Origin of the sequence: Pantoea eucrina, from assembly GCF_001691555.1 — a bacterium.
Lineage (GTDB): Bacteria > Pseudomonadota > Gammaproteobacteria > Enterobacterales > Enterobacteriaceae > Pantoea > Pantoea borealis.
Map to the genome: position 1 here is coordinate 1,862,913 of NZ_MAYN01000008.1, position 113,627 is coordinate 1,976,539.

109 protein-coding genes, 8 tRNA genes and 1 other annotated feature (2 of these 118 cut by a window edge) are annotated in these 113,627 nt (G+C 56.3%); of the genes, 60 read left to right on the forward strand and 57 right to left on the reverse strand.

Annotation, left to right across the window (positions count from 1 at the left end; translation table 11 throughout):
* From tolA to sdhC, 15 genes are all read right to left on the reverse strand, one after another.
* Positions 1–1,253: the 5' portion of a cell envelope integrity protein TolA gene (gene tolA, locus BBA90_RS14880; protein ID WP_065649836.1), read on the reverse strand. Its footprint begins 103 nt before the window's first position; only the first 1,253 of its 1,356 coding nucleotides appear in the window; its start codon is at positions 1,251–1,253; the stop codon falls past the left edge of the window.
* 25 nt (positions 1,254–1,278) lie between these two features.
* A complete protein-coding gene (tolR, locus tag BBA90_RS14885; RefSeq protein WP_039383244.1) occupies positions 1,279–1,707 on the reverse strand; it encodes a colicin uptake protein TolR in 429 nt (142 codons plus the stop codon).
* 13 nt (positions 1,708–1,720) lie between these two features.
* Complete coding sequence (gene tolQ, locus BBA90_RS14890) at positions 1,721–2,407, reverse strand: Tol-Pal system protein TolQ (protein ID WP_039383242.1); 687 nt, start codon at positions 2,405–2,407, stop codon at positions 1,721–1,723.
* Positions 2,404–2,808, reverse strand: a complete 405-nt coding sequence (ybgC, locus tag BBA90_RS14895; RefSeq protein WP_039383240.1) for a tol-pal system-associated acyl-CoA thioesterase — start codon at positions 2,806–2,808, stop codon at positions 2,404–2,406. The genes tolQ and ybgC overlap by 4 nt, the downstream gene beginning before the upstream one ends.
* Before the next feature lie 245 nt (positions 2,809–3,053).
* The gene (gene cydX / locus BBA90_RS14900) at positions 3,054–3,167 is read right to left on the reverse strand and encodes a cytochrome bd-I oxidase subunit CydX (RefSeq protein ID WP_065649837.1); all 114 of its coding nucleotides are present in this window, start codon (positions 3,165–3,167) and stop codon (positions 3,054–3,056) included.
* Positions 3,168–3,182: 15 nt separating this feature from the next.
* On the reverse strand, positions 3,183–4,322 hold the full coding sequence (cydB, locus tag BBA90_RS14905; protein ID WP_065649838.1) for a cytochrome d ubiquinol oxidase subunit II: 1,140 nt from the start codon (positions 4,320–4,322) through the stop codon (positions 3,183–3,185).
* A gap of 12 nt (positions 4,323–4,334) precedes the next feature.
* A complete protein-coding gene (cydA, locus tag BBA90_RS14910; RefSeq protein ID WP_065649839.1) occupies positions 4,335–5,906 on the reverse strand; it encodes a cytochrome ubiquinol oxidase subunit I in 1,572 nt (523 codons plus the stop codon).
* A 550-nt stretch (positions 5,907–6,456) separates the two neighbouring features.
* A complete protein-coding gene (sucD, locus tag BBA90_RS14915) occupies positions 6,457–7,332 on the reverse strand; it encodes a succinate--CoA ligase subunit alpha (RefSeq protein WP_039383236.1) in 876 nt (291 codons plus the stop codon).
* Positions 7,332–8,498 carry an ADP-forming succinate--CoA ligase subunit beta gene (gene sucC / locus BBA90_RS14920; RefSeq protein ID WP_039383235.1) on the reverse strand — a complete coding sequence of 389 codons (1,167 nt, stop codon included), beginning with the start codon at positions 8,496–8,498 and terminating at the stop codon, positions 7,332–7,334. The genes sucD and sucC overlap by 1 nt, the downstream gene beginning before the upstream one ends.
* 67 nt (positions 8,499–8,565) lie before the next feature.
* Entirely contained in the window at positions 8,566–9,780 is a 1,215-nt protein-coding gene (gene odhB, locus BBA90_RS14925; protein ID WP_065649840.1) for a 2-oxoglutarate dehydrogenase complex dihydrolipoyllysine-residue succinyltransferase, read from the reverse strand.
* Between the two features lie 15 nt (positions 9,781–9,795).
* A complete protein-coding gene (gene sucA / locus BBA90_RS14930) occupies positions 9,796–12,603 on the reverse strand; it encodes a 2-oxoglutarate dehydrogenase E1 component (protein ID WP_065649841.1) in 2,808 nt (935 codons plus the stop codon).
* A gap of 206 nt (positions 12,604–12,809) precedes the next feature.
* Entirely contained in the window at positions 12,810–13,526 is a 717-nt protein-coding gene (locus BBA90_RS14935; RefSeq protein WP_065649842.1) for a succinate dehydrogenase iron-sulfur subunit, read from the reverse strand.
* 14 nt (positions 13,527–13,540) lie between these two features.
* Positions 13,541–15,307 carry a succinate dehydrogenase flavoprotein subunit gene (sdhA, locus tag BBA90_RS14940; RefSeq protein WP_065649843.1) on the reverse strand — a complete coding sequence of 589 codons (1,767 nt, stop codon included), beginning with the start codon at positions 15,305–15,307 and terminating at the stop codon, positions 13,541–13,543.
* A complete protein-coding gene (sdhD, locus tag BBA90_RS14945) occupies positions 15,308–15,655 on the reverse strand; it encodes a succinate dehydrogenase membrane anchor subunit (RefSeq protein ID WP_065649844.1) in 348 nt (115 codons plus the stop codon). It abuts the gene before it with no gap.
* Complete coding sequence (sdhC, locus tag BBA90_RS14950; protein ID WP_039383221.1) at positions 15,649–16,038, reverse strand: succinate dehydrogenase cytochrome b556 subunit; 390 nt, start codon at positions 16,036–16,038, stop codon at positions 15,649–15,651. Before sdhC ends, sdhD begins: the two co-directional genes overlap by 7 nt.
* A gap of 632 nt (positions 16,039–16,670) precedes the next feature.
* Here sdhC and BBA90_RS14955 point away from each other — a divergent pair.
* Positions 16,671–17,954 (forward strand): citrate synthase, encoded by a 1,284-nt coding sequence (locus tag BBA90_RS14955; RefSeq protein ID WP_065649845.1) that lies wholly within the window; start codon positions 16,671–16,673, stop codon positions 17,952–17,954.
* 71 nt (positions 17,955–18,025) lie between these two features.
* Here the strand turns inward: BBA90_RS14955 and nei are convergent, their stop codons facing one another.
* The 11 genes from nei to BBA90_RS15010 form a co-directional block, all read right to left on the reverse strand.
* Positions 18,026–18,814 carry an endonuclease VIII gene (gene nei / locus BBA90_RS14960; protein ID WP_065649846.1) on the reverse strand — a complete coding sequence of 263 codons (789 nt, stop codon included), beginning with the start codon at positions 18,812–18,814 and terminating at the stop codon, positions 18,026–18,028.
* 12 nt (positions 18,815–18,826) lie between these two features.
* Entirely contained in the window at positions 18,827–19,474 is a 648-nt protein-coding gene (gene pcp, locus BBA90_RS14965) for a pyroglutamyl-peptidase I (RefSeq protein WP_065649847.1), read from the reverse strand.
* Between the two features lie 7 nt (positions 19,475–19,481).
* Positions 19,482–20,498, reverse strand: coding sequence for a DUF979 domain-containing protein (locus tag BBA90_RS14970; protein WP_065649848.1), 1,017 nt, complete (start codon positions 20,496–20,498; stop codon positions 19,482–19,484).
* Positions 20,498–21,226: a DUF969 domain-containing protein gene (locus BBA90_RS14975; RefSeq protein ID WP_065649849.1), complete on the reverse strand. Its 729-nt coding sequence runs from the start codon at positions 21,224–21,226 to the stop codon at positions 20,498–20,500. Before BBA90_RS14975 ends, BBA90_RS14970 begins: the two co-directional genes overlap by 1 nt.
* A gap of 59 nt (positions 21,227–21,285) precedes the next feature.
* Positions 21,286–22,023: a 5-oxoprolinase subunit PxpA gene (gene pxpA / locus BBA90_RS14980; RefSeq protein WP_065649850.1), complete on the reverse strand. Its 738-nt coding sequence runs from the start codon at positions 22,021–22,023 to the stop codon at positions 21,286–21,288.
* Positions 22,013–22,945 (reverse strand): 5-oxoprolinase subunit PxpC, encoded by a 933-nt coding sequence (pxpC, locus tag BBA90_RS14985; RefSeq protein WP_065649851.1) that lies wholly within the window; start codon positions 22,943–22,945, stop codon positions 22,013–22,015. Before pxpC ends, pxpA begins: the two co-directional genes overlap by 11 nt.
* The gene (pxpB, locus tag BBA90_RS14990; protein WP_065649852.1) at positions 22,939–23,598 is read right to left on the reverse strand and encodes a 5-oxoprolinase subunit PxpB; all 660 of its coding nucleotides are present in this window, start codon (positions 23,596–23,598) and stop codon (positions 22,939–22,941) included. The genes pxpC and pxpB overlap by 7 nt, the downstream gene beginning before the upstream one ends.
* A 153-nt stretch (positions 23,599–23,751) precedes the next feature.
* Entirely contained in the window at positions 23,752–24,495 is a 744-nt protein-coding gene (locus BBA90_RS14995) for a type 2 GTP cyclohydrolase I (protein WP_065649853.1), read from the reverse strand.
* Between the two features lie 18 nt (positions 24,496–24,513).
* Positions 24,514–25,941, reverse strand: a complete 1,428-nt coding sequence (phrB, locus tag BBA90_RS15000; RefSeq protein ID WP_065649854.1) for a deoxyribodipyrimidine photo-lyase — start codon at positions 25,939–25,941, stop codon at positions 24,514–24,516.
* Between the two features lie 12 nt (positions 25,942–25,953).
* Entirely contained in the window at positions 25,954–26,910 is a 957-nt protein-coding gene (locus BBA90_RS15005) for a YbgA family protein (protein WP_065649855.1), read from the reverse strand.
* 148 nt (positions 26,911–27,058) lie between these two features.
* Positions 27,059–27,259, reverse strand: a complete 201-nt coding sequence (locus tag BBA90_RS15010) for a YbfA family protein (protein ID WP_065649856.1) — start codon at positions 27,257–27,259, stop codon at positions 27,059–27,061.
* A gap of 238 nt (positions 27,260–27,497) precedes the next feature.
* Between BBA90_RS15010 and kdpE the strand changes: the two genes are divergently transcribed.
* The gene (gene kdpE, locus BBA90_RS15015) at positions 27,498–28,172 is read left to right on the forward strand and encodes a two-component system response regulator KdpE (protein ID WP_065649857.1); all 675 of its coding nucleotides are present in this window, start codon (positions 27,498–27,500) and stop codon (positions 28,170–28,172) included.
* A gap of 40 nt (positions 28,173–28,212) precedes the next feature.
* Here the strand turns inward: kdpE and pgm are convergent, their stop codons facing one another.
* Both pgm and seqA read right to left on the reverse strand, forming a co-directional pair.
* Complete coding sequence (gene pgm / locus BBA90_RS15020; RefSeq protein ID WP_065649858.1) at positions 28,213–29,853, reverse strand: phosphoglucomutase (alpha-D-glucose-1,6-bisphosphate-dependent); 1,641 nt, start codon at positions 29,851–29,853, stop codon at positions 28,213–28,215.
* 25 nt (positions 29,854–29,878) lie between these two features.
* On the reverse strand, positions 29,879–30,418 hold the full coding sequence (seqA, locus tag BBA90_RS15025; protein ID WP_065649859.1) for a replication initiation negative regulator SeqA: 540 nt from the start codon (positions 30,416–30,418) through the stop codon (positions 29,879–29,881).
* A 243-nt stretch (positions 30,419–30,661) separates the two neighbouring features.
* Here seqA and ybfF point away from each other — a divergent pair, with 243 nt between their 5' ends.
* The 4 genes from ybfF to fur all read left to right on the forward strand — a co-directional run bounded on the left by ybfF (position 30,662) and on the right by fur (position 33,333).
* Positions 30,662–31,426, forward strand: coding sequence for an esterase (gene ybfF / locus BBA90_RS15030; RefSeq protein WP_065649860.1), 765 nt, complete (start codon positions 30,662–30,664; stop codon positions 31,424–31,426).
* A 159-nt stretch (positions 31,427–31,585) separates the two neighbouring features.
* Positions 31,586–31,861 carry a LexA regulated protein gene (gene ybfE, locus BBA90_RS15035; protein ID WP_039383184.1) on the forward strand — a complete coding sequence of 92 codons (276 nt, stop codon included), beginning with the start codon at positions 31,586–31,588 and terminating at the stop codon, positions 31,859–31,861.
* Positions 31,862–31,998: 137 nt separating this feature from the next.
* On the forward strand, positions 31,999–32,529 hold the full coding sequence (gene fldA, locus BBA90_RS15040; protein WP_065649861.1) for a flavodoxin FldA: 531 nt from the start codon (positions 31,999–32,001) through the stop codon (positions 32,527–32,529).
* 357 nt (positions 32,530–32,886) lie between these two features.
* Entirely contained in the window at positions 32,887–33,333 is a 447-nt protein-coding gene (gene fur, locus BBA90_RS15045; RefSeq protein WP_039383181.1) for a ferric iron uptake transcriptional regulator, read from the forward strand.
* Between the two features lie 61 nt (positions 33,334–33,394).
* Here the strand turns inward: fur and BBA90_RS15050 are convergent, their stop codons facing one another.
* The 3 genes from BBA90_RS15050 to nagE form a co-directional block, all read right to left on the reverse strand.
* A complete protein-coding gene (locus tag BBA90_RS15050) occupies positions 33,395–33,790 on the reverse strand; it encodes a hypothetical protein (protein ID WP_065649862.1) in 396 nt (131 codons plus the stop codon).
* A gap of 235 nt (positions 33,791–34,025) precedes the next feature.
* Complete coding sequence (gene glnS, locus BBA90_RS15055; RefSeq protein WP_065649863.1) at positions 34,026–35,696, reverse strand: glutamine--tRNA ligase; 1,671 nt, start codon at positions 35,694–35,696, stop codon at positions 34,026–34,028.
* Between the two features lie 149 nt (positions 35,697–35,845).
* Positions 35,846–37,870, reverse strand: a complete 2,025-nt coding sequence (gene nagE / locus BBA90_RS15060) for an N-acetylglucosamine-specific PTS transporter subunit IIBC (RefSeq protein ID WP_065650494.1) — start codon at positions 37,868–37,870, stop codon at positions 35,846–35,848.
* Positions 37,871–38,209: 339 nt separating this feature from the next.
* On the opposite strand from nagE, the gene nagB reads away from it, so the two are divergent.
* From nagB to BBA90_RS15120, 12 genes are all read left to right on the forward strand, one after another.
* On the forward strand, positions 38,210–39,010 hold the full coding sequence (gene nagB, locus BBA90_RS15065; RefSeq protein WP_065649864.1) for a glucosamine-6-phosphate deaminase: 801 nt from the start codon (positions 38,210–38,212) through the stop codon (positions 39,008–39,010).
* Between the two features lie 56 nt (positions 39,011–39,066).
* Entirely contained in the window at positions 39,067–40,215 is a 1,149-nt protein-coding gene (nagA, locus tag BBA90_RS15070; protein ID WP_065649865.1) for an N-acetylglucosamine-6-phosphate deacetylase, read from the forward strand.
* 7 nt (positions 40,216–40,222) lie between these two features.
* Positions 40,223–41,443: a DNA-binding transcriptional regulator NagC gene (nagC, locus tag BBA90_RS15075; RefSeq protein WP_065649866.1), complete on the forward strand. Its 1,221-nt coding sequence runs from the start codon at positions 40,223–40,225 to the stop codon at positions 41,441–41,443.
* 37 nt (positions 41,444–41,480) lie between these two features.
* Positions 41,481–42,233, forward strand: a complete 753-nt coding sequence (locus tag BBA90_RS15080) for an HAD-IIA family hydrolase (RefSeq protein WP_039383168.1) — start codon at positions 41,481–41,483, stop codon at positions 42,231–42,233.
* Positions 42,234–42,531: 298 nt separating this feature from the next.
* Positions 42,532–44,199 carry an asparagine synthase B gene (asnB, locus tag BBA90_RS15085; protein ID WP_065649867.1) on the forward strand — a complete coding sequence of 556 codons (1,668 nt, stop codon included), beginning with the start codon at positions 42,532–42,534 and terminating at the stop codon, positions 44,197–44,199.
* A 217-nt stretch (positions 44,200–44,416) separates the two neighbouring features.
* A tRNA-Met gene (locus BBA90_RS15090) sits at positions 44,417–44,493 on the forward strand.
* 8 nt (positions 44,494–44,501) lie between these two features.
* Positions 44,502–44,586: transfer RNA gene (locus tag BBA90_RS15095), tRNA-Leu, on the forward strand.
* A 21-nt stretch (positions 44,587–44,607) separates the two neighbouring features.
* Positions 44,608–44,682 (forward strand) — tRNA-Gln (locus tag BBA90_RS15100).
* A 34-nt stretch (positions 44,683–44,716) separates the two neighbouring features.
* Positions 44,717–44,791: transfer RNA gene (locus BBA90_RS15105), tRNA-Gln, on the forward strand.
* 30 nt (positions 44,792–44,821) lie between these two features.
* Positions 44,822–44,898, forward strand: a tRNA-Met gene (locus tag BBA90_RS15110).
* Positions 44,899–44,904: 6 nt separating this feature from the next.
* Positions 44,905–44,979: transfer RNA gene (locus BBA90_RS15115), tRNA-Gln, on the forward strand.
* A gap of 28 nt (positions 44,980–45,007) precedes the next feature.
* Positions 45,008–45,082, forward strand: a tRNA-Gln gene (locus BBA90_RS15120).
* 98 nt (positions 45,083–45,180) lie between these two features.
* Here the strand turns inward: BBA90_RS15120 and ubiF are convergent.
* A complete protein-coding gene (gene ubiF / locus BBA90_RS15125) occupies positions 45,181–46,353 on the reverse strand; it encodes a 3-demethoxyubiquinol 3-hydroxylase (protein ID WP_065649868.1) in 1,173 nt (390 codons plus the stop codon).
* 241 nt (positions 46,354–46,594) lie between these two features.
* Here ubiF and miaB point away from each other — a divergent pair, with 241 nt between their 5' ends.
* The 9 genes from miaB to BBA90_RS15170 all read left to right on the forward strand — a co-directional run bounded on the left by miaB (position 46,595) and on the right by BBA90_RS15170 (position 55,862).
* Complete coding sequence (miaB, locus tag BBA90_RS15130) at positions 46,595–48,019, forward strand: tRNA (N6-isopentenyl adenosine(37)-C2)-methylthiotransferase MiaB (protein ID WP_065649869.1); 1,425 nt, start codon at positions 46,595–46,597, stop codon at positions 48,017–48,019.
* Between the two features lie 205 nt (positions 48,020–48,224).
* Positions 48,225–49,298 carry a PhoH family protein gene (locus BBA90_RS15135; RefSeq protein ID WP_065649870.1) on the forward strand — a complete coding sequence of 358 codons (1,074 nt, stop codon included), beginning with the start codon at positions 48,225–48,227 and terminating at the stop codon, positions 49,296–49,298.
* Complete coding sequence (ybeY, locus tag BBA90_RS15140) at positions 49,295–49,768, forward strand: rRNA maturation RNase YbeY (protein WP_065649871.1); 474 nt, start codon at positions 49,295–49,297, stop codon at positions 49,766–49,768. Before BBA90_RS15135 ends, ybeY begins: the two co-directional genes overlap by 4 nt.
* A gap of 81 nt (positions 49,769–49,849) precedes the next feature.
* The gene (corC, locus tag BBA90_RS15145; RefSeq protein WP_065649872.1) at positions 49,850–50,731 is read left to right on the forward strand and encodes a CNNM family magnesium/cobalt transport protein CorC; all 882 of its coding nucleotides are present in this window, start codon (positions 49,850–49,852) and stop codon (positions 50,729–50,731) included.
* 4 nt (positions 50,732–50,735) lie between these two features.
* Positions 50,736–52,262, forward strand: a complete 1,527-nt coding sequence (gene lnt, locus BBA90_RS15150) for an apolipoprotein N-acyltransferase (RefSeq protein ID WP_065649873.1) — start codon at positions 50,736–50,738, stop codon at positions 52,260–52,262.
* A 404-nt stretch (positions 52,263–52,666) separates the two neighbouring features.
* Positions 52,667–53,560, forward strand: a complete 894-nt coding sequence (locus tag BBA90_RS15155; RefSeq protein WP_065649874.1) for a glutamate/aspartate ABC transporter substrate-binding protein — start codon at positions 52,667–52,669, stop codon at positions 53,558–53,560.
* 158 nt (positions 53,561–53,718) lie between these two features.
* Positions 53,719–54,459 (forward strand): amino acid ABC transporter permease, encoded by a 741-nt coding sequence (locus tag BBA90_RS15160; RefSeq protein ID WP_065650495.1) that lies wholly within the window; start codon positions 53,719–53,721, stop codon positions 54,457–54,459.
* A complete protein-coding gene (gene gltK, locus BBA90_RS15165; RefSeq protein ID WP_065649875.1) occupies positions 54,459–55,136 on the forward strand; it encodes a glutamate/aspartate ABC transporter permease GltK in 678 nt (225 codons plus the stop codon). The genes BBA90_RS15160 and gltK overlap by 1 nt, the downstream gene beginning before the upstream one ends.
* On the forward strand, positions 55,137–55,862 hold the full coding sequence (locus tag BBA90_RS15170; protein WP_039383149.1) for an amino acid ABC transporter ATP-binding protein: 726 nt from the start codon (positions 55,137–55,139) through the stop codon (positions 55,860–55,862).
* Between the two features lie 59 nt (positions 55,863–55,921).
* Here the strand turns inward: BBA90_RS15170 and BBA90_RS15175 are convergent, their stop codons facing one another.
* Positions 55,922–56,404 (reverse strand): zinc ribbon-containing protein, encoded by a 483-nt coding sequence (locus BBA90_RS15175; protein WP_039383147.1) that lies wholly within the window; start codon positions 56,402–56,404, stop codon positions 55,922–55,924.
* A 301-nt stretch (positions 56,405–56,705) separates the two neighbouring features.
* Here BBA90_RS15175 and leuS point away from each other — a divergent pair, with 301 nt between their 5' ends.
* The 13 genes from leuS (at position 56,706) to lipA (ending at position 70,194) form a co-directional block, all read left to right on the forward strand.
* The gene (gene leuS / locus BBA90_RS15180; RefSeq protein ID WP_065649876.1) at positions 56,706–59,288 is read left to right on the forward strand and encodes a leucine--tRNA ligase; all 2,583 of its coding nucleotides are present in this window, start codon (positions 56,706–56,708) and stop codon (positions 59,286–59,288) included.
* Positions 59,289–59,302: 14 nt separating this feature from the next.
* Positions 59,303–59,902: an LPS assembly lipoprotein LptE gene (lptE, locus tag BBA90_RS15185; protein WP_065649877.1), complete on the forward strand. Its 600-nt coding sequence runs from the start codon at positions 59,303–59,305 to the stop codon at positions 59,900–59,902.
* Positions 59,899–60,930, forward strand: coding sequence for a DNA polymerase III subunit delta (holA, locus tag BBA90_RS15190; RefSeq protein WP_065649878.1), 1,032 nt, complete (start codon positions 59,899–59,901; stop codon positions 60,928–60,930). The genes lptE and holA overlap by 4 nt, the downstream gene beginning before the upstream one ends.
* Positions 60,923–61,591 carry a nicotinate-nucleotide adenylyltransferase gene (gene nadD, locus BBA90_RS15195; RefSeq protein ID WP_065649879.1) on the forward strand — a complete coding sequence of 223 codons (669 nt, stop codon included), beginning with the start codon at positions 60,923–60,925 and terminating at the stop codon, positions 61,589–61,591. The genes holA and nadD overlap by 8 nt, the downstream gene beginning before the upstream one ends.
* Positions 61,592–61,702: 111 nt before the next feature.
* Positions 61,703–62,020, forward strand: coding sequence for a ribosome silencing factor (rsfS, locus tag BBA90_RS15200; protein WP_065649880.1), 318 nt, complete (start codon positions 61,703–61,705; stop codon positions 62,018–62,020).
* Between the two features lie 3 nt (positions 62,021–62,023).
* Positions 62,024–62,494: a 23S rRNA (pseudouridine(1915)-N(3))-methyltransferase RlmH gene (rlmH, locus tag BBA90_RS15205; protein ID WP_013357098.1), complete on the forward strand. Its 471-nt coding sequence runs from the start codon at positions 62,024–62,026 to the stop codon at positions 62,492–62,494.
* A gap of 33 nt (positions 62,495–62,527) precedes the next feature.
* Positions 62,528–64,432 (forward strand): peptidoglycan DD-transpeptidase MrdA, encoded by a 1,905-nt coding sequence (gene mrdA / locus BBA90_RS15210; protein ID WP_065649881.1) that lies wholly within the window; start codon positions 62,528–62,530, stop codon positions 64,430–64,432.
* Between the two features lie 8 nt (positions 64,433–64,440).
* Complete coding sequence (gene mrdB, locus BBA90_RS15215; protein ID WP_065650496.1) at positions 64,441–65,553, forward strand: peptidoglycan glycosyltransferase MrdB; 1,113 nt, start codon at positions 64,441–64,443, stop codon at positions 65,551–65,553.
* A 10-nt stretch (positions 65,554–65,563) separates the two neighbouring features.
* Positions 65,564–66,637 (forward strand): endolytic peptidoglycan transglycosylase RlpA, encoded by a 1,074-nt coding sequence (gene rlpA, locus BBA90_RS15220; protein ID WP_065649882.1) that lies wholly within the window; start codon positions 65,564–65,566, stop codon positions 66,635–66,637.
* A gap of 124 nt (positions 66,638–66,761) precedes the next feature.
* Complete coding sequence (dacA, locus tag BBA90_RS15225; protein WP_065649883.1) at positions 66,762–67,973, forward strand: D-alanyl-D-alanine carboxypeptidase DacA; 1,212 nt, start codon at positions 66,762–66,764, stop codon at positions 67,971–67,973.
* 95 nt (positions 67,974–68,068) lie between these two features.
* Positions 68,069–68,332, forward strand: coding sequence for a DUF493 family protein YbeD (gene ybeD, locus BBA90_RS15230; RefSeq protein WP_065649884.1), 264 nt, complete (start codon positions 68,069–68,071; stop codon positions 68,330–68,332).
* Between the two features lie 69 nt (positions 68,333–68,401).
* Complete coding sequence (lipB, locus tag BBA90_RS15235; RefSeq protein WP_065649885.1) at positions 68,402–69,052, forward strand: lipoyl(octanoyl) transferase LipB; 651 nt, start codon at positions 68,402–68,404, stop codon at positions 69,050–69,052.
* 176 nt (positions 69,053–69,228) lie between these two features.
* Positions 69,229–70,194 carry a lipoyl synthase gene (gene lipA, locus BBA90_RS15240; protein WP_039383121.1) on the forward strand — a complete coding sequence of 322 codons (966 nt, stop codon included), beginning with the start codon at positions 69,229–69,231 and terminating at the stop codon, positions 70,192–70,194.
* A gap of 98 nt (positions 70,195–70,292) precedes the next feature.
* Here the strand turns inward: lipA and tatE are convergent, their stop codons facing one another.
* The 5 genes from tatE to pagP form a co-directional block, all read right to left on the reverse strand.
* On the reverse strand, positions 70,293–70,496 hold the full coding sequence (gene tatE, locus BBA90_RS15245; RefSeq protein WP_039383119.1) for a twin-arginine translocase subunit TatE: 204 nt from the start codon (positions 70,494–70,496) through the stop codon (positions 70,293–70,295).
* 99 nt (positions 70,497–70,595) lie between these two features.
* Entirely contained in the window at positions 70,596–71,390 is a 795-nt protein-coding gene (locus BBA90_RS15250; protein WP_065649886.1) for a deaminated glutathione amidase, read from the reverse strand.
* Between the two features lie 24 nt (positions 71,391–71,414).
* Positions 71,415–71,840 carry a GNAT family N-acetyltransferase gene (locus tag BBA90_RS15255; RefSeq protein ID WP_065649887.1) on the reverse strand — a complete coding sequence of 142 codons (426 nt, stop codon included), beginning with the start codon at positions 71,838–71,840 and terminating at the stop codon, positions 71,415–71,417.
* Positions 71,841–72,198: 358 nt separating this feature from the next.
* On the reverse strand, positions 72,199–72,408 hold the full coding sequence (cspE, locus tag BBA90_RS15260) for a transcription antiterminator/RNA stability regulator CspE (protein WP_010615627.1): 210 nt from the start codon (positions 72,406–72,408) through the stop codon (positions 72,199–72,201).
* A gap of 150 nt (positions 72,409–72,558) precedes the next feature.
* Positions 72,559–73,131, reverse strand: coding sequence for a lipid IV(A) palmitoyltransferase PagP (pagP, locus tag BBA90_RS15265; protein ID WP_065649888.1), 573 nt, complete (start codon positions 73,129–73,131; stop codon positions 72,559–72,561).
* A gap of 942 nt (positions 73,132–74,073) precedes the next feature.
* On the opposite strand from pagP, the gene BBA90_RS15270 reads away from it, so the two are divergent.
* Complete coding sequence (locus tag BBA90_RS15270) at positions 74,074–74,319, forward strand: hypothetical protein (protein WP_065649889.1); 246 nt, start codon at positions 74,074–74,076, stop codon at positions 74,317–74,319.
* Between the two features lie 37 nt (positions 74,320–74,356).
* Here BBA90_RS15270 and gntT read toward each other — a convergent pair whose 3' ends face one another.
* Positions 74,357–75,673: a gluconate transporter gene (gene gntT, locus BBA90_RS15275; RefSeq protein WP_065649890.1), complete on the reverse strand. Its 1,317-nt coding sequence runs from the start codon at positions 75,671–75,673 to the stop codon at positions 74,357–74,359.
* Between the two features lie 276 nt (positions 75,674–75,949).
* Between gntT and BBA90_RS15280 the strand changes: the two genes are divergently transcribed.
* Entirely contained in the window at positions 75,950–77,095 is a 1,146-nt protein-coding gene (locus tag BBA90_RS15280; RefSeq protein ID WP_065649891.1) for an iron-containing alcohol dehydrogenase, read from the forward strand.
* A 19-nt stretch (positions 77,096–77,114) separates the two neighbouring features.
* Here BBA90_RS15280 and BBA90_RS15285 read toward each other — a convergent pair whose 3' ends face one another.
* Complete coding sequence (locus BBA90_RS15285) at positions 77,115–77,939, reverse strand: Cof-type HAD-IIB family hydrolase (protein ID WP_065649892.1); 825 nt, start codon at positions 77,937–77,939, stop codon at positions 77,115–77,117.
* Between the two features lie 840 nt (positions 77,940–78,779).
* Positions 78,780–79,010 carry a DUF1272 domain-containing protein gene (locus BBA90_RS15290; RefSeq protein WP_065649893.1) on the reverse strand — a complete coding sequence of 77 codons (231 nt, stop codon included), beginning with the start codon at positions 79,008–79,010 and terminating at the stop codon, positions 78,780–78,782.
* 131 nt (positions 79,011–79,141) lie between these two features.
* On the opposite strand from BBA90_RS15290, the gene BBA90_RS15295 reads away from it, so the two are divergent.
* A complete protein-coding gene (locus tag BBA90_RS15295; protein ID WP_065649894.1) occupies positions 79,142–80,245 on the forward strand; it encodes an AI-2E family transporter in 1,104 nt (367 codons plus the stop codon).
* Positions 80,246–80,610: 365 nt separating this feature from the next.
* Here BBA90_RS15295 and BBA90_RS15300 read toward each other — a convergent pair.
* Positions 80,611–80,687: transfer RNA gene (locus BBA90_RS15300), tRNA-Arg, on the reverse strand.
* Positions 80,688–80,782: 95 nt separating this feature from the next.
* Positions 80,783–81,286 (reverse strand): DUF1198 family protein, encoded by a 504-nt coding sequence (locus tag BBA90_RS15305; protein ID WP_065649895.1) that lies wholly within the window; start codon positions 81,284–81,286, stop codon positions 80,783–80,785.
* A gap of 175 nt (positions 81,287–81,461) precedes the next feature.
* On the opposite strand from BBA90_RS15305, the gene folD reads away from it, so the two are divergent.
* Both folD and ybcJ read left to right on the forward strand, forming a co-directional pair.
* Positions 81,462–82,328, forward strand: coding sequence for a bifunctional methylenetetrahydrofolate dehydrogenase/methenyltetrahydrofolate cyclohydrolase FolD (gene folD / locus BBA90_RS15310; RefSeq protein ID WP_065649896.1), 867 nt, complete (start codon positions 81,462–81,464; stop codon positions 82,326–82,328).
* Entirely contained in the window at positions 82,328–82,540 is a 213-nt protein-coding gene (gene ybcJ, locus BBA90_RS15315) for a ribosome-associated protein YbcJ (RefSeq protein ID WP_039383070.1), read from the forward strand. The genes folD and ybcJ overlap by 1 nt, the downstream gene beginning before the upstream one ends.
* A gap of 33 nt (positions 82,541–82,573) precedes the next feature.
* Here the strand turns inward: ybcJ and cysS are convergent, their stop codons facing one another.
* Positions 82,574–83,959 (reverse strand): cysteine--tRNA ligase, encoded by a 1,386-nt coding sequence (cysS, locus tag BBA90_RS15320; protein ID WP_065649897.1) that lies wholly within the window; start codon positions 83,957–83,959, stop codon positions 82,574–82,576.
* Positions 83,960–84,174: 215 nt separating this feature from the next.
* Here cysS and ppiB point away from each other — a divergent pair, with 215 nt between their 5' ends.
* The 4 genes from ppiB to purK all read left to right on the forward strand — a co-directional run bounded on the left by ppiB (position 84,175) and on the right by purK (position 87,087).
* Positions 84,175–84,669 (forward strand): peptidylprolyl isomerase B, encoded by a 495-nt coding sequence (gene ppiB / locus BBA90_RS15325; RefSeq protein WP_039383066.1) that lies wholly within the window; start codon positions 84,175–84,177, stop codon positions 84,667–84,669.
* Entirely contained in the window at positions 84,669–85,385 is a 717-nt protein-coding gene (locus BBA90_RS15330; protein ID WP_065649898.1) for a UDP-2,3-diacylglucosamine diphosphatase, read from the forward strand. Before ppiB ends, BBA90_RS15330 begins: the two co-directional genes overlap by 1 nt.
* Before the next feature lie 131 nt (positions 85,386–85,516).
* Positions 85,517–86,026 carry a 5-(carboxyamino)imidazole ribonucleotide mutase gene (gene purE, locus BBA90_RS15335; RefSeq protein ID WP_065649899.1) on the forward strand — a complete coding sequence of 170 codons (510 nt, stop codon included), beginning with the start codon at positions 85,517–85,519 and terminating at the stop codon, positions 86,024–86,026.
* On the forward strand, positions 86,023–87,087 hold the full coding sequence (purK, locus tag BBA90_RS15340; RefSeq protein WP_065649900.1) for a 5-(carboxyamino)imidazole ribonucleotide synthase: 1,065 nt from the start codon (positions 86,023–86,025) through the stop codon (positions 87,085–87,087). Before purE ends, purK begins: the two co-directional genes overlap by 4 nt.
* Positions 87,088–87,123: 36 nt before the next feature.
* On the opposite strand, the gene ybbP is transcribed toward purK, so the two are convergent.
* Together ybbP and ybbA are read right to left on the reverse strand one after the other, a co-directional pair.
* Positions 87,124–89,541 (reverse strand): putative ABC transporter permease subunit YbbP, encoded by a 2,418-nt coding sequence (gene ybbP / locus BBA90_RS15345; RefSeq protein ID WP_065649901.1) that lies wholly within the window; start codon positions 89,539–89,541, stop codon positions 87,124–87,126.
* Positions 89,538–90,224: a putative ABC transporter ATP-binding protein YbbA gene (gene ybbA, locus BBA90_RS15350; protein WP_039383054.1), complete on the reverse strand. Its 687-nt coding sequence runs from the start codon at positions 90,222–90,224 to the stop codon at positions 89,538–89,540. Before ybbA ends, ybbP begins: the two co-directional genes overlap by 4 nt.
* Between ybbA and tesA the strand changes: the two genes are divergently transcribed.
* From tesA to BBA90_RS15375, 5 genes are all read left to right on the forward strand, one after another.
* A complete protein-coding gene (gene tesA / locus BBA90_RS15355; protein WP_139074203.1) occupies positions 90,192–90,824 on the forward strand; it encodes a multifunctional acyl-CoA thioesterase I/protease I/lysophospholipase L1 in 633 nt (210 codons plus the stop codon). The two genes, ybbA and tesA, sit on opposite strands and share 33 nt — an antisense overlap.
* Before the next feature lie 25 nt (positions 90,825–90,849).
* Complete coding sequence (locus BBA90_RS15360) at positions 90,850–91,623, forward strand: SDR family oxidoreductase (RefSeq protein WP_065650498.1); 774 nt, start codon at positions 90,850–90,852, stop codon at positions 91,621–91,623.
* Between the two features lie 79 nt (positions 91,624–91,702).
* The gene (locus tag BBA90_RS15365; protein ID WP_065649902.1) at positions 91,703–92,557 is read left to right on the forward strand and encodes a co-chaperone YbbN; all 855 of its coding nucleotides are present in this window, start codon (positions 91,703–91,705) and stop codon (positions 92,555–92,557) included.
* 58 nt (positions 92,558–92,615) lie between these two features.
* On the forward strand, positions 92,616–93,530 hold the full coding sequence (locus BBA90_RS15370; RefSeq protein ID WP_065649903.1) for an SPFH domain-containing protein: 915 nt from the start codon (positions 92,616–92,618) through the stop codon (positions 93,528–93,530).
* Positions 93,530–93,988, forward strand: coding sequence for an NfeD family protein (locus BBA90_RS15375; protein WP_065649904.1), 459 nt, complete (start codon positions 93,530–93,532; stop codon positions 93,986–93,988). Before BBA90_RS15370 ends, BBA90_RS15375 begins: the two co-directional genes overlap by 1 nt.
* Here BBA90_RS15375 and cueR read toward each other — a convergent pair.
* Positions 93,964–94,380: a Cu(I)-responsive transcriptional regulator gene (gene cueR / locus BBA90_RS15380; protein WP_065649905.1), complete on the reverse strand. Its 417-nt coding sequence runs from the start codon at positions 94,378–94,380 to the stop codon at positions 93,964–93,966. The two genes, BBA90_RS15375 and cueR, sit on opposite strands and share 25 nt — an antisense overlap.
* Before the next feature lie 94 nt (positions 94,381–94,474).
* On the opposite strand from cueR, the gene copA reads away from it, so the two are divergent.
* The 3 genes from copA (at position 94,475) to ybaK (ending at position 98,549) form a co-directional block, all read left to right on the forward strand.
* On the forward strand, positions 94,475–96,985 hold the full coding sequence (gene copA, locus BBA90_RS15385) for a copper-exporting P-type ATPase CopA (protein WP_065649906.1): 2,511 nt from the start codon (positions 94,475–94,477) through the stop codon (positions 96,983–96,985).
* Between the two features lie 68 nt (positions 96,986–97,053).
* Positions 97,054–97,863 (forward strand): TraB/GumN family protein, encoded by an 810-nt coding sequence (locus BBA90_RS15390; RefSeq protein WP_065649907.1) that lies wholly within the window; start codon positions 97,054–97,056, stop codon positions 97,861–97,863.
* Between the two features lie 206 nt (positions 97,864–98,069).
* A complete protein-coding gene (gene ybaK, locus BBA90_RS15395; RefSeq protein ID WP_065649908.1) occupies positions 98,070–98,549 on the forward strand; it encodes a Cys-tRNA(Pro)/Cys-tRNA(Cys) deacylase YbaK in 480 nt (159 codons plus the stop codon).
* Here the strand turns inward: ybaK and BBA90_RS15400 are convergent.
* Positions 98,546–99,418 (reverse strand): LysR family transcriptional regulator, encoded by an 873-nt coding sequence (locus BBA90_RS15400; protein ID WP_065649909.1) that lies wholly within the window; start codon positions 99,416–99,418, stop codon positions 98,546–98,548. The genes ybaK and BBA90_RS15400 overlap by 4 nt on opposite strands.
* Before the next feature lie 91 nt (positions 99,419–99,509).
* On the opposite strand from BBA90_RS15400, the gene BBA90_RS15405 reads away from it, so the two are divergent.
* A complete protein-coding gene (locus BBA90_RS15405; protein WP_065649910.1) occupies positions 99,510–99,941 on the forward strand; it encodes a multidrug/biocide efflux PACE transporter in 432 nt (143 codons plus the stop codon).
* Positions 99,942–99,989: 48 nt separating this feature from the next.
* Here BBA90_RS15405 and ushA read toward each other — a convergent pair whose 3' ends face one another.
* The gene (gene ushA / locus BBA90_RS15410; RefSeq protein WP_240484908.1) at positions 99,990–101,684 is read right to left on the reverse strand and encodes a bifunctional UDP-sugar hydrolase/5'-nucleotidase UshA; all 1,695 of its coding nucleotides are present in this window, start codon (positions 101,682–101,684) and stop codon (positions 99,990–99,992) included.
* A gap of 407 nt (positions 101,685–102,091) precedes the next feature.
* On the opposite strand from ushA, the gene ybaL reads away from it, so the two are divergent.
* Complete coding sequence (ybaL, locus tag BBA90_RS15415) at positions 102,092–103,780, forward strand: YbaL family putative K(+) efflux transporter (protein ID WP_065649912.1); 1,689 nt, start codon at positions 102,092–102,094, stop codon at positions 103,778–103,780.
* Positions 103,781–103,880: 100 nt separating this feature from the next.
* Here ybaL and BBA90_RS15420 read toward each other — a convergent pair whose 3' ends face one another.
* The 4 genes from BBA90_RS15420 to BBA90_RS15435 all read right to left on the reverse strand — a co-directional run bounded on the left by BBA90_RS15420 (position 103,881) and on the right by BBA90_RS15435 (position 107,935).
* Positions 103,881–105,182 (reverse strand): inosine/guanosine kinase, encoded by a 1,302-nt coding sequence (locus BBA90_RS15420; protein ID WP_065649913.1) that lies wholly within the window; start codon positions 105,180–105,182, stop codon positions 103,881–103,883.
* Positions 105,183–105,243: 61 nt separating this feature from the next.
* Complete coding sequence (hemH, locus tag BBA90_RS15425; RefSeq protein WP_065649914.1) at positions 105,244–106,203, reverse strand: ferrochelatase; 960 nt, start codon at positions 106,201–106,203, stop codon at positions 105,244–105,246.
* A 114-nt stretch (positions 106,204–106,317) separates the two neighbouring features.
* Positions 106,318–106,962 carry an adenylate kinase gene (adk, locus tag BBA90_RS15430; RefSeq protein WP_065649915.1) on the reverse strand — a complete coding sequence of 215 codons (645 nt, stop codon included), beginning with the start codon at positions 106,960–106,962 and terminating at the stop codon, positions 106,318–106,320.
* A gap of 151 nt (positions 106,963–107,113) precedes the next feature.
* Positions 107,114–107,935 (reverse strand): DUF6024 family protein, encoded by an 822-nt coding sequence (locus BBA90_RS15435; protein WP_065649916.1) that lies wholly within the window; start codon positions 107,933–107,935, stop codon positions 107,114–107,116.
* Between the two features lie 184 nt (positions 107,936–108,119).
* Here BBA90_RS15435 and BBA90_RS15440 point away from each other — a divergent pair, with 184 nt between their 5' ends.
* Entirely contained in the window at positions 108,120–108,989 is an 870-nt protein-coding gene (locus BBA90_RS15440) for a LysR substrate-binding domain-containing protein (RefSeq protein WP_065649917.1), read from the forward strand.
* Positions 108,990–109,051: 62 nt separating this feature from the next.
* Here BBA90_RS15440 and htpG read toward each other — a convergent pair whose 3' ends face one another.
* From htpG to dnaX, 4 genes are all read right to left on the reverse strand, one after another.
* Positions 109,052–110,926, reverse strand: coding sequence for a molecular chaperone HtpG (gene htpG / locus BBA90_RS15445; protein ID WP_065649918.1), 1,875 nt, complete (start codon positions 110,924–110,926; stop codon positions 109,052–109,054).
* 100 nt (positions 110,927–111,026) lie between these two features.
* On the reverse strand, positions 111,027–111,632 hold the full coding sequence (gene recR / locus BBA90_RS15450) for a recombination mediator RecR (RefSeq protein ID WP_039383019.1): 606 nt from the start codon (positions 111,630–111,632) through the stop codon (positions 111,027–111,029).
* A complete protein-coding gene (locus BBA90_RS15455) occupies positions 111,632–111,961 on the reverse strand; it encodes a YbaB/EbfC family nucleoid-associated protein (RefSeq protein ID WP_031377860.1) in 330 nt (109 codons plus the stop codon). Before BBA90_RS15455 ends, recR begins: the two co-directional genes overlap by 1 nt.
* Before the next feature lie 50 nt (positions 111,962–112,011).
* A protein-coding gene (gene dnaX, locus BBA90_RS15460) for a DNA polymerase III subunit gamma/tau (RefSeq protein ID WP_065649919.1) crosses the window boundary here: on the reverse strand, positions 112,012–113,627 show its 3' portion. The gene runs 376 nt beyond the window's last position; the window shows 1,616 of its 1,992 coding nt (coding positions 377–1,992); its start codon lies off the right edge, out of view — the gene reads right to left on this strand; its stop codon occupies positions 112,012–112,014.
* Positions 112,606–112,667 (reverse strand) — a sequence feature (DnaX frameshifting element). It overlaps the preceding gene by 62 nt.

Genomic DNA, 113,627 nt, shown 5'->3' on the forward strand with positions numbered 1-113,627 from the left:
TGACAGAGTGCCGGATCGCCCCCTTCCGATTTCACATCAATCAGCAGCCCATCGGGTGCCAGCTTGATGCGTAAATCGCAGCTCTTGCCGCGATAGAGATCGGCATCATAGAAGCGGCTCTGAATGGCGCTGGTGATCTGGCCCAGATAGGCGTTAACCTCGGCACCCGATGCCCCCGCCTTCTTCTGATTGCCCTGCCCTGCTGCACCACCGCCGCCGGCTGCAGCGCCACTCTTCGGCGCATTTTTACCGGAGGAGAGGCCGCCCAGCAGATCGTCAACATCGCTTTCGCCCTGCGCGGCTTCAGCCGCCGCCTTTTTCTTCGCGTCCGCTGCTGCTTTGGCTTTCGCCGCGGCATCAGCTTTTGCTTTAGCGGCTGCATCCGCTTTCGCTTTGGCAGCGGCGTCCGCTTTCGCTTTCGCCTCAGCGGCCGCCTTCTCTTTTGCCGCCTCAGCTGCTTTCTCTTTAGCCGCTTCTGCCGCTTTTTCTTTCGCCGCTTCTGCTGCTTTCTCTTTGGCTTCCTGCGCAGCTTTGGCTTTCGCCTCTGCTGCTGCTTTGGCTTTGGCATCGGCCGCGGCCTGCGCTTTCGCTTCCGCCTGCGCTTTGGCTTTTGCTTCAGCCGCCGCTTTCGCCTGCTCGGCTGCTTTCTCTTTTGCGGCATCCGCTGCAGCGGCTTTCGCCTGCTCTTCTGCCTGTTTCTTCGCCTCGGCTGCAGCCTGTTTCGCTTCAGCCGCTGCGGTTGCTTTCGCCTCAGCCGCTGCTTTAGCGCGCGCGTCTGCTTCTGCTTTCGCATCCGCTTTCGCCTGTGCAGCAGCCGCTTCAGCCGCTTTCTGCTGTTCCTGAGCCTGCTTTGCAGCCGCTTCGGCCGCTTTCTGCTGCTCAGCCTGCTGTTTCGCCTGCTCTTTCGCTTCCTGCTGCGCCTGCAGACGCTCTTTTTCCAGCGCTTTCAGACGCTGCTGCTCAGCGGCCTGTTTCTGCTGTAGCTCTTCTGCCTGCTGCTGCGCCTGCTTTTTCCGCTGCTGTTCTGCACGCTGGCTGTCGCTCTGCTGATTTTGCTGACGATTATATTGTTCAACCACAGCACCGGGATCGACCATGACGGCATCAATATCGCTACCGCCGCCACCGCCGCTCGCTTCAATATGTTCGTTGAACGAGCTCCAGATCAGCAGCGCAATGAGCACGATGTGCAGCGCCACCGAAACGATGATTGCGCGTTTCAACTTCTGGTTCTGTTCGGTTGCCTTCGACACTCTCGGTTCCCAAAAACAAGTCGCGTTAAATCGGCTGCGTCATCAGACCGACTGATTTGACGCCAGCCTGATGAAGCAGGTTCAGCGCTTTAATGATTTCGTCGTAAGGCACATCTTTGGCCCCGCCAATCAGAAACACGGTTTTAGGATTGGCTTCAATACGACGCTGCGCCTCACTGACCACCTGCTCCGGCGGCAGCTGGGTCATACGATCGTGATCCACCACCAGGCTGTACTGTCCTACACCGGCCACTTCAACAATCACCGGTGGATTATCATCGCTGGCAACCGTTTTAGAGTCAGTGGCGTCCGGCAGATCAACTTCCACGCTCTGCGTAATGATTGGCGCGGTTGCCATAAAGATAAGCAGCAGCACCAGCAGTACATCGAGCAGCGGAACAATGTTGATTTCCGACTTAAGATCGCGGCGTCCGCGACCACGGGTTCTGGCCATCGTAAACCTCGACTTACTTCGTATTGTCGCTAGAGAAAGCCTGACGATGCAGGATAGCCGTGAACTCTTCCATAAAGTTATCGTAACCCTGCTCCAGCTTGTTAACGCGCTGGTTCAGACGGTTATAGGCCATGACCGCCGGGATCGCGGCAAACAGGCCGATCGCAGTGGCGATCAGCGCTTCCGCGATGCCCGGGGCCACCATCTGCAGCGTGGCCTGCTTGACTGCGCCCAGCGCGATGAAAGCGTGCATGATCCCCCATACGGTACCAAACAGACCGATATAGGGACTGATTGAACCCACGGTACCGAGGAAAGGAATGTGGGTTTCCAGCGCTTCCAGCTCGCGGTTCATGGAGATACGCATAGCGCGGCTTGCCCCCTCAACCACCGCTTCCGGCGCATGGCTGTTTACGCGGTGCAGGCGGGCAAACTCTTTGAAGCCGGCGTAGAAAATTTGTTCAGATCCGCCCAGTTCATCACGGCGTCCCTGGCTCTCCTGATAGAGACGCGAGAGTTCGATACCGGACCAGAACTTATCTTCAAACGCGTCCGCTTCGCGCCCTGCCGCATTCAGAATGCGCGTACGCTGGATAATGATTGCCCAGGAGGCAATAGAAAAGCCGATCAAAATCAACATGATAAGTTTGACCAGAAGGCTCGCCTTCAGGAACAAATCAAGAACATTCATGTCAGTCACTGCTTGAACTCCGCGACAATAGACTTGGGAAGCGCAATCGGCTTCATCAGGTGTGGGTTAATGCAGGCGATCAGGACATCCGCCTCGTTGAGCACTCTGCCTTCAGCATTGACGATACGCTGGGTAAAGGTCATGGTCGCGCGGGTCATTGAGGTCACTTCGGTCTGTATCTCCAGAAGGTCATCAAGGCGAGCCGCGGCGATGAACTCCACCGTCATGCGCCGTACCACAAATGCGACCTGCTCTTCTAACAGGACGTGTTGATTGAAATGGCGCTGACGCAGCATTTCGGTACGTGCTCGTTCATAAAAAGCAAGATAGCTGGCGTGGTAAACCACCCCTCCGGCATCGGTATCTTCATAGTAGACCCGCACCGGCCATCGAAACAGCGTTGTACTCACTCTACATCCCGGTCTCATTTTTAAACGTTGCTACTATACGCAAGAGCGATCCGCTTGGGAATGGTCCGCCAGAGCCAGAAGAAAATAATTATCTGACGGTAACAACCAGAAGGAATTACTCAGGGTTTCCTGACCTGTTGCTGACAAAACTTCTTGTCTGTAGTCAGATATTTACGCCATACGCAGGCATAAAAAAAAGGGCCCGTCCGGGCCCCCTTTTTTTACCACACGCCTCGCCTTAACCATCAGGCGTTCTCATCCTGCGCGCGGCGCGCTTCACTCTGCTCCAGCGCCAGTGCGGTGACCACACCCAGCGCACAGGCCAGCAGCGTGCCGAGGATCCAGGCAAAATACCACATGCGAAAGCTCCTTAATCAGTAGAGAGAGTGCGTGTTGCGCTCAATATCATCTTGAGTAATACGACCGAACATTTTGTAATAGCACCAGCTGGTGTAGGCCAGAATGAGCGGTACAAAAATAAGTGCGGCGATGGTCATAATCTTCAGCGTCAGCAGACTGGAGGTCGCATCCCAGAGGGTCAGGCTGCTACCCGGCACGGTGCTGGAGGGCATAATAAACGGGAACAGCGCTATTCCGGCGGTCATAATGACGCAGGCCAGCGTCAGGGAAGAGAAGAAAAATGCCCAGGCGCCCCGCTCACTGCGCGAGCAGAGTAGCGTGAACAGCGGCAGTACCGCGCCCAGCAGCGGAAACGCCCACAGCAGCGGCATCTGCTCAAAATTACGCAGCCAGGCCCCCGCTTCGCGCACCACCTCTTTGCCCAGCGGATTAGAGGCGGCATGGTGATCGATCGCGCTTTTCACCACATAGCCGTCGATGCCATATTTCACCCATACACCCGCCAGCACAAAGCCTGTCAGCATCACCAGCGCACCGACCTGTGCCGCGCTGCGCACGCGCAAATGCAGATCGCCGCGGGTACGCATCTGCAGATAGGTTGCGCCCTGAGTGAGGATCATCGCCACGCTAATCACACCTGCCAGCAGGCCAAACGGATTGAGTAGCTGGAAGAAATTGCCGGTATAGAACAGCCGCAGGTAGCTATCCGCATGAAATGGCACGCCCTGCAGCAGATTACCAAAAGCCACCCCTATCACCAGCGGCGGCACAAAACTGCCCGCAAAAATGCCCCAGTCCCACGCAGTACGCCAGCGTCGGTCTTCAATTTTGGATCGATAATCAAAACCTACCGGACGAAAAAAGAGTGAAGCCAGCACCAGAATCATGGCGACATAGAAGCCTGAAAAGGCGGCGGCATAGACCATCGGCCAGGCGGCAAACAGTGCTCCCCCGGCGGTGATCAGCCAGACCTGATTGCCGTCCCAGTGTGGTGCGATGCTGTTGATCATAATCCGGCGCTCGGTATCGTTGCGCCCGATAACAGGCGTCAGCATACCGACCCCCATATCAAAGCCGTCGGCCACGGCAAACCCGATCAGCAGTATGCCAATCAGCAGCCACCAGACAAAACGTAACACTTCATAGTCAAACATGGTTGCTCTCCTTTAGCCGCGCACCGGCTGTGTGGCGATCTGCGCTGATTCATGGTGATAGCGGCCGGTTTTCAGGCTGGCCGGCCCCAGACGGGCGAACCGGAACATCAGATACATCTCTGCCACCAGAAACAGCGTATAGAGTCCGCAAATCAGCGTCATAGAAAACAGCACATCTCCCACGGTCAGCGAAGAGTTCGCTACGGCGGTGGGTAACACTTCACCAATTGCCCACGGCTGGCGCCCGTACTCAGCAACAAACCACCCCGCTTCGATAGCCATCCACGGCAGCGGGATGCCATACAGGGCGGCTTTCAGCAGCCAGCGCTGCTGACCGATCCGGTTACGGATCACACTCCAGAATGAGAGTGCGATAATCGCCAGCAACAGCGCGCCGCACAGCACCATGATACGGAAAGCAAAATAGAGCGGTGCCACGCGCGGAATGGAATCTTTAACGGCCTGTTGTATCTGCGCCTCACTCGCGTCGGTGACCGCCGGGGTGTAGCGCTTAAGCAGCAGACCGTAGCCAAGATCCTGCTTACTGGCTTCAAACGCGCGGCGTACAGCCGGGTCCTGGCTACCGCTGCGCAACGCATTGAGCAGGCCATACGCTTTAATGCCGTTACGGATGCGCACCTCGTGCTGCGCCAGCAGTTCTTTCAAGCCGGTAACGGGTTTATCCACTGAGCGCGTGGCGATAAGGCCAAGCAGATACGGAATCTGAATCGCATAGCGGTTCTCCTGCGTCTCCTGATTGGGTATGCCAAACAGCGTAAAGGCAGCGGGCGCCGGCTGGGTCTCCCACTCCGCTTCAATGGCGGCCAGTTTGGTTTTCTGGACATCGCCCATCTCATAGCCCGACTCGTCGCCGAGCACAATCACCGAGAGCACCGCTGCCATACCGAAACTGGCGGCAATGGCAAAAGAACGGCGGGCAAACGCCACATCGCGTCCTTTAATCAGATACCAGCCGCTGATCCCCAGAACAAACATAGCGCCGGCGGTGTAGCCCGCTGCCACGGTATGCACGAACTTCACCTGTGCAACCGGATTAAGCACCAGCTCTGAAAAGCTCAGCATTTCCATACGCATGGTTTCTGCGTTAAATGCTGCGGCGATGGGGTTTTGCATCCAGCCATTGGCCACCAGGATCCAGAGCGCAGAGAGATTGGAGCCCAGCGCCACCAGCCAGGTGACCGCCAGATGCTGAACTTTGCCCAGCCGGTCCCAGCCAAAGAAAAACAGGCCGACAAAAGTGGATTCAAGAAAGAACGCCATTAACCCTTCAATGGCCAGCGGCGCCCCAAAAATATCGCCAACGTAGTGAGAGTAATAGGACCAGTTAGTGCCGAACTGAAACTCCATGGTGAGTCCGGTAGCCACGCCCAGCGCAAAGTTGATACCAAACAACTTGCCCCAGAATTTGGTCATATCTTTATAAATTTGTTTGCCCGACAGTACATAGACGGTTTCCATGATCGCCAGCAGAAATGCCATACCCAGCGTTAATGGCACGAACAGGAAATGGTACATCGCCGTCAGGGCAAACTGTAAGCGCGACAGCTCGACAATATCTAACATGATAACTCCTTGCTCTTCGCATGCTGCTGTATTGCCAGACGGTAAATGGCGCAATAGCACGCAGGAAAGGCTGATTATTAATCCCGGTTTTTATTACCTGCAGATAGCGCAATCTGCGGCCCGAAATGAGCGAGTAATGGTGGTGATAATTCCCTGAAAATATCGCCTCATATTTCCGCCATGCAGACGTCAGCGTCAGATGCCACAATATTGATCTGCGGGCATACGACTCAGATGGCTGTTATTCGGGACGAAATTATGAATTGATGCAGCGCAATTTATACCGGCTGGGTTGTTTTTAGCCAGCAGAAAACTTTGCTATAACACGCTATTATTTGATCTGGATTAAGATATAAAGTTTACGAATATGTAGCCTGAAAGGTGTTGTTAATGCGATGTCAAAATATGCCGGATTTATTAAAATTGCGATTACCTTTTTTGTTATTAATTAACGTTGACCGCCAGCAGATCGAATAATCAGGAAATCAGCCGCGCCGCAGGCATAAAAAAAGCCACCCGCAGGTGGCTTAAGCTTATTCATTCAGCGCAATCAGTTAGCAGGCAGAACCGCTTTTACCGCGTCGCCGATATCTGCCAGGCTGCGTACGGTTTTCACCCCGGCCGCTTCCAGCGCAGCAAACTTCTCGTCAGCCGTACCTTTACCGCCGGCAATGATGGCACCAGCATGGCCCATACGTTTGCCTTTTGGCGCAGTTACGCCAGCGATATAGCCGACAACCGGCTTGGTAACGTGCTCTTTGATAAAGGCGGCCGCTTCTTCTTCCGCGCTGCCGCCGATTTCACCGATCATTACGATCGCTTCGGTCTGCGGATCGTCCTGGAACATCTGCAGAATATCGATGAAGTTAGAGCCTGGAATCGGGTCGCCGCCGATACCCACACAGGTAGACTGGCCATAGCCAATATCTGTGGTCTGCTTAACCGCTTCGTAGGTCAGGGTCCCGGAACGTGACACGATACCCACGCGGCCCGGCTGATGGATGTGGCCTGGCATGATACCAATTTTGCATTCGCCCGGCGTGATAACGCCAGGGCAGTTAGGACCGATCATGCGCACGCCTGCTTCATCCAGCTTCATTTTCACGGTCAGCATATCCAGCGTCGGGATACCTTCAGTGATGGTGATGATCAGCTTGATGCCCGCGTCGATCGCTTCCAGGATACCGTCTTTACAGAACGGTGCCGGAACGTAGATAACCGTGGCCGTTGCACCGGTTGCTTCTACCGCTTCACGCACGGTGTTGAACACCGGCAGGCCCAGATGAGTCGTACCGCCTTTACCTGGCGTTACGCCGCCAACCAGCTGCGTGCCATAGGCCAGCGCCTGCTCTGAGTGAAAAGTCCCCTGGCCACCAGTGAAACCCTGGCAGATGACTTTGGTGTTCTTGTCGATCAGAATGGACATTATTTACCCTCCGCTGCAGCAACAACACGCTGTGCGGCGTCTGTCAGGCTGGTTGCTGCAATGATGTTCAGACCGCTGTCCGCCAGTTTCTTAGCGCCCAGCTCAGCGTTGTTACCTTCCAGACGTACCACTACCGGCACGTTGACACCCACTTCTGCCACGGCACCGATGATGCCATCAGCGATCAGATCGCAACGGACAATCCCGCCGAAGATGTTAACGAATACTGCTTTTACAGCATCGTCAGAAAGGATGATTTTGAAGGCTTCTGTTACGCGCTCTTTGGTTGCGCCGCCGCCGACATCAAGGAAGTTCGCTGGCTGGCCACCGTGATGCTTCACGATATCCATGGTGCCCATCGCCAGACCCGCGCCGTTGACCATACAGCCAATGTTGCCTTCCAGCGCGACGTAGTTCAGCTCCCACTGCGTTGCATGTGCTTCGCGTGGATCTTCCTGGCTTGGATCGCGCATTTCGCGCAGTTCAGGCTGGCGGAACAGCGCATTGCCGTCGGCACCCAGTTTGCCATCGAGGCAGATCAGGTCGCCCTGTTTGGTGATCACCAGCGGGTTGATCTCAACCATCGCCAGATCGCGCTCCAGGAACATGGTGGCCAGGCCCATAAAGATTTTGGTGAACTGGCTGACCTGCTTGCCGGTCAGACCCAGTTTGAACGCCAGTTCGCGGCCCTGGTATGGCTGCGGACCCGCTAACGGGTCAAGCGCCATTTTGTGGATCAGGTGCGGGGTCTCTTCCGCCACTTTTTCAATTTCCACGCCGCCTTCGGTTGATGCCATGAAGATCACACGGCGCGTGGCACGGTCCACAACCGCACCCAGATAGAGTTCCTGATCGATATCTGTTGCCGCTTCAACCAGGATCTGGTTAACCGGCTGACCCAGCGCATCTGTCTGATAGGTCACCAGACGTTTGCCCAGCCAGTGCTCAGCAAAGGCACGGATCTCTTCTTTACTTTTCACTACCTTCACGCCGCCCGCTTTACCACGGCCACCGGCATGAACCTGACATTTCACTACCCACGGGCCTGCGCCAATTTTCGAGGCGGCTTCTTCGGCTTCACGTGGCGTGGTGCAGGCATAACCAGTCGGTGCTGGCATACCATACCGTGCAAACAGCTGCTTCGCCTGGTATTCGTGTAAGTTCATGATGTTCTATCCATTCAGATCTGAAACAGTTAAATGTGGGCGCGCATCGGTGCGCGCCCGGCGAAAATCAGACATCCAGCAGCAGGCGCGCCGGATCTTCCAGCATCTCTTTCACTGCAACCAGATAGCCTACCGATTCACGGCCATCAATCAGACGGTGATCGTAAGAGAGCGCCAGATACATCATCGGCAGGATCACCACCTGACCATTCACGGCCATCGGACGATCTTTAATGGCGTGCATGCCCAGAATGGCACTCTGCGGCGGGTTGATGATTGGCGTTGACATCAGCGAACCAAATACACCGCCGTTGGTAATGGTAAAGTTACCGCCGGTCAGCTCTTCAACAGTCAGCTTGCCGTCACGTCCTTTCACCGCCAGCTCTTTAATTTTCTTCTCGATGTCCGCCATGCTCAGCGCATCCACATCTTTCAGCACTGGTGTCACCAGACCGCGCGGGGTAGAAACGGCGATGCTGACATCGAAGTAGTTGTGGTAGACCACATCTTCGCCATCAATAGACGCGTTCACTTCCGGGAAGCGTTTCAGGGCTTCAACGACCGCTTTGATGTAGAAGGACATAAAGCCCAGGCGTACGCCGTGACGTTTTTCAAACGCCTCACCATACTGCTTGCGCAGATCCATGATCGGCTTCATGTTGATTTCGTTGAACGTGGTCAGCATGGCTGTGCTGTTTTTCGCTTCCAGCAGACGCTCAGCCACGCGTTTGCGCAGGCGGGTCATCGGCACGCGCTTCTCGCTGCGGTTGGCAACCGGGGCCGTAGCCGCCGTGTCAGCAGCCGGTGCAGCTTTCGCTTCCGGCTTCTTCGCCAGGTGCTTTTCAATATCTTCGCGCGTCAGTCGGCCACCCACGCCGGTGCCTTTGATCTGACTGGCATCAAGATTATTTTCCGCAATCAGACGGCGTACCGCAGGACTCAGCGCGTCGCTGCTCTCTTCTTCCAGCGAAGCAGACTGACGCTGTGCCGGTGCAGATTCATTGCTCTCAACTTTCGATGAGGTCTCTTTCCCGCCGCTGTTGCCCTCTTTCAGGCGACCGAGCAGCTGGCGCGAGGTGACGGTGGCACCCTCTTCTTCCAGCACGGCTTCCAGAATACCATCAGCAGCAGCAGGAACTTCCAGCACCACTTTGTCGGTTTCAATTTCGACCAGCACTTCATCACGGCTGACTGCATCGCCAGGTTTTTTGTGCCAGGTTGCAACCGTTGCGTCCGCTACGGATTCAGGTAAATCGGGAACGAGAATTTCTACGCTACTCATTTTCTTTCCTTTTTATTAACCAAGGTTCAGCGCGTCGTTGACCAGGTCTTGCTGCTGTTGTTGATGTACGGACATATAGCCCACGGCCGGTGAAGCAGATGCCGGACGGCCTGCGTAACGCAGCGACGCACCAAAGGGAACCACTTCGCGGAAATGATGCTGACTGCAATACCATGCGCCCTGATTCAGCGGCTCTTCCTGACACCAGACGAAATCCTTAACATGGGCGTAATCTTTTAACGCTTCCTGTACCGCTTTGTGCGGGAAAGGATAGAGCTGCTCGATGCGCACAATGGCCACATCGCTCTGCTCGTTTTTACGGCGCTGTTCCAGCAGATCGTAATAGACCTTGCCTGAGCAGAGCACCACGCGTTTAACCTGCTGCGGATCGAGCGCGTCGATCTCGCCAATCGCTGGCTGGAAGCTGCCGTTTGCCAGGTCGTCCAGGCTGGAGATCGCCAGTGGATGACGCAGCAGCGACTTCGGTGACATCACAATCAGCGGACGGCGCATACCGCGCAGCGCCTGACGACGCAGCATGTGGTAAACCTGAGCCGGTGTGGATGGCACGCAAACCTGCATATTCTGTTCAGCGCAGAGCTGCAGATAACGCTCCAGGCGTGCTGAGGAGTGTTCCGGGCCCTGGCCTTCATAGCCGTGCGGCAGCAGCATGACCAGGCCACACATACGGCCCCACTTCTGCTCGCCCGAGCTGATGAACTGATCGATAACGACCTGTGCACCGTTGGCGAAGTCGCCAAACTGCGCTTCCCAGATGGTCAGCACACGCGGCTCCGCGGTGGCGTAGCCATATTCAAACGCCAGGACTGCCTCTTCTGACAGCACGGAGTCCCACACCTTGAACTGACCCTGACCATTATGGATATGGTGCAGTGGCGTATAGGTAGAACCATTGAGCTGATTGTGGATCACCGCATGGCGGTGGAAGAAGGTACCGCGTCCGGAGTCTTCGCCGGAGAGACGCACCGGAATGCCCTCATCCACCAGCGTGGCGTAGGCCAGATTCTCTGCACCACCCCAGTCAAACGGCTTGTTGCCTTCCGCCATCTCTTTGCGATCGTTATAAATTTTGGCTACGCGCGACTGCACTTCAACCGCTTCCGGAACCGTGCTGATACGGCGCGCCAGCTCCTGCAGACGTTTCAGTTCAACCGTTTCCGGGTAGCTCTCATCCCACTCGTGGTTAAGATAAGGTGACCAGGTAAAGGAGTGCAGGCTCATCGGACGCCATTCCGGCACCACGCATTCACCGGCATCCAGCGCATCGCGATAGAGGTTAACCAGTTCGGTCGCATCTTCCTGTGAAGCCACGCCCTGGCTCTGCAGCTGATCGGCGTAAAGTTTACGCGGCGTCGGATGCTTTTTGATTTTCTGATACATCAGCGGCTGGGTCGCACTTGGCTCATCCGCTTCGTTATGGCCGTGACGGCGATAGCAGACCAGATCGATAAAGACATCGCGCTTAAAGGTATTGCGGTAGTCGAGCGCCAGACGGGTAACGAAAGCAACGGCTTCCGGATCGTCTGCGTTAACGTGGAAAATCGGCGCCAGCACCATCTTACCGATATCAGTACAGTAAGGCGTGGAGCGCGCATCTTTCGGGTTCGACGTTGTAAAACCGACCTGGTTATTGATGACGATACGCACCGTACCGCCCACTTCATAACCACGCGCCTGCGACATGTTCAGGGTTTCCTGTACCACGCCCTGGCCAATGACCGCCGCGTCACCGTGAATGGTGATAGGCAGAACTTTGTTACTGCCCGGCTCAGCCAGACGATCGAGGCGTGCACGTACGGAACCCATGACAACCGGGCTGACAATCTCCAGATGCGACGGGTTAAACGCCAGTGCCAGATGCACCAGGCCCCCTTCCGTTTCCACATCAGAGGAGAAACCCATGTGGTACTTCACATCACCGGTACCCAAATGTTCTTTGTGCTTGCCGGCGAACTCATCAAACAGATCCTGCGGCTTTTTGCCCAGTACGTTGATCAGCACGTTCAGACGTCCGCGGTGCGCCATACCCAGCACCACTTCACGCGTGCCGCTTTTGCCGGCGTGGCGAATCATCTCACGCAGCATTGGCACCAGCGCATCACCACCTTCCAGTGAGAAGCGTTTGGCACCGGGGAATTTGGCCCCAAGATATTTTTCCAGCCCTTCGGCTGCGGTCAGCTCTTTCAGGAAGCCTTTTTTCTCTTCCGCGCTGAATGAGGCCTGTCCCGCCACTGACTCAAGACGCTGCTGGATCCAGCGTTTCTCTTCAGTGTTGTTGATGTGCATATACTCTGCACCAATCGATCCGCAGTAGGTCTGCTGCAGCGCGGCGTAGAGATCGGCCAGCTTCATCGTCTCTTTGCCAATAGCAAATGAGCCTACGTTGAAGCTTTCCTGAAAATCGGCGTCGGTCAGGTCGTGAAAGGCCGGATCGAGATCCGCCACGATATCCTGTTTCCACAGGCCAAGCGGATCAAGATTGGCGTGCTGATGGCCGCGGAAACGGAACGCGTTAATCAGCTGCAGGACTTTAACCTGTTTGGAGTTAGCGGCCGGATCGGTAACGGTAGAGGTGTAGCGGGTGGCATCCTTCGCCAGGCGGCGGAAATAGTCACGCGTCGTGGAGTGGAACTGCTCTGGTTTTACGCCGGTACCTGGCAACTGCTGGAACAGGTCGCGCCACACTTCATCAACAGAGTCAGGATCGGTCAGGAAATCCTCATAGAGTTGCTCTATGTAAGACTGGTTCGCGCCGGCCAGCCAGGAGGAGTCCAGCCAGGGTTTCATCGCGCTGTTCTGCATTGTGATCCCTTAAGCATCAAGCTGCTTTTTATGAGGTTTCATTTGTTGCCGCTTTCACGGCTTGCCGTAGTGAGTTCAGCGATACGAACCTGTGCGCTACCGGCGCCGGGCCCGTAAGGGAACCTTTATAAGCGTGGTCAGCACCGCGCTTATAGAGGCTTCCATACGCTGCCGGGAACCTGGGTTCCCGGCAGGACTTCTTAGCTTTACGCCCCGCGCTGCAGCAGCATCGACTTAATATGGCCGATGGCGCGCGTTGGGTTCAACCCTTTCGGACACACGCTCACACAGTTCATAATGCTGTGACAGCGGAATACGCTGAAAGCATCACTCAGATTGTCGAGACGCGCATCCGTTTCCGTGTCGCGGCTGTCAATCAGGAAGCGATAAGCAGCCAGCAGGCCGGCCGGACCGATAAATTTATCCGGGTTCCACCAGAACGACGGGCAGGAGGTTGAGCAGCAGGCGCAGAGAATACACTCATACAGGCCATCAAGGTGCTCGCGCTCCGCCGGGCTCTGCAGATGCTCACGCGCCGGCGGGTTCTCACCGTTGTTCAGCAGGAACGGTTTGATTTTCTCATACTGCGTATAGAACTGGCTCATGTCGACCACCAGATCGCGCACGACCGGCAGGCCTGGCAGCGGGCGAATCACGATCTTTTTACTGCCGTTGCCCAGTGCTGAGACCGGGGTAATGCAGGCCAGACCATTTTTGCCGTTCATGTTCAGACCATCTGAGCCGCAAACCCCTTCGCGGCACGAGCGACGAAACGCCAGCGTTGGATCCTGCTCTTTCAGACGAATCAGCGCATCCAGCAGCATCATGTCGCGCCCGTCTTCCGACTCCAGGGTGTAATCCTGCATGCGCGGCTTGTCATCGACGTCCGGGTTATAACGGTAGATTGAAAATTCGAGTTTCATCATGACCTCCGCAATTAATAAGTACGCGCTTTCGGCGGGAAGGCCGCGCGCAGTTTCGGCTGCATGTTCACCTCACGGCGCGTCATGCTTTCCGTTTGCGGAACATAGAGACTGTGACACAGCCAGTTTGCATCATCACGCTCCGGATAGTCGAAGCGGCTATGTGCGCCACGGCTTTCGGTGCGGAAATTTGCAGCAACCGCTGTTGCATAAGCGGTTTCCATCAGGTTATCCAGCTCCAGACATTCGATACGCTGCGTATTGAAATCGGGTGAGCGGTCATCCAGACGCGCACTCTTCAGACGCTCGCGAATCGCTTTCAGCTCCGCCAGGCCTTCGCGCATGGCATCGCCTTCGCGGAACACCGAGAAGTTATTCTGCATGCAGCGCTGCAGCGCTTTGCGGATTTCAACCGGATCTTCACCCGTAGTGTTGTTTTCCCAGCGATTAAAGCGCGCCATAGCCGCATCAATCTCTTCCGTCGTGGCGTCACGCAGCTCGCCCTGCTCAGCGATACACTCCATCAGGTGTACCCCTGCCGCACGGCCAAATACCACCAGATCCAGCAGTGAGTTACCGCCCAGACGGTTAGCACCGTGCACCGATACGCAGGCGATCTCGCCAACCGCAAACAGGCCCGGGATCACTTCATCTTCGCCCTGTTCATTCACGCGCAGCGCCTGTCCGGTGACGCGGGTCGGAATACCGCCCATCATGTAGTGACAGGTTGGAATGACCGGAATCGGCTCTTTAACCGGATCGACATGCGCAAAGGTGCGCGACAACTCAAGAATGCCAGGCAGGCGCGATTCAAGCACCTCAGCCCCGAGATGATCGAGCTTCAGTTTGATATGCGGACCCCACGGGCCATCGCAGCCGCGACCTTCACGGATCTCAACCATCATTGAACGCGCAACAACATCACGGCCTGCCAGATCTTTGGCATTAGGCGCATAGCGCTCCATGAAGCGTTCGCCATGTTTATTCAGCAGGTAACCGCCCTCACCGCGACAGCCTTCGGTGACGAGTACGCCCGCGCCAGCAATGCCGGTCGGGTGGAACTGCCACATCTCCATATCCTGCATCGGAACACCCGCACGAATTGCCATGCCGACGCCGTCGCCGGTATTGATGTGGGCGTTGGTGGTGGACTGGTAGATACGTCCCGCGCCGCCGGTTGCCAGAATAGTCGCTTTGGCTTTGAAGTAGACGGTTTCACCGGTTTCAATGCAGATAGCGGTACAACCCACAATCGCGCCATCTGCGTTTTTCACCAGATCCAGCGCATACCATTCGGAGAAGATAGTGGTTTTGTTTTTCAGGTTCTGCTGATACAGCGTATGCAGCAGGGCGTGACCTGTACGGTCAGCCGCAGCAGCGGTACGCGCTGCCTGCTCGCCGCCAAAGTTTTTTGACTGGCCACCAAACGGACGCTGATAAACGCGGCCATCGTCTAAACGGGAGAACGGCAGGCCCATATGCTCCAGTTCCAGGATCGCTTCCGGACCGGTTTTACACATATATTCGATCGCGTCCTGGTCCCCGATGTAGTCGGAGCCTTTAACGGTATCGTACATGTGCCATTCCCAGTTATCCTCATGGGTGTTACCCAGCGCAACGGTAATGCCGCCCTGCGCAGATACAGTATGGGAACGGGTTGGAAAAACTTTTGATAACAGGGCACAGCTCTGGCCCGACTGGGAGATTTGCAGTGCCGCGCGCATACCCGCGCCGCCTGCGCCGATCACCACGGCATCAAATTCTCTGACTGGCAAATTCATTTACACACCCCACACAACAACAGTGCCATAAACGGCATACGACAACAGCGCGACCACAATAACCAGCTGCAGCAACAAACGCGGCGCCAGCGCTTTCACGTAGTCAGTCAGTACCTGCCACATACCGATCCAGCCATGAACCAGAATGGAGAACAGGGTCAGCAGCGTAAACACTTTGGTGAAGGAGGAGGCGAAAAAGCTGCGCCAGACATCATAGGTCAGCGTATCGGTCATTACGACGAAACCGAGCAGATAGATGATGTAGAGCGTAATCAGGATTGCGGAAGCACGGACCAGGAGCCAGTCGTGGATACCGTTGCGTCCTAAAGCAGAAGCATTGCTTACCATACGAGGACTCCAGCCAGAATTGAGAGCACGACAGTGATAACAAAAACCGCCTGCGCGGTACGGGTTCCCACCTGCAGGGTCTCTGCGGTAAAGCCAAAATCAGCCAGCATATGACGGATACCGCTTGCCGCATGATACGCCAGCGCAGTCAGAATGCCCCACATGATGAATTTGGCAAAGAAGCTATCCATGATGGACGCCGCCTGCTGAAAACCTTCGGGAGAGGAGAGAGAGAGACCCAGTAACCAGAGCAGAATTCCGAGAGCGACAAACGTAATCACGCCGGAGACGCGGTGGAGAATGGACGATATTGCAGTAACGGGAAACCGGATCGTCGTGAGATCCAAGTTAACAGGTCTTTGTTTTTTCACGGTTTTGCCCACACAGCTCTTTTTTATTTTGCTTCCTCCGGTCCTGAGTTGCAGCAGAGCACTGAGCGTGTTCAGACTACAACCGCCACCAAAATAGCAACATCCAGTGTTAAGTGAAGCGGGTAAAACGCTGGGTGACTCCTGGTGTCAGGGTATTCCGGAGACCTGGCGGCAGTATAGGACGATCACATTCTGATTACAATTCCCCTACAATCTGTTTGGTCACATTTAAGCTGAACAGTGATCACTGTCACGATTTTCACAAAATATACATTTTTAATTATCTGATTTGACAATAGATCAACATTTCAGTTACAAACAATCGCACTAAAGCCCTATGATGCACAAAAGTTATGGGGATACACTTTCCCCTAAGCTCAAGTTATGTAACATTGCCCTAACGAGCAACATAAATCGTCAGGTTATTGGTTACCAAGAAGTTATGTCGTGACAGGATCTTTAACATCTGCAATAAGCGCCATGTCATGTCCGAATATCCTTGCCCCGGATGCCTTTGTACTGCGTAACCTCATTACGTGCAGGTTATTGCCAGGTGATAATCTGAAGCGAGTGGTGTTACGCAACATGCGAACTATTCTGGTGTCTAAAGATCCTTACCTACCCAGGCGCTATGGAGACGAAAAATGACAGATAAAAAAGTGACGCTGACCCTACAAGACAACAGCACTCTTGAACTGGATGTGATGCAAGGCACGCTGGGACAAGATGTTGTTGACGTCCGCGCCCTTGGCTCACAAGGCCTGTTTACATTTGACCCCGGTTTTACCTCTACCGCGTCGTGCGAATCCAAAATAACGTTTATTGATGGTGATGAAGGTATTCTGCTGCATCGCGGTTTCCCGATTGATCAGCTGGCAACCCACTCAAATTACCTGGAAGTCTGCTACATCCTGCTGTACGGCGAAGCGCCTACTCAGGAGCAGTTCAAAGAGTTCTGCACTACCGTTACCCGCCACACTATGATCCATGAGCAGATCACCCGTCTGTTCCACGGTTTCCGTCGTGACTCACATCCGATGGCCGTGATGTGCGGCGTAACCGGTGCGCTGGCAGCGTTCTATCACGACTCGCTGGATGTAAACAATGAGCGCCATCGCGAAATCGCTGCGTTCCGCCTGCTGTCAAAAATGCCTACCATGGCAGCCATGTGTTACAAATATTCTATTGGTCAGCCTTTTGTTTATCCGCGTAATGATCTCTCTTATGCCGGCAACTTCCTGCATATGATGTTTGCCACACCGTGTGAAGAGTACAAAGTGAACCCGGTGCTGGAGCGCGCAATGGATCGTATTCTGATCCTGCACGCCGATCACGAGCAGAATGCCTCTACCTCTACCGTCCGTACCGCAGGGTCATCCGGGGCTAACCCGTTCGCCTGTATTGCGGCAGGTATCGCTTCACTCTGGGGACCTGCACACGGTGGCGCCAACGAAGCCACGCTGCGTATGCTGGAAGAGATCAGCAGCGTAGAGCACATTCCGGAGTTTGTACGTCGCGCCAAAGATAAGAATGACTCGTTCCGTCTGATGGGCTTTGGTCACCGCGTTTACAAGAACTACGATCCGCGTGCAACCGTGATGCGTGAGACCTGTCATGAAGTGCTCAATGAGCTGGGCATGAAAGATGACCTGCTGGAAGTGGCGATGGAGCTGGAACACATTGCGCTGAACGACCCCTACTTTATTGAGCGTAAACTCTATCCAAACGTCGATTTCTACTCCGGCATCATTCTGAAAGCGATGGGTATCCCTTCTTCAATGTTTACCGTGATCTTTGCGATGGCGCGTACCGTTGGCTGGATTGCGCACTGGAAAGAGATGCACGATGAAGGCATGAAAATTGCCCGTCCGCGTCAGCTCTATACCGGTTATACCGAACGTCCGTTTGAGTCAGCGCTGAAAAAATAAGCGCCGGCGTTAAACAAAAAAGGGCAGAATTCTCTGCCCTTTTCTTTTGCCTGTAATCTGCCCATAGCAGGTTATAGCTGGCACCCCGGACACCAGTAAAAAGGGCGTGACGAGAGCACGCCTTTCTCAATCAGGGTACCGCAGCGCCGGCACTTTTTGCCCTGCCGGTGAAAGACTTCAAAGCGAAATGCCGCCTCTTCATGGTACTTTTTCATACTGCCGCGCATTTTGTAGGAGAGACGCGGGATTGCCAGCAGCGCTTCACTGAGCCTGTCGAGCTGCGCGTCATCCAGATCCTGCGCCCGGTGCTGCGCACGCAGGCCGGCATGCCACAGGATCTCCACCCGCAGATAGTTGCCCAGCCCGGCGAGAAAAGCCTGGTCAAGCAGCAGTCCACTGAACTGCCGGCGCCGGAACCGTGGCGACAGCAGGCGCTCGCGCACCTCCGCGACGGTCAGCGTGGCATCCAGCACATCCGGCCCGACGCGCTGCAGAAACGGATGTGCACCGAGCGTGTCCGCATTCAGCAGTTCAATATCAGACGCGCTGTACAGCAAAATCGCTTTATCAGCGCTCTCCAGCCGTACCCGCAGCTGACGAGTGGTAGCGGGCTGCGTACCCGTGGCAACCACCCGCCAGACGCCATAGAGCTGATTGTGACTGTAGAGCGTCAGGCCATTGGAGAAATGGGTCAGCAGCGCCTTGCCGCGCGTTTCAATAGCGTTAACCGTTTCGCCCAGCAGAGCGGGCTCATAGGTTTTTAACGATGGAAAAGCAAACCACACATCGGTAAGCGGTTTGCCCACGATGGCGGCTTCCAGCTGATCCGCCGCCCGACGGATCTCCGGTCCCTCTGGCATACAAACTCCTGATTAGTGTGTTGCGCCACCCGCAACGCGGATGTCGTCCTGGGTGCTCATCATGACCTGAATGGCGATTTCCAGTGCCTGTGTCACGCTGCTCACGGACATGCTGGGTGCGCCAGGATGGTTCACTGCCTGCTGCGGCATCCATGGAATATGCATAAACCCGCCGCGTGCCGGGCTGCCATGGGTATGCAGCCAGTGCAGCAGAGAGTACATCACGCTGTTACAGGTAAAGGTCCCGGCCGTTTGCGAAACCGAGGCGGGAATGCCCGCCTCCCGCAGCGAGGCAACTATCGCTTTAATGGGCAGCGTGGCGAAGTAGGCCGCCGGCCCGTCTGCCACAACCGGCTCATCCACCGGCTGCTGCTGCTGGTTATCGGGAATACGCGCATCGTGAATATTGATCGCCACCCGCTCCAGCGTAATATCGCAGCGCCCGCCCGCCTGCCCCACGCAAAGAATGCCGTCGGGCTGCAGGGTGGTCAGCGCGTCAGTCAGCACGGCACCACAGGTTGCAAACACCACCGGCAGCTGGCGTACCACCACTTTCACGCCAGCCAGCGTTTTGCCGTCAAAGTCGCGTACCGCCTCCCAGGAAGGATTGAGACGCTCACCGCCAAACGGCTCAAAAGCCGTTAACAACACCGTTTTCATTACTGCCTCACAGAAACATCAGGAAGTAGAGCAGGAAAATATTCACTAACAAGAGTAGTACACCGGTTGGAACCTGAGCCTTGATCACCGCATTACGATCCGGCAGCTCCAGCAGGCGCGCCGGTACGATATTGAAGTTTGCCGCCATCGGGGTCATCAGCGTACCGCAGTAGCCGGAGAACATGCCGATCGCCGCCATGACGGCCGGGTTACCGCCATGCTGCAGCACCAGAATCGGGATGCCGACGCCGGCAGTTACAATCGGGAAGGCGGCAAAGGCGTTGCCCATTACCATCGTCAGCAGCGCCATTCCTCCGGCATAGACCGTCACCGCAATCAGCCGGTTATCCACCGCCAGGTAGTGTTCAGTGAGGTGTGAAATCGCACTGCCGACACCGGCGCTGGTAAACAGCAATCCCAGCGTGGCAAGGATCTGCGGCAGAATAAATGCCCAGCCTACTGCATCCAGCAGACGGCGTGTCTCCTGCATCGACTGCAGCGGCTTTTCCCGCGTAAACGCCAGCGCAATCAGCCAGCCCAGAATACAGCCCACCATCATTGAAAACAGCGTCACCAGCGTGGCGTGGTTGCCCGCGCCAAACACCTGCTCCTGCAGGCCGGGAATATGATTAAACGCCAGTACGCCAATCACCGTAACCAGCGGTATTGCCAGGGCGGGTAAGAACAGTTTATTGCCCAGACGCCTGGCGCTGGCCTGTTTTTCTGCATCCGTGCGCTGATGATAGCGTCCGAGGCGAACACCACCGCAGCCGGCGATCAGCGCCATCACAACCACGACCACCCCGGTGGCAATATGCAGCCAGCGGCGGCCCAGCTCAGCGTCGCCGGCCCACTGCCCTGCCAGCTGATATGCGCCATCACCAATCAGAAAAATCAGGCCGTAGAGCGCCCAGAAGAGACCGGTGGTCAGACGACGCGGATTAGCGCGGTCTCCCCAGGAGAGCAGCGCCACCACCAGCAGAATCGCCCCTGCCAGCCACATCAGATATTGTTGCTGAAACATTACTTCTCCTCCCTGGCGTGCAGCGCCTGCTGATTCAGCGCACCCAGCTCACGCGACAGCTGGCGATCCAGCCGTATCAGACGAGCCGAGTGGATAAGAAAGGCGCACAGCGCGGTCGGGATCCCCCACAGCGCAATATGCAGCGGCTCGGTGGTAATACCGGCTGATTCCTGCATGAAGTTATGCATAAAGATAATGGCGCCAAACGCGACAAAGATATCCTCACCAAAGAAAAGGCCGACGTTATCTGTTGCGGCGGACATGGCGCGCAGCCGGTGACGAATTTCAGGTGAAACTTCACCGTAGCGGTTTTCCGTCGCACCTTCTGCCATCGGTGCCAGCAGCGGACGTACCATCTGTGGATGGCCGCCCAGACTGGTCAGCCCCAGCGCGGCGGTTGCTTCACGCACAAACAGGTAGACGATGAGCAGACGGCCGGCGGTCGCGGTTTTGATCTGCGCAATCCAGCTCTGCGCACGCTCTTTCAGTCCGTGGCGTTCCAGCAGACCGATAACCGCCAGCGGCAGCAGCAGGATCAGCGGCAGGTTGCGCGTATTCAGAAAGCCGGAACCGAGCTTTTCCAGAATGTCGCCGAGCGGCATCTGCGCCGCCAGGCCAGTGACAAAGCCTGCGACAATGACCACCAGCACCGGGTTAAAGCGTAATAAAAAGCCGATAATGATGGCCAGGATCCCCAGCAGGGGCCAGAGGTTAACAACGTTCTCCATGATTTTCCTCACTGAAAACAAAAAGCCCGGCAACAGCGTGCCGGGCAAAAAAGGGAGAGTTATACACTGCTGACGGCAATCTGCTCAGCTGCAAACGCGGCGCGCAGCGTGCGGGCAAACTGCAGCGCATGCGCGCCATCGCCATGCAGGCAGACCGTCTCCGCATTGACGGCGACCCACTCACCGCTCACGCTTTTTACCTGCTGCTGCTTTACCATCGTCAGCGTCTGCGCCAGCGCCTGATCGGCATCGTCAATCAGTGCACCTGGCTGGCTGCGCGGCACCAGCGCCCCGCTCGCCAGATAGCCCCGATCGGCAAACACCTCTTCACGGGTACGCAGGCCGTACCGCGCACCTGCCGCAATCAGTTCGCTGCCCGCCAGGCCAACCAGAATAAGCCGGGCATCCACCGCCCGCACTGCCCGGGCAATCGCGTCAGCGAGCTGCGGATCGGTGGCGGCCTGATTGTAAAGCATGCCGTGCGGCTTAACGTGGATCAGCCGCGCGCCTTCACTTTCCGTAATACTTTTCAGCGCGCCAGTCTGATAAATCATCTGGGCATAAACGGTCTCCGGTGGCAGCTGCATCGCCGTGCGGCCAAAGTTCTCGCGATCGGGAAAGCCCGGATGAGCGCCGATTGCGACCCCTGACGCATTGGCCCAGCGTACCGACTGCAGCATGGTTTGCGCATCACCGGCGTGAAAACCGCAGGCGATATTGGCAGAGCTTACCAGCGACAGCAGTTCCCGATCGCTGCTGCTGCCTTCGCCAAGATCGGCATTGAGATCAATTTTCATGCGTAAGCCCCCAGGCTATCTGATCCAGCGCGCGCTGCTGCTGCTGTTTTGCCAGCAGCGCCTCCTCCAGCGTGCACGGAATAAAGTGAATCGGTTCGCCGAGCCGGATTTGCGCCAGCTGATAAATATCTGCCTCAATGATGCAGGCAATACGCGGATAACCGCCGGTGGTCTGTGCATCTGCCATCAGCACAATGGGCTGACCGTTTGGCGGCACCTGGACCACGCCAGGCACCAGGCCATGCGAAAGCAGATCGCGCGTGGCGGTACGCTGCAGGCTGTCGCCCTGCAGGCGGTATCCCATGCGATTACTCTGCGGACTGAGTTTCCACGGATTACGCCAGAATGCTTCCTGCGCATCATGGGTGAATTCGCTGTATTCCGGTCCCGGCAGCGCACGAATGCGGTTACCCCACAGCAGCTGCCGCACGCCCGCCGGCTGGCTGAAGCGGCGGGTCGGCTCGCCCAGCGGCAGGCGATCGCCATCCTGTAACTTGCGGCCCTGCCACCCGCCAAACGCAGCTTTCAGATCGGTGCTGTGCGAGCCCAGCATTTCTGCTACCGCAAACCCGCCGTTTACCGCCAGATAACTGCGCATGCCGCGGGTTGGCATGGATAGCGTAAGGACCTGACCGCGCCGCACCGGCAGGCGCCATCCGGTCCAGACCGGCTTGCCATCCAGCTCCGCGTTGCAGGCCGCGCCCGTGAGCGCAAACCAGCCGTCGCGCTGAAATTCCGCTTTGAACTGGCCCAGCACAATCTCCAGCACCGCACTGTTTTCGCTGTTACCAACCAGCATATTTGCCGTACGCATGGAAGGCTCATCCAGTGCGCCGCTCAGGCTGACGCCCAGCTGACGCCAGCCATGACGTCCGCGATCCTGTACCGATGTCATTAATCCGGCGCGTAAAATGTTCAGCATATGCCCTCCTTCTGCGGCACAAACCGTACGCGATCGCCGGGACGCATTAGTGTGGGCGGCTGCTGCTGCGGATCGAACAGGCTGAGTGGCGTATGGCCAATCAGCTGCCAGCCGCCGGGTGCAGCCAGCGGATAGATGCCGGTCTGACTGCCGCCAATCCCGACGGACCCCGCAGGAACAACCACGCGGGGCTCTGCGCGCCGCGGCGTGTGCAGTCGCGTATCCAGACCTCCCAGATAGGGAAAACCGGGCTGAAAGCCGATAAAATAGACAATGTAATCCGCGCTGCTGTGAAGCTCTACCACCTGCGGCGGTGTCAGCCCGGCGCGCTCTGCAACCTCTGGCAGATCGGGTCCGGCGCTGCCCCCATACACTACCGGGATCTCAATCAGCCGGGGATCCTCCTGCGGCCGCTCTTCGCTCTCTTCCCACCAGCGCTGCAGACGCTCAATGGCGTCCTGCGCATCGGTTTGTGTCTCGCGCAGTATTAGCGTGAGGTTGTTCATACCGGGGATCACCTCCTGCACCTGTTCATACTGCTGCAGCTGCTGACACAATCCCCAGATGCGCTGCTGACTGGCGAGCGAAACCGGCGGCGCCAGTTCCAGCACAACCGCCCGCTCTCCCAGTAAATAACAACGTGCTCGTTGCAAAACCCACCTCCCGATCGTGAATAACGCGCGCCGCCAGACATACCGCGGCGCGATAAACCTTTCACATAGCTGCTCAGGTTCAATAGGTTATGCAAAAGTGGCGGAGATGTGTCAACCAGTTTGCGCCCGACGGGCGGGCGCAGAGAGAGAAACTCAGGCAGGATTATTGATATCGATAAAGGTAACATCAAGGTGGTGCTGCTGCGCCAGCCACTCGCCCAGCGCTTTAATGCCGCCGCGCTCGGTAGCATGATGACCGGCAGCAAAAAAATGCAGCCCCTGTTCGCGCGCGCTGTGAATGGTCTGCTCAGAGACCTCACCCGTAATAAACGCGTCCACCCCGGCGGCGGCAGCGCTGTCGATAAATCCCTGCCCCCCGCCGCTGCACCAGGCCACGCGTTTAATCAGCGCGGGTGCATTATCACCACAGTGCAGCGGCGTGCGGCCCAGGCGCTGCGTGATTTTATCTGCCAGATCGCTGCCGCTGAGCGGTGTGCGCAGTTCACCCCAGGGCACCAGCGGCTGGATTTCGCCTTTGACATCAATATCAAACAGACGCGCCAGCTGCGCATTGTTTCCCAGCTGCGGATGCGCATCCAGCGGCAGATGCCAGCCATACAGATTAATATCGTTCGCCAGCAGCGTGCGCAGACGCTGTCGCTTCATGCCTTTTATCACCGGCGTTTCGCTTTTCCAGAAATAGCCGTGGTGCACCAGAACCGCATCTGCGTTGCGCGTTACCGCTTCATCCAGCAGCGCCTGGCAAGCCGTGACGCCGGTAATAACGGTCCTGATTTCACTGCGCCCTTCTACCTGCAGTCCATTTGGCGCGTAGTCGCTAAACGCGCTGCTGTTTAGCTGCTGGTTAACGATCTGTTCCAGCTCAAAGTTATTCATAAAAGCTCCGTAAGCGCCTCAGGCCGCGCCGCGTGCGCGTTCAAAAGCGTCTAATGTTTTTTTGCGTGCCGCCTTATGTTCCACGATTGGCAGAGGATAATCGAGCTTCCTGTTGTTTTTCTTCGCCCAGACGTGCGGCTGATGAATATCACTGTCAGGCACCTCTTTCAGCTCCGGCAGCCACTGCCGGATAAACGTGCCCTGCTTATCGAACCGTTCACCCTGCGTAGTCGGATTAAAGATGCGGAAATAGGGCACGGCATCGGTGCCGGTGGAAGCCGCCCACTGCCAGCCGCCGTTGTTGGCAGCAAAATCACCGTCAATCAGCTGTTCCATGAAGTAGCGCTCGCCCTGCCGCCAGTCGATAAGCAGATCTTTCACCAGGAAGCTGGCAGTGATCATGCGCAGCCGGTTATGCATCCAGCCAATGCTGTTCATCTGGCGCATGCCTGCATCAACAATCGGAAAGCCGGTTTTACCCGCTTTCCAGGCGTCGAAGTGAGCACTCTCTTTCTGCCAGCTGACGTGATGGGTCCAGTCGATAAACGGCTGATGCTTGCAGAGCGCCGGGTAGGCTACAATCAGATGGCGATAAAATTCCCGCCAGATCAGTTCATTGATCCAGGTAAACGCCTTCCCCCCTTTCAGCGCATCGGCATGCTCTGTCACTATCCGATGCAGGCACTGACGGGGTGAGAGTACGCCGGTTGAAAGATAGGCTGACAGCTGGCTGGTGCCGTCGCTGGCGGGCGCGTCGCGCTCTGACGGATAATCCAGTACCGGCTGTCTGGCAAACGCGCGCAGGCGTTTTAACGCCGCCGGTTCGCCAGCCGGAAACAGCTTTTCATCGGGTTCTTCAGCCGGATAATCAAAGGCGGGGATTTTTTTCGTGCTTTTCAGCGGCGCACCCCTGCGTGCTTCAGGGGCCTTGTGGCACTCCGGCAATCCCTGCTGCAGCCGTTTGAGAAACGCTTTGCTGAACGGCGTAAAAACTTTAAACGTAGTGTTATTTCCGGTCTGCACACTGCCGGGCGGCAGCAGCAGGCTGTCATCAAATCCCTGACAGGTAACGCCCTGCTCATCCAGCTGCTTTTCTGCCGCAGCATCGCGTTCACGCTCATTGATTTCATACTGATAGTTATAAAACAGCGCATCCACACGGTGCGTTTTGCAGAAGTCGCGCAGGTAGTCGACCGAAGCCGCAAAATCATCGCACTGATGAAAATGCAGCGGGATGCCGCGCTCCGCCAGCGCCTGCTGCAGCTCACACAGATTCTGGTGAATAAATGTGGCCTGTTTTGCAGACATGCTGTGCTGTTGCCACTGTTTCGGCGTAGCGATAAACAGCGCCAGCACGTCAGCCTCTCTGTCATGACACGCTGCTGCCAGCGCGCTGTTATCGTTAATACGCAGATCGTTGCGCAGCCAGAGCAGGTGTGTGGTCATGGTGCCTCGTCCTTATTGTCCGTAACGCAGACGCAACGCTTCAGGGTAGGGATCAAAATAGCGCTGCTGTGCCAGCCAGGGGTGCGGATACTCAGCCATGTAATGTTTCAGCATGGTGATGGGTGCCAGCAGCGGCTGAACGCCACAGCGATAGCGATCGATCAGCTGTGCCAGTTCCTGACGCTGAGGAGAGCTGAGTTTTGGCCGGAAATAGCCCTGCACATGCATCAGCACGTTGGTGTGATTGCGTCGCGAGGCCCGATGCGACATCAGCTGCATCAAACGATTACGGTACTCAAAGGCATACTCTTCCAGCGACGCCCACTTATCCATAGCGGCGACGAAGCGTCCCAGTTCGCGATAGGCGTCCTGTGCATGCGACAACAGCAGCAGTTTGTAGCGACTGTGAAAGGCGATCAGTTTGTGCCGTGTTAACCCGCTACGCCACATTTCATTGAACTCATGCAGCGCAAACACGCGCCCGGTAAAATTTTCCCGCAGAACCGGATCGTGCAGGCGTCCATCCTCTTCCAGCGGCAGCCAGGGCATCTCCTGCTGCAGAAAAGACGTAAAGATGCCGATACCTGATTTACGGTTGTTATTTGTGGCAGGATCGTAAACGCGCACCCGCTCCAGACCGCAGCTGGGTGATTTGGCGCAAAGAATATAGCCGCAAAGATGGTGCAGCGATTTGACGCGCTCCGCTGACCAGCTGCGCATTTCACTGGTCACTTCTTCATTGTCATCTTTGCTGAAGCAGATATGAATCTGGTCGTCGCCCTGTTTTACCAGCCTTAACGCCGGCCGGGGTGTAGGCAGACCAATAGCCATCTCAGGACAGACGGGCTCATAGCGCACAAATTGCGCGAGTTCGTCCGTTGCAAAGGCAAAACGCTTGTGGCCGCCATCAAATCGGACGTTATCCCCGAGCAGGCAGGCACTGATGCCGACAGGAATTTTCTCGCTCATACTTGTACAACCTCCAAAATCTTGTAGAGGTTTAAGTGTAGCGCAAATGGCAGCGAATGGCATGAGGTGACAGGCAGTGTGCAAAAAATTTCGTCAAAAAAAGCGGGCGCTTTGGGTAAAAACGTCCGCCTCAGTCAGAAAGTCACCATTACCAGTAGATGCCGCCAGCCAGTTCAGACTGTTCCAGCCATACCGGTTTAGTGCTGGTTTTACACCAGATACGGTGCAGATAGCTATAGAAGCGCGCACGATCGCGGCGGAACAGCATAAAAGGAAGCGCTGTAATACCGGCAATCAGCACCAGCGTACGCCGTATAATAATTTTTGGCAGTGAATAGCACTTATCCATCGCATTCCTCCTGAGCAGTTAATTATAAAATGTGATCTGTCGCAAATATTACTCCTGGCTGCACACTTTTGCTACTCATCAGACCACCTGTTCTGAACTTTTTTTGACCGTTTATTGTGGGGTGCGGGATGACGTTACAACGGTGTGAAAGACGGGTTATCTTACTGTGGCAAATACCTGCGCGGACGCCGCTGCGGTTTATTGCTAAAGTAGAGAAAACCGTGTCGCAGGAGCCCGCGTGACAACCATTTTAATTGTGGAAGATGAAAAAGAGATCCGTCGTTTTGTACGCCTGGCGCTTGAAAGTGAAGGCCTCAAAATTGTTGAAGCCGAACAGCTGCAGCGTGGTCTGATTGAAGCGGCAACGCGAAAGCCCGACCTGGTGATCCTCGATCTCGGCCTGCCTGACGGTGACGGCATTGCATTCATTCGCGAAGTACGGCAGTGGAGCAGTATGCCGGTTATTGTATTGTCAGCCCGCAGCGATGAGCAGGATAAGATCGCAGCGCTGGATGCGGGTGCGGATGACTATCTGACAAAACCCTTTGGCATTGGTGAACTGCTGGCCAGGGTGCGGGTCGCACTGCGGCGTCATCAGGGCAGTCAGCCCGATGCGCGCGTGCTGTTTGGAGAGGTCTGTGTCGATCTGTCCGCCCGCCGGATTACCCGCAGCGGTCAGGAAGTGCATCTGACGCCAACCGAGTTTCGCCTGCTCAGCCTGCTGCTGAACAACGCCGGCAAGGTGCTGACGCAGCGCCAGCTGCTGAATCAGGTCTGGGGACCCAATGCGGTTGAGCATAGCCACTATCTGCGCATCTATATGGGCCATCTGCGCCAGAAGCTGGAAACCAATCCGACGCAGCCGGCTCACCTGCTGACGGAAACCGGCATCGGCTACCGTTTTATGCCATAAAAAAAGGGCCGCAGCAGCGGCCCTTTTCACGGTTTCATTCTCAGGCGTTCTTCAGAACTTCACTGACAATTTCCACCGCTTCTTTCTCGATCAGCTCGCGATGTTCAGCGCCAAGGAAGCTTTCACAGTAAATCTTGTACGCATCTTCAGTACCGGACGGACGCGCGGCAAACCAGCCGTTCTCCGTCATCACTTTCAGCCCGCCAATGGATGCGCCGTTACCCGGAGCAGCCGTCAGGCGTGCAGTGATCGGATCGCCTGCCAGCGTGTCAGCGCTGACCATCTCCGGCGACAGTTTTGAGAGCGCAGCTTTCTGTGCCGAGGTTGCTGATGCCTGCAGACGATTGTAGCTTGGTGCGCCAAAGCGATCTGCCAGTTCATCATAGTGCTGCTGCGGGTTTTTGCCGGTCACCGCAGTGATTTCAGCGGCCAGCAGGCAGAGAATGATGCCATCTTTATCCGTTGACCAGGCTGAGCCATCAAAACGCAGGAAGGACGCTCCCGCGCTCTCTTCGCCGCCAAAGCCAAAGCTGCCATCAAACAGACCATCAACAAACCACTTGAAGCCCACCGGGACTTCTACCAGCTTACGGCCGATATCATTAACCACGCGGTCAATCATTGCGCTGGAGACCAGCGTTTTGCCGACGGCAACATCACTGCCCCACTGCGGACGATGCTGGAACAGATAGTTGATGGCAACGGCCAGGTAATGGTTAGGATTCATCAGGCCAGCTGGCGTGACGATACCGTGACGGTCGTAATCGGGATCGTTGCCAAAGGCGAGATCAAACTTATCTTTGTACGCCAGCAGACCGGCCATCGCACACTCTGACGAACAGTCCATGCGCACCACGCCATCTTTATCCAGATGCATGAAGCGGAACGTCTGATCGATAGCGTCATTGACGATGGTCAGATCGAGATTGTAATGCTCAGCGATGCGCTGCCAGTAAGCCATACCGGAGCCGCCAAGCGGATCTACGCCAATTTTCAGTCCCGCTTTCTGAATCGCCGGGAAGTCGATAACCTGTGCCAGCCCTTCAACGTAGGGCTGAATGAGATCCTGCTCGACAATGTGGCCGCTCTGCCACGCCTGATCCAGCGGCAGGCGTTTCACATCCTGCAGACCGCCTTTGATCAGCTGATTAGCGCGATCTTCCACCACTTTGGTAACGTTAGTATCAGCCGGACCCCCGTTTGGCGGATTGTATTTAATGCCGCCATCTTCCGGTGGGTTGTGCGAAGGGGTGATCACAATGCCGTCAGCCTGCGCACCGCCGCGTTTGTTGTGCTCCAGAATGGCATTGGAGATAGCGGGCGTTGGCGTGTAGCCGTTATCCTGCTGCACAATGACATCCACGCCGTTCGCTGCCAGTACTTCCAGTACCGACAGGATAGCGGGTTCAGAGAGCGCGTGCGTATCTTTGCCCACGTAGCATGGACCGGTGATACCGTTCTTTTTACGCTCTTCGGCGATCGCCTGTGCGATAGCCAGAATATGCTCTTCATTGAAGCTGTGACGTCCCGCGCTGCCGCGGTGGCCAGATGTGCCAAATTTCACCGCATGGTCCGGGTTAGCCGCATCCGGCTTCAGGACATAATACTGCGAGGTTAATTGTGCAACGTTAATCAAATCGCTCTGCTGGGCAGGCTGCCCGGCACGGGGGTGATTGGCCATTGGCGCTTCTCCCTGACGCTTCAGTTTAAATGGTGCCGCAAACTTTCTCTGTCAGCTCCGAAGGGAACTGCATAGCCAGCATGATGTGTTCCACCATGCTGCATTTACGGCCTGTATTGGTGTTTGTGATGACCCAGTATGGCGTACCTGGCACATGCTTAGGCTTAGTATGCGTGCCATTTTGCAGCAGCGTATGTTCATTACCGGCAAAATAGACGCGCGTACGCCCCTGCAGCGATGCGGTAGCATCGGCAAATGCATCAGGATCGAGACGATAGAGCGTTGACAAAATCAGCATAAAGCGGTTAACCGCTTTTTTCTGCTCGGCATACTCATCTGACAGCATCAGCTCGCGCATGGCTCGCACGCGATCCTGCGGACGCGCTTCAGGCTCGGCTGCTGCTGCCTCTTTTACCGGGGTCGTAGCTGCCGACGCAGCGACAGCGCGCGAGCTGGCGGTAAATTTCAGCATGCGACGCAGGATGTCTGAGGCGCTTTCACCGATGTGCTGCGTGTGGCTGGCAATATAACGGTAGAGTTCTTCGTCAACTTCAATCGTTTTCATCTTATTCCGTACGAGTCTGGCAACTAGCAGAATCCCGCATTCTGCAACGCCCTTACCGGTAGCGGGCACGCAGAGAGTCTGGGATCTGACATATTGATTATAAAGTTAAATCCGCAGTAGCTGATAGCGCTGGCAACGTTTACGGGCAAAAGTCAGAATATGCCCTAATACCTGGCGACCGCCACCCGGACAGGTAGAATCATGATACCCTAACCCACGCTCTCAACCGTAAGAACTTTAGCCATGATTTTGAATGCTCGTCTGCAAACTGCACAATCTGATTCTCACAGCGCACCGATTTTGCTTATCCACGGTCTGTTTGGCAGCCTGGATAACCTTGGCGGGCTGGCACGTGGCGTAGCCGACACGCGTACAACGCTGCAGGTGGATGTCCGCAATCACGGTTTATCGGCGCGCAGCAACAGCATGAGCTATGCTGCAATGGCGCAGGATATGGTTGATACGCTGGATGCACAGCAGATAACACAGGTTGATGTGATTGGGCACTCGATGGGGGGCAAAATCGCTATGGCATTGAGTGCGCTGGCGCCTGAACGCGTTGGCAAGCTGGTGCTGATTGACATCGCTCCCGTCGACTATCAGACGCGCCGGCACGATGAGATTTTCGCGGCGATTCGCGCGGTCACTGCGGCAGGCGTGACGCGCCGCAGCGAAGCGGCGGCGATAATGCGGCAATTTGTGCCTGAAGAGGGGATCATTCAGTTTATCCTGAAGTCCTTCGCTGAGGGGGAGTGGCGGTTCAATGTGCCCGTATTGTGGGATAACTACACAACGATATCGGGCTGGGAACCTCTCCCTGTCTCTTCTCATCCGGCGCTGTTTATTCGCGGCGGCGACTCTCCTTATCTGGATAATCACTATCGGGACAGGCTGCTGGCCCAGTTTCCTCAGGCGCGGGCGCAGGTCATTGCCGGTGCCGGACATTGGGTACATGCAGAGAAGCCTGATGCCGTATTACGTGCTGTGCGACGCTTTTTTACGCTCTGAAAGCAAAAGCTTACTGCACTATGTTTAAGATTGGCGTCACGTCTGACGCTGGAGTATGATGTCGCGCTAAAATTTTGCCACGGTGGTTATACACGGTGGCTGGGCCGATAATGTGTTTAATCGCGCGGCGCCGTTCGCGCCCACTCAGTTTCGCAAATCATGGCAAAAGAACAGACAGACCGTACCACGCTTGATCTCTTTGCAGACGAGCGACGACCGGGTCGCCCGAAAACCAGCCCGCTGTCGCGCGATGAGCAGCTGCGCATTAATAAGCGCAATCAGCTTAAACGCGATAAGGTTCGTGGGCTGCGGCGCGTAGAGCTCAAAATGTCCGGCGAAGCGGTTGACGCGCTCAACACGCTGGCTGAGCAGCAAAATATCAGCCGCAGCGAGCTGATTGAGCAGATGCTGCTGACACAGCTCAAACTCATATAATTTATGCAGACCGCACAGAGGAACACAAACTCTGCGCTTTGCGCGTTCCGCGCTTTTTCAGGGTCTGCTATCATTCGCTTATCTGTACAGTCTGTTGACTTACTCTCACATTCAGGATTTAAGAGGTTACCTAACCCATGGCAATCGTAGGCATTTTCTTCGGCAGCGATACCGGCAACACCGAAAACATTGCAAAGATGATCCAGAAACAACTGGGTAAAGATGTCGCCGAAGTGCATGACATTGCTAAAAGCACCAAAGAAGATCTGGAAGCGTTTGATATCCTGCTGCTGGGCATTCCTACCTGGTATTATGGTGAAGCGCAGTGCGACTGGGATGACTTCTTCCCGACGCTGGAAGAGATCGACTTCAATGGTAAACTGGTGGCGCTGTTTGGCTGTGGCGATCAGGAAGATTATGCTGAGTATTTCTGTGATGCACTGGGTACCATTCGCGACATTATCGAGCCAAATGGTGCGATCATCGTGGGTCACTGGCCTGTCGAAGGTTACCATTTTGAAGCGTCTAAAGGTCTGGCCGATGACAAACATTTCCTCGGACTTGCGATTGATGAAGATCGCCAGCCAGAGCTGACGAATGAACGCGTTGAAGGCTGGGTGAAGCAGATTTTTGATGAGCTGCAGCTCAAAGAAATTATTGAGGCATAATGTGTTGCCGTTACCCGATTCAGGTACTGTTAACATCGGGTAACGGAATTGCCTATAAAAATAATAGCTACGCTTTTTTAACTTTTCCCTGCAATTCTGTAGAATACCCGCAACGGTTAACGGCTTATTCCTCTGTCAGCAGGCTGAGGCTGAGTGAACTGAGAAACCCAGCACTGTATAATCCCGCCGGCGACAGCAAGAGCGTTATTCCCGCCTCTGGTGATTTCTTTAGCATTTGCCTGGTTTCTATTCGCCTGCCCCGGTTCTATAATGAGACGCAAATGAGAATGCGCGTTAACCACACATTCAAGGCTGTTAAGCCGCAAATGACTAGCAAAGTAACAGGACAATATCCGCATGACTGACAACAATTCCGCATTGAAAAAGGCTGGCCTGAAAGTCACGCTGCCCAGACTAAAGATTCTGGAAGTGCTTCAGGAACCCCAGTGCCATCACGTCAGCGCGGAAGATTTGTACAAACGCCTGATCGACATGGGCGAAGAGATTGGTCTGGCCACGGTATATCGCGTTCTGAACCAGTTTGATGACGCGGGCATTGTAACCCGCCATAACTTCGAAGGCGGCAAGTCTGTTTTTGAATTAACGCAGCAGCAGCATCACGATCATCTTATCTGCCTGGACTGCGGTAAAGTAATTGAGTTCAGCGATGAGTCGATTGAAACGCGCCAGCGCGAAATCGCGACCCGTCACGGTATCAAGCTCACCAACCACAGTCTGTACCTGTATGGTCACTGCGAAGTGGGTGACTGCCGTGAAGATGAAACCCTGCATAACGATAAATAACGTCAGCTATGCGGCAAGATAAAAAAACCGGTGCAGGCACCGGTTTTTTTGTGGCTGCGATTCAGGCGACCAGCGTCTCCTGCAGGTAGCGCCAGCGCGGATTTGCCGTACTGCAGTCCAGCACTGCCAGCGAAATACGGCTGTGGCTCTCGCCATTCACTATCTGCAGTTCGCGATACTGAATGATGACCTCTTTTTGCTGCTCAGAAATGATTGCATGTTCGCTGGTCGCGATGCGCATCCCTTCACGCTGTCCGCACAGGCGGCGAAACAGATCTTCAACGTCATTCAAATCCAGTTGTCTGCCCTGTGGCGTTACCATCCGGAAATCAGGATGGAAGTGCGACAGCAGCAGCCCCATGGTATCGGTGCTGACATCAGCATGATTAAAAATACGTTCAATGAGCTGATGTAAAACCACAACACTGTGTTTGGCTTCCTGAGCGAGGCTTGTCATTATTTTTCCCTTTTTACTAGCCACAGACCAAGTCCGGAGTGCGCATAGCCTACCTGAAAAAAAGGATTTAACACGGTCAAATGCGTTAATTTTTTTAAAGTCAGACAAGTCGTAAACCCGGGTATGTGCGCGATTTTATTTAATGCAGAATAAATGGTTGCCGCTACGCAAAAGAGGATAATAAAAAAGGGCGAAAGCTCGCCCTTATATAATTTTATGATGCCGGAAGCGGTTATTATTCGCTGCCGATCTTCGCCCAGGTATCGCGCAGGCCTACAGTGCGGTTGAACACCAGCGCTGATGGCTGCGAGTAAACGCTGTCTGCACAGAAATAGCCTTCGCGCTCGAACTGATACGGCGAGGTTGCCGCCGCTTCACGCAGTCCTGGCTCCACAAAGCCCTGCTTAATCTGCAGCGAATCCGGATTCAGCGTCGCGAGAAAATCCTCTGCCGCGCCCGGGTTAGGCACGCTGAACAGGCGATCGTAGAGGCGGAACTCAGCGGGCAGCGCATGAATCGCGGAAACCCAGTGGATCACCCCTTTTACTTTACGGCCATCAGCCGGGTCTTTGCTCAGCGTATCCACATCGCAGGTCGCATAGATACAGGTGATGTTGCCCGCCTCATCTTTTGCCACGCGCTCAGCGCGGATCACATAGGCGTTGCGCAGGCGCACTTCTTTACCCAGGACCAGACGCTTGTACTGTTTGTTGGCTTCTTCACGGAAATCCGCGCGGTCGATCCACACTTCACGGCTGAAAGGCACCTCGCGCGTTCCCATCTCCGGCCGGTTCGGGTGGTTTGGCATGGTGATGATCTCATCATGTCCGGCTGGCAGGTTTTCAATCACGACTTTGAGCGGATCGAGTACGGCCATAGCACGCGGCGCATTTTCGTTGAGATCATCACGAATGCACGACTCCAGCGAAGCCATCTCAACGATATTGTCCTGTTTAGTGATGCCGATTCGGCGGCAGAACTCACGGATTGATGCCGCGCTGTAACCACGACGGCGCAGACCTGAAACGGTCAGCATACGCGGATCGTCCCAGCCTTCTACCCGCTTCTCGCTCACCAGCTGCGTCAGCTTGCGCTTCGACATCACAGCATACTCAAGATTCAGGCGCGAAAACTCATACTGCCGCGGATGCACCGGAATGGTAATGTTATCCAGTACCCAGTCATACAGGCGGCGGTTATCCTGAAACTCCAGCGTACAGAGCGAATGCGTGATCCCTTCCAGCGCATCGGAGATGCAGTGCGTGAAATCGTACATCGGGTAGATGCACCACTTGTTGCCGGTCTGATGGTGCTCGGCAAACTTAATGCGGTACAGCACCGGATCGCGCATAACGATAAAGCTGGAAGCCATATCGATTTTGGCACGCAGACAGGCCTTACCCTCTTCAAAGCCACCGTCGCGCATTTTCCGGAACAGCGCCAGGTTCTCTTCAACGCTGCGATCGCGATACGGGCTATTTTTGCCCGGCGCCGTCAGCGTGCCGCGATACTCGCGGATCTGCTCGGGTGACAGTTCATCAACGTACGCCAGTCCTTTGTTGATCAGCTCAACAGCATAACTAAACAGCTGATCAAAATAGTCGGATGAGTAACGAATGTTGCCGCTCCACTCAAAGCCCAGCCATTGCACATCATTTTTGATCGACTCGACGAATTCCATATCCTCTTTAACCGGATTGGTATCATCGAAACGCAGATTGCATTCGCCCTGATAATCCTGTGCAATTCCAAAGTTCAGGCAGATCGATTTTGCATGGCCAATATGCAGATAACCATTGGGCTCTGGCGGGAAACGGGTATGCACAGAACTGTGCTTACCGCTCGCCAAATCTTCGTCGATGATCTGACGAATAAAGTTCGTTGGGCGGGCTTCAGCCTCACTCATCTCAAAATCCTCAAACAATAACGGGTGATTTTACCTCGAAGTAACGGAGTATGATCCACAAAGCGCTGAAGGGAAACAACCGTTTGTTGGCGCTTTTAAAACAAAAAAGGCAGGAATCGCTTCCTGCCTTATCAGTCAGACTTAAGGGGTTAGTTTTTCACCTCATACAGCGGCGTTTCCCCGGCAACAACGGTGCCTGTTGCCAGCAGCGTCAGACCCGCGAAGTCATCACTGTTGCTGACCACTACCGGACTGATCATCGAGCGCGCATGGGCATTCAGATAGTCCAGATCCATCTCGAGGATCGCCTCGCCAGCGCTAACGGTTTTACCCTCTTCCACCAGCCGGGTGAAACCGCGTCCTGCCAGCGCAACGGTGTCCAATCCCATATGCACCACTATCTCAACGCCGCTCTCTGTTTCAAGGCAGAAGGCGTGATTAGTGTTGAAGATTTTTACTATGGTACCGGCAATCGGTGCCACCACGCGCGTCCCCGTTGGCTGAATCGCCAGACCATCGCCCACCGCTTTGCTGGCGAACGCTTCGTCCGGTACATTATCCAGAGCAACCACGTGACCTGATACCGGTGCCAGCAGCGTGGCAATCGCCTTATGTGCAGCGGCAGGAGCTGGCGCAGCTGCAGTCACCACCGGTTTAGCCACAGGCGCCGCGCTGGCGGCCGCTACCGGGCCTTTGGTCAATACCGTTTTCATCGCGGTAGCGATACTCTCCGCCTGCGTACCCACAATAATCTGCACGCTCTGCTTATTAAGACGGATGACGCCTGACGCGCCGATACGTTTTGCCACGCCTTCGCTGACCTGCGCGGAATCTTTCACGTTCAGACGCAGGCGCGTGATACAGGCGTCAATATGGGTCAGGTTTTCAGACCCTCCAACGGCAGCGATATAGCGACGTGCCAGCGATTCAGTCGCCGTTTCCCCGCTATTTTCCTGCATAACATTCACATCATAACCATCCGTTTCATCATCCGCTGCCAGTTCGCGGCCCGGCGTCAGCAGATTGAATTTGCGGATAGTAAAACGGAACACTACGTAATAGATCACGAAGAAGACCAGGCCCTGCGGGATCAGCATCCACCAGTGCACCGCCAGTGGATTACGCGACGAGAGCACCATATCTACCAGGCCGGCGCTAAAGCCAAAGCCGGCAATCCACTGCATGCTGGCCGCAATAAACACCGAAATTCCGGTCAGGACCGCGTGGATCACATAGAGGACCGGAGCCACGAACATAAAGGAGAATTCCAGCGGCTCGGTGATGCCGGTAAAGAAGGCTGCAAAAGCGGCCGCCAGCATAATACCGCCCACTTTTGCCCTGTTTTCCGGACGAGAACAGTGGTAGATAGCCAGTGCTGCACCCGGCAGGCCAAACATCATAATGGGGAAGAAGCCCGCCTGATAGCGACCCGTAATCCCCGGAATGCCGCTGCCGTTAGCGATAGACTGCGCGCCGCCGAGGAATTTTGGAATGTCATTAATACCCGCGACATCAAACCAGAACACGGAATTCAGCGCGTGATGCAGGCCAACCGGGATCAGCAGCCGGTTAAAGAAAGCGTATACCCCTGCCCCGACAGACCCCAGCTTTTGAATATGTTCACCAAAGCTTACCAGACCGCCGAAGATTATTGGCCAGACGTACATCAGAATAAACGCCACAACAATCATCAGGAAGGAGACCAGGATCGGTACCAGGCGACGTCCGCTGAAAAAAGAGAGCGCTTTAGGCAGCTCGACATGGCTGAAGCGGTTATACATCTCAGCAGAAAGAATCCCCACCATGATGCCGACAAACTGGTTTTCAATTTTGCCAAATGCCGCAGGTACCTGTTCAACCGGCATCTTCTGGATCATCGCGACCGCAGCAGGTGAACAAAGCGTGGTCACGACAAGAAAGCCGACAAAACCGGTCAGGGCCGCTGCGCCATCTTTATCTTTAGACATACCGTAAGCAACACCAATCGCAAACAGTACCGACATGTGGTCAATAATGGCGGAGCCTGACTTGATCAGTAGTGCCGCCAGCGCATTACCTGCTCCCCAGCTGTCGGGATCGATCCAGTAGCCGACCCCCATCAGGATAGCGGCGGCTGGCAGCGTGGCCACCGGCACCATCAGCGCGCGGCCGACTTTTTGTAAATAGCCTAATATACTCACCTTGTTCTCCCCCTATGAGACTGGCGTATCCCCTGGTACGGGTTGATTTTATTATCCCGGCACCTGGCGTGTTGAAAAGACGATTCTCTGCGAGATGCAGTGTAAAGATAAATTAATTCGCCTCGCAAATTAAAACCGCTCCAGTTGTGACTTTTATCACCTTAATAGCCAATATAAGTCGCTTAATACTGGTCACTGCTACAAACTTATTTTATGATAAAAAATATCAATCGCTCTTTTTCGCTATAGCCTGCTGATAAACGCGCTGACCGCGTTCACACTTAATGACGGCAGCTACAGCACATTCTTTTATCTGTTTAACCGAGGTGCACTATGAGACTGATTCCGCTGGCTACGCCTGCTCAGGTAGGAAAATGGGCGGCCCGCCATATCGTCAACCGGATCAACGCCTTTAACCCAGGTCCGGAGCGTCCCTTTGTTCTGGGGTTACCTACGGGCGGCACTCCGCTGGAAGCTTACAAGCATCTTATTGAGATGCACAAAGCAGGCCAGGTCAGCTTTAAACATGTCGTGACATTTAACATGGATGAATATGTCGGCCTGCCCAAAGCGCATCCGGAAAGCTATCACAGCTTTATGTATCGCAACTTTTTCGATCACGTTGATATTCCGTCAGAAAACATCAATCTTCTGAATGGCAATGCGGAAGATATTGACGCAGAATGTCGCCAGTATGAAGAGAAGATTCGTGCGCTCGGTAAAATCCATCTGTTTATGGGTGGTGTAGGCAATGATGGTCATATCGCGTTTAATGAACCCGCCTCCTCGCTCTCATCGCGTACCCGTATAAAAACGCTGACGCATGATACGCGTGTCGCTAATTCACGCTTTTTTGATGGCGATGTCAGCCAGGTACCTAAATATGCGCTGACCGTTGGCGTGGGTACGCTGCTGGATGCAGAAGAGGTGATGATTCTGGTTACAGGTCACGTCAAAGCGCAGGCGCTTCAGGCGGCGGTAGAGGGCAACGTAAACCATATGTGGACCATCAGCTGTCTGCAGCTGCATCCAAAAGCGGTTGTGGTATGCGATGAGCCGGCGACAATGGAACTGAAAGTTAAAACGGTAAAATATTTCCGCGAGCTTGAAGCGGAAAATATGCAGGGCGTCTGAGAGCACGATGTAGAAGCCTGCTGTCGTTGGCAGCTGGCGCAGCCGGGAGAGAGATAATGTACGCATTAGTAAACGGCCGGATTTTTACCGGCTATGACATTCTGGACGATCACGCGGTAGTTATCGCGGACGGTATTATTGATCGGGTTTGCCCGCGCGCCATGCTGGATGCAGCACTACCGCAACAGGATATGGCAGGCGCATTTATCGCTCCCGGCTTTATCGACCTGCAGCTTAACGGCTGCGGCGGTGTGCAATTCAACGATTCGCCTGAGGCGCTGAGCGTGGAAACGCTGGAGATAATGCAGCGCGCTAATGAAAAGTCAGGCTGTACCAGCTTTCTGCCCACGCTGATTACCAGCAGTGATGAACTGATGCAGCGGGCGGTAGAGACTATGCGAGCCTGGCTGACAACGCATCAGAATCAGGCGCTGGGTTTGCACCTTGAAGGCCCCTGGCTTAACCGGGAGAAAAAAGGGACGCACAATCCCGCCCTGATACGCCAGCCCGATCCTGCACTGGTCGACTATCTCTGTGCCAACGCCGATGTCATTACTAAAGTCACGCTGGCGCCTGAACAGGCAGGCAGCGACGTTATTCGTCAGCTCAGCGCAGCCGGTATTATCGTCTCGGCCGGACACTCTAATGCGACCTATGCCGAAGCAAAAGCCGGATTCAGCGCTGGCATTACTTTCGCGACCCACCTTTATAATGCGATGAGCCCTTTTAGCGGACGTGAACCCGGACTGGTCGGTGCGCTGTTTGATTCGCCTGATGTATACTGCGGCATCATTGCAGATGGCTTACATGTCAATTACGCTAACGTGCGCATGGCAAAACGGCTTAAAGGCGAACGGCTGATTCTGGTGACTGACGCGACTGCGCCGGCAGGTGCCGCGATTGATAAATTCATTTTTGCAGGTAAAACAATATACTATCGCAATGGCCTGTGCGTGGATGAGCATGGAACCCTGAGCGGTTCAGCACTGACAATGATTGAAGCGGTGCAGAACAGCGTAGAGTATTGCGGCATTGCCCTGGATGAGGCGCTACGTATGGCAACGCTTTATCCGGCAAGAGCTATGGGCGTGGAAAAACAGCTGGGCACGGTAGCTGCAGGAAAAGCCGCTAACCTCACTGTTTTTACCCGCGATTATCAAATCATTAAGACGTTCGTCAATGGAGAGAGCGTCCTCAGCGAGTAAGCATTGAATGACCACTGGCGGCCAGACTCAAATAGGAAATGTCGATCTTGTCAAACAACTCAATAGCGCAGCCGTTTATCGGTTGATCGATCAACAGGGGCCGATTTCGCGCATTCAGATTGCCGATCTCAGCCAGCTTGCGCCCGCCAGTGTCACCAAGATTACCCGTCAGCTGATTGAACGCGGCTTGATCAAAGAGGTTGAGCAGCAGGCCTCTACCGGAGGTCGCCGCGCCATCTCCATTATTACGGAAACCCGTCACTTTCATACCATCGGCGTCCGTCTCGGGCGCAATGATGCCACGCTCACCCTGTTTGATTTAAGCGGTAAATCGCTGGCGCAGGAAGATTATCCGCTACCGGAACGCACGCAGGAGACGCTGGAGAACGCGCTATTTAATGCCATTAGCGCGTTTATTAACGTGCATCAGCGCAAAATTCATGAGCTGATCGCTATTGCCGTCATCCTGCCCGGGCTGGTCGATCCGGTTAAAGGCATTATCCGCTATATGCCGCACATTGCCGTCAGCCACTGGCCGCTGGTAGCCAGCCTGCAGCAGCGGTTCAGCGTGACCAGCTTTGTGGGTCACGATATCCGCAGCCTGGCGCTGGCCGAGCACTACTTTGGTGCAAGCCGCGACTGTGCTGATTCGATTCTGGTGCGGCTGCATCGCGGGACCGGTGCCGGCATCATTGCTAACGGACAGATTTTCCTGGGCAGTAACGGTAACGTGGGTGAAATCGGCCATATTCAGGTGGATCCGTTAGGCGAGCGCTGCCACTGCGGCAACTTTGGCTGTCTGGAAACCATCGCCGCGAATGGTGCCATTGAAAACCGCGTACGCCATCTGCTGAATCAGGGGTATCCGAGTGTGCTGTCACTGGATAACTGCCTGATGCCGCAAATCTGTCACGCCGCTAATCAGGGCGACGCGCTGGCGTGTGAAGTGATTGAGTATGTTGGTCGTTATCTCGGCAAAGCGATTGCGATCGCAATCAACCTTTTTAACCCGCAAAAGGTGGTGCTGGCGGGCGAAATCACTGAAGCAGACAAAGTGCTGTTTCCCGCCATCGAGAGCTGTATCAATACGCAGGTGCTGCGCGAGTTTCGGAAAAACCTGCCGGTTGTGCGCTCACAGCTGGATCACCGCTCTGCAATTGGCGCGTTTGCGCTGGCGAAACGCGCTATGCTAAATGGCATTCTGCTGCAGCATCTGCTGGAAGATTAACTGTAACCTGCCTGAGCAGGCCTGACCGGGATCGTGTATGACCATTAAAAGCGTAATCTGTGATATTGATGGCGTGTTGATGCATGACAACACCGCCGTGAAAGGGGCTAATGAATTTCTGCAGCGCATTCTGGAAAAAGGCATGCCGCTGGTTGTGCTGACTAACTATCCGTCGCAGACAGCGCAGGATCTGGCCAACCGTTTTTCCAACGCTGGCGTCGACATTCCTGACTCCGTTTTTTATACCTCTGCTATGGCCACCGCTGATTTCCTGCGTCGTCAGGAAGGAAAAAAAGCCTATGTGATCGGAGAAGGTGCGCTGGTTCACGAACTCTATAACGCCGGCTTTACCATTACCGACGTCAATCCTGACTTTGTTATCGTCGGTGAAACGCGTTCGTTTAACTGGGATATGATGCATAAAGCCGCTTTTTTTGTGGCTAATGGCGCGCGCTTTATTGCAACCAATCCGGATACCCATGCGCGCGGCTTTATTCCCGCCTGCGGCGCACTCTGCGCCGGTATCGAAACCATTTCCGGACGCAAGCCGTTTTATGTCGGCAAGCCCAGCCCCTACATTATGCGGGCGGCGCTGAATAAAATGCATGCGCACTCTGAAGAGACGGTAATCGTGGGCGATAACCTGCGCACGGACATTCTGGCGGGCTTCCAGGCCGGGCTCGAAACCATTCTGGTGCTGTCAGGTGTCTCCACCCTGAGCGACATCGATGCGATGCCGTTCCGGCCTGACTGGATTTTTCCTTCCGTCGCCGATATCGATCTGTTCTGACTGGTGCGGTGAACCAGCTGACGCCCTGCTCACTTACCGGTGTGCGGGGCGTTTTTGTTTCAGACCACTGGTGACAAAAAGATCTAAACCGGCAAATTATTAGATGCCATCTAAAAATACGGCTTTTATTTTAGATAAAATTCAATTTATTCACCTCTGCAACACTCTATTTATCATAAAAACGTTATTTTACTTGCGCAACCACCACCAATTAGCGCATTTTCTTATACATCACGCAGCGCAGGCTGCCGGACAAATGCAAAATAACATCGCCACAGGGTGAGATCAGGAGTCAGTTATGTGTTCGATTTTTGGTGTGCTGGATCTGAAAAGCGATTCTGCTGAACTGCGTAAGAAAGCGCTGGAGTGTTCCCGTCTGATGCGTCACCGCGGCCCGGACTGGTCAGGTGTGTTTGCCGACGATAACGCTATCCTGGTGCATGAGCGCCTTTCAATCGTTGACGTTAACAACGGCGCACAGCCGCTGTATAACGCTGACCACACCCACGTACTGGCCGTGAACGGCGAAATTTATAACCATCAGGCGCTGCGCGCTGAGCTGAGCGATCGTTACGCGTTTCAGACCGGCTCCGACTGCGAAGTGATCCTGGCGCTCTATCAGGAAAAAGGTGTCGATTTCCTCGACGACCTGCAGGGTATGTTTGCTTTCATCCTGTGGGACAGCGTAAAACAGCAGTACCTGATTGGTCGCGATCATATCGGTATCATTCCGCTCTATATGGGTAATGATGAGCATGGCAACCTTTACGTGGCGTCTGAAATGAAAGCGCTGGTCCCGGTCTGCCGCTCTATTAAAGAATTCCCGCCGGGAAGCTACCTCTCCAGCACTGACGGTGAGATCCGCCGTTACTGGCAGCGCGACTGGATGGATTTTGCGGCGGTTGCGCAGAACACCACGGATGCTGCCGGCCTGAAACATGCGCTGGAAGAGTCAGTAAAAAGCCATCTGATGTCTGATGTTCCTTACGGCGTGCTGCTCTCAGGCGGACTGGACTCTTCAATCATTTCAGCCGTCACCAAGCGTTTTGCCGCTAAACGGGTGGAAGATGCTGATAAGAGCGACGCCTGGTGGCCACAGCTGCACTCGTTTGCTGTCGGTCTGGAAGGTTCGCCCGATCTGAAAGCTGCACAGGCAGTTGCCGATCATCTCGGTACCGTGCACCACGAAATTCATTTCACGGTGCAGGAAGGTCTGGACGCGATCCGTGACGTGATTTACCACATCGAAACCTACGATGTCACCACCATTCGCGCCTCAACGCCGATGTATCTGATGTCGCGCAAAATCAAGGCGATGGGTATCAAAATGGTGCTTTCAGGTGAAGGCGCGGACGAAGTATTTGGCGGCTATCTCTACTTCCATAAAGCGCCAAACGCCCGCGAGTTCCATGAAGAGAACGTACGTAAACTGCTGGCGCTGCATATGTTTGACTGCGCACGCGCCAACAAAGCGATGTCAGCCTGGGGTGTAGAAGCACGCGTGCCGTTCCTGGACAAAAAGTTCCTTGATGTAGCAATGCGCATCAACCCGGAAGATAAACTGTGCGGCAGCAACGGGAAGATGGAAAAGCACATTCTGCGTGAATGCTTCTCATCTTATCTGCCGGAGAGCGTGGCGTGGCGTCAGAAAGAGCAGTTTTCTGATGGCGTCGGTTACAGCTGGATCGATACGCTGAAAGAAGTGGCGGCGCAGCAGGTAAGCGATCAGCAGCTGGCGACCGCGCACTTCCGCTTCCCGCACAACATGCCTGGCTCTAAAGAAGCGTATCTCTATCGCGAAATTTTTGAGGAGCTGTTCCCGCTGCCGAGCGCGGCGGAGTGTGTGCCTGGCGGACCGTCTGTGGCCTGCTCTTCGGCCAAAGCGATTGAGTGGGATGAGGCGTTCAAATCCATGGACGATCCGTCCGGCCGTGCCGTTGGCGTGCATCAGTCCGCTTACAAATAAGCGTCGTGTCAGAAAAAATAAGGGACCCGCAGCGGTCCCTTTTTAGTTGCAACTGACGCGGATGTGATCGAAAATCGATGAATAAAGCACCAGGCTGGTTACAAGCCAGACAAACGGGCACCGCAAGGTAAAAAACGGCAAAAAAACTGTTGACGCTACAAAGCTCAATACGCATAATGCGCCCCGCAACGCCGTTGAAGGTAACGCGAAAAAAGATGGCTACGTAGCTCAGTCGGTTAGAGCACATCACTCATAATGATGGGGTCACAGGTTCGATTCCCGTCGTAGCCACCATCTTTTTTGCGGGAGTGGCGAAATTGGTAGACGCACCAGATTTAGGTTCTGGCGCCGCAAGGTGTGCGAGTTCAAGTCTCGCCTCCCGCACCATTTCAGTCTTCGGCAGCCGGATGGGGTATCGCCAAGCGGTAAGGCACCGGTTTTTGATACCGGCATTCCCTGGTTCGAATCCAGGTACCCCAGCCAATCCGATATGTTTTCGTGGATACGCGTTAACAGATGGGATATCGCCAAGCGGTAAGGCACCGGTTTTTGATACCGGCATTCCCTGGTTCGAATCCAGGTATCCCAGCCAGCATCGGGAAAAGCAGTAAAGCAGTAGAATGGCTACGTAGCTCAGTCGGTTAGAGCACATCACTCATAATGATGGGGTCACAGGTTCGATTCCCGTCGTAGCCACCAGATAATTGGGGTGTCGCCAAGCGGTAAGGCACTGGTTTCTGATACCAGCATTCCGGGGTTCGAATCCCTGCACCCCAGCCATACAAAGACAATTTGATCTAACACCTATTGGGGTGTCGCCAAGCGGTAAGGCACTGGTTTCTGATACCAGCATTCCGGGGTTCGAATCCCTGCACCCCAGCCAAATTGCACAACAGGCCCGCTTTTGCGGGCTTTGTTGTTTCTGACGTTCAGTAAAATGCCGCGCATTCTGCCAGCGCATTGCGCCAGCAGAGAATCCGATCAGAGCCCCAGCGCGTAACGCAGCGCGCGACGCTTCAGTCCGCCAGCGCGCTCCGCCGCCATCAATCCCAGATTACGTGCCAGCCGCAGCGGCGGCAGCGCATTGCTAAAGGCAAAATAGAACAGATCCATACCGCCCTGCATCAGCAGATTGTCACGATAGCGTTCACGCTGATAGCGCTGCAGCACCGCCATCGCTGACCACGTCTGTGCCTGACTGCGCGCCTCGGTTAACACCGTAATCAGCGCATCCACATCGCGATAGCCCAGGTTAACCCCCTGCCCCGCCAGCGGATTAATTGTATGTGCAGCATCCCCCACCAGCGCCAGTCCCGGCATGACGTAGCGCGTGGCGTGACGCCGGACCAGCGGGAACGACGCCGCGCTTTTTACCTGGAAACGTCCGAGACGGGCCGGGAAGTTCAGACTGACCTCTTTCTCCAGCTGGCTTAGCGGCAGCGCCTGCAGCTGCCGGATACGTGCAGGTGCGTCATACCACACCAGCGATGCATGCTGGTCAAACAGCGGCAGAAAGGCGCGCGGCCCCTGCGGGGTAAATTGCTGCCAGGTGGTATCGCCCGCTGCGTGTTCACATTCAGCACTGATAAGCATGCAGGATTGCGCATAGTTCCAGCCGTGTACACCGATGCCTGCCAGCTGACGTACCCGCGAGTTAGCGCCATCCGCGCCAACCACCAGCCGGGCATCAAGCGGTGCGCCCTGATCCAGCGTCACGTGCCAGCCGCCGCTGTGCGGCTGCAGATCCTGCAGGGTTGCCGGGCATAACAGCGCAACGCCATCCTGCTGCATCTGTTCCCACAGCGCCCGCTGCAGTACGCGGTTCTCCACCATATAGCCGAGCACCGGCAGGCCCAGCGATGCCGCATCAAACGTAACGTGCGCGCTCTGCCACTCCCAGGTTTCCAGTTTGCGATAGGGTGCGCTGCGCATCGTCTCTACGCGTGCCCAGGCACCCAGCTGCTGCAGCAGCGCAACCGAAGAAGCACCAATGGCGGATATACGGATATCAGGCTCACGGCCGGCATCAAACGCATCAGGTTCTGCACGCTCAATGACAGCGACGCGGAACTGCTGCTGCGCCAGCCCGCAGGCCAGTGCGGCCCCCACCATGCCACCTCCGACGATGACCACGTCATACTGTCTCTCCTGCATCGATCCTCACCTTTCCTGTTGCCATAACGCCCCACGGCGTTTGCTGATAAACAAAGTGTACCGGAAATCATCCGCAATAGGGGGCTGAGCCGCTTCCCCCTCTCTTTGCCCCCTCGCTGCTGTGCAGCAGTCCGGCTGACACTCAGCAGCGCGAAGTATGACAGGCACGCTGGTCACATCCCCCCCAAAGCATTACACTATGCCCCCTGCACTTCCCTGCTCAGATTCAATGGCTGGTTCAATGACCAAAAAACTGCATATCAAAACCTGGGGCTGTCAGATGAATGAGTATGATTCATCCAAGATGGCTGACCTGCTGAACAGTACGCACGGCTACACTCTGACGGAGGAAGCCGAAGACGCAGATGTTCTGCTGCTCAATACCTGCTCTATCCGTGAGAAAGCGCAGGAGAAAGTTTTTCACCTGTTAGGGCGCTGGAAAAAGCTTAAAGCGGCCAATCCGGATCTTATCATCGGCGTGGGCGGCTGCGTGGCGTCGCAGGAAGGCGATAAACTGCGTCAGCGTGCGCAGTGTGTTGATATCGTCTTTGGGCCACAGACACTGCATCGCCTGCCGGAGATGATTAATCAGGTACGTGGCAATAAAAGCCCGGTCGTTGACGTCAGCTTCCCGGAAATTGAAAAATTTGACCGTCTGCCTGAGCCGCGCGCTGAAGGCCCGACGGCTTTCGTCTCTATCATGGAAGGGTGCAATAAATATTGCACTTTCTGCGTGGTGCCGTATACCCGCGGCGAAGAAGTCAGTCGTCCCTGCGACGATATTCTGCTGGAAATCGCCCAGCTGGCGGCTCAGGGTGTGCGCGAGGTTAATCTGCTGGGTCAGAACGTCAACGCCTATCGCGGCCCAACTTTTGATGACCAGATCTGCACGTTTGCCGAGCTGCTGCGTCTGGTCGCCGCCATTGACGGTATCGATCGCATCCGCTTTACCACCAGCCATCCGATTGAGTTCACCGATGACATCATTGATGTCTATCGCGATACGCCGGAGCTGGTGAGCTTCCTGCATCTGCCGGTTCAGAGCGGTGCCGATCGTATTCTGACGCTGATGAAGCGTGCGCACACCGCGCTGGAGTACAAAGCAATTATTCGCAAGCTGCGCGCAGCACGCCCTGATATCGAAATCAGCTCTGATTTCATCATCGGCTTCCCGGGTGAAACCCAGCACGATTTTGAACAGACCATGAAGCTGATCCACGACGTTAACTTTGATACCAGCTACAGCTTTATCTACTCTGCCCGTCCGGGTACGCCTGCGGCCGATCTGCCTGATGACGTGCCGGAAGAGGAGAAAAAGCAGCGCCTTTACATACTGCAGGATCGTATCCAGCAGCAGGCAATGGCGATCAGCCGCCGCATGGTTGGCACCGTTCAGCGTATTCTGGTTGAGGGCACATCACGTAAAAATGTGATGGAGCTGACCGGACGTACTGAAAATAACCGTGTAGTGAACTTTGAAGGCTCAGTCAGCATGATTGGCAGATTTGTCGACGTTGAAATCGTTGATGTCTACGCCAACTCACTGCGCGGCGTGGTCGTACGCACCGAAGATCGCATGGGACTGCGCGTAGCGCAGAGTCCGGCAGCCGTGATTGCCCGCACCCGCAAAGAGGATGAAACCGGCGTCGGCCTGTATCAGCCCTGACAATTAATGACTGTGCGGCAGCACGCAGCGTGCTGCCGCCTGTTTCATCCGCCAGCCCTTGCATTCTGCAGCGCTCGCCCAAATATCTTTCCCTGCGCTTGCGTCCTGATGCTGTCCCATAAATAATTTTGTCATACGCTGATGACGCGCACGCGCGGCATCCCTACACTTTTTCAACTGGCCCTGTGTGACCCAAAGGATTCAATTGAATATCGAAACTCGTGAAATCGCCCTGGAACCTGCCGACAACCAGCGTCTGATGAGCCTGTGCGGTCCGTTTGATGACAATGTGAAGCAGCTGGAACGCCGTCTGGGCATCGAAATCAACCGCCGTGATAACCAGTTTAAGCTGGTGGGCCGGGCCCTCAGCGTTGACGCCGCTGCACATATTCTGCGTACGCTGTACGTGGATACCGCGCCGGTACGCGGCCACATTCCGGATATCGAACCGGATCAGATCCATCTGGCCATTAAAGAGAGCCGGGTGCTGGAGCAGACCGCCGAAAGCGTGCCGGAGTATGGCAAAGCGGTAAACATTAAAACCAAACGCGGCGTGATTAAGCCGCGCACGCCGAATCAGGCGCAGTATATCGCCAACATTCTCGACCACGATATCACCTTTGGTATTGGCCCGGCGGGTACCGGTAAAACTTATCTCGCAGTAGCCGCCGCGGTTGATGCGCTGGAGCGTCAGGAGATCCGTCGTATTCTGCTGACCCGTCCGGCAGTAGAAGCGGGTGAAAAACTGGGCTTTCTGCCTGGCGATCTGAGCCAGAAGGTTGATCCCTATCTGCGTCCGCTTTATGACGCACTGTTTGAGATGCTCGGCTTTGAGCGGGTTGAAAAGCTGATGGAGCGTAACGTGATTGAGGTGGCGCCGCTCGCCTATATGCGCGGCCGTACGCTGAATGATGCGTTTGTGATCCTTGATGAGAGCCAGAACACCACCATTGAACAGATGAAGATGTTCCTGACGCGCATCGGCTTTAACTCGAAAGCGGTGATCACCGGTGACGTGACGCAGATTGACCTGCCGCGCAGCACTAAGTCGGGTCTGCGCCATGCGATTGAAGTGCTGGCTGACGTTGACGAAATCAGCTTTAACTTCTTCCACAGCGAAGATGTGGTACGCCACCCGGTCGTGGCACGTATTGTAAACGCGTATGAAGCCTGGGAAGAGGCGGATCAGAAACGCCGTGATAAACTGGCGGAAGAGCGTAAACGGGAATCGCTGGCTGCACAGGCTGCGATCACCACACCACCACAGGAGCCGTCATGAGTACGGTAGTACTGGATTTACAGCAGGCCTGCGCCGAAGCACACGGCCTGCCGGAAGAGACCGCTTTTCAGCGCTGGCTGGAAGCGGCCGTCACCCCTTTTCAGCCTGAAAGCGAAGTGACTATTCGCCTGGTTGATGAAGCGGAGAGTCACGAGCTAAACCTGACTTACCGCGGCAAAGATAAGCCGACCAACGTGCTCTCCTTTCCTTTTGAAGCACCGCCGGGTATTGAACTGCCCCTGCTGGGAGATTTAATCATCTGCCGCCAGGTGGTTGAGCAGGAAGCGGCTGAACAGGGTAAAAGCACGGAAGCCCACTGGGCACATATGGTGGTACACGGCACGCTGCATCTGCTGGGTTATGACCATATTGAAGACAGTGAAGCCGAAGAGATGGAGGCGCTGGAGACTGAGATAATGCTTGCTCTTGGTTATCCCGACCCGTACATTTCGGAGAAAGAAGACGCCTGAGCCACGGGTTCAGGCTACTGTGCTGCCGGCGGGACGCGGGCAGCTATCCTTATCTAACAGCGAGATCGTAATTAAAACGCCATGAGCGACGACCATTCTCAAAACAACGACGCCCCCAGTAGTAAAAAGGGCTTCTTTTCCCTGCTGCTTAGCCAGCTGTTTCACGGTGAACCTAAAAATCGTGATGAACTGCTGGGTCTGATCCGTGATTCTGAACAAAAAGAGCTGATTGATCAGGATACCCGCGACATGCTGGAAGGGGTGCTCGACATTGCCGAACAGCGCGTGCGCGATATCATGATCCCGCGCTCGCAGATGATCACCCTGAAGCGCAATCAGAGTCTGGAAGAGTGCCTGGCAGTGATTATTGAATCTGCACACTCGCGCTTTCCGGTCATCAGCGAAGATAAAGATCACGTTGAAGGCATTCTGATGGCAAAAGATCTGCTGCCGTTTATGAGCAGCAGCGCTGAGCCATTCAGCATGGAAAAGGTGCTGCGTCCGGCGGTGGTAGTGCCGGAAAGCAAGCGTGTTGACCGCATGCTGAAAGAGTTCCGCTCGCAGCGCTATCATATGGCGATTGTTATTGATGAGTTTGGTGGCGTATCCGGTCTGGTTACGATTGAAGATATTCTGGAGCTGATTGTCGGCGAAATTGAAGATGAGTATGACGACGAAGAAGATCGCGACATTCGTCAGCTTAACCGCCACACCTACACGGTACGGGCGCTGACGCCGATTGAAGACTTCAATGAGGCGTTTGGCACTGATTTCAGCGACGACGAAGTGGATACGATTGGTGGTCTGGTTATGCAGGGCTTCGGCCATCTGCCGGCGCGCGGCGAGAGTATCACTATTGATGACTACCACTTCAAAATCGCTATGGCAGACAGCCGTCGTATTATTCAGGTGCATGTGAAAATTCCGGAAGATTCTCCACAACCGCAACTCGAAGACGAATAATTCTATGGCATCAGCCTCTCTTTTTTCCCGCCAGCGGATACGTCTGCTGCTGGCGCTGATTGCGGGTGCCACCGGCACCCTCGCCTTTTCTCCTTACGACTTCTGGCCTGCAGCACTTATCTCGCTGGCGGGTTTGCAGGTCTTACTGCCAGGCCGCCGTCCTGCACAGGCTGCAGCGATCGGCTTTACATGGGGCTTTGGCCTGTTTGGCAGCGGCATTAACTGGGTCTATGTCAGCATCGCTACGTTTGGCGGTATGCCTGGCCCGGTAAATGTCTTTCTGGTGCTGCTGCTGGCAGCGTATCTGGCGCTCTATCCGCTGTTGTTTGCCGTGGTGCTTAACCGCTTCTGGCCGCGTGCTACCGTATGGCGGCTGGCGCTGGCGGCACCGGCATTATGGCAAATCAGTGAGTTTTTGCGCGGCTGGGTACTGACCGGTTTCCCCTGGCTGCAGTTTGGCTACAGCCAGATTGACGGGCCGCTGAAAGGTATTGCGCCGCTTGCGGGCGTTGAGACCATCACCTTCCTGCTGATGATGATTGCCGGGCTGCTGGTCTTTGCCCTGCACCAGCGCAGTCTGAGAAGTCTGATCGTTGCTGCAGCCCTGCTGCTGCTGCCGTGGCCGCTGCGTATGCTGCACTGGTATCAGCCACTGCCGGCACGCAGCGTGGATGTGGCGATGGTACAGGGTAATATTCCGCAGTCGATGAAATGGGATCCGCAGCAGCTGCGCGACACGCTGCGCGTCTATACCAGCTACAGTCAGCCCTTTATAGGCAGCGCACCGCTGATTATCTGGCCTGAATCTGCTATTACCGATCTTGAGAGTAATCAGCAGCCCTTCTTACATGCGCTGGATGCGGAGCTGCGCGCGCGCGGCAGCAGCCTGATCACCGGCATTGTTGACTCACGCATTGAGGGGGATAATCGCTATCATGATTATAATTCCGTCATCGTGCTCGGCGGCAAGCAGCCCTACAGCTATCAGAGCCGCAACCGCTATCAGAAAAACCATTTGGTCCCGTTTGGCGAGTTTGTGCCGCTGGAGAGCCTGCTGCGTCCGCTGGCGCCGTTCTTCGATCTGCCGATGTCCTCTTTCAGCCGCGGGGCTTACGTTCAGCCACAGCTTAACGTGGCGGGTTATAACCTCACCAGCGCCATCTGCTATGAAATCGTCCTGGGAGAACAGGTCCGTGCCAACTTCCGGCCAGATACTAACTTCCTGCTGACGGTTTCAAATGATGCCTGGTTCGGCCACTCAATTGGCCCGTGGCAGCATTTTCAGATGGCGCGCATGCGTGCACTTGAGCTGGGCCGTCCGCTGCTGCGCTCAACAAACAACGGCGTTACGGCGGTAGTCAACGCCGATGGCGATGTTGAGAAGATGATACCGCAGTTTACCCGCCGGGTACTGGAGGCGCGCGTAACACCTACTGCAGGTGAAACACCCTATGCACGCAGCGGTATCTGGCCTGTCTGGTTACTGACGCTCGCAGCGATCACTGCTGCCATTGTACGCCGTCGCGTCTGACGTACGCACTCTCCCTGAAGCGAAGCTACGGCTTCGCTTTTTTTTTGCCGTTTTGCTGCAACATTTTCCTGCACTGCCATCTGATATGGCACGAAGCTTGCTGTTAACCATGGCAACAATGGCTAATGCCGGCAGCAGGCTGCCTGCCGTCAGCATTGCGCACTGTTACCGGGCACGGCTGCGCACTGAAACGGCGCAAGGCAGTGATATTGCTTTGTAATGGTGCGGAGCGGCTCGCAAAAAACAAAGTTTTTTGTTTCATTGCGTTAACATTTCGCTATGTTAGTCCCTATCCTGCGCGCAGTTGCGCTAAAGGGTTATTAAAAAAAGCAGCAGGACACAGACATCACATCACGCTCTGCGCAGTTTTATTCTGCGCGACATCCACACGAAGGAGTTGGAACATGCAAATGCGCAAAGTGGCCTTATCACTTCTGCTGTTGGGAGCAGCAGCGGGCGCGGCTCAGGCAGAAGATCTCACCGGCACGCTGAAAAAGATTAACGACAGCGGCGTTATTGTCGTCGGCCATCGTGAGTCATCCGTTCCCTTTTCTTATTATGACAACCAGCAAAAAGTTGTTGGCTATTCGCAGGACTACTCCAGCGCTATTGTGGCCGCGATCAAAGCCAAACTGAACAAACCCGATCTGCAAATCAAAATGCTGCCTATAACCTCGCAGAACCGTATTCCACTGCTGCAGAACGGCACCTACGATTTTGAATGTGGTTCCACCACGAATAACGTTGAACGTCAGCAGCAGGCTGCTTTCTCTGACACCATCTTTATTATCGGCACCCGTTTACTGGTGAAAAAAGGCGGTGACATTAAAGACTTCACCGATCTGAAAGGCAAAACGGTTGTGGTGACCTCCGGCACGACCTCTGAAATTCTGCTGCGGAAGCTGAATGATGAGAAAAAGCTCGATATGCGCATTATCAGTGCCAAAGATCATGGTGACTCGTTCCGGACGCTGGAAACCGGACGTGCCGTCGCCTTTATGATGGATGATGCCCTGCTGGCTGGCGAACGCGCCAAGGCGAAGAAACCTGATAACTGGGAGATTACGGGCACACCGCAATCCAAAGAAGCTTACGGCTGCATGCTGCGTAAAGACGATCCACAGTTTAAACAGCTGCTGGATGACACCATTGCTAAAGCGCAGACCTCCGGTGAAGCGACTAAATGGTTCGATAAATGGTTCAAACAACCTATTCCGCCCAAAAACCTCAACCTGAATTTTGAGCTCTCCTCCGATATGCAGGCCCTGTTTAAAGCACCTAACGACAAGGCGCTGTAACGTAACAACGATAACACGGGCAGCCAGGCTGCCCTCCTGATTGCTGAACATGCGGTATGGACAGACAGACTGCTGCGGGTCGTTCCCCTGCGGCAGAAAAAAAACTGCTCAACAATCTTATGGGTAGCCTGGCTACCCTTTTTTTACCGGAGCTCGTTATGGGTATCGACTGGAACTGGGGCATTTTTTTACAGCAGGCTCCATTCGGCAATACGACTTACCTTGGCTGGCTGTGGTCCGGATTTCAGGTGACCGTCGCGGTCTCCTGCTGCGCCTGGATTATCGCCTTTCTGGTGGGATCGCTGTTTGGCATTCTGCGTACCGTCCCTAATCGCCTGCTGGCTGCGATTGGCACCTGCTATGTAGAGCTGTTTCGTAATATTCCGCTGATTGTACAGTTCTTCTTCTGGTATCTGGTGGCACCGGAACTGGTCGGTGAAAAACTCGGCATGTGGTTTAAGGCGGAACTCGATCCAAATATTCAGTTCTTTCTCTCTTCTATGATTTGTCTCGGGCTCTTTACCGCAGCACGCGTCTGCGAACAGGTACGGGCGGCAATTCAGTCGCTGCCGCGCGGACAGAAAAATGCCGGACTGGCAATGGGACTGACGCTGTCACAAACCTATCGTTATGTGCTGCTGCCTAACGCCTACCGTGTCATTGTGCCGCCGATGACTTCTGAAATGCTGAACCTGGTAAAGAATTCCGCCATCGCCTCTACGATTGGCCTGGTAGACCTGGCTGCACAGGCTGGCAAGCTGCTCGACTACTCGGCGCACGCCTATGAGTCCTTTACCGCGATTACGCTTGCCTATGTCGGCATTAATCTGGTGATTATGCTGGTTATGAGTCTGGTAGAACGCAAAATTCGCCTGCCCGGCAACCTGGGAGGGAAATAATGTACGATTTTGACTGGAGCTCTATTCCGCCCAGCCTGCCCTACCTGCTTAACGGCATGGTGATTACGCTGAAGATTACCGCCGTCGCGGTGGTGTTTGGCATTATCTGGGGCACCATTCTGGCCGTCATGCGTCTTTCAACGCTTGCCCCGGTACGCTGGTTTGCAAAACTCTACGTTAACCTGTTCCGTTCAGTCCCGCTGGTCATGGTACTGCTGTGGTTCTACCTGGTGGTTCCGAGCTTTCTGCAGCAGGTGCTGGGCCTGTCGCCCCAGACGGATATTCGTCTTATCTCTGCCATGGTGGCCTTTGCGCTATTTGAAGCTGCTTACTATTCCGAGATTATTCGCGCCGGTATCCAGAGTATCTCACGCGGACAGTCAAATGCCGCACTGGCGCTTGGCATGACGCAGTGGCAATCAATGAAGCTGATTATTCTGCCACAGGCGTTCCGCGCCATGGTGCCGCTGCTGCTTACTCAGGGCATTGTGCTGTTCCAGGATACCTCACTGGTCTATGTCCTGAGCCTGGCGGATTTCTTCCGCACCGCCTCAACTATTGGTGAGCGCGATGGTACCCAGGTGGAAATGGTTCTGTTTGCCGGTCTGGTCTATTTCGCGATCAGCCTGAGCGCGTCGTTGCTGGTTAGCTATCTGAAAAGAAAAAGGACAGTTTAAATGATTAGCCTGAAAAATGTTTCTAAGTGGTATGGGCACTTTCAGGTGCTGACCGACTGCTCAACCGAGGTAAAAAAAGGAGAAGTGGTGGTGGTCTGCGGGCCCTCGGGCTCGGGCAAATCCACGCTGATTAAAACCGTCAACGGGCTGGAGCCGGTTCAGCAGGGCAGCATTCAGGTCAACGGCACTGAAGTGAACAATAAAAAGACTAATCTGGCCAAACTGCGCAGTCAGGTCGGCATGGTGTTTCAGCACTTTGAGCTGTTTCCTCATCTGAGCATTATCGATAACCTGGTGCTGGCGCAGGTAAAAGTACTGAAGCGCGATAAAACGGCGGCGCGAGATAAAGGACAAGCCCTGCTGAAGCGCGTGGGGCTCTCTGCCCACGCGGAGAAGTTTCCGGGGCAGCTTTCAGGAGGCCAGCAACAGCGTGTGGCCATCGCCCGTGCGCTCTGCATGGACCCGATCGCCATGCTGTTTGATGAGCCCACCTCCGCGCTCGATCCGGAGATGATCAATGAAGTGCTGGATGTCATGGTTGAACTGGCAAACGAAGGCATGACGATGATGGTGGTGACGCACGAAATGGGCTTTGCGCGTAAGGTGGCTAATCGCGTTATCTTTATGGATGAAGGAAAAATTGTCGAAGATACCCGCAAAGATGACTTCTTTAATAATCCGCAGTCCGGGCGCGCGAAAGAGTTTCTGGCAAAAATTCTGCACTAAGCGCTGAACCATGCGCGCCGCCTGCTCAAACGCAGCGGCGCGCAGTGTTAACCACTCTGTCAGGGCTCAAACGGCTGGCGCTGAAACTGGTCGTGATTGCATTCCGGACAGCGCGTCAGGCTTTCAGGCGTATAAATAGCGCGCGTAAAGCCGCAGTTTTCGCACACCAGATTGCCCAGACCAACCACCTCGCCGCTCTGATAAACGCCGTGGTGATGCAAATCTTTAAACACTTCGCGCCACTCCAGCTGGCTCTTATCGGTGATATCCGCCAGCTCTTTCCACAGGCTCTCACGGATCACACGTAAAAAGACCGAATCTTCCAGCGCGCTCTCCGCTTCGGGATAGCTGCGGGAGAATTCGTAAAGATCGCGTCGCACCGCACGCATTACTTCATCCACTTCAGAAGATGAGAGACTCTCGTCGGTCAGCAGATCCTGACGCGCTTCCGCGACCAGCGCGTCGATATCGCGTTCACCGTGCTCCAGTCGCTGGGTTAACGTTGCTACCGTGGTTCGATACGCCTGCGCCACGTTATTCATTTTATTCTCCTTTCTGCTGTGAGGGCTGCTGTAAGTTTAGCCGCTTTATCGCAAAAGCTCTGACGGTCATCGCGGAAATTGCAAAAGCGCGGAAGCCGCAACGCATTCCGCAGAAAAGCGGCGGAGAGGGACGGTGAAATGTTGTTGAGGGCGGGGCTTATGGGTATGCTATGCGGATCATAAGTAGACAAACCCGGCCTGTCCGATGCGGCGGTCAAGCCATCAGGCGACGATGTCAGCGGCTCTGCTGCTGCACCAGACGGTCCGGGAAAACGATTTTTACTAAGGATCACAGGCAGCCATGCAAGAGCAATACCGCCCGGAAGAGATAGAATCCCGCGTCCAGCAGCATTGGGACGAAAATGAAACCTTCAAAGTCACCGAGCAGGAAGGCAAAGAGAAATATTACTGCCTGTCGATGCTGCCCTATCCTTCTGGCCGCCTGCACATGGGCCACGTGCGTAACTACACCATTGGCGATGTTATTGCCCGCTATCAGCGCATGCTGGGCAAAAACGTTCTGCAGCCGATTGGCTGGGACGCTTTTGGTCTGCCCGCTGAAGGCGCTGCGGTAAAAAATAATACTGCACCGGCGCCATGGACCTACGACAACATCGACTACATGAAGAACCAGCTGAAGCTGCTGGGCTTTGGCTACGACTGGAGCCGCGAACTGGCGACCTGTCAGCCAGAGTACTACCGCTGGGAACAGTGGTTCTTCACCAAACTCTACGAAAAAGGTCTGGTGTACAAAAAGACCTCGGCGGTGAACTGGTGCCCGAACGATCAGACCGTGCTGGCTAATGAGCAGGTAATCGATGGCTGCTGCTGGCGCTGCGACACCAAAGTTGAGCGCAAAGAGATCCCGCAGTGGTTTATCAAAATCACCGACTACGCTGAAGAGCTGCTTAACGACCTCGACAAGCTGGATGAGTGGCCGGAGCAGGTTAAAACCATGCAGCGTAACTGGATCGGTCGCTCAGAAGGCGTTGAGATCACGTTTGACGTCGCGCACAGCGACGAAAAGGTCACGGTTTATACGACCCGTCCCGATACCTTTATGGGCGCGACCTACATCGCCGTGGCTGCGGGTCATCCGCTGGCGCGTCAGGCTGCCGCAGGCAATCCGGTGCTGGCCGATTTCATCGCCGAATGCAGCACGACCAAAGTAGCAGAAGCGGATATGGCGACGATGGAGAAGAAAGGCATGGCGACCGGCCTGTCTGCTATCCATCCGCTGACCGGTGAAGCGATTCCGGTGTGGGTCGCGAACTTTGTTCTGATGGAGTATGGCACCGGTGCAGTAATGGCGGTCCCGGGTCATGACCAGCGCGACTGGGAGTTTGCCACTAAATATGGCCTGAACATCAAGCCGGTTATCCTCACCCTTGATGGTTCAGAACCCGATCTGAGCAGCGCCGCCATGACCGAAAAAGGCACGCTGTTTAATTCAGGGGAGTTCGACGGTCTGGATCATCAGGCAGGCTTCAACGCGATTGCTGACGCGCTGGCCGCAAAAGGCGTTGGCGTACGCAAAGTCAATTACCGTCTGCGCGACTGGGGCGTCTCACGTCAGCGCTACTGGGGCGCACCTATTCCGATGGTGACGCTGGAAGATGGCACGGTCATGCCAGCGCCAGAAGATCAGCTGCCGGTTATTCTGCCGGAAGATGTGGTCATGGATGGTATCACCAGCCCAATCAAAGCGGACCCGGAGTGGGCCAAAACCACTGTGAATGGTCAGCCGGCACTGCGCGAAACCGATACCTTTGACACCTTCATGGAGTCTTCCTGGTACTATGCACGCTATACCTGTGCTAACTACAACGAAGGCATGCTGGATCCGGCTGCGGCCAACTACTGGCTGCCGGTAGACCAGTATGTGGGCGGCATCGAACACGCCATCATGCACCTGATGTACTTCCGTTTCTATCACAAGCTGCTGCGTGATGCGGGCCTGGTAAATTCGGATGAGCCCGCTAAACGTCTGCTGTGTCAGGGCATGGTGCTGGCAGACGCGTTCTACTACGTTGGCGTTAACGGTGAGCGTAACTGGGTCTCCCCGGTTGATGTCACCGTTGAGCGCGATGATAAAGGTCGCATCACCAAAGCAGTGGATAATCAGGGCCGGGATGTTATCTATGCCGGCATGAGCAAAATGTCGAAGTCGAAAAACAACGGCATCGACCCGCAGCTGATGGTTGAGCGTTATGGCGCCGATACCGTACGCCTGTTCATGATGTTTGCATCGCCAGCTGATATGACGCTGGAGTGGCAGGAATCTGGCGTAGAAGGGGCTAACCGCTTCCTGAAACGCGTCTGGAAACTGGCTTACGATCATGTAGCAAAAGGCGCCACTGCCGCACTGGATGTCAGCGCACTGAATAGTGAGCAGAAAGCACTGCGTCGCGATCTGCATAAAACCATTGCAAAAGTTGCGGATGACATTGGCCGTCGTCAGACCTTCAACACCGCTATCGCTGCTATCATGGAGCTGATGAACAAGCTGCTGCGCGCGCCGCAGGAGAGCGAACAGGATCGCGCGCTGATGCAGGAAGCGCTGGTCGCCGTCACGCGCCTGCTCTATCCGTTCACGCCGCATGCCAGCTATGTGCTGTGGCAGGCGCTGGGTGGCGAAGGCAGCATTGATAATGCACCGTGGCCTGAAGCGGATGAAGCCGCAATGGTCGATGATTCAATGCTGGTCGTGGTACAGGTTAACGGTAAAGTGCGCGGCAAAGTCACCGTGGCAGCAGATGCTACTCAGGAGCAGGTGCAGGCGAGAGCCGCCCAGGAGCCACTGGTGGCAAAATATCTGGACGGCGTCACGCTGCGTAAAGTGATTTATGTCCCTGGCAAACTGCTTAACCTGGTCGTGGGTTAAGTTCAGGAGGAACTGTGCGACAACTAGTTATCAGGCTGTTTGTCCTGCTTGCGGTGCTGGCCACCGCAGGCTGTGGATTTCATCCGCGCGGCACCACTCAGGTGCCATCGGAGATGAAAACGCTGATTGTACAGAGTGGCGATCCCTACGGGCCGCTGGCGCGCACCGTGCGTCAGCAGCTGCGCATCAACGATGTCAACATCGTTGAGGACAGCAAAGAGGCCAGCGCAACTTACCCGACGCTGCGTCTGGGAAGTGTGCGACAGGGGCGTGACACCGCGTCAGTGTTTATCAGCGGTACCACGGCGGAATATTCGCTGGTGATGACGCTGACCGCGCAGGTCGTGCTGCCAGGCAAAGGAATTTATCCTATCAGCACCACGGTCTACCGCTCGTTCTTCGACAACCCTAACGCCGCACTGGCAAAGGATGCGGAACAGGATATGATCCTGCAGGAGATGCGTCAGCGTGCAGCAGAGCAGCTGGTGCGTAAACTGCTCACGGTGCATGCCGCGCAGCTCAATAACAAAGAGACGCTGCCGGAGCCGGAGGTTATTACGCCGGGTTCTGATTCACCGGAAGTGCCCTCCTCTTCCGCCACCAGTCTGCAATGATCAGGATTTATCCTGAGCAACTGCACGCGCAGCTTCGTGAGGGGCTGCGCGCCTGCTATTTTCTCGCCGGTAATGAACCCCTGCTGATTCAGGAGAGTGCGGATGCTATTCGCGCCGCTGCTGGCAGCCAGGGGTTTGAAGAGCACTTTGCGGTGACGCTTGATGCCCAGACCGACTGGCAGGCGCTTTTCGCCAGCTGTCAGGCGCTGAGTCTGTTCACCCTGCGTCAGACACTGACGCTGACGCTGCCGGAAAACGGGCCGAATGCTGCGATGGCTGAGCAGCTGGTTACTCTTTCTGCCTTACTGCACAGCGATATTCTGCTGGTGCTGCGTATGACAAAACTGACCAAAGCACAGGAAAACAGCGCCTGGTATAAAGCGCTGAGTGCGCAGGCAGTACTGGTGCCGTGTCAGACGCCTGAACAGGCACAGCTGCCGCGCTGGGTCGCCGCTCGCGCCAAAGCGATGCAGCTCAGCGTCGATGACGCTGCTGTTCAGCTGCTTTGCTACTGCTATGAAGGCAATCTGCTGGCGCTGGCCCAGGCGCTGGAGCGGCTGTCGCTGCTCTGGCCTGACGGCAAGCTGACGCTGCCGCGGGTGGAAGCCGCAGTAAACGATGCTGCCCATTTTACGCCCTTTCACTGGGTGGATACGCTGCTGGCGGGAAAAGGCAAGCGGGCGCTGCACATCCTGCATCAGCTGCAGAAAGAGGACAGCGAACCGGTGATCCTGCTGCGTACCCTGCAGCGCGATCTGCTGACGCTGCTGCATCTGCAGCGCAATCAGGCAAAGCAGCCTCTGCGTGCGCTTATGGACCAGCAGCGCATCTGGCAGAACCGGCGTGCGCTCTTCACCGGGGCGCTGCAGCGGCTGGATGCCGAACGGCTGCATCAGGCGATACACTTGCTGGCTGAGCTGGAGCTCACCATGAAGCAGGATTATGGTCAGAATCTCTGGCCGCAGCTGGAAACGCTCTCGCTGCTGCTCAGTCAGCGCCACTTTCCGTCAGGATTACATGATGTCTGAGCTCAGCGCCCTGTTTGGCGGCACGTTTGATCCGGTGCATTATGGTCATCTGCATCCGGCAGAGGCGCTGGCGGAGCAGGTTGGGCTGAAAAAAGTCACGCTGATGCCCAACAATGTGCCCCCCCACCGGCCACAGCCGGAAGCGAGTGCCGCACAGCGGGTGGCGATGCTGCAGTGTGCGATTGCCGACCGGCCGCTGTTTGATATCGACACGCGCGAGCTGCAGCGCCAGACCCCCTCCTGGACTGTCACCACGCTGGAAGCGCTGCGTGAGGAGCGCGGTCCCCGGCAGCCGCTCGGCTTTATCATCGGCCAGGATTCACTGCTGTCGCTGCATAAATGGCATCGCTGGCAGGAGCTGCTGTCACTCTGTCACCTGCTGGTTTGCAAACGACCCGGCTATGCAACAGAAATGGGGTCGCCTGAGATGCAGCGGTGGCTGGAACAGCATCAGACGCAGGATAGTGCGGCGCTGCACAACGCGCCGGCGGGCCATATCTGGCTGGCGGAAACGCCGCTTTATGCTATTTCTGCCACTGAAATCCGCCAGCGGCGTCATCAGGGGCAATCCTGCAGCACGCTGCTGCCGGCAGCGGTGATCGACTATATCGACCGCACCGGCCTCTATCGGGATGTTCCGCCAGCCGGCGCGGGTAAATAACCCGGATATATATCCCCCCCGGTTGTAGCATGCTATACTGCGCCGCTTAATTTTTGGCTGCATTTCCGGGCATTCAGCCAGCCCGCATTACCTGTTTTTAAGGGGAACCTTTTGCAAGGCAAAGCACTCCAAGAGTTCGTTATTGATAAAATTGATGATCTTAAAGGCCAGGATATCATTGCGATTGATGTTCAGGGCAAATCCAGCATCACCGATTACATGATCATCTGCACCGGCACCTCAACCCGCCATGTTGCCTCTATTGCCGATCACGTTATGCAGGAGTCCCGCGCAGCTGGCCTGACCCCGCTGGGCGTGGAAGGTAAAGCGGCAGCGGACTGGGTTGTTGTCGATCTCGGTGACGTCATTGTGCACGTAATGCAGGAAGAGAGCCGTCAGCTTTATGAGCTGGAAAAGCTCTGGAGCTAAGCAGTGAAACTGCAACTTGTAGCCGTTGGCACTAAAATGCCCGACTGGGTTCAGACCGGTTTTATGGAGTATCTGCGGCGTTTTCCCAAAGATATGCCGTTTGAGCTGACTGAAGTTACGGCCGGAAAACGCGGCAAAAACGCTGATATTAAACGCATTCTGGAAAAAGAAGGCGAAGCGATGCTGGCGGCAGTGGGCAAAGGTAATCGTATTGTCACGCTCGATATTCCCGGACAGCCGTGGGAAACCCCACAGCTGGCACAGCAGCTGGAACGCTGGAAACTGGATGGCCGTGACGTCAGCCTGCTGATTGGTGGTCCTGAAGGCCTGGCTCCGGCGTGTAAAGCCGCTGCCGAACAGAGCTGGTCGCTGTCGGCGCTGACGCTGCCTCATCCGCTGGTACGCGTACTGGTTGCTGAAAGCCTTTACCGCGCCTGGAGTATTACCACGAATCACCCTTATCATCGTGAATAAACGCCCGACAACCTCCAGATAAAAACGCAGCGGATGAAACTACAGAGCAACGCTTTTCGCGATTACACTGCCGAACAAAAACTGTTTGTCCGCCGCGCCCTTGTGGCGTTCATCGGCATTCTGCTGCTCTCCTGCGTGCTGATTTTCAACCTCTATCATTTGCAGATCCTGCGGTTTGATGATTACAGCACCCGCTCGAATGAGAACCGTATCAAGCTGGTACCGGTCGCCCCGAGCCGCGGCATCATCTACGATCGCAACGGCGTTCCGCTGGCGCTGAACCGCACGATTTATCAGGCGGAACTGGTTCCGGAAAAAGTTGACGACCTGAAGCAGACGCTGCAGGCGCTGCGACCGGTGCTGGATCTGACTGACGACGATATCGACGCCTTTGAAAAAGAGCGCAAGCGCTCGCGTCGCTTTACCTCTATTCCGGTCAAAACCGGCCTGAATGAAGTCCAGGTTGCACGTTTTGCCGTGAATCAATACCGCTTTCCCGGCGTGGAAGTTAAAGGCTACCAGCGCCGCTATTACCCTTATGGCCAGACGCTGACGCATGTTGTGGGATATGTATCCAAAATCAACGATCGCGATGTCAAACGCCTTGATGAAGAGGGTAAGTGGCCTAACTATGCCGCCACGCATGATATCGGCAAGCTCGGTATCGAAAACTACTATGAAGATGTGCTGCACGGCAAAACCGGCTATGAAGAGGTCGAGGTCAATAACCGTGGCCGTGTGATCCGTCAGCTGCATGAGCAGTCTCCGCAGGCGGGCCGCGATATCTGGCTGACCGTTGATCTCCGGCTGCAGCAATACATTGAAACTCTGCTGACCGGCAGCCGGGCAGCGGTTGTTGTCAGCGATCCGCGCACCGGTGAGATCCTGGCGCTGGTCTCCACGCCAAGCTACGACCCCAACCTGTTTGTCGATGGCATCTCCAGTAAAGATTACAAGGCGCTGCTGAGTGATGAAAACCGGCCACTCTATAATCGCGCACTGCAGGCCGCCTACCCGCCCGCCTCGACGGTAAAACCTTACGTCGCGGTATCAGCGCTGAGCGCGGGCGTCATTAACCGTAATACCAGCCTGTTCGATCCTGGCTGGTGGCAGCTCCCTGGTTCTGAAAAGCGTTACCGTGACTGGAAAAAATGGGGCCACGGCCGTCTTAACGTTACAAAATCGCTGGAAGAGTCAGCGGATACGTTCTTCTATCAGGTCGCCTATGATATGGGCATCGATCGCCTCTCGGAGTGGATGACCAAATTTGGCTATGGTCATCGCACCGGTATCGATCTGCCGCAGGAGAGCGCCGGTAATATGCCGACGCGCGACTGGAAAATGAAACGCTTTAAAAAACCCTGGTATCAGGGTGACACGATTCCGGTCGGTATCGGACAGGGCTACTGGACTGCTACGCCGGTACAGATGAACAAAGCGATGTTGATCCTGATTAATGATGGGGTTATCAAAGTGCCGCATCTGCTGCGCGCTACGCGTGAGGGCAGCGCCATGGTGCCTTATCGTCAGCCACCGGATGCACCGATTGGCGATATTCACTCCGGCTATTGGGAGATTGCCAAAGATGGCATGTATGGCGTCGCCAACCGCGCCAACGGTACAGCACACAAAAGCTTTGCTGATGCGCCCTATAAAATTGCTGCCAAGTCAGGTACCGCACAGGTATTTGGCCTGAAAGAGAATGAAACCTATAACGCGCACAAAATTGCCGAACGCCTGCGCGATCACAAACTCATGACCGCTTTTGCGCCATACGACAAACCGCGCGTGGCCGTTACCATCATTCTGGAGAACGGCGGCGCCGGCCCGGCAGTGGGAACCGTAATGCGCCAGATCCTCGATCACATAATGCTGGGTGACAATAATACGGTGCTGCCTGAAGCCGCCCCGACGCCGCCCGGCTACGAAGGTGAATAATCATGTCGATGAACGATAGTCCGCAGAAAAGGACGATCTGGACACGTATCCATATCGACCCGCTGTTTATGTTAATTGTTATTGCGCTGCTGACTTACAGCGCCATTGTGATCTGGAGCGCCAGCGGGCAGGATCCGGGCATGATGGAGCGGAAGCTGGGTCAGATTGCTATGGGCACGGTGATCATGCTGGTGATGGCGCAGGTACCGCCGCGCGTTTATGAGAGCTGGGCGCCCTATCTCTATATTGTCTGCGTGATTTTACTGATAGCCGTTGACGCCTTTGGCCATATCAGTAAAGGCGCACAGCGCTGGCTCGATCTTGGATTTGTGCGCTTTCAGCCGTCAGAAATAGCCAAAATTGCCGTGCCGCTGATGGTCGCGCGCTTTATTAACCGCGACGTCTGTCCGCCCACGCTGAAAAATACCGGCATCGCCCTGGTGCTGATCTTTATGCCTACACTGCTGGTGGCAGCACAGCCCGATCTCGGCACCTCTATTCTGATCGCCGCTTCCGGCCTGTTTGTGCTGTTCCTGTCCGGTATGAGCTGGAAGCTGATTGGCGTGGCGGTGCTGCTGGTTGCCGCCTTTATTCCGGTGCTGTGGTTTTTCCTGATGCATGACTATCAGCGCGATCGCGTGATGATGCTGCTCGATCCTGAAAGCGACCCGCTCGGCGCGGGGTATCACATTATTCAGTCCAAAATAGCCATCGGTTCCGGTGGCCTGCGCGGTAAAGGCTGGCTGCACGGTACGCAGTCCCAGCTGGAGTTTCTGCCGGAGCGTCATACCGACTTTATCTTTGCCGTGCTGGCAGAGGAGCTGGGCCTGGTCGGCGTGCTGCTGCTGCTGCTGCTCTATCTGCTGCTGATTATGCGCGGCCTGATCATCGCCGCACGGGCGCAAACCACGTTTGGTCGCGTGATGTCAGGCGGATTAATGCTGATTCTGTTTGTTTATGTTTTCGTTAATATCGGCATGGTAAGTGGTATCTTACCGGTGGTTGGCGTACCGCTGCCGCTGGTCAGTTACGGCGGGTCGGCGCTAATCGTATTAATGGCGGGGTTCGGCATTGTCATGTCGATCCATACTCATCGAAAAATGTTGTCTAAAAGCGTTTAAGAGGCTGCACATGCGTAAGGACTGGCTTGGGGTTGCACTGGCGTCACTGGTATTAAGTGCCTGTACCACACAGGAACCGCAAACAAATACGCCACCGCCACAACCGGCGTATAACGGTCCGGTAGTGGAGATCCCGGGCGTTGAGCCGCGCTATGAACCGATCAATCCGGCCACCAGCCAGGATTACAGCGTGAATGGCAAAACCTGGCGCGTGGTCAAAAATCCGTCAGACTTCAGTGAAGTGGGCCTGGCAACCTGGTATGGCGATGAAGCTAAAGGCAACCGTACCGCTATTGGTGAAACCTACGATCCTGATGCACTGACCGCAGCGCATCCTACCCTGCCCCTGCCAAGCTACGTGCGTGTCACCAATATGGCCAACGGCCGGCAGATTGTGGTACGCGTCAACGATCGCGGTCCCTACATGCCGGGGCGTATTATCGATCTGTCACGCGCCGCGGGCGATCGTCTGAATATTTCAAACAATACGCGCGTTCGGGTCGACTTTATCAACGTCGCGCCTGATGGCTCAGTTTCCGGCCCCGGTACAATTGGCACCACGGTGGCGAAGCAGAGCTACGCGCTGCCCGCCCGTCCCGATCTCAGCGGCGGTAATGTCATGAACGGCGGCAGCGCGCCGCAGCCCGCAGACACAGACGTGCGCGAAGTTGATAACCGCGCGCTGCAGGGCGACGACAGCCTGGGTGCCCCGGTACAGAGCAGCGGCTTTCTGGGCGCGCCGCAGCCGTTAGCAAACGGCGTGCTGGAGGGCAGCGAGCCGCCGCCGGCCCCTGCACCCGCAGTAGCCGCCCCTGCCGCTCCCGCCGCCGCGACCAGCCAGAGCGCACCGGCCAGCGGCAGCTATGTTGTGCAGGCTGGCGCGCTGAATGATGCAGGTCGCGCACAGCAGCTGGCCAGCACGCTGGGTAAGCGCTTTGGCGTGCCGGGTAAGGTTGAGAGCAGCGGTAATGTTTACCGCGTTCAGCTTGGCAGCTTTGCCCGCCGCGCGGATGCTGCGGCCCTGCAGCAGCGCCTCAGTACGGAAGCGCAGATTAACGCCTTTATTACCACAGCCCGTCCCTGAAAGTGACGGACAGTAACATTTACGGCTAAAACTGACCGGCAATGCGGGATGCTGCCCGATCCCGCATTTGCTATAGTAAGGCACTTTTTTCACCCTTAACCCCACGGATGTTGTAGTCCTTAACATGAATACGCTGAAACCTTCTCGTTTGCTGAAACGCCTGACAGTGGGATCACTGGTCGCCTTCTCTCTCAGCCATGTTGCCTTTGCTGATGATATCAATCTCAAAACCATGATTCCGGGTGTGCCGGACATTGATGCTGAGGCTTATGTACTAATCGACTATAACTCCGGCAAGGTACTGGCAGAAAAGAACGCTGATGCGCGCCGCGATCCCGCCAGCCTGACTAAAATGATGACCAGCTACGTTATCGGTCAGGCGGTTAAAGCCGGTAAGATCCATCAGGATGATATTGTTACCGTGGGCAAAGACGCCTGGGCTACCGGCAACCCGGTATTCAGGGGCTCATCGCTGATGTTCCTCAAGCCAGGCGATCGCGTGCCGGTCTCCCAGCTGACACGCGGCATCGTGCTGCAGTCCGGTAACGACGCCTGTGTTGCGATGGCTGATTACGTGGCTGGCAGCCAGGATGCGTTCGTTAACCTGATGAATAACTATGTTGGCGCACTGGGCCTGAAAAACACCCATTTCCAGACGGTACATGGTCTGGATGCTGACGGCCAGTACAGCTCCGCGCGGGATATGGCGCTGATTGGCCAGGCGCTGATCCGCGACGTGCCGGATGAGTACGCTATCTACCGTGAGAAAGAGTTCACCTTTAACAATATTCGTCAGATGAACCGTAACGGTCTGCTGTGGGACAGCAGTCTGGCAGTAGACGGCATCAAAACCGGTCATACTGAAGCGGCGGGCTATAACCTGGTGGCGTCTGCTACCGAAGGCCAGATGCGCCTGATCTCCGCCGTAATGGGCGGCCACACCTTTAAAGGACGCGAGACCGAAAGCAAAAAGCTGCTGACCTGGGGCTTCCGCTTCTTCGAAACCGTGGCACCGCTGAAAGCGGGTAAAGAGTTTGCTTCTGAACCCGTCTGGTTTGGCAATACCGATCGCGTTCAGCTGGGCGTGGAGAAAGACGCCTATCTGACTATCCCGCGCGGCCGGATGAAAGATCTGAAGGCGAGCTATGTGCTGAACAACACTGAACTGCACGCGCCGCTGAAGAAAAACCAGGTGGTTGGCAGCATTAACTTCCAGCTTGATGGTAAAACGGTTGAGCAGCGCCCGCTGGTCGTATTGAATGAAGTTGAGGAAGGCGGTTTCTTTGGCCGCATCATCGACTACATCAAGCTGATGTTCCATCACTGGTTTGGCTGAGTCGCGGTTGAAAAATCACCAGCCCGCCCATAAATAAGATATGATCAAGGCTCTCGCCCAGGCGGGAGCCTGTTTTTTTAAGCACCGGAGTTAATATGAAAACCAAACTGAATGAACTGCTCGAATTCCCTACCCCCTTTACCTATAAAGTTATGGGACTGGCGCAGCCAGAGCTGGTTGATCAAGTGGTTGAAGTGGTGCAGCGGCATGCGCCTGGCGACTATACACCTGACGTAAAGCCCAGCAGCAAAGGCAACTACCACTCTGTATCCATCACCATTACCGCGACCCATATTGAGCAGGTTGAAACGCTCTATGAAGAGCTGGGTAACATCGATATCGTGCGCATGGTTCTGTAATACCGGCGCTGGCAAAGCCCGCTTTGCCAGCGTTATACTCAGGCTTTCCCTCTTTACCGGACCTCTGCTGTGTCTGCAAATACACTTCTTGTACGCAATCTTGGCCTGCGCGACTGGCAGCCTGTCTCTGACGCCATGCATCACTTTACCGATACCCGCAACGCGGAAACCCCCGACGAGCTTTGGCTGGTTGAGCACGCGCCGGTCTTTACGCAGGGACAGGCTGGTAAAGCTGAACATCTGCTGATGCCGGGCGATATTCCGGTGGTGCAGAGCGATCGCGGGGGGCAGGTCACTTATCACGGCCCGGGCCAGCAGGTCATGTACGTGCTGGTAGATATTAAGCGGCGCAGGCTGGGCGTGCGCGAGCTGGTTACGGCGCTGGAAGAGACCGTGATTGCCACCCTGGCAGAGTACGGCGTGGCGGCGCGCGCGCGCGCAGATGCGCCCGGCGTTTACGTGGGTGATGACAAAATCTGTTCGCTCGGATTGCGGATCCGTAAAGGCTGTTCATTTCACGGGCTGGCGCTGAATATCGCGATGGATCTGGCTCCGTTTCTGCGTATCAATCCGTGCGGCTATGCCGGGATGCAGATGACGCAGCTGAGCCAGTTCCGGCCCGGTGCTCTGCCGGCTGACGTACGTCCGCGTCTGGTGGCACACTTCGCGCGTTTAACAGGATTTGACGAGATGGCCTGGCAGGATGAAAGCGCTGACTGACCTTGTCTGTGCGTGCGTATTTACAAAATTGTAACCTTTCTCACCGCATAGCGGCTGCTTCTGCAGCGGCGAGATGATATAATTTTTGCAAATTTTTCAAAAAAAGTTGAAAGCCTGGTTCTCAGTTTGAGTGAGGAAGCTTTCAAATCGCAATCCCGATCGGAACCTGCAGATTTATGAGTAAACCAATTCAGATGGAACGCGGCGTCAAGTATCGCGATGCCGACAAAATGGCGCTGATTCCGGTGAAAACCGTGGTCACCGAGCGCGACGAAATTCTGCGTAAGCCGGAGTGGATGAAGATCAAACTGCCGGCCGACTCCAGCCGCATTCAGGGCATCAAAGCCGCGATGCGTAAAAATGGCCTGCACTCCGTTTGCGAAGAAGCCTCCTGCCCGAACCTGGCGGAGTGTTTCAACCACGGCACCGCCACCTTTATGATCCTGGGCGCCATCTGTACCCGTCGCTGCCCGTTCTGCGACGTGGCACACGGTCGTCCTAACGCCCCTGATGCGAACGAGCCGCTGAAGCTGGCGCAGACCATTGCCGATATGGCACTGCGTTATGTGGTTATCACCTCTGTCGATCGCGACGATCTGCGTGACGGCGGCGCACAGCACTTTGCTGACTGCATTACAGCTATTCGTGAAAAGAGTCCCAGCATAAAAATTGAAACGCTGGTCCCTGACTTTCGCGGACGTATGGATCGTGCACTGGAGATCCTCACCGCCACGCCGCCTGACGTGTTTAACCATAATCTGGAAAACGTGCCGCGCGTCTATCGTCAGGTACGTCCTGGCGCTAACTATGAGTGGTCGCTTAAGCTGCTGGAGCGCTTTAAAGAGGCGCATCCTGATATCCCGACTAAATCGGGCCTGATGGTCGGCCTGGGCGAAACCAATGCAGAGATTGTGGAAGTGATGCGCGATTTGCGTCGTCACGGTGTAACCATGCTGACGCTGGGACAATATCTGCAGCCCAGCCGTCACCATCTGCCGGTACAGCGCTATGTCAGCCCGGCGGAATTTGATGAGATGAAAGAAGAAGCGATGGCGATGGGCTTTACGCACGCCGCCTGCGGCCCGTTTGTGCGCTCGTCTTACCATGCAGATATGCAGGCTAAAGGGCTGGAAGTAAAATAATCCTCTGCTGACATCTTTCTGATACAAAAAAACCAGCCTCTGTGAGTCTGGTTTTTTTTCATCACAACTTGTTACAGTTGTGCGGCCCGGGTACGCCGTTACTCTTTATGGCTGACGCGCTCTGCCGGGATCTCATCTGCACTGCTCTTTGCAACGGTGCTGTCGTCGTCTTTCATGGCTTTTTTAAAGCCCTTGATCGCCGATCCTAAATCACCGCCCAGTGAACGCAGCTTATTAGTACCAAATAACAGAACAATAAGCGCACCGATAATCAGCAGCTTGGCAATACTGATACCTTCCATACTCTACCTTCAGCTCTCACGTATAACGGACAGCCCTTATTAACGCGCACTCTGCGCCGGCACTCAACAGAATTCTGTAACAGAGTAAGATCGGATCGATCACTCCTGACGCAGCTGCGGCGTGGCAAAGCGGCGGTTCTCCAGCACCGGCAAAATGCGGCGTGCGTAAGCGAGTCGCTCCCTTTCCAGATCGGCAAAGATCAGCGCCGCAGATTCAGCGGCCTGCGCGATCGTCACCCCCAGCGGATCGATCGTCATACTGTTGCCAATATTACGCGGCCCGCATTCTCCGGTGGCAACCAGATAACAGGTATTTTCCAGTGCGCGGGTAGCATTCAGTAGCGCCCAGTGACGCTCTTTTTGCGGACCTCTGACCCAGGCCGCGGGCAGTACCAGCACGTCTGCCCCATCCAGCGCCAGACGTCGTGCCAGCTCAGGAAAGCGAATATCGTAGCAGGTCATCAGCCCGACCTTCATACCCGCGACTTCAATCAGCGGCGGGATACTGCTGCCTGGCGTCACGCGCTGCGACTCCTGCATCGCAAAGGCGTCATAGAGATGCAGCTTGGCGTACCGGGCAATGATCCTGCCACTACGCAATGCAATCAGCATGTTTTGCGTTTTTCCTGCTGCAGCCGGCACGTGCACGCTCATAATAGTCGTGAGGCTGTTCTCTGCACTTTCAGCCAGCAGCGCGCTGACAAACGGGCCATCAAGCGGCTGTGCCGCCTGCAGAATACGATCGGGGTGATCTCTGTCCTGCATCAGCACCGCTTCCGGCAGGACCAGCAAATCGGCCCCCCCTGCCCGCGCACGCTGCATCAGATCGCGACAGGTAACGATATTCTCCTGCCACTCGCTACTGACGGCGAACTGCCCCATTGCCGCTCTCATTTTTTCTCCTCCGGTACCGCTGTGCTAACAGAGATCTTTTATATGATAGCGCGGTGACTCCACATAGCCTTCACGTGCGTAAAACTGATTGGCCTTAAGCCGCGAAGCGTGACAGTGCACCTCCATACGATCGCAGCCTCGCTGCCGCGCCAGCTGCTCAGCGTGGGACAGCAGCTGCTGGCCGCTGCCTTTACTGCGTTCACCTTCCGCAATGCAAAAATAGCTGATACGGGCGAAATCCCCTGCCAGCGCCAGCTGCGGGATAAAATGCAGCGACAAAAACCCCAGCACCTGCGCCCCGTGCTCCGCCACCAGCAGAATCTCATCCGGATGAGTACAAAGCTGCGCCAGACGCGCTTCAATAACGTGCTCAGTGCCGCTATAGCCAAGCTCAGCCAGCAGCGCGCTCAGAGCGAAACAGTCATCGGGCCGCGCTTTTCGTATATGCATCGTGCTCCTCCTTGTATCGGGCTGTTGTTATATAGCCTGTGAACAGGAAAAGCTGCAAGCGGTAGTGGTTAAAACTCTGTTGCATCCCCGGTTTGTGAAACAGCCAGCAAAAAGCAGCGATGCCCTATTTCTGTCATCCGGGCTTAAGGCTGACTTAATCTTGCTTTGGCATGCTGAAGAAAATCACATCTGAGGCGAGTAAAATGAAAAACTGGATCCCACGTTCTTCGGAAGAGATACTGGCACTGGCTTTTACTGCAGTAGTGGTTGCTGCCTGGCTGATCACCTGGTGGCAGAACTGAAAAATGGATAAAAAAAACCCGCCATCAGGCGGGTTTTTAAAATTCTGACTGTTAACTTACAGAGCGGTAACGTTAGCAGCAGATGGGCCTTTAGCGCCGTCGGTGATTTCAAACTCTACACGCTGACCTTCAGCCAGAGTTTTGAAGCCGTTGCTCTGGATAGCAGAGAAGTGTACGAATACATCTTTGCTGCCATCTTCTGGAGTAATGAAACCGAATCCTTTGGACTCATTAAACCACTTAACGTTACCTTTGATCTTGGACATCTATATTACCTTTACATGAAAAATGGACACTAAACTGTGTCGTCATCTAGTACAGCAATTGCAGTGGCATTTGTCCAGTCCGAATTGATGAAAAAGTGATAAATATCGGATTTTTGTTCCTGCATCACACTTTTGCACTTACCTGCTCGCTTAAAACTGGAATCTGAGCCAGGCAAAATAGACGTTGCCATTATTATAAGTACCGGGAATGTAAGTCATTTGAAAGGTAGCAGGCCCATAGCCTATGGAAGCCAGCGGCAGTACCAGCGGGACCGGAATATATTTCCAGTTGTCACGTGCAGTAAAGCCAGCGGTATAGCCCGCTCCCAGATGAAAATGCTGATCCTGCAGCGGACGCCACGTCGCTTCCCAGCCATAGCCGGCAATAGGTTCCCACTTGTTGAAGGAGTCTTTAAACGCCATGACATAGAGCCCGTTCCAGTTGCCCTTGTCATCCCAGCGCGAGACGCCGCCCCCTGCGCCCCACGGCCGTTCGTTATACTTTTTGATGTGCTCATCATCATATGTCCAGCGGTTGTGCCAGGTAATAGCCGGTACATAAAGATCATAATGCTGTGGCGCAGACCAGGTCTGCGCCACATTGTCACTGAAACTATTCCATCCCGCTTTAAGCGCGGCGCCTGCCGTAGCGGCTGAAGCAGAAAATGAGACCAGTATGGTCAACACGCAGCCCGATATGGCTGCTAAAACGTGTCGATTCACAAATAAAACCCTGTTATTGCGTAATGTAATGGCAAGCAGAACATCTGAAAGTTGCTCTGCAAAACTGATTGCTGCGTTTTTACGTCTGAAGTTACCAAAAAGAGTGGTAACGCTTTTCAGATATAGTCTGAAATGACATACACGCAAGAGGCGTATTGTACCTTTCAGCGTCGCAATGGCTAAAACCCTGGCTAAACAAAACAGAAAAAGGGTTTCTGTGACAGAAAGTGCACTTTTAGCAATTAGCCAAACGCAAAAAAGCATTATTTATCATGGAGTAGATTAAATTTGCCGCATTGTTATACATATAAACAGAATTAATCATTTGAACCCGGGCTCTGATTGAGATATTTCTTGTTTTCTGCGAGGGAACAGGGAGAGGAAGGGTGACGATTTGTTGCAGCCAGTGCGGCAGTAAAAAGTTCTACTATACGTGCCAGCAGAGTGAGACTTCAGAGCCAGCAGGTCATCACGGCGCGCGCTGTGCAGTATGCAGGAAGCCGCTGAGTAGTGCAGATATTAAACCGCCTGAAATGACAGGCCGACAGCCCATTGTACGCTATGCGCGATAATAATTTCAGGCACCCGCAGGTGCCTGAACACGTCAGAAAATCAGCTTGAATACACCCGTAATAGTCAACAGCCCGACAATAAAGACAATCGCAATAATCCACAGAAATATTTTCATTATTCGCTCCTTCAATTTGAAAATTTATGCATCCGCTGCTGAGTATAGCTGAATATTCTGAACTCACCGTGCGCTGCCGGCGTGCGTTTCGCTTACCCGTCAGGAAAATAAGCCCATGGTATTTCTGCGAGCAGGGTCGCAGCTCAGTCATTAACTGGCCCTGCTGGCGTTCTTTACGGATAACGACAGGCTAAACTTAAAGCGCCTGCAACGGGCCTCAATGGTTATCTCTGTTAGCGAAACGAGGAGAAATTATGAGCACGATTAATACCAGCATGGGACGTTATAGCCTGAAGGCTAAAGATGTCGGCAGCCATATTAAAGGGAGTATCGCTATTAACGATGAAGGCGGTACACAGCTGACCATGCAGGAGTTTGATGAGCACTATCTGGATGATGTGGTGAATAATGTCATCTACCCGGTAACGGGGGGCAACCGTGAAATTACCCGCGCACTGCGCGAGCAGATGGTGAAAGCGGGTTTTGAGCAGCCACATTAAGGCTGTCGGGCCACAATTCTGTGGCCCGTTATAAGCATTACAGCGCAGCAGACAACAGCAGACAGCCTGCCAGACCGCATACGGAAATAATCGTCTCCAGCGCTGACCACGATCGGATAGTCTCACCGATGGTGAGATTAAAGTACTCTTTAAACAGCCAGAAGCCCGGATCGTTAACGTGCGAGAAAATCACGCTGCCGGAGCCTACCGCTATCACCATCAGTTCAGGGCTGGCCCCACTGGTCACGATCAGCGGTGCAACAATCCCGCCTGCCGTAATCGCGGCAACCGTGGCTGACCCCAGCGCAATACGCAGGATCGCCGCAATCGACCAGGCCATAAAAATCGGCGACAGGTTGGTCGCATGCATCATGCCCGCGATATATTTGTCCACGCCGCTGTCCACCAGCACCTGTTTAAACGCCCCGCCACCGCCAATAATCAGCAGCATCATTGCAATGATCTTGATGGAGTCGGTGATCGTGCCCATCACCTCATCCATGCTGCGTCCGCGATTCAGACCAAAGGTAAAAATAGCGATCAGTACAGCAATCAGCGTTGCCATAATCGGATCGCCAAAGAACTCTGCGTACGGCAGCAGCACGTGTCCTTTCGGCAGCAGCATCTCAGCCACCGCACGTAATGCCATCAGGATCACCGGCACCAGCGCGGTCCAGACGCTGACGCCAAATCCTGGCATCTCTGCTTCCGTAAAGGTTTTTGGATTCCACAGCCCTTCCGGAATCGGCTTATCGATGCCTTTCAGAAAACGCGCATACACCGGGCCAGCCAGAATCACGGTAGGGATCCCCAGCAGCGTGCCGTAAAGCAGCGTTTTGCCCATATCAGCGTTAAATAGCGTAGCGATTGCGGTCGGGCCCGGATGCGGCGGCAGAAAACCGTGCGTTACTGATAGCGCTGCTGCCATGGGAACACCGACGTAAAGCAGCGGCACGCGCGCTGATGCGGCGATGCTGAATACCAGCGGCAGCATCAGCACGAAACCCACCTCATAAAACAGCGCAAAGCCGACGGTAAAACCGGTCAGTACCAGCGCCCACTGGATATGTTTCTCACCAAATTTTTTAATCAGCGTAGTAGCAATACGCTGTGCGCCGCCACAGTCAGCCAGCAGTTTACCCAGCATGGCACCAAAGCCCATAATCAGCGCCAGGCTGCCAAGCGTTCCGCCCACGCCGGTTTTAATCGAGCCGATCACTTTATTAACCGGCATGCCCTGCATCATGCCCACCGCCAGCGCCACCAGAATCAGCGCGATAAAGCCGTTAAGTTTGAAGCGAATCATCAGCAGCAGCAGCAGCGCTACGCCAATCGCCACATAGAGTAATGGCATGGTTTTTCTCCACTTTTTTACGCGCGGCGTCAGTTGCCAGCGGGTTGCGTTGTTCTATCGGATCGGCCAGATGCGGCCGGATGTTGCAAAATGCGTCATACTGTTACCGGTATCATGTTAAGGGTAACATCAGGCCGGTAACATCAGAGTGGCGGGCAGAATTTCGTTTTTGCGAAGGCGATCAACTTTTGCTCATTCAGCTAACGGCCTTTATATCGGCGTCTGCAGCGCTTTCGCTACACTGGCTGCCTGAAATCAACCTGAAAGGATAGACAGGTGAGTGAGAACCTGATTGCGCTTTACAGTAACCAGCAAACTCTGTGCGGACGCGGCAGTATTCACCGTCTGCTGCCGTTACTGGCTGAGGACCCGCAGCCTGCGCTGCTGTTCTGCGGCCGCTCATTTCTCGCTAGCGAGACGTGGCGTCAGCTGGAGGGTGAGCTGCAACACGCTATTCAGGACTATGAAATAGTCAGTCACGAAGCCTCTCCGGAAGAGATTGACGTCTGGGTCGCGCGCTGGCGCGGGCGGGTTGCGCGGGTGGTGGCGATTGGCGGTGGCAGCGTACTGGATGCGGCCAAAGCGTTCTGCGCCATGGTGCAACATCCTTTGCCGACGGCGCGCTATCTGGAGAAAGTGGGTGATACACCGGTGCAGGGCGATACGCTGCCACTGATTGCTATCCCGACTACTGCCGGCACCGGCAGCGAAGTCACGCAGAACGCTGTTGTCACCGATCAGCAGCAGATCAAAATCAAAGCGTCGCTGCGCCATCCGAACTTTGTTCCTCCTGTCGCGATTCTTGATCCTGATCTGCTGCGCGGCACGCCTGATAAGATCCTTGCCACCTGCGCTATTGACGCCTTTACCCATCTGTTCGAAGCCTACCTGTCAAAAAAAGGTAACTTTTTTACTCAGCAGATGGCGCTCAGCGGGCTGCGACTCTTTTTCCAGGCCTGGCCGCACCTGAACCGTGCTGACCAGCAGGGAGATGAGGCGCGCGAGGCTATTATGATGGCGTCATGGCTGGGCGGCCTCTGCCTGAGCAGCGCCGGGCTGGGAGTGATCCATGGCATCGCTGGCGAGCTGGGGGCAATCAAAGCGATTCACCATGGTGAAGCCTGCGGCCGCCTGCTGTTTCCGTTTCTGGAGCTGCTGGCAGAGAGCGATCACCCTGAGCAGCAGCATCTGATGGCCACGTTTGCCGCGCAGCTGATGCCCGGGGCGTCCGCCCCTGCCCCGCTGGCACTGAAGGCCTGGCTGCAGCAGCACGCTATTGTCCCGTTCTGGCAGGAGGGACCCGCGCTCTCTGCCACAGAGGTGGACTGGATTGTCGCACGCGCTAACAGTAAAAACAGCTGGGTAACCTATGACAGTACGCAGCTGACCGACATGCTTGTTCAGGCGTGGCGCGTTCTTTAATCCTGCCCGCGCGCTCTGCTCAGGCGAACGGGCCGTCGCCCGCCAGCATCTGCTCTATGACCTGCAGTACGCCAGCATGATTATTATCCGCGGCGCCATAGCGCGCCGCGGCTTTGACCCGCTCCGGCGCGTTCTGCATGGCAAAGCTGAATCCTGACTGCGCCAGCATTTCCAGGTCGTTGCCGCCGTCGCCGAATGCCAGCACCTCACTGCTCTCAATCCCCCAGCGCTGCTGCAGCAGACGCAGTCCGTTGGCTTTGTGGAGTCCCGGCACAATCAAATCCACTGAACCGTGGCCGCTGGAGGTGGCCGCAGCCGATCCCTGATGCAGTCGCTCAATGTCTGCCATCAGAACCGGTACATACTCATCAGAGAGGTTCAGGGCAAATTTGAACAGCCGGTCACCGGCAATCTCATCCAGCGTCTCAATGGGCCGCAGGCGGTGACAGTAATGCCGCATCTTCTGCAGCCACTGCGCGTCCGCACCGGCAAAGTAGTAGGCGCTGTTGCGACCACAGATAAGAAAACGCAGGCCGGGATAGTTACCCTGCTGCAGCGTATCCAGCACGGCGTGCACTGCATCAGGGCTAAACGCACCGCAGAAAAGTTCCTCTTCACCGTCAAGGATCCACGCACCATTCTCTGCGACGAACGCGATCTCATGGGCAATGTCCGGAAAAAAGGATTTCAGCTGGTAGTACTGATTGCCGCTGGCGACGACAAACCGGATACCACGCTGTTTCATCATTTGGTAACAGGCCATAAAGCGCGGCCGGTCATACTGCTTGCGGTCATCCAGAAAGGTGCCGTCCATATCCACTGCTACCATTTTAACTGCGGCCATCACTGCTCCTTAGCATATGCGTATTAGCGATAGCTCACAGAATAGCCTGGCAAAGGATGAAAACTGAAACGGAACGGGAGTTATGGTGCATTCCGGAGGGAGATTACCTGAACGCGCCGCAGAGTAAGAGGGCGGTGATAATGCCGGTTGCCGCTGCTGCCAGCACATAATTATTGTCGATGAAGGCCCGGAACTCACGTACCTGCCAGGCAAACGATCACTGTAATAATGTCCTTACGACCCGGTCCGCGGTGATCCCCTTCCCGGCCGGGTGCGGGCTGGTTTTTATGGAGATTCCCGTGGGGAGCCGCCAGGGCTTTCGCCTGACCTGGCAAGGAAACTGTATGCTGCATCTCATGAGAGAAATAGCGATCGGCACTTTATTTTTTTTCACAATGCTCTTCATCACTGTAGCAATAAAAGAAAAAAACATAAAAAAACCCGACCACAGGGATCGGGTAAATAAAAATGTTTCACTATTCAGAAACAGGGAAACCCTGCAAATCAGAGGGTAAAACTGAAGCACACAACGCCACATCACCAGCATTGCGCGCGCAGAATATCACTTCATCACTAAAATAATAAATAAAATTAACCGAATTTAAGAATATTACTTAACGCCGGCTCGCCAGTTAACGGTGTTATTAAATAAGGTCGGTGCTCTGACCTCACGCCTGCATTAGAATTAAAAACTCAGAGAAAACATTAAATTAAAATAATGGCCTTTTTAGCCTGAGATCAGGAAAATAACTGCCCTGTCATCCCTCTGATTTCACCCACAGTAAAATTATAAGCAGCATAATTAATTATCTGTTTGCTGGCTGATAACGCGCGCCAGAATTACGGCTGCCGGGTGTGCCGCAGCTGAGAAGCCGGATGCCGCGCCAGCGCTGCGGCAGGCCGTATCGGGCGGCGGACCAGTTCACCGCTGCAGTTCGGACAGCGCTGCAGCAGAACATGCTCAGCGCAGGTTGCGCAGAATGTGCATTCAAATGAGCAGATACGTGCCTCCGTGCTTTCCGGCGGTAAATCCGCATCGCACCACTCACAGTTAGGTCGCAGTTCCAGCATAGGGTTCTCCGGTTTAACGCAGGCTCAGGACAGATTTTTATCCGTTACTGCATTCAATCATGTGAAACAGATTACATTCTGCGCCAGCCGTTCTATAGTTCTTTCGCTACGTTTATTTGCGAGGCTATGGAATGCGTGTTAAAGGCTTAAATATCGGTTTCTTTATTCTTATCCTGGCGATTGTCACCATCGCCTTTTTTGATGTGCTGTCACCTTATTTCTCCGCTATTCTCTGGGCGGCTATCCTGGCGGTGATTTTTGCTCCGCTAAAAGTGCTGCTGCGGCACAAAATGGGCGATCGTAACGGGCTCGCCTCTTTTGTCACGCTGCTGATTATCTGTCTGATTGTGTTTACGCCGCTGGCGATCATCACCTCATCGCTGGTCGTGGAGATCAATACCGTTTACGTCAAGCTGCAGAATAATTCAGCGCAGTTCCCGACGGTGTTTGCTGAGCTGCTGCAGCACCTGCCGGGCTGGGCGCAGCGCTATCTGGCCGACCACGATCTCAACAACTCTACCCAGATTCAGCAAAAGCTCTCTGAGTTCGCGCTGAAAGGCGGTCAGTATATGGCGGGCAGCGTGCTGCTGATTGGTAAAGGCACGTTTACCTTTACCGTGAGCTTTGGCGTGATGCTCTATTTACTGTTCTTCCTGCTGAAAGATGGCGCCTGGCTGGTGGGCCTGATCCTCGAAGCGCTGCCGCTCTCCACCTATGTGAAGCATCATCTGCTGATGAAGTTTGCTGCGGTGTCGCGCGCGACGGTGAAAGGGACCGTGGTGGTGGCAATTGTTCAGGGTGTACTGGGCGGCTTTGCTTTCTGGATCACTGACATCGACGGCAGCCTGTTGTGGGGCGCACTGATGGCATTCCTGTCCCTTATCCCGGCGGTCGGATCTGCCATCGTCTGGATGCCGGCAGCAATCTTTTTCTTTGCCACCGGCGCGCTGTGGAAAGGTCTGTTCCTGGTCGGCTTCTTTGTGGTGATTGTCGGCCTGGTAGATAATATTCTCCGCCCGCTGCTGGTGGGCAAAGACACCAAGATGCCGGACTATATGATCCTGATCGCCACGCTGGGCGGCATGGAAATCTACGGCATCAACGGCTTTGTGATTGGCCCGCTGATTGCCGCTCTGTTCATCGCCTGCTGGAATCTCCTCTCCGGTCGCGATAACCGCGACAACGCCGAAGAGATTGATGAAGAATTTATTGAAGAGGGCAAAACGCGCGAGTAGCGCTATGCGCTGAGCTGACTAAAAACCGCCTGCGGGCGGTTTTTTTATGGCTGCTGCTCTGGCTGACGATTAAAGGCCGCTGGCAAAAGCGCATCAGCCTGCTGACTCAGGATAGTGGCGGAAAGCGCAGGATAGCGGCTATCAGGCCCGGTTTGCCTGTTGCAAAAAGGCAGTGGATACCGGGTATGAGCATGGCCGGACGGATGGAAAGTACAAAAAGGGTGCAGCGATATGCTCACCCTGTGCCTGACTATCTTACCGGGCACGTGTGCAAAATTGACTCAATTTCAGGAAATAATGACACAACTATGACACAAGGAGAAAATCAGGTTGGTGTGTAGCTGACGTAACGGCTTGATTTGACTTGGCGCGCCCTACAGGATTCGAACCTGTGACCTACGGCTTAGAAGGCCGGTGCTCTATCCAGCTGAGCTAAGGGCGCTGAGGAGTTGGGTCGGATTATACGTCGGGAAGCGGGTACGTCAACGTTTTTGCCGTTTCTGTGCAGCGGAGTGCTGCGGGAATAACCAATTTGCGTCAATGACGCCTGCGCCATTCGCTGAGCGACACGAGATTACTGGTGCCGGTGGATTCCCCTTCCAGCTCAACCCCTTGCGGCGTAAAACGTGCATTAAATTGTTCCCGCCGCGCATGCAGCTCCTGACTGTCCGGCTCCAGCTGGCGCAGAAAGCCCAGCGCGAGCAGCAGCTGCTGGCGGCTGATGAGTGCCGGAAAACCGGCGCGGCTGAGGATGGTATGCCAGCGCTGACTGTTCTCCTCGCTGCCATCAACAATCAGGACCTGCCAGATCAGCAGTACCGCTGCGCCATTATGCAGATGCGTTTCGTTATCGCGGCTGAGGTAGTCGGTGAACTCTTTCGCCGCCTCTTTACCCATCATAGAGAGCATGGATTCCACCTGCACCGGCGGCAGCTGCAGCCGTTTACTGAGCCGCTGGGCGGCGTGACGTGAGCCGGCGGTGAGCAGCTGAAACCCAGCGACAAACACCACCGCCAGAGTGGCAAGCATTATCCAGATCATTGCATCGTTCCCAGAGTGTCCTGCAGATATCATACGCATGCAGGCTGGCACGCGTCACCACGAAAAAAGCCGGAAAGCGCGTGCGCTGCTGAAACTGTGACTGACAGCCGCCCGCGCTTCTGCCAGAATAGGCGCCATCCCCGATTTAACTCTCTACAGATGGATTTCCTCTCTGATGGCAGCAAAAATTATTGACGGTAAAACGATTGCGCAGCAGGTGCGTAGCGAAGTTGCGGAAAAAGTGCAGCAGCGCCTGGCAGCGGGTAAACGTGCGCCGGGTCTGGCCGTGATTCTGGTAGGCGAAAACCCTGCTTCGCAGATCTACGTCACCCATAAACGTCGCGCCTGCGAAGAGGTGGGCTTTGTCTCCCGTGCTTACAACCTGCCCGACTCTACCGGTGAAAGCGAGCTGCTGGCGCTGATTGATGAGCTAAACAGTGACCCGACCATTGACGGCATTCTGGTGCAGCTGCCGCTGCCAGCCGGGATCGACAACGTCAAGGTGCTGGAGCGCATCACGCCGGATAAAGATGTGGATGGTTTCCATCCCTATAACGTAGGTCGTCTCTGCCAGCGCGCGCCAAAGCTGCGTCCCTGCACGCCGCGCGGTATCGTCACGCTGCTGGAGCGCTATAACATCGATACCTATGGCCTGAACGCCGTAGTGGTCGGCGCGTCTAACATCGTTGGCCGCCCGATGAGCATGGAGCTGCTGCTGGCAGGCTGTACCACGACGGTTACTCACCGCTTCACCCGCGATCTGCGCCATCACGTGGAGCACGCCGATCTGCTGGTCGTGGCCGTGGGCAAGCCCGGTTTTATTCCGGGTGACTGGATCAAACCAGGCGCGGTGGTGATTGATGTCGGCATCAACCGGCTGGAGAGCGGTAAAGTGGTGGGCGACGTTGATTTTGCCGCTGCCGCTGAGCGCGCCTCTTACATTACGCCAGTCCCGGGCGGGGTCGGGCCGATGACGGTAGCCACTTTAATTGAAAACACGCTGCTGGCGTGCGAAGCGTATCACGACGTGGAGGAAGCATAATGGCGAGTTTCTCACTGGGTAAACATCAGCACGTTGATCTGTGCGATCTGCTGAAGCTGGAAGGCTGGGTAGAGAGCGGCGCGCAGGCCAAAGCGGTGATTGATGAAGGTGAAGTGCGCGTGAACGGGGCGATTGAAACGCGCAAGCGCTGTAAAATCGTCGCCGGACAGACGGTAGAGTTTGCTGGCCAGCGCATCACGGTTGTTGCATAACAAAAAGGGCGAACCCGGGTTCGCCCTTTTTTCTTATTTACGTCGCCAGGTGGTGCCCTGCGGACCATCTTCCAGCACAATGCCGAGCGCGTTGAGCCGGTCACGTGCCACATCCGCCTGCGCCCAGTCTTTCGCCTGACGCGCGTCGTTGCGCATTTTGATCAGCTGCTCAATCTCTGCGACTTCGTCATTATTCGTCTGCGCTCCGCTCTGCAGGAACAGCTCCGGATCCTGCTGCAGGATCCCCAGCACATTCGCCAGCTCGCGCAGTCTGGCCGCCAGGCCGTCAGCCGCCGCTTTATCTTCGCTCTTCAGACGGTTCACGTCGCGCGCCATATCAAACAGTACCGAATAGGCTTCCGGCGTGTTGAAGTCATCATCCATCGCCGCCCGAAAACGCGCTTCAAACGCTTCGCCACCGGCAGGCGCTGCGCCGGTATCGGTATGCCGCAGCGCGGTGTAAAGACGCTCCAGCGCCGCGCGCGCCTGGTTAAGGTTATCTTCGCCGTAGTTAAGCTGGCTGCGATAGTGCCCCGACATCAGGAAGTAACGTACCGTTTCAGCATCATAGTGCTGCAGCACATCGCGCACGGTGAAGAAGTTGCCGAGTGATTTTGACATCTTCTCACGGTCAACCATCACCATCCCGGAGTGCATCCAGTAATTGACATAGGGACCGTCGTGCGCGCAGGTGGACTGCGCCACTTCATTTTCGTGATGCGGAAACATCAGGTCAGAGCCGCCGCCGTGAATATCAAAGTGGCTGCCAAGCTGCCTGCAGTTCATGGCAGAGCACTCAATGTGCCAGCCAGGGCGGCCGTTGCCCCACGGCGATTCCCACGATGGCTCATCGGCTTTGGACATCTTCCACAGCACGAAATCCATCGGGTTGCGTTTTACGTCTGCCACTTCCACACGGGCGCCCGCCTGCAGCTGCTCCAGATCCTGACGCGACAGCGCGCCATAATCGGTATCGCTCAGCACGTCAAACATCACATCGCCGTTGTCCGCCACATAGGCGTGACCGCGCTCAATCAGCCGCTGCACCAGCTCGATAATTTCCGCGATATGGCGCGTGGCACGCGGTTCCAGATCCGGTGGCAGAATGCCCAGTGCGGCAAAATCCTGGTGCATCTCCGCAATCATGCGGTTGGTCAGCGTCTCAATGGTTTCGCCATTTTCGTTAGCGCGGCGAATAATTTTGTCATCAATATCAGTGATATTACGCACATACTTCAGCTGATAGCCAATATAGCGCAGGTAGCGCGCCACCACGTCAAATGCCACAAACGTACGCCCATGGCCGATATGACAGAGGTCGTAAACCGTAATACCACACACGTACATGCCGATTTCACCAGCATGAATAGGTTTAAATTCCTCTTTCTGTCGACTCAGGGTGTTATAGATCTTTAGCATTGAACGGTTCCGTTTTTATCGTGTGCGGGAGACGCCTTCTTTGGTAGCCTGATATTGTGCCGTATTTTTCTGACTTGTGCATCGCTGAGATACCAGATGCCGTTGCCTTGCTGACGCGTTCCGGGAAATTATGATATAAGAGGCGTCGACAAAATGCCCGTCCGCATGCGAACGCGGCAACTGATACTGAATACAACCTCCACAGGACGAATATAATGGTCACTTTCCAGACGAACCATGGCGATATCGTAATCAAAACCTTTGATGATAAAGCGCCGGCCACCGTACAGAACTTCCTGGACTACTGCCGTGAAGGTTTTTATGACAACACTATTTTCCACCGTGTCATCAATGGCTTTATGGTTCAGGGCGGCGGTTTCGAACCGGGCATGAAGCAGAAAGCCACTAAAGCTGAAATTCGCAACGAAGCGAACAACGGCCTGAAAAACACCAAAGGCACGCTGGCGATGGCGCGTACCCAGGCACCGCACTCGGCAACCGCACAGTTCTTCATCAACGTTGCTGACAACGACTTCCTGAACTTCCGTGACGAAAGCCTGCAGGGCTGGGGCTACTGCGTGTTTGCTGAAGTGGTTGAAGGCATGGACGTGGTTGAGAAGATCAAAGCGGTGAAAACCGGCCGCAGCGGTATGCATCAGGACGTGCCGACCGAAGACGTTGTCATCCAGAAAGTGACCGTCAGCGAGTAATGTCGCGTACGCTGTTTATCGCAGATCTGCATCTGTGTCAGGAAGAACCGGCAATTACTGCCGGTTTTCTGCATTTTTTGCAGGGTGAAGCGCGTGAGTGCGAGGCGCTTTACATCCTGGGCGATCTGTTTGAAGCCTGGATTGGCGATGACGATCCCAATCCGCTGCATCAGCAGATCGCCGCTGCCCTGCGCGCGCTGCCGGTGCCGGTGTTTTTTATTCACGGCAACCGCGATTTTCTGCTGGGCAAACGCTTTGCCCAGGCCAGCGGCATGACGCTATTGCCAGAGGAGCAGGTGCTGGAGCTGTATGGTCAGCGCGTGCTGATTATGCACGGTGACACGCTCTGCACCGACGATGCTGGCTATCAGCGTTTTCGCGCAAAGGTGCACCAGCGCTGGCTGCAGCGGCTGTTTCTGGCGCTGCCACTGCGTCTGCGGTTGCGCATCGCGGCCAGAATGCGCGCCGGCAGCCAGCAGGCGAACCAGCATAAATCGCAGTCCATTATGGATGTGAACCCGCAGGCGGTGGCGGCAGCCATGCAGCGCCAGCAGGCCCCGCTGCTGATCCACGGCCATACGCACCGGCCGGAAATTCATACGCTCTCTCTGAATGGCCTTCCCGCGCAGCGCGCCGTCCTTGGGGCGTGGCACGATGCAGGTTCCATGATCCAGCTTGACGCCAGCGGCGTAAAACTGATCGCTTTCCCCTTCTGATTGCGCGGGTACAATTGCCCGTTTTCTGGCCGCGCAACCGTTTTCCTTGCTGCTATCTCATGCTATTCTCTGTGCCCTTCTTACCTGCCTCACCGGCCAGGTTCGTCTGTCTATTCACAGGAGTTGACCGCATGTCATCCACCGCCGCCCCGGCCCGTATCGCCATCGTCATGGGTTCCAGAAGTGACTGGGCTACCATGCAGTTCGCCGAGGAAATTCTCAACAGCCTGGACGTTCCCTTTCACGTGGAGGTGGTCTCTGCCCACCGCACCCCGGACAAGCTGTTCAGTTTTGCTGAAGGTGCCGCCGCACAGGGCTACCAGGTGATCATTGCGGGCGCCGGCGGTGCTGCGCATCTGCCCGGCATGATCGCAGCAAAAACGCTGGTGCCGGTGCTGGGCGTACCGGTGCAGAGCGCCGCGCTGAGCGGTGTTGACAGCCTCTACTCGATTGTTCAGATGCCGCGCGGCATTCCGGTGGGGACGCTGGCCATTGGTAAAGCGGGCGCAGCCAACGCGGCGCTGCTGGCCGCACAGATCCTGGCCACCCACGATGCGGCACTGGCGTCGCGTCTTAGCGCGTGGCGCCAGGCGCAGACCGATGAGGTGCTGGAGAATCCGGATCCGCGGGGTCAGTCATGAAGCCGGTATGCGTATTGGGTAACGGTCAGCTGGGCCGTATGCTGCGCCAGGCGGCTGAGCCGCTGGGTATTGCGGTCTACCCGGTGGGACTGGATGCGGAGCCCGCCTCGCTGCCCATTGCAGAGAGCGTGATCACCGCCGAGATTGAACGCTGGCCGGAAACCGCCCTGACGCGCGAGCTTGCCCGCCACCCCGCGTTTGTGAATCGCGATATCTTCCCGCGTCTTGCCGATCGTCTGACGCAGAAGCAGCTGCTGGATGAGCTTGGTCTGGCTACCGCACCGTGGCAGCTGCTGGCCGCGCCTGATGAGTGGCCGGCGGTGTTTGAGAAGCTGGGCGAACTGGCGATTGTCAAACGCCGCACCGGCGGTTATGACGGCCGCGGCCAGTGGCGGCTGCGGGCGGGTGAAACAGCGACCTTACCCGCTGAGTGCTACGGCGAATGCATTGTCGAACAGGGCATTAATTTCAGCGGTGAAGTATCGCTGGTAGGCGCGCGCGGTCAGGATGGCAGCATGGTGTTCTACCCGCTGACGCATAACCTGCACGAAGAGGGCATTCTGCGCACCAGCGTGGCGTTTCCGCAGGCTGACGCCACGCAGCAGCAGCAGGCGGAAACCATGCTCAGCGCCATTATGCAGGCGCTGGATTACGTGGGCGTCATGGCGATGGAGTGCTTTATCACGCCGCAGGGGCTGCTGATTAATGAGCTGGCGCCGCGCGTCCACAACAGCGGTCACTGGACGCAGAACGGCGCGTCCATCAGCCAGTTTGAGCTGCATCTGCGCGCCATCCTCGGTCTGCCGCTGCCGCAGCCGGCGGTATTTGCACCGTCAGTGATGGTGAACCTGATCGGCAGCGACGTAAATCATGCCTGGCTGACGCAGCCGCTGGTGCACCTGCACTGGTATGGCAAAGCGGTACGCCCCGGCCGCAAGGTGGGACACCTGAACCTCACCGACAGCGAGCCGTCACGTCTTGCCGCTGCCCTGCACGCGCTGCAGCCGCTGCTGCCGCCGGAATATGCCTCAGGCCTCGCCTGGGCGCAGGCAAAGCTCTGATTTGCTGGCGGGGCCCCTCAGCCTGAGGGCCCCCGGTTACGCCGCGTCAAAGCGCCGGAACAGCGCTTTTCCTTTCAGCAGTTGCACCCCCAGCCAGCCGCCGCACAGCGACAGCAGAAGCGCCCCGCACAGCGGTAGCGCAAACCACAGCGTCCAGTCGGGCTGCCAGGGAAAATCAAAGATTTTACGCTGCAGTGCCCATAGTGCGGCCTCTGCACCCAGCGCAGCCGCTATTCCGGAAACCACGCCGAGCAGAGCAAACTCACACCACAGCGTGCCGCGCAGCAGCCGCCTGCTCGCCCCCAGCGTGCGATAGACCACCAGCTCCTGACGGCGCTGACGCATGCCAATCTGGATCTGCGCCAGCAGCAGCAGGACACCACACAGCGTCACCAGCACCACCATGATTTCCAGCGCCTGGCTCACCTGCGCCAGCACCTGGCCAATCTGTTTCATGATGCTGCCAATATCGAGCAGACTCAGCGTCGGAAACGCCCGGTTCAGCTGCGCCAGCAGCGCCGGGTCGTTCGCCATGCGAAAGCTGGTCAGCCAGGTCTGCGGCTGCTGATCCAGCGCACCGGGTGGAAAGATAAAGAAGAAGTTGGGCCGCAGACTCTCCCAGTCCACCTTACGCAGACTGCTGATGCGTGCGCTGAACTGCTGAGTATCACCGCTGAAAGTCAGCGTATCACCTGGCTTAACGCCCAGTCGCTGCGCCAGCTCCGCTTCAATCGAAACTTCCCCTGCCCGCGGGGGCCAGCTGCCGGCCAGCAGCGGGTTATGATCCGGCCGCTGCGCCTGCCAGGTCAGATTGAGTTCGCGGTTCAGCGCATTATCCTGACGGGGATCGGCCGCTTTGCCGTTCAGTTCAACCAGACGCGCGCGCACCACGGGATAAAAGGTTTCCGGTTTGATCTGATGCTGCTGCAAAAAATCGCGCACCTGCGGCACCTGCGCCTGCGTAATATTCAGCAGAAAATAGTTTGGCGCATCCGGCGGCAGCTGCTGCTGCCAGCGATCGAGCAGATCGCCGCGCATAACCAGCAGCAGCGCCAGCAGCATAAAAGAGAGTGAGAACGCGGCCAGCTGGCTCAGCGTCATTGCCGGCTGTCGCAGCAGACGATTAATTGCCAGCCGCAGTGCCAGGTTACGCACCACCAGCCGGCGCAGCAGCAGCAGCGTACCCCAGCCCAGCACAGCGAGCAGCAGCGCCAGCAGCAGCACGCCGGTGAGCAGCGCCCAGAGCATTTTGCTCCCCCCCAGCAGCAGTGCCAGCAATGCAACCACCACCAGCGCCATTACCGGCAGATAGAGGCGCAGCGGCCAGACGCGCGCCACCGCATCGCGTCGCAGTACGCGCAGCGGCTGGGTAGCCATCAGCAGACGATAAGGACGCAGCCCCACCAGCAGGGAGATAACAAACAGGGTGCCCAGCGCCCAGAACCATGGCCAGAGGCTGGCGGCTGGCAGTGACGCAGGCAGCACCGGCTTCAGCATAGTAAGCAGCAGCAGTTCGATCCCCTGCCCCAGCGCGCTGCCGGTTATGCCCGCTAACAGCAACACCGCCAGCCACTGACCGATAATCAGCCGCTGCAGCGCACGCCGCGTGGCCCCCAGCGTTTTCAGCACCGCCACCAGATCGTAACGGCTGCGACAGTAGTGGCTCATCGCTACCGCCACGGCTGCGATGGCCAGCAGCAGCGTCAGCAACGCTGAGAGCAGCAGAAACTGCTGCGCACGCTGCATGGAGCGGCCCAGCGCATCCTCTGAATTTTCCGTACTTATCCAGCGTTCGCCCGCTTTAAGGCGCGGTTCAATCCAGCGATCGTAGCGCGCCAGCGGGGTCGCATCGCCGGAAAACTTATAGCGCCAGCTCAGGCGGCTGCCGGGCTGAATGGCACCGGTTTTCTCAACATCGGCAAGGTTCATTAACAGACGAGGCGCCGTCTGGAAGGGATTAAACCCGCTGTCCGGCTCCTGAATTACCGTACCGGCAATACGCAGCGTGGCGTCGCCGACCTCTATCGGCTCGCCGACGCGCAGATCCAGCAGCGCCAGCAAACGCGGTGCGACCAGCACGCTGCCCGCAACCGGACGCAGGCCCGGGGGCTCAGTCTGCAGCGTACCAAACATCGGATAGGCGTTATCCACCGCTTTGACATCTGCCAGCTGCGGCGTCTCCTGCGCAAAGGTCATGGTGGTGAAGCTGAGCTGACGACTGATCGCTAACCCCTCCTCACGCGCCTGTGTCAGCCAGGCTTCCGGCACCGGCCGGCTGCTGCGCAGCGTACGATCGCCCGCCATAAAATCGCGGCTCTGCTGGCTGAGTCCTTTCTCCATGCGATCGCTGATGGATCCCAGCGCCAGCATGCAGGCCACCGCCAGCGTCAGCGCCAGCCAGACGATCAGCAGCGAAGGCGAGCGCCATTCGCGCCAGAACCAGCGCCAGATCATGCTTCCTCCCACAGCTTGCCGTCACGCAGCCGCAGCCGCCGATCGCAGCGCGCTGCCAGCTGCTCATCGTGAGTAACCAGGATCAGCGTCGTGGCGTAATCACGGTTGAGCGAGAACAGTAAATCGGCAATGCGCTCTCCGGTCTGACGATCCAGATTACCGGTGGGTTCATCCGCAAACAGCAGGCCGGGACGCCCGCTAAACGCGCGTGCCAGCGCCACCCGCTGCTGTTCGCCCCCTGAGAGCTGCGCCGGCAGATGATGCAGGCGTGCTTTCAGGCCGAGCTGTGCCAGCAGTTCGCTGGCCTGTGCACGGCTGTCGCGGTCGCTTTCACCGCGCAGCAGCGCCGGCAGCTGTACGTTCTCCAGCGCGTTCAGCGTGGGCACCAGCATAAATGACTGAAACACAAAACCGACTTCACGGGCGCGCAGCGCCGCGCGCTGCTCTTCGTTCATGCGGTGCAGCGGCTGCCCCAGAAGGTGTACCTCGCCGCTGCTGCCATCATCCAGCCCGGCAAGGATCCCCAGCAGCGTCGACTTCCCCGATCCCGATTCGCCAATCAGCGCGAGCGTCTCGGCTGGTTTGACAACCAGCTCAACTCCGGTAAGGATTGAGAGCTGATGCTCACCCTGACCGACGGACTTAGTAAGATGATGAACCGCAACAATGTTTTCCGCTGGCATTATCCCTTCCTGTGTATGGTGCTGCTGCTGGTATCGCGCATTGCTGCGGCCGATACCCTGATGGTATTAGGCGACAGCCTGAGCGCCGGCTACCGGATGTCTGCCAGCGCCGCCTGGCCTGCCCTGCTCAGTACGCGCTGGCAGCAGCAGCCAAAAGTCGTGAACGCCAGCATCAGCGGTGATACCGCCGGCCAGGGTCTGGCCCGGCTGCCTGCACTATTAAAACAGCATCAGCCGCGCTGGGTGTTAATCGAACTGGGCGGTAATGATGGTTTACGCGGTTTTCCGCCGCAGGCTATCGCGCAGGATCTGCGTGCGATTATCAGTGCGGTAAAAGCCGCTGACGCGCAGCCGCTGCTGATGCAGATCCGGCTGCCCGCTAATTATGGACGACGATACACTGACGCGTTCAGCGCCATCTATCCGCGCCTGGCGGAAGAGTATAGCCTGCCGCTGGTACCCTTTTTTATGGAGCAGGTCTATCTGAAGCCGGAGTGGATGCAGCAGGATGGTATTCATCCCAATCCGGATGCGCAGCCGTTCATTGCCCGCATAATGGCTGACGCGCTGGCTCCGCTAGTTAAGCATGACGCACGCTGAGCCGTGCGATTTTACAGGTAAAGAAATGCAAAAATCGGTTTTGATCACCGGCTGCTCCAGCGGTATCGGGCTGGCAGCTGCCAGCGATTTGCAGGCGCGCGGCTATCACGTGCTTGCCGCCTGCCGCCGTGCGGAAGATGTCGCGCGGATGACAGCACTGGGGTATACCGGCATCCGGCTCGACCTTGATGATGCCGCGAGTGTGGATGCCGCGGCAGAACAGGTGCTGGCACTCACCGGGCATTGCCTGCACGGGCTATTTAATAACGGCGGATTTGGCCAGTACGGGCCGCTGAGCAGCGTCAGCCGCCAGCAGCTTGAGAAGCAGTTCTCCACCAATCTGTTTGGCACCCATCAGCTGACGATGCGGCTGCTGCCGGCGCTGCAGAACAGCGGCGACGGCCGCATTATCAATACCAGCTCGGTGCTGGGACTGATCTCCACCCCGGGGCGTGGTGCCTATGCCGCCAGTAAGTGGGCGCTGGAAGCGTGGAGCGATGCGCTGCGTATGGAGGTGCGCGCCAGCGGCGTGCGCGTCAGCCTGATAGAGCCGGGACCTATCGCCACGCGCTTCACCGATAACGTGCAGCAGGGTGAACAGGAGAAGCCGGTGCAGAATCCCGGTATCGCCGCACGCTTTACCCTGCCGCCGGAGGCGATTTTACCCAAACTGCGCCATGCGCTGGAGAGCCGTCACCCGCGGCTGCGCTATCCGGTGACGCTGGTGGCCTGGGGCATGAGTTTTCTGAAACGGCTGCTGCCAGGCTGGATGCTGGATCGCATTTTGCGCAGCAACTGAGCGGTAACATCAGCCAGCGCTTGAAGCGGGCCACTTTATCCCCATATTCTCTAAACACTTTCTGCCAGGAGCGTTTTTCATGTCACACGCTTTGATCACCGATATCAATGAGTCCAATCTGCAGCAGACGCTGGAGCAATCCATGCAGCTGCCGGTTCTGTTCTATTTCTGGTCTGAACGCAGTCAGCACTGCCTGCAGCTGACCCCGGTGCTGGAGCGTCTGGCACAGGAGTATGCCGGCCAGTTCCTGCTGGCAAAGCTTGACTGCGACAATGAGCCAGTGGTGGCATCTCAGTTCGGCCTGCGCTCGCTGCCCACGGTTTATCTGTTCCAGAATGGACAGCCGGTAGATGGTTTTCAGGGCCCGCAGCCGGAAGAGGCGATCCGCGCGCTGCTGGAAAAAGTTTTGCCGCGCGAAGAGGAGCTGAAAGCGCAGCAGGCCATGGAGCTGATACAGCAGAACAAGCCGCTGGAAGCGCTGCCGCTGCTGAAAGATGCCTGGCAGCTGAGTAATAAAAACAGTGAGATTGGCTTTCTGCTGGCAGAAGTGCTGATCACCCTGAACCGCAGTGATGAAGCTGAAGCGGTGCTGGATGTGGTGCCGCTGCAGGATCAGGATACGCGCTATCAGAGCCTGATTTCGCAGATCGACCTGTTGAAGCAGGCGGCGGATACGCCTGAAATTCAGCTGCTGCAGGAGCAGCTGAACGCCGAGCCGCAGAACGCTGCCCTCGCTGCTAAACTTGCATTACAGCTGCATCAGGTAGGCCGTAATGAAGAGGCGCTGGAGCTGCTGCTGGGCTTTCTGAAAAGCGATCTCGCTGCCGGTGACGGTGAAGTGCGTAAAATGTTCCAGGAGATCCTGGCCGCGCTCGGCACCGGCGACGCCCTCGCCTCGCGCTATCGCCGCCAGCTCTATTCGCTGCTCTACTGACGGGTACGCAGACGGGCCGAAGCGACTCGGCCCGGTTATCTGACAGCCAGGAGGTTATATGCTGACCGCTATTCCTGTTCTCATCGTGCTGGTGCTGGTGATTGTATGGGCCGGTATCAAGATTGTTCCGCAGGGCTATCAGTGGACGGTAGAGCGCTTCGGACGCTACACCCGTACGCTGTCGCCGGGCCTTAATCTGGTGGTGCCGTTTATGGATCGCGTGGGCCGCCGCATCAATATGATGGAGCAGGTGCTCGATATCCCCTCACAGGAGATCATCTCCAAAGACAACGCCAACGTCACCATTGATGCTGTCTGTTTTATTCAGGTTGTGGATCCGGCGCGTGCCGCCTATGAGGTCAGTAATCTGGAGCTGGCGATCATTAATCTCACGATGACTAATATTCGCACGGTCCTTGGCGGCATGGAGCTCGATGAGATGCTGTCGCAGCGTGACAATATCAATACCCGCCTGCTGCATATCGTTGATGAAGCCACGAACCCCTGGGGCGTAAAAATCACCCGCATTGAGATCCGTGATGTGCGGCCACCGCAGGAGCTGATTGCCGCCATGAATGCACAAATGAAAGCTGAACGTACCAAGCGCGCCGATATTCTGGCCGCTGAAGGCGTACGTCAGGCTGCCATACTGCGTGCTGAAGGTGACAAGCAGTCACAGATCCTGAAAGCAGAGGGTGAGCGCACTTCTGCCTTTTTACAGGCCGAGGCGCGTGAGCGGCAGGCAGAGGCGGAAGCGAACGCCACGCGCATGGTGTCTGACGCGATCGCCGCCGGTAATATCCAGGCGATTAACTACTTTGTGGCGCAGAAATATACTGATGCGCTGCAGAAAATCGGCGAAGCCGGCAACAGCAAAGTCGTGATGATGCCGCTTGATGCCAGCAGCCTGATCGGCTCGGTAGCGGGCATCAGTGAACTGCTGAAAGAGCGTCGTCAGGAGCAGGCACCGTGATGCTGATGGAGCTGATCGCCCACCCACACTGGTTCTGGCTGACGCTTGGCGGGCTGCTGCTGGCAGCCGAAATGCTGGGCACCAGCGGCTATCTGCTCTGGTGTGGTATGGCGGCGCTGCTGGTAGGGCTGGCCGAGTGGCTGTGGCCTTTCTCCTGGGCTGGCCAGGGGCTACTGTTTGCCGCGCTGACCCTATTGAGCGCGCTGGGCTGGTATGGCTGGATGCGACATCAGGCTGGGCAGCAGCAGCCAAACACGCTGAACCAGCGCGGTAAAGAGCTGATTGGCCGGCAGCTAACGCTGGAGGCACCGCTTAAAAGTGGTATCGGCCATGTACAGATTGGTGACAGCAGCTGGCGCGTGCAGGCAGCAGACGATTTGCCAGCGGGCACGCGGGTGACCGTCACGGCGGTTGAAGGGATCACGCTGCTGATTCAGCCGCGCTTGCCACCGGTGTGACCGCAGCAGCCCGCCAGCTGATCAATTATCGGGCACTCGGCGCCCTCATCGCCGGGACACGCCTCTGCCAGCGACAGCAGGCGCGCCCGCATGGCGTGCAGCTCTTCAATATGTGCCGCAATTTCATCAGCCTTCTGCAGCGTGCGCGCTTTGACATCCGCACTGTGCCGCGCAGGATCGTTGAACAGCGCCACCAGCTCGCGGCACTCATCCAGCGTAAAGCCAACCTGGCGCGCCTGGCGCAGCAGGTGCAGCTCTTCCAGATGGCGTTCGTCATAATGCCGGTAGCCATTTTCGCTACGCAGCGGCGGTGTCACGATCCCTTTCTCTTCATAAAAGCGGATCGCTTTACTGGTCAGCCCGGTTTTTCTGGCGACGTCGCTGATATTCATGCTGGCTCCTTGACCTTCCCCCGAATGGAAGGTTTACGCTTATAACTACTGCAACCGGTGCAGCCGGTCAACTCTGTTCATTAAGGAGACCATGATGTCAGATATACAAACACTCGCGCTGGAGGGACTTTCCTGCGGCCACTGCGTCAAACGGGTTAAAGAGGCGCTGGAACAGCGCAGCGACGTGGAGCAGGCGGAGGTCACGCAACAGCAAGCGCGCGTGACCGGCGCTGCCAGCGCCAGCGATCTGATCGCCACTGTGGAGCAGGCTGGCTACCACGCCACGCTGCAGCCTGAGGCTACCTCCCCAAAGCCTGATCCGTTGACAGCTCAGGAGCCGCCGCCGGAGGCGCTGACAACGGCCTCTCAGCCGGCAGAAGCGGCGCTGCCGGTACAGCATCTGCTGATAGCAGGCATGAGCTGTGCCAGCTGCGTCAGCCGGGTAGAGAACGCGCTGCGCGCGGTACCCGGTGTCACCGAAGCGCGCGTTAACCTCGGCGAACGCAGCGCGCTGGTGCTGGGCGAAGTTAACGCACCGGCGCTGATTGCCGCCGTGGAGGGTGCAGGCTACAGCGCTGAAGCGATCGAAGATGAGCAGCGCCGGCGCGAGCGTCAGCAGGCGAGCGCGCGTCAGGCGATGCGTCGCTTCAGCTGGCAGTCGGCGCTGGCGCTGGGTTTTGGCATTCCGATGATGTTCTGGGGGATGGCAGGCGATCACATGATGCTGACGCCAGCGAATCAGACGCTGTGGCGTACGCTGGGCGCCGTTACGCTGCTGGTAATGATCATTGCCGGTGGCCACTTTTACCGCAGCGCCTGGCGCAGCCTGCGATTTGCCACGGCCACTATGGATACGCTGGTGGCGCTCGGCACCGGCGCCGCCTGGCTCTACTCCATGAGCGTGGCGCTGTGGCCGGAATTTTTTCCGGTGCAGGCACGCCATCTCTATTTTGAAGCCAGCGTGATGATCATCGGTCTGATTAACCTTGGGCACGCGCTGGAGCAGCGTGCCCGTCAGCGCGCCTCGCGGGCGCTGGAGCGGCTGCTGGATCTGACCCCGGCTCAGGCGTGCGTGGTTACCGACCAGGGTGAGCAGCAGCTGCCGCTGAGCGCCGTCACCGCCGGTATGACCCTGAAACTGGTCACCGGCGATCGGGTGCCGGTGGACGGCGACGTCACGCAGGGTGAAGCCTGGTGCGATGAAGCGATGCTTACCGGCGAAGCCGTGCCGCAGGAGAAAGCGCCTGGCAGTAAGGTTTATGCCGGCACGGTGGTGCAGGATGGCACGCTGCGCTTTGTGGCCAGCGCCACCGGCAGTCACACGACGCTGGCGCGTATTATCAATCTGGTACGTCAGGCACAAAGCAGCAAACCGGAGATAGGTCGCCTCGCCGATCGCATCTCTGCCGTCTTTGTACCGGTCGTCGTGGCAATTGCGCTGCTGAGCGGGCTTACCTGGTATCTGGTCGGGCCGCAACCGCAGCTCGCCTATGCGCTGGTAATTATTACCACCGTCCTGATTATCGCCTGTCCCTGTGCGCTGGGACTGGCCACGCCGATGTCGGTTATCGCCGGTACCGGCCGGGCGGCAGAACTGGGTATTCTGGTGCGCGATGCTGACGCGCTGCAGCACGCCAGCGAAACCAATACGATAGTATTTGATAAAACCGGTACGCTGACGCTGGGATCGCCGCAGATCGGCGAGATCTGCCGCTATGCAGACTGGGATCAACAGCAGATCCTGCAGGCGGCAGCAGAGCTGGAGCAGGGATCCACGCATCCGCTGGCCAGTGCGATCCTCGCTGCCGCGCCGCAGCCGCCGGCCGCAGAGATCACCCGCTTCCGGACGCTGCGCGGCAGGGGCGTGAGCGCGCAGGTGGCAGGCCAGACTCTGCTGCTGGGCAATACGACCCTGCTCGATGAGCAGCAGATTAACTATGACGCCGCGCGGGCAGATATCGCACGCATCGCTGCAACGGGTGCCACGCCGGTGCTGCTGGCCGATGCGCACCAGCTGCTGGGCCTGCTCGCGCTGCGCGATAACCTGCGACCAGAGAGCAAAGCTGTGCTGCAGCGTCTGCATCAGGCTGGCTACCGGCTGGTGATGCTGACGGGCGATCATCAGGCCACCGCCAGCGCAATCGCCGCTGAAGCGGGAATTGATGAAGTGATTGCCGGCGTGCTGCCAGAGGGCAAGGCAGAAGCCATAAGCCGCCTGCAGCAGCAGGGATGCCGGGTCATGATGGTAGGTGACGGCATTAACGATGCGCCGGCGTTAGCACAGGCGGATACCGGTATTGCAATGGGCAACGGCAGCGATGTGGCGGTAGAAACCGCGGCGCTGACGCTGATGCGTAACGACCTGCACGGTGTGGCGGATGCACTGGCTATTTCACAGGCCACGCTGCGTAATATGCGTCAGAATCTGCTGGGCGCATTTGTGTATAACAGCCTGGGCATTCCGATTGCAGCGGGCGTACTCTATCCCTTTACCGGCCTGCTGCTGAGTCCGATCGTCGCAGGGGCAGCAATGGCCCTCTCTTCTATCACCGTGGTCAGCAATGCAAACCGCCTGCTGCGTTTTACTCCGCCCGGGCGGCAATAGCAGCCAGCGCGCTGTTTTTAGCCGGCATAAATCGCTAGCATGGGCGTTTTACCCTAATAGGAGCGGACATGAACAGCTCTATCTGGCAACGTCTCTGGCAGCGGATCGCCGCGCTTTTTCCGTCTGCCTACCGCTGGCCGGCAATGGATATGCGCCTGGGCGACCGGCAGCTGCATCTGACCGGCAGTATTCATATGGGGACGCGCAACATGCAGCCTCTGCCGGCCGGGCTCTTGCGCCAGCTGCAGAAAGCGGATGCGCTGATTGTGGAAGCGGATATCACGCGTGGCGGCTCTCCCTTTGCCGATACAGCAGATTTACCGCCGCTGCACACCCGGCTGGATAGCGCCACACTGACGCGGCTGCAGACGCTGTGCAGGGATTTGGGGCTGGAGAGTACGCTGTTTGATACCCTGCCCTGCTGGCAGATAGCGCTGATGCTGCAGGCGCACCAGGCGCAGCGGCTCGGACTGCGTCCGGAGTATGGTATCGATTATCAGCTGCTGCAGGCAGCAAAGGCCGCAGACAAGCCGGTCATTGAGCTGGAGGGGCCGGAGACGCAGATCGCGCTGCTGAAATCCCTGCCGCAGGAGGGCCGGGCGCTGCTGGTGGACACGCTTGAGCACTGGCATACTAATGCACGCCTGCTGCAGACGATGATCAGCTGGTGGCTTGAAGCGCCCCCCGCGCAGCAGCCGGTGTCGCTGCCCGCCACGTTTGGCGGTGAGCTGAGCGATACGCTGATGCGCAACCGTAATCAGCAATGGCGTGAACAGCTGCTGGCGCTGCCATCCGGTCGCTATCTGGTTGCCGTTGGCGCACTTCATCTTTATGGCGATGATAATCTGCCCGGTTTGCTGAAACAGAAGCAGACGTAGCCAGACGCCTGGCCGCACAGGCCTGGCAGAAGGATAAGATAAAAAAAGAAGGCCGATATCACTATCGACCTGTCAAAGAGGAATTTGTTTATGATTTTGGTTATCGCCAGGGTAAGTGGCGCGGGATAATTCTCGCGCAAAGTTCAGATTTTCGCCACTGTTATTACTGCAATCTTTGAGAAGAATTTTTGTCGTAAGGATTAACGATGACCCCTGCAGTCAAACTTCTGGAAAAAAATGGCGTGGCGTTTACGCTGCACCCCTATGAGCATGACAGTCATGAAACGAACTTCGGCGATGAAGCGGTGCGCAAGCTCAATCTTGATGCGCGGCAGGTGTTTAAAACGCTGCTGGTCGCGCTGAACGGTGATGCGAAAGCGCTGGCAGTGGCGGTTACGCCGGTTGCGTCCCAGCTTGATCTAAAAAAAGTGGCAAAAGCGCTGGGCGCAAAGCGAGCAGAGATGGCCGATCCGCAGCTGGCGCAGCGCGTCACCGGCTACCTGCTGGGCGGCATCAGTCCGCTGGGCCAGAAAAAACGCCTGCCAACGGTGATCGACCGGCAGGCATCAGCGTTTGACACGATTTTTATCTCCGGCGGCAAACGCGGTCTCGACATTGAACTGGCCGCGCAGGATCTGGCGCGGCTGCTGAATGCCACCCTGGCTGACGTGGCACGCGGCGATTAATCGGGCTGCTGCGCGCAAAGCTGATCGATCATCCAGCGCCCGGCCGGGCCGGGCGGATTGCGCCGCGACCAGACCACATCCACTGCGATATGCTGCGGCCAGCCGGGAACGCAAAGCTCTTTCAGAACCTGATGGCCAAACTGCTCCACCAGCCAGCGCGGCAGCACGCTCCAGCCAAACCCCTGCTCCGCCATCTCCAGCAGCAGCAGATACGTCGGCGCTGACCAGGTTCGCCCCGCCGCCGGCAGCGGTCCGCGCGTCTGTACCCAGGTGTTCAGCCGCAGCTGCCGCAGCGCGCTGAGCTGCGCTTCACTTACCTGATCCTGCTGCGCCAGCGCGTGGTCCTGATGCAGGAAAATTGCCATCTGCGCCTCCACCTGCAGCCGGGCCACCGCCAGATCGGGCGGCAGCACGGGCTGCGTGCGAACCACGCCCAGATGCACCCGCCCCGCCTGCAGCAGATCCAGCACATCCTCATCCTCTGCGATCATGCATTCAAAGTCGATGTCGGGGTAGCGGGCATCAAACCGCGTCAGCAGATGTTCATGGTGGTCGGCCTGCCAGAAATCGGAAATAGCCAGACTCAGGCGCGGCTCTACGCCCTGCGACAGGCGCAGCGCCAGCTCATCCAGCCGCTGACTGGCGGCCAGAATCTGCTGCACCTGAGCCAGCGCGCGCTCACCCTGCGGCGTCAGCACCGGCTGACGGCCGCGACGGTCAAACAGCGTAAAACCTAAATCAATTTCCAGGTTAGCAATGGCAGCGCTGATGGTGGACTGGCTTTTTGCCAGCGCGCGGGCGGCGGCAGAGAAAGAGCCGCTTGCAACGGTCTGGACAAAAGCCTCAAGGGATTCCGGAGAGTATTTCATGGTTTACCATCGCTTTTTTCGATAGACGCTCATTTTATCTCAGATGCGTGCAGTGCGAAAATGCGCGTGATTACGTAACCGGAGGTTATTTATGCGTACCCGTTCGCTGAAAGAACGTATTCTTCACGCCGTGGGCTTTGAGGGCCTGGCTATTGTGACCATCGCGCCGCTGGCAGCATGGATTATGGATAAGCCGCTGTTCCAGATGGGCACGCTGGCAATCGCACTCTCTACCGTCGCGATGCTGTGGAACATGATCTATAACACGCTGTTCGATCGCATCTGGCCGCCGCATCAGAAACGCGGGCTGGGGCTGCGCGCCCTGCATGCGCTCTGTTTTGAAGGCGGATTCATTCTGATTGGTCTGCCGATTGCCGCCGGCATGCTGCATATTTCGCTGCTTAACGCGTTTTTGGTAGAGGTGGGCTTTTTTCTGTTTTTCCTGCCTTACACCATGGTTTACAACTGGGTCTGGGATAAGCTGCGCCTGCGCTGGTTTGCGCAGGCGTCGTGCCGCGCGTGATGCAGGGACCACGCTGCCTCCCGGCGGAAGCAGCGTGGTCATTCTCCCTTAATCCTGCGCCGCGCGTGGCCAGATCCACGCCAGGAACATACGCGGATAACTGCGCTTACGCTGTTTTTCCAGCGCCCTGTCGCGCTCCCGCACCTGCTCATCGGTCAGATGTACTATGGCTGGTGGCACAAAATCAGCGGTTTTCAGCGGCGAATGCTGAGTGACGTAGTCGCGCAGCACATCAGCATCGCGCAGACCGCTATTACGGTAGCCTGCCAGCGTCGTCAGCTGCGGATAGCCATCGCCGCCGCTGGCGTTAAAGCTGTTAGTGGCGAGGCGATAGGTCTTCTTCTTCTCCAGCGGCTTCCCGTTGATTTTGACATCACTGACTGATTTACCATCGGCCACCAGGCTGACGCCAGCTAACTGAGCAAAGCCGCCGGAGTTGGTTTTAATATTCGCCACGCGGGCAAGATAGTCCTGCAGCGCCTCACCGCTCAGCGTGACCGACACCACCTGATTGCCAAACGGCTGCACCTGCAGCAGATCGCGCAGGCGCAGTTCGCCTGCTGCCAGCGACGTGCGGATGCCGCCGCCGCTGATCACTCCCACATCTGCTTTGGTCGCGGCCATCTGCGCACGCAGGATCAGCTGTGCCAGATTGGTTTGCTCAAAGCGGACTTTATTGCGCTCGCCGACAAACAGCCCGTCACTGCGGCCAACGGCTACATCCAGCTGTTTACCGGCGCGCAGCTGGAAAGGCGTCAGCAGCTTCATCATCGCCGTATTAGGGACGATCGGCTCCTGATAAGGCAGCCAGGTTTCACTGCCATCCTGATTTGTGACTTTATGCTTCAAATTAACCGGAATGAGCTGATAATTTTCCAGCGTCAGCTCGCCATTGCGAAAGGTAAAATCGCCGCGACCGACATATTTGCCCCACTCCTTAGCCTGCATGATCCAGACGCCATTTTGCCGATCGGGCTGGCAGGGCTGGCCCGGCTGGTAATCCGGAACGCTGCTGTTAGCCTGCGCCATACAGACGGCATCGTGTGAGTGGCCGCCCACGATAACACTCAGGGTGCCAGGCGGCAGACTGCGCGCCAGCTCAACGTCGCCCGGGGCGTTACTGCCGTGCTGGCCGTCGTCATAGTGCCCCATATGCGTCAGCGCGATAATCACATCGGGTTTCTCCGTTGCGCGCAGCTCTGCTACCGCTTTCAGCGTCTCTTTAACCGGATCGCGTATCTCAAGCTCTGCAACGTTTTCCGGATTGGTGATACGCAGCGTATCCGTAGTGGTCAGCCCGATAACCGCTATTTTCAGGCCCATACGGTTAAATATGGCCCAGGGCGAAAACAGTCGCCGATCGCTGCCTTTTTGATAGATATTGGCAGCGAGAAAAGGGAAACGCGCCCACTTTTGCTGCTGTTCCAGCACGCTCAGGGGCTTATCAAATTCGTGGTTTCCCAGCGCCATAGCGTCATAGCCAACCAGATTCATGCCGCGAATGTCAGGCTCTGCATTCAGTAAATCTGACTCCGGCACGCCGGTGTTAATATCCCCGGCAGAGAGGATGAGTGCCCCTCCTCCGCGCGCCTGTACATCATAACGCTGCTGGTCCATCAGGGTCTTTTGTGCTGCCAGCCCATACTCACCCTGTGCGTTACTCCAGAAATGGCCATGATGATCGTTGGTATGCAGGATGCTGAAACGATAGCTGCGATCGGTTTGCCACGCCTGCGCCAGCATCGGCACCAGCAAAACCAGCAGCGCCAGCCAGGGCTTTTTAGGGGTAAGTAACAACACAACGCTCTCCTTGTTCGGTTTTTTCCACCACATCGTGGACCTGACAGATTTCTGCCCTCTGTGTCGCACAGTTCTTGCCTTAACTCAAGCCGAAAGGCAGTATCCGCTGCTATTTTCATCTGTTCTGCCCGACAGGGCGCACCGGCAATGCTGCGCTTTTTAGCGCTGCCGTAATGCATTATCGCTATCTGCAGGCCAGGATAACTGCCGAAAATAGCGCTTCGGCACGTTTTTCATTGCATTTTTTCAGTTTATTCAGCTTTCATCCCGCAATTGTCTAAACGCTGCAGCAGGATTTGCATTACACTTGGTTGTTACAAGCGGACACATTTGCACACAAGGAGACAGGCATGCATCACACCACACCGTTGATCACCACTATTGTCGGGGGCCTGGTCCTCGCGTTTCTCCTTGGCATGCTGGCCAACCGCCTGCGCATCTCTCCGCTGGTAGGCTATCTGGTTGCCGGCGTGGTCGCGGGCCCTTTTACGCCAGGCTTTGTTGCGGATACCAATCTGGCACCTGAACTGGCAGAGCTGGGCGTGATTCTGCTGATGTTTGGCGTCGGACTGCACTTCTCACTGAAAGATCTGATGGCGGTAAAGTCGATCGCCATTCCCGGCGCCGTGGCGCAAATTGCGGTGGCGACGCTGCTGGGAATGGGGCTCTCCTGGACCATGGGCTGGTCATGGATGACCGGCCTGGTGTTTGGCCTGTGTCTCTCTACGGCCAGTACCGTAGTGCTGCTGCGGGCGCTGGAGGAGAGACAGCTGATTGACAGCCAGCGCGGCCAGATCGCGATCGGCTGGCTGATTGTGGAAGACCTGGTCATGGTGCTGACGCTGGTGCTGCTGCCTGCCATCGCCGGTATGCTGGAGCAGGGCAATGCCAGCCCGACCCTGCTGGCATGGGATCTGCTGCTGACCATCGGTAAAGTGGCCGCCTTTATGGTGCTGATGATGGTGGTAGGCCGTCGCGTGATCCCGTGGATCCTGGCAAAAAGCGCGGCTACCGGCTCGCGTGAACTCTTTACCCTGTCGGTGCTGGCGCTGGCGCTGGGTATCGCCTTTGGTGCAGTAGAGTTCTTTGATGTCTCCTTCGCCCTTGGCGCCTTCTTCGCCGGCATGGTGCTGAACGAATCCGAGCTGAGCCACCGCGCGGCACGCGACACGCTGCCGCTGCGCGACGCCTTTGCCGTGCTGTTCTTTGTCTCAGTCGGCATGCTGTTTAACCCGATGATCCTGATTGAACAGCCGCTGGCGGTACTGGGCGCGCTCGCCATCGTGGTACTGGGTAAATCAATCGCCGCCTGGGCGCTGGTCACTCTGCTGGGGCACTCACGCCGCACCGCGCTGACCATTTCGGTCAGCCTGGCGCAGATTGGTGAATTTGCCTTTATTCTTGCCGGCCTCGGCATTTCACTCGATTTGCTCAGTGAAGAGGGGCGCAACCTGGTGCTGGCGGCGGCTATTCTGTCGATTATGCTGAATCCTATCCTCTTCTCGCTGCTGGAGCGCTACCTGGATAAAACTGAAACCGCTGAAGAGCAGACGCTGGAAGAGGCGATGGCGGAAGAGAAACAGATCCCGGTGGATATCTGTAATCACGCGGTGATTGTGGGTTATGGACGCGTCGGCAGCCTGCTGGGGCAGCAGCTGCTGGAAGCAGATATTCCGCTGGTGGTGGTGGAAAATTCCCGTCCGCGCGTTGAAGCGCTGCGTGAACAGGGTATCAGAGCGGTGCTGGGCAATGCAGCACGCGCAGAGACTATGGAGCTGGCGCGGCTTGACTGCGCCCGCTGGCTGCTGCTGACCATCCCGAATGGCTATGAAGCGGGTGAAGTGGTGGTGGCCGCACGTGAGAAACGCCAGGATATTGAGATTATCGCCCGTGCACATTATGACGATGAGGTCGCCTATATTATGGATCGCGGAGCGAATCAGGTCGTGATGGGCGAGCGTGAAATTGCCAGCAGCATGCTGAATGTGCTGAAAAAAGAGATCGAGGTGGAACCCATTTCCCGCGAATGCCCGATTTAATCGTGACAGTTTCTGCCCGATTATCCCGCAAGGTAACCGGGCAGAAACAGCAATCGCTTACTGCAGGGAGCGCAGTGATGCGCCCCTTTTTACCGAATGGTTATCTGTCCCAGTAAGACTCTTCCAGGCTATCTTCCCGCTCCGGCAGGCCGCGCGTCAGGCGCGGTGAATGCTGATTCAGCACCTGATAACTGACGCGGTTAGCGTATTTACACACCTGCGCCAGCGAAGAGTAGGTCAGATATTCACGTGCGTGCTTGCTGGAGTTGGGTACCTTGAGGCGATGAAAGTTATTCGCCGTGATATCGTGCAGCAGCGCCGCCAGCGCCCCGTCACCGGCGCCGTTGGTATTCATGATCTTTTCCGGGCCGCCCATATAAGGCGCGATATGCGAAAAGATGCGCAGCGGCTGCTGACAATCCTGCTGGCGCATCGCCCGGCTGAACTCATACTGGTTAAATTCCGCAATCGCGCCCGGCAGCAGCGGGTGATTCGTTTTACGTTTAAATTCATCTTCGGTAAAGCCCGCCATGTAGAGCCCGGTCGGCCCGGCGGTGCAGAGCACCAGATCGACCCACTCCAGCGCCATATCGGCTGCCAGCAGCGGATCCTGTTCACCGGTCAGCGCAAACGCCTCTTCTTCATTCATCGCGACAATAGAGACGTGATCGCGCAGGAAATCGCGCCAGAACTGCGGGTTATCCTGAATGACATATTTTGTACCCAGCGTTAATACCACCGGCACATTATGCTTTTTCGCATACGCAATGGCGCGCAGCGTGGCGTCCGGCATCGGTTCACCCGGCTGACAGCGTACCAGATAGGAGGTCAGTACCAGCGCTGACGCCCCGGCAATCACCTCTTCCGGGATACTCTCTGCCTGCAGCCGGTTCATCTGTCCCGGACTGATGGCAAAGGTTCGTTCACCGTGCTCGCCAATAAGGGTAAAGCAGCGGCCAATTGCGCCGTCCACGCCCTGCAGGAAGTTCAGATCCATACGGCTGGAGGTGTTGCAGAGATAGCGATAGGCGTAGCCGCCAATCTGGATATTATTGCACATGACACCCAGCAGCACGGAACGATCGTCAGCCAGTACTGAATAGTTGTGCAACGTGTTGCCAATGGTGCCACCGGCAAACTGATGGCTGATCAGCTGTTCGCGCATCAGCTCGTTATAAAGCGCTTCCGCCGTGGCGTCGTCAATCACCAGCGAATGACCGGCACTCAGGCCGTAGCGCTGCAGGAACGCATCATCAACTTTGGCTTCGATATCCACCAGCGTCTGGTCGATACCCACCACCCAGCTGCCCTCCTCCTGCTCCTGCTGAATAGCCTGCAGCAGCGGATCGCGCGCGTTGACGGGGAAATAGTGTTTGGATTTACGTTTGCCGGGAAATTTCATGAAAAGCAGTCATCAGGGAAAATCAGGCAGAGAAGCATATCATACTCTCTGCCTGATGCGCTTAGCGGCGCGCGTTGACCAGCTGAACCATCATCTCGATGTGTTCGTCATCCGCGTTAAGCGCGGGTATATATTCAAATTTTTCGCCGCCTGCATGCAGGAAAATTTCGCAGTTTTCACCGCTTATCTCTTCCAGCGTTTCAAGGCAGTCAGCCGCAAAGCCGGGACTCATCACCTGCACATGCTTAACGCCTTTAGCCGGCAGACTTTTCATGGTCTCATCGGTGTAGGGCATCAGCCACGGCTCACGCCCAAAGCGCGACTGGAAGGTCATCATGATTTTTTCAGGGGCAATATTCAGCGCGGCTGCCAGCGCGGCGGTGGTATCTTTACAGCGCAGCGGATAGTCATCGCCTTCATTGGCAAAACGCTGCGGAATGCCGTGATAGGAGAGTACCAGCAGATCCGGCTCGCCATGGCGGGCAAATGAGCGCTCAACAGAGGCTTTCAGCGCGGCGATATAGGCCGGATGCTCAGCATAATCGCGAATAAAGGAGACCTGCGGCAGCGAGCGCAGCGGTTTAAAGCTGCTGGCCAGACCATCCCATACGGCGGCAACGGTAGAACAGGAGAACTGCGGATAAAGCGGCAGCACAATCAGGTGCGTGACGCCCTGCTCCAGCAGACGATGCACTGCGCCGTCCAGGCTCGGCTGACCATAGCTCATGCCCAGCTCAACCGGCATGTCTACGCGCTGCGCCAGTGCCGCACGCTGCCGCTTGCTGAATACCATCAGCGGCGATCCCTCTTCCATCCAGACGGAAGCGTAGAGTTTCGACACGCGCGGCGAGCGAAACGGCAGAATAATAAAATTAAGAATGGGCCACCATAGCCAGCGCGGCGTATCAACCACGCGCGGATCGCCGAGGAACTGCTTCAGATAGCGTTTCACCGCCGGGGTGGTAGGGGCTTCAGGTGTGCCTAAGTTAACCAGCAGAACACCGGGCTTATCTTGCCTCATTGTATTTCCTTGATGTCGCAACGAAGAGTGGTGAATCGGGGGAAATTGTAGCGGAAATCACGGGCGGGAAAAGCAATTGCTGTAAAAGGGCCAGGCATCCGGCCCTTTTTGTACTTAGCCGAGGATACGGTGCAGTTCTTCACTGACGTCAGCCACCGGGCGGGTACCGTCAATTTTGTGATAGGCGGTGTTACCCGCTTCCGCTTCTTTGCTGTAGTAAGCAATCAGGGGTGCTGTCAGCTCATGATACTCAACCAGGCGCTTACGTACGGTCTCTTCCTGATCGTCTTTGCGTGTGGTCAGCTCTTCACCGGTCACATCATCTTTACCGTCCACTTTTGGTGGCTTGTTTTTGATGTGATATACGCGGCCAGATGGCGCATGTACGCGACGGCCCACAATGCGATCGACGATCAGTTCGTCCGGCACGGCAAATTCCAGCACGTAATCGACTTTGATGCCCGCTTCTTTCATGGCGTCAGCCTGCGGGATGGTGCGTGGGAAGCCATCGAGCAGGAAGCCGTTTTTGCAGTCTTCCTGCGCGATACGCTCTTTAACCAGCGCAATCACCAGTTCATCAGTCACCAGTTTACCGGCATCCATGATGGCTTTCGCCTGCTGGCCCAGTTCGGTGCCTGCTTTTACTGCGGCGCGCAGCATGTCACCCGTAGAGATCTGCGGAATACCGTAGTTCTCCATAATATACTGAGCCTGAGTGCCTTTACCTGCGCCCGGTGCCCCGAGCAGAATAATACGCATTGCGTAATTCCCCTTGCGAATCGCATTGATCAATCTATGAAGGCCAAGAACATACCATTATGACCCGCCAGCCACAAGGCAACGGGTACGCTATCACTGGCCCCTGTACTGTGACCTGCTTTGGGATTAAGCGCCAGATGGCGGATTGCTTTTAGGAATTCAGGCTACGCAGCAGCAACGCTTTCAGCTGCTTTTTCAGCGTCGCGGTGACATTCGTATGTTTACTGCCGCTGCCGCGCAGGCTGGCGGGCATCAGCAAACGTCCGCTCATCCGCCGGATCCCGGGCGGCAGGTCAACATGATGCAGTACCGGCGGCAGCTCAATCAGGGCAAACGGCAAACCGGGCTGCTGCAGTGATGAGAGAGGGAGCGGCGTCTCCAGCGTAAACCGGTCAACCAGAGCAACATTAAAGGGTTTCCACTCAGCGTGCTCCATCCTCGTCAGCGCCTGCTGCGGCGCGTTGCCCAGCGCCAGCCCCTGTTCGATCAGCCGCAGTTCGCTGCGTACCAGCGTGCTGAATTTTGTCGTGCGCAGTGCAATCAGCACCAGATCGTCGCTCAGCGCTGCGTGGCGGTTCAGGTGCGCCACAAACAGATGGGATTCGGCGATCAGCGCTTTATGCAGCGCGCTGGCAAAGGAATCGGAAGCGTCGGTCACGCCCTGACTCTGGCAGGTATCAAGCGATCGTACCCGCCCTTCCGCCAGATCCACATGCTCTATCAGCGCGATATTGCCCGCCATCATGGGGACAGCAGGCAGTACGCTCAGCTCGCTGACCGGATGGTGCGAGGCGTAGCGCGTCTGATTGCGTGCCTGCTCCTGGCGTAAAAAAAGCTGGGACAGCACGACGCGCGCAATATGCAGCGAGGGTGCAAAGAAGAGATCGTAGTTTTCCAGCCGATAGTAGCGGGATAGCTGGCTGCGCAGCCGATCGCATATCGCCGCCCTGGCAGAAGCGTATTGTGGGGCCATCGCGTAACGTTTCCCTGTATTGACTGCGAAGTAGTGCTTCCGGCAGGTAAACCGCGTGGCTGATACATAGCCAGCACGCCCCGTCAACCTGCCAGAATCTGGAGCAAAGGTTAGGGCAATGCGGCTGGACATTAAAATGATATAAACTGACAATCCCTGTTAGGTTTTTACACAAGGGACGAGTATGACCGCGCTTCCGTCACTACGGGCGCTGCGCTATTTTCATCAGGCAGCGCTGCACAGCAGTTTCAGTACGGCAGCGGAAACCCTGCATGTCACCCACAGCGCCGTCAGCCACCAGGTGCGCCAGCTGGAGAGCTGGATGGGCAAGCCGCTGTTTGTACGCACTAACGGACGCGTTAAATTAACCTCGCACGGTGAACGCCTGCTGGTCAGCTGTCAGAAAGCGTTCAGCGAACTCGCCACCAGCTGCGAAAGCATTCGTACCGGCATGCGGCATCATCTCTCTGTTTCCTGTGCGCCCAGCTTCCTCTCACAGTGGATGATCCCGCGCATCAGCAGTTTCTATCAGCGCTACCCGGATATTGACGTGCAGTTTCAGTCACTGGTCGACATTGACCAGCTGCGTAGCGAGCATACCGATGTACTGATCCTGAGCTACGAGCAGCAGCCCGATGACGACATTGAGGCCACGCTTATCAGCGATGACGCAATCGGGCCGCTCTGTGCGCCGCACTACGCCGAACACCTGCAGAGCGCGCGCGATCTGCAAACGCTGCCGCTGCTGCATGCGGATACCCGGCTGCACGCCTGGGCAGAATGGGCAAAAAACAGCGGCGTGCGGGGTGATTTCTGGCGTGGCAAACACTTTGATAATCTGATGCTGGCCATTCAGGCCGCCAGAAGCGGTCTGGGAATCATCATGGCGCCGCGGCTGCTGGTACAGCAGGAGCTGAAAGCGGGTGCGCTGATCGCACCGCTGGGCTTTGTACGCATCGATCGCGCCACCTGGATGATGGCTAAACGCTCACGCGAGCAGAATGCAGAGATCCGTCTGTTTCGCGCATGGCTTAGCGAACAGGCGCAGTGTTAAGGCAATAAAAAGGGCGCCATTAAAGACGCCCTTAGCGGTAGTTTTGCTCTCGCTGCGCGGCGTTATGCCGTCAGCAGCTGGTTCATGCGGCGGATAAACTGGTTAGGATCGTCCAGCGTGCCGCGCTCAGCCAGCAGCGCCTGATCCAGCAGCAGCTCAACCCACTCGGCAAAGCGCGTCTCATCCTGGGTGTCCGCTACGCGTTTCACCAGACCGTGCTCCGGATTGATCTCAAAGATATATTTCACTTCCGGAACATCCTGACCGGCGGCGGCAAACAGCTTCGCCATCTGCGTGGTCATTTCGTTAGCGTCAGTGGTCACGATGGCAGGCGTATCGGTCAGACGATGCGTCAGACGCACTTCTTTTACGCGTTCACCCAGCAGAGTTTTCACGCGCTCAACAAACGGCTCCAGCGCTTTTTCTGCCTCTTTCTGCTCTTCGGTCTCTTCATCCGCCAGCTTGCTCAGCGACTCATCGGCTTTGCTTACCGACTGGAACGTTTTGCCGTCGAACTCGGTGAGATAACTCATCATCCACTCATCGATGCGGTCAGAGAGCAGCAGCACCTCAATGCCTTTCTTACGGAACAGCTCCAGATGCGGGCTGCTTTTCGCCGCGGCGTAGCTGTCTGCCGTGATGTAGTAGATCTTCTCCTGCCCTTCTACCATACGGCTCAGGTAGTCATCCAGCGATACGTTCTGCTCGCTGCCTTCGCTCTGCGTGGTGGCAAAACGCAGCAGTTTAGCAATCGCCTGCTGATTGGCGCTATCTTCCGCCGGTCCCTCTTTCAGCACCAGGCCAAACTCTTTCCAGAACTGCTGATACTTCTCTGCATCATCTTTTGCCAGTTTTTCCAGCATCTGCAGGCTGCGCTTAGTCAGCGCGGCGCGCAGGCTCTGGGTTACACGGCTGTCCTGCAGAATTTCACGCGAGACGTTGAGCGGCAGATCGTTAGAGTCAATCAGGCCACGCACAAAGCGCAGGTAGTTCGGCATGAACTGCTCAGCGTCATCCATGATAAACACGCGCTGTACATAAAGCTTGAGGCCATGCTTGCTGTCGCGGTTCCACATATCGAAGGGAGCACGCTGCGGGATGTAGAGCAGGCTGGTGTACTCCTGCTTGCCTTCCACGCGGTTGTGGCTCCAGATAGCCGGATCGCTGAAGTCATGCGCGATGTGCTTATAAAACTCGTTGTACTCGTCGTCGCTGATTTCCGCTTTATTACGCGTCCACAGCGCCTGGGCTTTGTTAACCTTCTCCCAGGTTACGGTGTCGTTCTCTTCATCTTTGGTCTCGATCTCTACCGGCAGTGCGATGTGATCGGAATATTTGCTGATGACATTACGTACGCGCCAGGCGTCAAGGAAATCATCTTCGCCTTCGCGGAAATGCAGCGTGATCTCCGTACCGCGATCGGCTTTTTCAATTTCTGCCAGGGTATATTCGCCCTCGCCTTCTGACTCCCAGAACACACCTTCGCTGGCCTGTGCACCGGCAGCACGCGTGCGTACGGTCACTTTGTCAGCAACGATAAAGGCGGAATAGAAGCCCACACCAAACTGGCCAATCAGCTGGCTGTCTTTTGCCTGGTCAGAACCCATAGACTCCAGAAACGCTTTGGTACCTGACTTAGCGATAGTGCCGAGGTTTTCAATCACCTCATCACGACGCATACCGATACCGTTATCGCTCAGCGTCAGCGTCCGTTTCTCCTTGTCGACCGAGATACGTACGCGCAGATCGCCGTCGCCTTCATAGAGATCCGGCACAGAAAGCGCGCGGAAGCGCAGCTTATCAGCGGCATCAGAGGCGTTGGAGATCAGTTCACGCAGGAAAATCTCTTTGTTTGAATAGAGGGAATGGATCATCAGGTGCAGAAGTTGTTTTACCTCTGACTGGAAGCCACGCGTCTCTTGTCCTTTCATGGTCATTGCTACCTCAACAGAATCGGGGTTGATCGAACGTTGAGAAAGAGATGGGGATGGCGGGAAAATTTTCAAGCCGGTTTCAGTGAATGAAACCGGCAAGTGCTTAGAATTTAATCTTGTGACGCCCGGCAAGAGAGTGTGACAGCGTGGTGCCATCAACCATCTCCAGCTCGCCGCCTACCGGAACACCGTGTGCAATACGGCTGGCGTCAACGCCATACTGACCGCACAACTCAGCGATATAGTTGGCGGTAGCTTCACCTTCTACCGTGGGATTGGTAGCCAGGATCACCTCCTGCAGCGTCTCATGTTCCAGACGCTGCTCAAGACGATCGAGCCCGATATCCTGCGGGCCAATCCCATCCAGCGGCGACAGATGTCCCATCAGCACAAAGTAGCGTCCGCCAAACTGGCCGGTCTGCTCAATGGCGTGAATATCTGCCGGGCTTTCCACTACGCAAATCTGTCCATTCTGCTGCCGACGGGCGTTAGCGCAGATGGTGCAGATCTCCTGTTCAGTGAAGGTGCGGCAATCGGCACAGTGGCCAATCTCCGACATCGCGCGCGTCAGCGCCTGAGCCAGACGCATGCCACCGCTGCGATCGCGTTGCAACAGGTGAAACGCCATGCGCTGCGCTGACTTCGGGCCTACACCCGGCAGACAGCGCAGTGACTCCATTAAGGTTTCAAGCAGTGGACTGGTCTGCATCAGAACGGCATCTTGAAGCCAGGCGGCAGCTGCATACCGGAAGATACGGAGGCCATCTTCTCTTTCTGCGTCTCATCGATGCGACGCGCCGCATCGTTGAACGCTGCAGCGATCAGATCTTCCAGCATATCTTTGTCATCTTCCAGCAGGCTGGGATCCACTTCCACGCGACGGCAGTTGTGCGCGCCGTTGATAGTCACTTTAACCAGACCCGCACCCGACTCGCCCGTGACTTCCAGCGCGGCGATCTCTTCCTGAACCTTGGCCATTTTATCCTGCATCTGCTGGGCCTGTTTCATCAGGTTGCCCAATCCGCCTTTACCAAACATAGTTTTCTCTCTCTGCTGGGGCTGCGCGCAACGTCTGCGCGACAGCGTGATCATACGGGTCGGATACTCTCTTCATCCAGATCGGCATCAAAAAATTGCTGCAGCATCTGAATGTGGGTATCACTTGCGAGCGACTGGCGCGCCTGCGCCAGCTTCTCTTCATAGATGGCCTGTCGCCACTCCAGCGGCGTCAGCACCGCCGGATTATCATCTTCCACGATGGTCAGTTCAACCTCCTGACCCGCCGCCTGGCTTAGCGCAGCCTGAATGGCCTGCCGTGCTGCCGCAGAATTAAGGTGTCGCTGGCTGCTGCGCAGGTGCAGCGTCACACGCTGTTCATGGTGCTCTTTCCACGCATTAAGCGCTACCTGCTGCACCAGCTTTGGCAGCGTCAGCCGGGCAATTTCAGCGGCCCAGGCATCACGCTGCTGCGCTTCCTCTGTCAGCCGGGCGGCCAGCTCTGGCGTTTTCTCATGCTCCAGCGCTGAACGCAAGGCCTTTGGCGTCGCGACCGGCTCCGCTTTCACCTCACTCTGCTGCTGCGCTTTCCAGCGGTACGCTTCTGGTTTTACCGGCGCGCTTGCGGCCTCAGGCGTGCGCTGCTGCACGCGCTCTGTAACCGTTGCCAGGCGCTCCAGCGCCTGATTTGCCGGCCGCGCGGGACGCGCTGCCGGCTCACTCTTTTTTACTTTACCTGCCCCCTGACGCAGCAGTTGCGTACGCGCCTGCAGCAGCTGGCTGGTGGTGTCCGGCAGATTGCCGGCAGGCGGTGCCTGCGGTTCTGCGGGAGCCGGTGCAGCGGGCGGTGCCATCTGCGGTTGTGTAGCCGGTGCAACAGGCGGTGCCATCTGCGGTTGCGTAGCCGCAGCAGGCTGCTCAGCCGGGGCGGCGGCAGGTACCTGCGGTGCCGCCTGAGGCGCCAGCGAGGGACGCGCCACCGGTTCAGCAAGTGTAGCCTGTGGATGGAAAGCCAGCGCGCGCAGCAGCGTCATTTCCACACCCAGCCGCCGATCGGGTGCCAGCGGCAGATCTTTACGCCCCATCAGTAACGTCTGATAGTAGAGCTGTACATCAGCGGGCGGCAGCGTGCGCGCCAGCTCACGCAGACGTTGCGCTTCACTGAACTCTTCATCATTAAGGGAGCCGGGCAGCAGCTGTACCATCGCGATACGGTGCAGCAGACGCAGCATTTCAACCAGCAGCGCTTCCCACTCCACACCGCGCGAAGCGGCCTGATTCAGACGCGCCATCACCCGTTCGCCGCTGCCTTCCACCAGCGCTTCAATCAGCGCCAGCGGCTGTTCATCATCCAGCGTGCCCAGCATCTGCGCAACGGTCTCGCGCGTGACGCTGCCCTGCCCGCTGGCAATCGCCTGATCGGTCAGGCTCAGCGCGTCACGCATACTGCCATCGGCAGCGCGCGCCAGCAGATGCAGTGCACGCGGCTCTGCTGCTATCTGCTCCTGCTCCAGCACATAGCTCAGCTGCTGCTGAATCTGCTCAACGTCCAGCGCTTTCAGATGAAACTGCAGGCAGCGCGACAAAATAGTGATTGGCAGCTTCTGCGGATCGGTAGTGGCCAGTAAAAATTTAACGTGGGACGGCGGCTCTTCCAGCGTTTTCAGCAACGCATTAAAGCTGTGGCGCGACAGCATATGTACTTCGT

Excerpts from the sequence above, each read along its gene's own strand:
- tolR (WP_039383244.1), bottom strand. The coding sequence starts at position 1,707 with ATGGCCAGAACCCGTGGTCGCGGACGCCGCGATCTTAAGTCGGAAATC.
- cydX (WP_065649837.1), bottom strand. The coding sequence starts at position 3,167 with ATGTGGTATTTTGCCTGGATCCTCGGCACGCTGCTGGCCTGTGCGCTG.
- cydB (WP_065649838.1), bottom strand. The coding sequence starts at position 4,322 with ATGTTTGACTATGAAGTGTTACGTTTTGTCTGGTGGCTGCTGATTGGC.
- cydA (WP_065649839.1), bottom strand. The coding sequence starts at position 5,906 with ATGTTAGATATTGTCGAGCTGTCGCGCTTACAGTTTGCCCTGACGGCG.
- sucD (WP_039383236.1), bottom strand. The coding sequence starts at position 7,332 with ATGTCCATTCTGATCGACAAGAACACCAAAGTCATCTGCCAGGGTTTC.
- sucC (WP_039383235.1), bottom strand. The coding sequence starts at position 8,498 with ATGAACTTACACGAATACCAGGCGAAGCAGCTGTTTGCACGGTATGGT.
- odhB (WP_065649840.1), bottom strand. The coding sequence starts at position 9,780 with ATGAGTAGCGTAGAAATTCTCGTTCCCGATTTACCTGAATCCGTAGCG.
- sucA (WP_065649841.1), bottom strand. The coding sequence starts at position 12,603 with ATGCAGAACAGCGCGATGAAACCCTGGCTGGACTCCTCCTGGCTGGCC.
- BBA90_RS14935 (WP_065649842.1), bottom strand. The coding sequence starts at position 13,526 with ATGAAACTCGAATTTTCAATCTACCGTTATAACCCGGACGTCGATGAC.
- sdhA (WP_065649843.1), bottom strand. The coding sequence starts at position 15,307 with ATGAATTTGCCAGTCAGAGAATTTGATGCCGTGGTGATCGGCGCAGGC.
- sdhD (WP_065649844.1), bottom strand. The coding sequence starts at position 15,655 with ATGGTAAGCAATGCTTCTGCTTTAGGACGCAACGGTATCCACGACTGG.
- BBA90_RS14955 (WP_065649845.1), top strand. The coding sequence starts at position 16,671 with ATGACAGATAAAAAAGTGACGCTGACCCTACAAGACAACAGCACTCTT.
- nei (WP_065649846.1), bottom strand. The coding sequence starts at position 18,814 with ATGCCAGAGGGACCGGAGATCCGTCGGGCGGCGGATCAGCTGGAAGCC.
- pcp (WP_065649847.1), bottom strand. The coding sequence starts at position 19,474 with ATGAAAACGGTGTTGTTAACGGCTTTTGAGCCGTTTGGCGGTGAGCGT.
- BBA90_RS14970 (WP_065649848.1), bottom strand. The coding sequence starts at position 20,498 with ATGTTTCAGCAACAATATCTGATGTGGCTGGCAGGGGCGATTCTGCTG.
- BBA90_RS14975 (WP_065649849.1), bottom strand. The coding sequence starts at position 21,226 with ATGGAGAACGTTGTTAACCTCTGGCCCCTGCTGGGGATCCTGGCCATC.
- pxpA (WP_065649850.1), bottom strand. The coding sequence starts at position 22,023 with ATGAAAATTGATCTCAATGCCGATCTTGGCGAAGGCAGCAGCAGCGAT.
- pxpC (WP_065649851.1), bottom strand. The coding sequence starts at position 22,945 with ATGCTGAACATTTTACGCGCCGGATTAATGACATCGGTACAGGATCGC.
- BBA90_RS14995 (WP_065649853.1), bottom strand. The coding sequence starts at position 24,495 with ATGAATAACTTTGAGCTGGAACAGATCGTTAACCAGCAGCTAAACAGC.
- phrB (WP_065649854.1), bottom strand. The coding sequence starts at position 25,941 with ATGACCACACACCTGCTCTGGCTGCGCAACGATCTGCGTATTAACGAT.
- BBA90_RS15005 (WP_065649855.1), bottom strand. The coding sequence starts at position 26,910 with ATGAGCGAGAAAATTCCTGTCGGCATCAGTGCCTGCCTGCTCGGGGAT.
- BBA90_RS15010 (WP_065649856.1), bottom strand. The coding sequence starts at position 27,259 with ATGGATAAGTGCTATTCACTGCCAAAAATTATTATACGGCGTACGCTG.
- pgm (WP_065649858.1), bottom strand. The coding sequence starts at position 29,853 with ATGGCCAATCACCCCCGTGCCGGGCAGCCTGCCCAGCAGAGCGATTTG.
- seqA (WP_065649859.1), bottom strand. The coding sequence starts at position 30,418 with ATGAAAACGATTGAAGTTGACGAAGAACTCTACCGTTATATTGCCAGC.
- ybfF (WP_065649860.1), top strand. The coding sequence starts at position 30,662 with ATGATTTTGAATGCTCGTCTGCAAACTGCACAATCTGATTCTCACAGC.
- ybfE (WP_039383184.1), top strand. The coding sequence starts at position 31,586 with ATGGCAAAAGAACAGACAGACCGTACCACGCTTGATCTCTTTGCAGAC.
- fldA (WP_065649861.1), top strand. The coding sequence starts at position 31,999 with ATGGCAATCGTAGGCATTTTCTTCGGCAGCGATACCGGCAACACCGAA.
- fur (WP_039383181.1), top strand. The coding sequence starts at position 32,887 with ATGACTGACAACAATTCCGCATTGAAAAAGGCTGGCCTGAAAGTCACG.
- BBA90_RS15050 (WP_065649862.1), bottom strand. The coding sequence starts at position 33,790 with ATGACAAGCCTCGCTCAGGAAGCCAAACACAGTGTTGTGGTTTTACAT.
- glnS (WP_065649863.1), bottom strand. The coding sequence starts at position 35,696 with ATGAGTGAGGCTGAAGCCCGCCCAACGAACTTTATTCGTCAGATCATC.
- nagB (WP_065649864.1), top strand. The coding sequence starts at position 38,210 with ATGAGACTGATTCCGCTGGCTACGCCTGCTCAGGTAGGAAAATGGGCG.
- nagA (WP_065649865.1), top strand. The coding sequence starts at position 39,067 with ATGTACGCATTAGTAAACGGCCGGATTTTTACCGGCTATGACATTCTG.
- nagC (WP_065649866.1), top strand. The coding sequence starts at position 40,223 with ATGACCACTGGCGGCCAGACTCAAATAGGAAATGTCGATCTTGTCAAA.
- BBA90_RS15080 (WP_039383168.1), top strand. The coding sequence starts at position 41,481 with ATGACCATTAAAAGCGTAATCTGTGATATTGATGGCGTGTTGATGCAT.
- asnB (WP_065649867.1), top strand. The coding sequence starts at position 42,532 with ATGTGTTCGATTTTTGGTGTGCTGGATCTGAAAAGCGATTCTGCTGAA.
- ubiF (WP_065649868.1), bottom strand. The coding sequence starts at position 46,353 with ATGCAGGAGAGACAGTATGACGTGGTCATCGTCGGAGGTGGCATGGTG.
- miaB (WP_065649869.1), top strand. The coding sequence starts at position 46,595 with ATGACCAAAAAACTGCATATCAAAACCTGGGGCTGTCAGATGAATGAG.
- ybeY (WP_065649871.1), top strand. The coding sequence starts at position 49,295 with ATGAGTACGGTAGTACTGGATTTACAGCAGGCCTGCGCCGAAGCACAC.
- corC (WP_065649872.1), top strand. The coding sequence starts at position 49,850 with ATGAGCGACGACCATTCTCAAAACAACGACGCCCCCAGTAGTAAAAAG.
- lnt (WP_065649873.1), top strand. The coding sequence starts at position 50,736 with ATGGCATCAGCCTCTCTTTTTTCCCGCCAGCGGATACGTCTGCTGCTG.
- BBA90_RS15155 (WP_065649874.1), top strand. The coding sequence starts at position 52,667 with ATGCAAATGCGCAAAGTGGCCTTATCACTTCTGCTGTTGGGAGCAGCA.
- BBA90_RS15160 (WP_065650495.1), top strand. The coding sequence starts at position 53,719 with ATGGGTATCGACTGGAACTGGGGCATTTTTTTACAGCAGGCTCCATTC.
- gltK (WP_065649875.1), top strand. The coding sequence starts at position 54,459 with ATGTACGATTTTGACTGGAGCTCTATTCCGCCCAGCCTGCCCTACCTG.
- BBA90_RS15170 (WP_039383149.1), top strand. The coding sequence starts at position 55,137 with ATGATTAGCCTGAAAAATGTTTCTAAGTGGTATGGGCACTTTCAGGTG.
- BBA90_RS15175 (WP_039383147.1), bottom strand. The coding sequence starts at position 56,404 with ATGAATAACGTGGCGCAGGCGTATCGAACCACGGTAGCAACGTTAACC.
- leuS (WP_065649876.1), top strand. The coding sequence starts at position 56,706 with ATGCAAGAGCAATACCGCCCGGAAGAGATAGAATCCCGCGTCCAGCAG.
- holA (WP_065649878.1), top strand. The coding sequence starts at position 59,899 with ATGATCAGGATTTATCCTGAGCAACTGCACGCGCAGCTTCGTGAGGGG.
- nadD (WP_065649879.1), top strand. The coding sequence starts at position 60,923 with ATGTCTGAGCTCAGCGCCCTGTTTGGCGGCACGTTTGATCCGGTGCAT.
- mrdA (WP_065649881.1), top strand. The coding sequence starts at position 62,528 with ATGAAACTACAGAGCAACGCTTTTCGCGATTACACTGCCGAACAAAAA.
- mrdB (WP_065650496.1), top strand. The coding sequence starts at position 64,441 with ATGAACGATAGTCCGCAGAAAAGGACGATCTGGACACGTATCCATATC.
- rlpA (WP_065649882.1), top strand. The coding sequence starts at position 65,564 with ATGCGTAAGGACTGGCTTGGGGTTGCACTGGCGTCACTGGTATTAAGT.
- dacA (WP_065649883.1), top strand. The coding sequence starts at position 66,762 with ATGAATACGCTGAAACCTTCTCGTTTGCTGAAACGCCTGACAGTGGGA.
- ybeD (WP_065649884.1), top strand. The coding sequence starts at position 68,069 with ATGAAAACCAAACTGAATGAACTGCTCGAATTCCCTACCCCCTTTACC.
- lipA (WP_039383121.1), top strand. The coding sequence starts at position 69,229 with ATGAGTAAACCAATTCAGATGGAACGCGGCGTCAAGTATCGCGATGCC.
- tatE (WP_039383119.1), bottom strand. The coding sequence starts at position 70,496 with ATGGAAGGTATCAGTATTGCCAAGCTGCTGATTATCGGTGCGCTTATT.
- BBA90_RS15250 (WP_065649886.1), bottom strand. The coding sequence starts at position 71,390 with ATGAGAGCGGCAATGGGGCAGTTCGCCGTCAGTAGCGAGTGGCAGGAG.
- BBA90_RS15255 (WP_065649887.1), bottom strand. The coding sequence starts at position 71,840 with ATGCATATACGAAAAGCGCGGCCCGATGACTGTTTCGCTCTGAGCGCG.
- cspE (WP_010615627.1), bottom strand. The coding sequence starts at position 72,408 with ATGTCCAAGATCAAAGGTAACGTTAAGTGGTTTAATGAGTCCAAAGGA.
- BBA90_RS15270 (WP_065649889.1), top strand. The coding sequence starts at position 74,074 with ATGAGCACGATTAATACCAGCATGGGACGTTATAGCCTGAAGGCTAAA.
- gntT (WP_065649890.1), bottom strand. The coding sequence starts at position 75,673 with ATGCCATTACTCTATGTGGCGATTGGCGTAGCGCTGCTGCTGCTGCTG.
- BBA90_RS15285 (WP_065649892.1), bottom strand. The coding sequence starts at position 77,939 with ATGGCCGCAGTTAAAATGGTAGCAGTGGATATGGACGGCACCTTTCTG.
- BBA90_RS15290 (WP_065649893.1), bottom strand. The coding sequence starts at position 79,010 with ATGCTGGAACTGCGACCTAACTGTGAGTGGTGCGATGCGGATTTACCG.
- BBA90_RS15295 (WP_065649894.1), top strand. The coding sequence starts at position 79,142 with ATGCGTGTTAAAGGCTTAAATATCGGTTTCTTTATTCTTATCCTGGCG.
- BBA90_RS15305 (WP_065649895.1), bottom strand. The coding sequence starts at position 81,286 with ATGATCTGGATAATGCTTGCCACTCTGGCGGTGGTGTTTGTCGCTGGG.
- folD (WP_065649896.1), top strand. The coding sequence starts at position 81,462 with ATGGCAGCAAAAATTATTGACGGTAAAACGATTGCGCAGCAGGTGCGT.
- ybcJ (WP_039383070.1), top strand. The coding sequence starts at position 82,328 with ATGGCGAGTTTCTCACTGGGTAAACATCAGCACGTTGATCTGTGCGAT.
- cysS (WP_065649897.1), bottom strand. The coding sequence starts at position 83,959 with ATGCTAAAGATCTATAACACCCTGAGTCGACAGAAAGAGGAATTTAAA.
- ppiB (WP_039383066.1), top strand. The coding sequence starts at position 84,175 with ATGGTCACTTTCCAGACGAACCATGGCGATATCGTAATCAAAACCTTT.
- BBA90_RS15330 (WP_065649898.1), top strand. The coding sequence starts at position 84,669 with ATGTCGCGTACGCTGTTTATCGCAGATCTGCATCTGTGTCAGGAAGAA.
- purE (WP_065649899.1), top strand. The coding sequence starts at position 85,517 with ATGTCATCCACCGCCGCCCCGGCCCGTATCGCCATCGTCATGGGTTCC.
- purK (WP_065649900.1), top strand. The coding sequence starts at position 86,023 with ATGAAGCCGGTATGCGTATTGGGTAACGGTCAGCTGGGCCGTATGCTG.
- ybbP (WP_065649901.1), bottom strand. The coding sequence starts at position 89,541 with ATGATCTGGCGCTGGTTCTGGCGCGAATGGCGCTCGCCTTCGCTGCTG.
- tesA (WP_139074203.1), top strand. The coding sequence starts at position 90,192 with ATGATGAACCGCAACAATGTTTTCCGCTGGCATTATCCCTTCCTGTGT.
- ybbA (WP_039383054.1), bottom strand. The coding sequence starts at position 90,224 with ATGCCAGCGGAAAACATTGTTGCGGTTCATCATCTTACTAAGTCCGTC.
- BBA90_RS15360 (WP_065650498.1), top strand. The coding sequence starts at position 90,850 with ATGCAAAAATCGGTTTTGATCACCGGCTGCTCCAGCGGTATCGGGCTG.
- BBA90_RS15365 (WP_065649902.1), top strand. The coding sequence starts at position 91,703 with ATGTCACACGCTTTGATCACCGATATCAATGAGTCCAATCTGCAGCAG.
- BBA90_RS15370 (WP_065649903.1), top strand. The coding sequence starts at position 92,616 with ATGCTGACCGCTATTCCTGTTCTCATCGTGCTGGTGCTGGTGATTGTA.
- BBA90_RS15375 (WP_065649904.1), top strand. The coding sequence starts at position 93,530 with ATGCTGATGGAGCTGATCGCCCACCCACACTGGTTCTGGCTGACGCTT.
- cueR (WP_065649905.1), bottom strand. The coding sequence starts at position 94,380 with ATGAATATCAGCGACGTCGCCAGAAAAACCGGGCTGACCAGTAAAGCG.
- copA (WP_065649906.1), top strand. The coding sequence starts at position 94,475 with ATGTCAGATATACAAACACTCGCGCTGGAGGGACTTTCCTGCGGCCAC.
- BBA90_RS15390 (WP_065649907.1), top strand. The coding sequence starts at position 97,054 with ATGAACAGCTCTATCTGGCAACGTCTCTGGCAGCGGATCGCCGCGCTT.
- ybaK (WP_065649908.1), top strand. The coding sequence starts at position 98,070 with ATGACCCCTGCAGTCAAACTTCTGGAAAAAAATGGCGTGGCGTTTACG.
- BBA90_RS15400 (WP_065649909.1), bottom strand. The coding sequence starts at position 99,418 with ATGAAATACTCTCCGGAATCCCTTGAGGCTTTTGTCCAGACCGTTGCA.
- BBA90_RS15405 (WP_065649910.1), top strand. The coding sequence starts at position 99,510 with ATGCGTACCCGTTCGCTGAAAGAACGTATTCTTCACGCCGTGGGCTTT.
- ushA (WP_240484908.1), bottom strand. The coding sequence starts at position 101,684 with ATGCTGGCGCAGGCGTGGCAAACCGATCGCAGCTATCGTTTCAGCATC.
- ybaL (WP_065649912.1), top strand. The coding sequence starts at position 102,092 with ATGCATCACACCACACCGTTGATCACCACTATTGTCGGGGGCCTGGTC.
- BBA90_RS15420 (WP_065649913.1), bottom strand. The coding sequence starts at position 105,182 with ATGAAATTTCCCGGCAAACGTAAATCCAAACACTATTTCCCCGTCAAC.
- hemH (WP_065649914.1), bottom strand. The coding sequence starts at position 106,203 with ATGAGGCAAGATAAGCCCGGTGTTCTGCTGGTTAACTTAGGCACACCT.
- adk (WP_065649915.1), bottom strand. The coding sequence starts at position 106,962 with ATGCGTATTATTCTGCTCGGGGCACCGGGCGCAGGTAAAGGCACTCAG.
- BBA90_RS15435 (WP_065649916.1), bottom strand. The coding sequence starts at position 107,935 with ATGGCCCCACAATACGCTTCTGCCAGGGCGGCGATATGCGATCGGCTG.
- BBA90_RS15440 (WP_065649917.1), top strand. The coding sequence starts at position 108,120 with ATGACCGCGCTTCCGTCACTACGGGCGCTGCGCTATTTTCATCAGGCA.
- htpG (WP_065649918.1), bottom strand. The coding sequence starts at position 110,926 with ATGACCATGAAAGGACAAGAGACGCGTGGCTTCCAGTCAGAGGTAAAA.
- recR (WP_039383019.1), bottom strand. The coding sequence starts at position 111,632 with ATGCAGACCAGTCCACTGCTTGAAACCTTAATGGAGTCACTGCGCTGT.
- BBA90_RS15455 (WP_031377860.1), bottom strand. The coding sequence starts at position 111,961 with ATGTTTGGTAAAGGCGGATTGGGCAACCTGATGAAACAGGCCCAGCAG.